This is a genomic window from Mesobacillus harenae (assembly GCF_013343715.1).
Classification (GTDB): Bacteria; Bacillota; Bacilli; order Bacillales; family Cytobacillaceae; genus Mesobacillus_A; species Mesobacillus_A harenae.
Map to the genome: position 1 here is coordinate 1 of NZ_JABUNR010000016.1, position 115343 is coordinate 115343.

Genomic DNA, 115343 nt, shown 5'->3' on the forward strand with positions numbered 1-115343 from the left:
TTTTAAAACATCAATATCTAGGTTAAACTGTAATTGAGTCATTATTATTCCTCTCTTCATTGTTATCGTGGTAGAAAACAGTGTTGCCAAGAGTGAATAAAATGACTCTTTCTTTTTACACAATTATATGGACTTAATCTACAATCCGACTCTTTTCAACTACTAAAAAAGCCAATGGGATCTGCCCCATTGGCTTTTTAGTCTCGTTATCGTGTAGTGATACTCCCTGCCATAATATATGGAACTGTGATTCTAGTCCCTGACACACTATCATAGGTATAAGTGTCTAATAGCGTTCCTTGTACTGTTACAATGCTGTCCACAAATAGGACGGGAGGATTGTCCAGAATTTCAACCCAGACGGAATTATCAGCATCATAGTTATTTGGATCAGATATATTTACTAAAAATGATTTGGAGGTCTCGGTCATTGCATAGGGATCGTTATCAATTACTTGAGTGACTTTGCCTGTAACCTGAATTTTTTCGCTCATATATGCGACATAGTTCTGTTTTAAATCTGTTGAGTTCACCGTTTTATAGGTTGTATCGTCGGGTGGTGCAGCAGCCTCAGGTTCTTGCTCTTCTTTTACCTCTTCTTGTACTTCAGCTTCTTTTTCTTCCTCTCCGGCCTCGAAAATGACACCAGGCATTGGAACTTGATTAGCCGATTGAATTTCGATTGAATAAGCATTTGGCTCGTTCCCTGCTGATAGACGAATGTGATCAGAGTCAGCGTACGCTCCCTGCATTTCCGCGAAAGACCCACCGAAGACCTGATCCGCAAGCAATTCGCTATTTGCAGTCTCATTAACTGAGGCATTTAGTACTAACCTATATTCATCGCTTGCGTTTCTTTCACGATCCTCTTCTTTGAATTCGAAAGCAACTGTAGCTCTTTCTTCTTCCATTTTAATTCCGTCAGCTTCTTTCACCATTGTACCTTCAACGTCGACGAGGGTAACACTATCAATCTCTGTCCCTTTTGGGAGATTAGAGGTGAAACCAGCCGACAGCTCGGATGTTTCTTCGGTAAAATTTAACGAAGTAAACGTAACTTCCAGCTGTTCTCGTTCTACAGCAGTTGCTTCTACTTCCTGATCTGGCTCAGCCTCACTGCTACACCCAGCTAAAATTAAAACGGATACCATTAAAAGTGCTAGATAATTGAAGTATTTCATGATGTTCATCTCCTTTCAAGGTTACATTTTTTATAAATATGTAATTAAATTGACATAAATAATATACTAACATAATATTTGCAACACTTCTATAAGTAGTTAGTTCAAAATATGTCGGAATCTATTAATCATCTTATACCAAGGATTTACAAGATTTTTACAGCCCCTTCGATATGATAGATTTTATAATATTGATAGGGGAGGAGAAGCATGAAGAGGTTTCTAGTTGGAGTTCTAGTCATTACGGCAACCGTGACGCTGGTAGCCGGGAAACAGCATTGGGATGAAAAGCTTGACTCTGTTTATACAAAAACGGAGCAAGCCGCTGTAAAAGTAAAAGCCGAAACTCAGGATAGCTCAACTGAGGAAATTATCCTTACCGCTGCCGAGCGAAAGGACGAGATAGCACATCTCACCAAAAATCTTCCTAATGAGCTTAAGAGCAAGTTTGCTGAGGCAGCACCTGAGAATCCGCTGCAACTCGCGATTCTCGGATCAGCCTCTACTTCCCTGCACGAAACAGCCTGGCCAAACCTATTAAAAAAAGACCTGCTAAAATCTTACGGTGAGAATTACATTACCATCACCATCCAGGAGATTAAACAGAAAACGTCTGCAGAGGTCGTAAAAGAGATGCTATACCAGGAAACAGCCGCTGCTAAGCCTGACATTCTCCTAATTGAGCCCTTCCTTTTGTATGACAACGGCAAAGTCACCATGCCCAATCGTTTAGAAAATCTAACAACGATGCTCAACGAGTTCCGGAATGCAAACAAAGATATTTCGATCCTGATTCAGCCAGCCAACCCAATTCCCGACTCATTCCATTACCCAAAAGAAGAATACGATTTAAAGCGCTTTGCCAAAAGAAACAACTATATCTACTTAAATCACTGGGGAGCCTGGCCTGATAAGCTTACAGATCACCTGACAAAGGATAATTTGCCGAATGAGGAAGGAAATAAGATTTGGGCTGGATTTTTAGCTAAGTACTTTATTAATATGTAAATAGGCAAAGCCAGTGGAGGCGCCCCCACTGGCTTTATTTGGGTGGTATGTAATTGTTTGGCTTTAGGATATTGATAAATGCAATTAATTGCTGAATACGTCCTAAAAATGATACGGAAATCAAAAATTGCGCCTATTCCCTTCTCCAACTGTTGTAGACCTAGTTACTAGAGAGAAACTTTATTCGTAACGGGCATTCTCTTTTGCTAGCCAGTTTATTGGCGAGGGGTATTGGCAATCGTATGTTTCTCTTTAATTTCCCAGAATTAAAAGTAAAATCGGCAGCGTTACCGTACTAAGAGCTGTCGTAAACAGTGTGCTTGCCGCGACCAAATCGGGTTCAGTATTAAACTGAAGTGCAAAGAGAGTCGTGTTTGCTGCCGTCGGCATAAACGAAGTAATGATTAAGATTGTTTGAATTAAAGGGTCGACCGGAAGCAAAAGGGCCATCACCGTCCCTATAATGGGGCTGACGATCATCTTCGTCCCTGCTGTAAAAACCAAATCTTTCTTGGATATCGACGAAAACGTAATAGTAGACAGCTGCATACCCAAAGTTAAGAGAATCAACGGAATGGTCGCGTCCGCTAAAAAGGAAACCGTTGAACCCGCAATCTCAGGAATCTTCCATCCAGACTTTTGAACGATGATACCAAGAAGACACCCATATAAAATTGGCATCGTCAGCACTTTTCGGATGGCTTCCTTTGTATTCATTCCTTCTTTGGCTCCCACTGCCGCATAATAAAGGCCAACCGAATTCATAAGAAGCGACTGGATGACCATCAAAACTACCGCGTAGGAAAACGCCGTCTCACCAAAGGCAAACAATATGACAGGCGCCCCATAATTTCCGGCATTCATGAACACACCAGCCAATACCCCAGCAGAACGCTGGGACTTTGAATACCCTCCAAAAAAAGATACAAGATGAACAAAAAGAATCATGACCAAGCATAGCAAGACAGCAAACAATGCCAAATAGCCATGTTCGGCTTTTAACGGATTTTCATAAAAAACACGAAATGCTAAAAAGGGATAGAAAAGATAAATAGCAACACCAGACAAGCTACGAATATCAAACGAAAACCGTTTTTGGGCAAAAAACCCAAGTAAAAGCACAAAATATATTGGCAATACACTGACCAAGCTAATCCCTCCCAAAAAAGAAAAAGGCAAAAAGAGATACCTTTTTGCCTAAAACGGTGACGGATGAAGTTCCAACCGCTTCCCTGCTTTAGCGACTTGACCAGGAGTCGCGTGTCCAATTATCTTCGGAAGTTCTCTGGCCAACGAGAGGATGTGATCAAGATCAACACTAGTCGTAAATCCCATGTTAGAGAGCATATGAACGACATCTTCGGTGCAGACATTTCCAGAAGCCCCAGGAGCAAACGGACATCCTCCAATTCCGCCAAGTGCAGCATCAAACCTGTCAGCCCCTGCCTCGATTGCATACAGGATATTGGAGAGCCCTAAGCCTCTTGTGTTGTGAAAATGAAGCGTAAGCGGGATTTCTGGAAAGCGCCTCTTGACTTCTCTCACCATGGCCTCAACTTGTGTGGGGTATGCCATTCCTGTTGTATCAGCAAGCGTAAAGCTGTTCATGCCCATGGATAAATACGAATCCACAATTCTAAGTATTCCATCCGAACTAATCTCCCCTTCAAACGGGCAGCCAAACGCAGTGGCCACTGTTCCGTTCGCAAGGACATTTGCGGACCTTGCCATCGAAATGATGCGGGAAAAAGAATCAAGTGACTCGGAATGGCTTCGGTTAACATTGGCGCGATTATGGGTGGCACTTGCACTCATGACAAGGTTCAATTCATCTACTGGTGATTGAAGCGCAAGTTCAGCCCCCTTTTCGTTCGGCACTAATACTACATATGTCACATTCGGATTTTTTTCGATCCCGTTTAACACCGCTTTTGCGTCTTTTAGCTGCGGGACATGTCTCGGTGAGACAAAGGATGTGACTTCGATTTTGGAAAAACCCGCTACGCTTAACTCGTTAATAAGGCGGATTTTTTCCTCTGTGGGAATAAATGAAGGTTCCATCTGAAAACCGTCCCTTGTGACGACCTCTTGAACATGTATCATTCTTCTTCCCCCCTATGAGCGCTTTTGTATGTTTTTCACGATGGCATCTGTTACTTCTTTAGTCGTTGCTTTGCCGCCAATATCCCCAGTTTTGATACCTTCTTGCAATACATCTTCAACCGCATCCAGCATAACTTGTGCGATTTCATCTTCCCCAAAGTGGTCAAGCATCATTTTTCCAGTCCAAATTTGCCCGATTGGGTTCGCGATTCCTTTCCCTTCAATATCCGGTGCTGAACCGTGAACTGGCTCAAACATTGATGGGTATTTGCCGTTTATATTAATGTTCGCGGCAGGCGCAATCCCGATGCTTCCCATAATCCCGGCCCCAACATCGGTTAAAATGTCGCCAAATAGATTACTTGCGACAATTACATCAAATGTATGAGGTTTAGTAACAAAGAAAGAGGCAAGAGCATCGATGTGCTGGCTGTCCGTTTTGACATCCGGGTACTGAAGAGCTGTTTCTTGAAACACTTCATCCCAAAAAGGCATAGAATGAACGATTCCATTTGATTTAGTCGCGCTGGTGAGAAAGGAATTCCGCTTTCTAGAAAGTTCAAAGGCATATTCCATCGCCCGTTTGGTTCCCTTTTTGGTAAAAACGTTATTTTGAATCGCAATCTCGTCATCCCCGCTATGCATACGTCCGCCCACTTCACTGTATTCCCCTTCGCTGTTTTCACGAACAACGATAAGATCAAAGTCACGCGGGTTAGCAAGAGGCGAGTCGATGCCTTTCATTTGTTTGGCGGGCCTGACATTAATAACTTGTTCAAAACCGCGCCGAATCGTTAACAAAAGTCCCCACAGAGAAATGTGGTCCGGAACGAGTTTGGGATTCCCGACGGCACCAAGGAAAACCGCATCAGACTGTGATAATGCATCAAGACCGTCCTTTGGCATCATCTCGCCTTTTTCAAGGTAATACTCACAACTCCAAGGAAATTCCGTGTAGTCAAATTTCAGTCCTCCATGAAGTTCCGCTACAGCATCTAATACCCGAAGGGCTTCTGGCATGACTTCTCTTCCAATCCCATCTCCAGGGATTACTGCTATTGTTTTTTTCTTCATTTTGTTACTCCTCTCCAAATACTGTCTTTAGATGTGCTAGGTCACACTGGATGTGTTCACTCATCAAAGCGGACGCTTTTTTCGATTCCCCCGCGAGAATCGCTTCATATATCCCAAGATGATCCTCCAGCATTTGACTTAACCGTTCTCCTCTTACTACGTTATAGGAACGGTAGAAGTGCGTTAGTGAACGAAGCTGCCTCAATTGTGCCTTCAGGCGGAGGTTTCTGCTTTTTTCTACAATAAAATCATGAAAATCGGAGTTAGCCTTGATGATCGCTTCCAAGTTTACTTCATCGCTTGTGATAAGCTGTTTCATCCTTTCGACCACTTCCGAGAAAGCTTCTTTTTCTTTTTCTGTCATTAATTCTGCTGCCAGACGGGCTGCAAGGGATTCAAGCATTTCACGGCATTCATAAATATCGATCAAATCCGAAACTGTTGGCTTATAAACAAAGAGTTGATTCCGTTCTCCCCGGACGAGAAGTCCCTCCTGCTCCAGCATCCGAATCGATTCTCGGACCGGACCTCTACTTACGTTGAGCTGGTCGGCGATGTGTACCTCATTAATACGCTCTTCTAACAAGGTATCTCCATTTAGAATCGATTCGCGGATCATTTCATATACTTGTTCATATAACGGTTTTGGTTTTTGAATGATGGCTTTCATCCCTTTACGCCGTCCTTTCTGGCCTTTATAGAATTCCTTTAGCCTTCAGCTGTTGAATTTTTTCAGCCGAGTAGCCTAAAACATTCCCAAACACTTCTTCGTTGTGCTCGCCAAGTTTTGGTCCGGCCCACTTTATATCGCCTGGGGATTCACTGAATTTCGGCACAATCCCCGGCATCTTTAGTTTTCCAAGGTCTTCAACCGGAACACTTTGAATCATCTCGCGCGCCTGGTAATGAACATCTTGGAACATGTCTTCAATGCTGTAAATAGCACCGGACGGGACATCAAAGGAGTCCAGGACTTCCAGTGCTTCCTTTAGCGTTTTCGTTTTCGTCCATTCTTCAATAGCTTCATCCAGCTCTTCGCTTTTTCCCGCTCGAAGATCATTGGTCGCATAAAGCGGAGATTCCGCCATATCATTCCGGCCGACCGCTTTCATCAGCCGCTTGAAAATGCTATCCCCATTTCCGCCAATCACGATATATTTCCCATCCTGGCAGAGATATGTATTAGACGGAACGATCCCTGGAAGGGTGCTTCCTGTTCTTTCACGTATATGCTGGAATTGATCATACTCCGGAACCATGCTTTCCATCAGGCTAAAAATTGCCTCATAAAGCGCAAGGTCAATAAACTGTCCTTTATTAGTTCCAAGCACGTCACGATGATAAACCGCCATCATGGCACTCATCACGGCGTAAAGAGAAGAAACGGAATCGCCAAGAGAGATCCCTACTCTTGTTGGCGGCCGGTCAGGGTAACCTGTTAAGTAGCGGATTCCCCCCATCGCTTCTCCAATACTTCCAAATCCTGGTTTTTTATTATAAGGCCCGTCCTGCCCGTATCCCGAAATACGGACCATAATCAGGCGAGGATTAATTTCTTTTAGAGTTTCATAGCCAATTCCCCACTCTTCAAGTTTACCAGGTCTGAAGTTTTCAATCATTATATCGGTCTCTTTGATGAGGTCTTTTATAATCTCTTTTCCTTCTTCTTGCTTTAAGTCAAGTGTAATGCTTTTTTTATTCCTGGCCTGCACATACCACCAAAGCGAGGTATCACCATGCATCTTTCGCCATTTACGAATTGGGTCTCCCGTTGCCGGCGATTCGACTTTAATAACGTCTGCCCCAAAATCAGCGAATATCCTTCCGGCAAACGGGCCGGCTATGAGGGTTCCAAGTTCCAATACCCGCAGGCCCTTCAATAAAGATGTCATATTTTCTCCTCCTTTCAATTAAGCAAAGTGGCTCTGGATCTCTTCCTTGCTACAACCCGCACGAAGCAAGACTGCCAGCTTGATTCTGGCCTTTTTGCTGTCATAGTCACTGCCGCTCAGCACACCACGGTTAGTTAGATCAAAAACACTTCCGGGGAAATCATACACATGGCGCACATCTCCTTCATACGCCCTTGTTGTAATGAGAACCATGATTCCTTCTTCAACCGCTTTTTCAATTTCTTCCATAGCAAGAGGGGATATATGTCCACGGCCAGATCCTTCTAACACTATGCCTTTTGCCCCTTTTTTTCGGGAAGCTTGAATAAATACGCCATCGCTTCCTAAATAAGAAGGAATAATGTCCACCCGTTCAACCGGGGAGGAAATTGGGAAGTATTCTCTTTCGGCCGGCTTTTGATACACTTTCACCGTTTCCTGATCCACTGTCCCGATGTAGCCGTAGCCATCTGAATAGAAACCTGCGATATTCGATGCATGGATTTTTTTTACGTAGCGAGCCGTGAAAATTCGTTCATTAAAGACAACGATAACCCCTGCATCCCTTGTTTTTTCACTTGCAGCCGCTAAGACCGACTGCTTGATGTTAACAAAGGCGTCCGTCCCCATCACATTGGGGCCCCTTTGAGAGCCCGTGATAATTACCGGGCGTGAATCATTAATCGTTAAATCCAAAAAATAAGCGGTCTCTTCAAGGGTGTCGGTTCCATGTGTGACCACAACCCCGTCAACTTCCTCTTGTGCCAGTTCCGTTTCAATGGCCTCTTTTAACGCCCAAAGCGTGTTCTCATTCATTTGATTGCTTGGAATTTGAAAGACCGACCGGACCGTAACATTGATATCATCTGGAAGTTCGCACATCGATTTTAATTCCTCACCTGTCAGCATACCTGATGTTAAAAGACCGGTCTCGGGGTTAAATCGGCTTGCAATCGTTCCCCCCGTGGTTAAAAGCGAAATGTTTTTCAAGTTTTTCCCTCCTTAGACAAAGAACGTTAATAGCTGCGGAACAAATATAAAGATAATCAAGGCAATGATGTACATGATAATATACGGAATGGTGTACTTAACGACTTGTTCAAATCGAATATTGGCGATGTTACTCGCGACAAACAAATTCAATCCAACCGGAGGTGTAATTTGACCAACCGCAAGCGCAATGACCATAAATACTCCAAAATAAAGCGGATCAATTTGAGCAGTCTGCAAGACCCCTACCAATGTAGGAACGATCAAGACAATTGCAGCAACATTATCTAAGAATGTGCCAAGAAGCATAAGCATCGCCAGGAGAATAAACATGATAAAAATTTTGTTGTCTGTGATGCTCATCATCATCTCCGCGAGTTTCCCCGGTACCTGTTCACGAGCAATGACGTACCCAAAAATATGGGCGGTTGCAATTAGGAACATAATCATCGCTGTGTTCTCAGCGGTTGTTTTCAAAATATTAAATAGCTTTCTGATAGTTAGGTTCCGATAGATAAAAAAGCCGACCACTAAACCATATAAGCTAGCAACTGCTGCTGATTCGGTCGGAGTAAATGCCCCAGAGTATATGCCGCCTAAAATGATGACCGGCATCAAAAGTGCAATCAAGCTGCTTGCGATTACCTTCTTCTTCTCGCTCCATGGAATTGGTTCTTCTTTTGGAAGATTGTCTTTTCTTGCGCGCAAATAGGTAATTGTCATAATTCCTAAAGCGAGCAGAAGACCTGGCACAATACCAGCCATAAACAAATCACCAATTGAGACTCCGGCTGTTACTCCGTATAACACCATTGTTAAACTTGGCGGAATAATCAGTCCAAGCACTCCGGAAGAAGCGACGACTGCTGCCGAGAAGCCTTTGTTATAGCCTTTTTCTGTCATGGATGGAATCATAATCGATCCAATAGCGGCCGTTGTTGCAGGAGCCGAACCAGAGATAGCTCCAAAGAAAGCCGATGCCCCCGTCGACACTTGAGCAAGCCCCCCGCGGTAGCGTCCAACCATAATTAAAGCAAGACCGACGAGTTTATTTGAAATTTTCGCTTCAGCCATAATGTTACCCGCTAGCAAGAATAGAGGGATTGCCATAATTGGAAACGAGTTTACCCCAGAAAACATCTTTTGCACCACAATTAAAAGCGGAATTTGGCTGCCACTAAAGACAAAGGCGGAAACCGAACCAAGAGCAAGGGCAATCGCGATCGGAACACCGATTAAAAGGAGTACAAAAAAGGCAATAAACAATATGGAAATCATTTTTCCACCGCCTCTTCATTTGAAGTTGGGTCTTTTCCTTTAAATTCTAAAACGATAGCTTCTAGCATATAAAGGATGCTAATAAAGCCTGCAATCGGTATCGACAGCGTGATATAGCCATTCGGTATCTGTGTTGCTGGGGCCAAATGGTTCATGCTGCTTTCAGTCAAATGGATTCCTTCAGTTAACAAAATCCAGGAAAATACGAGAATTAATAAATATGTAAGAATGCGAGCAGCCTTCTGCACGGCTTTGGGACACAGCTCAACAAAAAACTCAACAGCGATATGGGACCTGTTTCGAAGAACAACGGTTGCCCCAATCATCACCAGCCACACCATCGCAAATCGGGCAAGCTCTTCAGACCCTATTAAGGGTTTAGATAAAACATAACGAAAAAAGACCTGGGCAATCACAAGGGAGGTCATTACCCCAAGGAGGACCCCGGAAAGGTTATGGACCCAGCGGTTGACTTGATTTAAAAGCTTCATATTTTCCCCTCCTCATTTAAAGGGGGAGAAGGCCTTACACCTTCCCCCCTTCTTCTTAAATTAAAGGCCTTGAATTTTTTCAATGATGTCAGCGTTTAGTGTTTCTTTATAATGATCGTAAACAGGCTTAACGGCTTCTTGGAATGGCGCTTTATCCACATCAGTGATTTTCATGCCTTTTTCTTCTACTTCTTTCCACTGTGTTTCTTCAAGTTCATTAACAAGGTTCGTATGTTCAGTACCCATTTCTTTTGCAGTTTCTAAAATAGCAGTTTGGTATTCTTCCGGCAGGCTTTCAAGCTTTGCTTGGTTGATTAAAAGCGGCGAAGACAAGTGAATATGACCTGTTCTAGACACATAGTCTTGAACTTCATAGAACTTTTGCGTCAAAATGTGGGCAGGAGGGTTCTCCTGGGCATCGACAGTACCAAGCTGCAGGGCCGAATATAATTCCCCAAATGAAATTGGTGTTGGAGATGCGCCAAGTGTTTTGAAACTCTTGATGAACACTTCTCCTTCAGGAACGCGGATTTTAAGCCCATCTAAATCTTCTGGTGTTTTGATTTCTTTCTTGGAGTTCGTCACATGACGGAACCCATTTTCCCACCAGCCAATTACTTTCGCACCGTGAGGCTCTACTAGACTGGCTAAGTCTTCTCCCACTTCTCCATCAAGTGCTGTTCTCACATGGTCTGAATCTTGAAAAATAAATGGCAGGTTTAAAATCCCCATATCAGGAACCCAGTTGGATAATACTGTGTCACTCGTTAACACCATGTCTTGTGTTCCCGCCATTACTCCTTCAACGGACTCCATCTGATTTCCAAGCTGGTCAGATGGGAAAATCGAGATTTTAACTTTTCCGTCTGTCTTTTCTTCTACTTCCTTAGCAAATTTCTCACTAATTGTTTGGTAATGATGGTCAGGTGCTCCTGTATGGCCTAGCTGTAACTCATAAACTTTCCCGTCTTCCTTTGAAGCGCTTTCATTTCCTTCAGAAGATGAACCTTCACTTGAGCATGCTGCCAAAGCCCAAAGCATAGACAAAACCAAGATTATGCCGAATCCTTTTTTCATTTTTTCTTCCCCCTTTAGTATGTAATAATCCATTTGCTACTAACTGTTTTCAGTTTACTGTTTACTGTTAACAGTTAGTATATTCTAAATATTAGAATATGCCTGTCCATTTTGTCAACAGTTATCTAATAAACTACTAATAAGCAGGACTTAGTGCCTGGTCCCTTATCCACTTCCAAGTAATAGGTATGGGGAGGCTATTAAAGTAACCCCCAACTTAGTTACATGTCTTTCGATAAATGAAAATATTACTCGATAAACTTAAATTATTAGATATGTCCAAAAAGCCTTCCCAGCCTGCTCCAAGAATGGATATGCCCCCAAAAAAATGCCTATTAGAGTTATCTGTAAAAATGTTCAAAGTCATAATAATAAAAGCATGTTTCCCCTTATATTCCCAAAGAAATCACTCCGAGTGGTATTTATGTCTTCAACTCAAGCCTAATTTTTGCAATTGTACTGTGAAAATGAAAAATCCATTATAAAATAAAAGCAGTAAACTAGAGGAGGGTTCTATTAATGGAAGATAGCAAACTAGTAAATGAGCGGTTTCGGTATGAGGAAGTGACAGTGGATGAACTTAGAGCTGGGTACGAGCAAGGCGAATTTACAGTGCAAGAGGTCGTACAATCTTTCCTAAACCATATCGAACAGTACGAAGCTGCTTATAATGCCTTTACCTTTATGAACCCTGATGCGGTGGATGATGCGAAGAAAATTGACCGCTTGCGTGCAGAAGGTCAGGAACTTGGACTTCTTGCAGGTATTCCAATTGTCATCAAGGAAGCGGTGGATGTCGCAGGATTCCCTTCCACATTCGGCTGGGCTCCGCTCAGTAAAACAGCTGGCGGCATTGAATTGATACCAACAAAGGATGCAACGATTGTCACGAGGTTGAAAGAAGCTGGTGCAATTATTCTTGGAAAAACGAATATTCCTGCCTTCAGTTTTGCCTTTAATGCAAACACTAGCTGGGATGGCCCGACTTATAGCGCAGTAAATCGATTGCTTTCACCAGGCGGAAGCAGCAGTGGCACGGCTACGGCTGTATCAGGGAACTTCGCCGTTCTTGGTGTCGCTGAGGAAACGGCCGGCAGCATCCAGGTTCCAGCAGCAGCTCAATCATTAGTTGGGATTAAACCATCTTTTGGATTAATTCCTTCGAATGGAGTAACACCACTTGCAGGAAGTACCCGAGACGTTTTAGGACCACATGCGCGCACGGTTCGGGATGCGGCGATTATGCTTGACGTGATGGCTGGCTACTCGGAGGATGATCCAAAATCAGAAGCTGCAATCGGTAAAATCCCTGAAAAAAGATACCCAGCCTTCCTCAATGAAGATTTTCTAAAAGGAAAACGACTAGGGTTGTACGGACCCGGCTGGCGGACAGAGGAGCTTTCAGAGGAAACACAAGAACTGTATGCTCTCGCCATTGAAGAAATGAAAAACCTGGGAGCAGAGGTGATCACCGATCCGTTTGCCGGTTCAGGCCTAGCTGAATATATGAAGCCGGTACATGGGTTTTTAGGAATAGAGTCCTTTTTTTACGATCTAGAAAAATACTTTAAAAATATAAACTCGGATCTTTCCATTGAAGCTGTATTCCAGCGGGCAGGCGAAGTACCTTGGACGAAAAAAGGCCCTCTAGGTTTCGTCTTTGACCTCTTGAATCCCGAAACAGCAGCGGCAGATCCGTCCATAATGCCGGATTTGCACCAATTTAATGAGGTAAAAGCTGAATTGCAGCGTATCGTCAATCAGGTTATGGAGGACCATGATTTAGACGGTTTTGTCTATCCGCAAATGTCTAAACCGATACCTCCACTTAAAGTGGAAAATATCCAAACAACTACAATATCTGAAATCAATATCAGCGGTTTGCCCCTTATCACTGTTCCTGCAGGCTTTTATGAAACCGGATCACCATTCGCCTTAGCCTTTTTCGGGAAAATGTGGAGTGAAGCCGAACTAATCGGAATGGCATACGCTTATGAACAAGCAACTCAACATAGAGCAGCCCCAACATTAACCGAATAGAATAAAAGCGCAAGCGTATGGACTGGAGCACACCGACTTGAGATAAAGGAAACACGAAGAGCCGAAGCGATTCGATGTTGACTTATCAAAAGGAGGTGGGCGAAGTACACGAGTCGCTGGGCGCTGGAGCTGGATGAAAATAGGCAACCATAAAAAAACTCCCTATCCGAATTCGATAGGGAGTAATTTACTTTTTCTTAATAAACTCTGCTTCATCCTCGGAAATGGACACCCGAAGAGTATACCAAAACTCACCTGTATCCTGGTCGACGATCGGGTCAACCGATTCAATTCTCTTTGTATCACCGAATGACCTCAACCCGTTCTTAAGAATTGACACACGGATATCGGCGTCAGGTTCAAGTGTTTCCAGGATTCCCTTAAGATCTTTTACTTTCATACAAAATTCCTCCGCCAAACTGTATGTTTCAATGTCCTAGTCTCGAAACTGATGCTTATTCCACAGAGAACTCTTTTGACACTTTGTATTGCGGGCCTTCTTTTGGAGTCATCCAAGCTGAGAGAACGTATTCGCCTTTTTCAAGGTTCAATTCGTGAAGATTAATGTCATACGTCAATGCCTCGCCCTGCTTTACTGTTTCTTCTCCTAAAGCCTGTAAAAAGGAAGCTACGCTTGAAAACAGAAAGAGCTCTTCTCCGTCTTTTGTTTCGACCGAATAGTCAAACCGCTGCGAACTCGTAAATTCAAGTGTCACTTCTTCTTCCGTTTGATTTTTCACTTCATACTGGAATATAAGCGGGCTTTGCTCTGTCAGACTTGCAGCCATTTCTCCTGCCACAATCCCTTCACCGCCGCCATTTGCTGCATCTTCGGAATCGCTAACTGGCACCTTGTTTCCCGTTCCGCAGCCTGCCATCAAAATCCCCAGCAGTAAGATCATCAATATTTTTTTCATCGCCTAACCACCTCCTGGTGATTTCGTTAAAATTTTATCTTCACCCTATTAGTCGCGGAAAAGCCTTTAAAAGTTACAGACCTAGGTGTACCAAACATTTCTTTGCTTCATTGTTTTCTTATATATTCATATAATAGCTCTTTAAAAATAGCATTTAGATCTTTGGCCTTTTGTTTTTTGAGCCATTCTGCCTGGTCAATCGGCAAGTTCAATTTTAAAGTGACTTTTTCATTTGGCATTTCAACTTTTCTTATATCCGCCAGCGTAATGCCCTCTTCCACATTTGGAAAAACTGAATCATTTTCGTTCACCCTGTGAAAATCTTCGTAATCCTCTGTGTCATCAAGATCACAAAATAAATTAAGCTGAGGCAGCTCCCCCGGCAAGGTTTTCAGATACATAAACGAACTGATTAACCTGCCATCATCCATTTCTATTTCTACGATAAGGCTTTCCCTATCTTTATATTTTTTAAAAGTAATCTCACTCACGATGATATCTAGCACTAAACTGCTTCCAGATGTTGAGTCAAATATATAGATTGCACTATTAAATACATAGACACTCTCACCATCTATTGTTACGGATTTAACGCCAATCATATGCTTTCCCCCATACAGTTAGTAATCGATTACTAACATCTTACCACTGTAGCAATAGTTATTAATAATGTTTGTTTTTTAAATAAACAAGGTTATTATCACGATAATGAGATTGTCACTACTTGGACACAGGTATGGCAATAAACCAGATTTTGTGACGCAAAAAACTCTTTCTATGAATCATAAAACAATTTAACTGATTCATAAATCCTTTTTAATGATTCATAAAAGTTAAATCGAAGTTCACAAACCGTCGTTTGAGCATGCTATACGCTCCTTTTTCGTAAAAAGAACGTAGGCACTTAACAAAATCAGTCTAAAATTCCTCATTACAGGTTTACACACCATTATTTCATTACAAAAGTAGAATTGTTCCTTTTTTACGCAAAATATTTCTCTGTTCCTACTGTGCCTGCTTCTCAAAAGTCAATAGCAAATAGGTAAATTTACCTATATCGCTATATTAATATGAACCTTTTGTAGATATTGTCAAACATTGTAGATTAAAGTGGGAATCATTCATAAAATATCATTGCAAGACTTTATCCAGCCTTCTATAAAGGTTTTTTAGAGAAGGATTTCGGGGGGATGCGAGTCAAATTGAATGAGCATTTTAAGTTTTATGTTATTTTTTAGTCGAGCGCAGTTGCTGCAGGATCATTCCCGGAAGGAACTAGCTTTGCAATACTTCCGAGATAGACTTACATTAAAAATTACACTTTTTAAAACATTTATGAAAATTGAGCAAGTTATCCCACACAGTATACCGTTTATGGAGAACCACCTCATTCGGGGTGGTTTTCTGCCAGTCAAATTAACTCTTTAGATCCCTCGGAGCATCTCTTTTATAGTTTACTCCTTCACAAATCATCTACAGACTCTCACATAATTGTACTGTAATATGCAGAATAAGATAAACTTCCAGACTGTCATCAAATGAGAATGAGAAAGGAGTTTTGAATGTGCCAAAAACTACATTTAAAGCGTCTGCACATTTGCAGGAAGGTGTACAGGTAATAGCCCGATCCAGAAATTTCGAATTCATCATTGATGAGCCGCAAAGCTTAGGAGGAACAGATACAGGGATGAACCCGGTAGAGGCTGTTCTAGCTGCTTTAGGAGCCTGCCAAGCGATTGTCGCTCGAGTGTATGCCAAGAAATTTGATATCCAGTTTGATGATCTGTGGGTTGAAGTTGAAGGAGACTTAGACACGGACGGTTTTATGAACATTTCAGACGTGCGAAGAGGTTACTCAGAAATTCGGTACAACATTCACATCGCAACAGATGCCTCTAGAGAACAGGTTTCAAAGTTCATTGAGTTTATAGAAAATACATGCCCTGTAGGAGATACAATAGCAAATCCAGTTTCCCTAAAGTTAAATGAGATTGTGATTGAAAGACTTAACTTGAAAGCTTAACGGCAAGAATAAAAATCTCCACTTTATCCAAACAACCAATCCTAAAGACCCGCTATCAATCCCTCATAGCAGGTCTTTTAATTTTGTCTGCCCCCTGCCTGTGAAACAAGATTAATCGGGAAGTGACAGGCACCAACCTAAGTTTTTTGAATTTTCGACAAATAATAATTTAATCCTATTTTTTCTATTAAATTTAGTGTATATTTATTTTAGCGAATGATGGACGGGAATTGAGTTTTAAGATCGTTCCTCATTTGAAAAAGGCAAATCTATTGAAAGATAGAGACGCAAAGTCACAGACCTACGGTGAATTCACTATTGGTGGCTGGACTACCAAATGAAGAATCGAGAAAAGACTCAAGTTTATTAGAGTTGACTCAAGATTCTTCCTTTACTACGAAAAAGTATTAGGGAGGGTTTTTTTATGGAAAAGAAACTGGCTACAATCAAAAAGATTCGTAATGTTCTAGCTACAGGTGTCGTTGCTTCGGTTTTTACTTTTTCTACTGGAAGCCATGCTTTTGCAGATGAAAATGAGACACCAACGGATTCCCAGGTCGAAGAAACAGCTCAATCAGACGACATAGTTAATGGTGATGATTCAGCGGTAGAGTCCTCAGATCAAACCGAAACTTCTCCGGAAGATGGTTCTGCTGAGATCCCAGAAGCCGAAGAAGAAGCTGCAGATGTAGATTCGGAGGTTCAAGATGATTCAACCTCTTTACTGCCTGGTGACTTATTTTATTTCGCGAAAAAACTAATGGAAAATGTTCAGCTTGCCTTAACATTTGACGGAGAAAAAGAAGCTCAATTGCTTGCTTCGTTTGCTGAAGAACGTATCAAGGAAGCTGAGGCATTGTTTGCTCAAGGTGAAGTAGAATTAGCAAGTGAAGTTCTTCAAAAAGCCATTGAACAACAAGAACTTGCGTTAGCAAAATACACGGCATCAGATCAAGAAGAGGGAAATACTGATGAAGAACCGGCAGTTGAGGATGATGATAAGGGTCTCCCTACTGACGGTGACACTTCACAAGACCAAGCTCCAGTTGATTCCATTCGTGCAACGCTAGAAGCAAAATTAGCTGCAAACCTATTATCCTTGCAAGCTGCTCTGGAAATGGTAGAAAACCCACAAGCTAAAGAGGCTTTAGCTAAAAATATTGTTAAAGCACAAGAAAGATTCGAAGAAAAGGTTAACAAAAAGCTAGCTAAGCTAGAGGAAAAAGAGCAAAAGGCAAATGAGAAACAGGCTGAACTTGATGCAAAGCTAGCATCAGGCAAGATAAATGAAGAAGAATATAATGAAGAGCTGGCTGAACTGAATGAAGAGTTAGCTGAGGAAAAAGAAGAGCTTATTGAAGAAATCGATGAAGAGGCTGACGAAGCTTTAGAAGATGCACTTGAAGCAAATGATGATAAAGACGAAGAGAAAGTTGATGAGTCCGATGTTGAAGGTGACGAAGGCGAAGATGATTCTGACCGTGACGACGAAGACGCCAGCAAAAAGGCTGAAGAACAACAGCGTGAGGCTGTAAACAAACAAGAAGAAGCGTCTAAGAAGGCCGAACAGCTCAAACGTAAAGAAGCAGCGAAGCAAGTTGAGGAAGCTAAAAAAGCTGAAGAAAAGCAGCTTGAAGAAGCCAAAAAGCGTGCTGAACAAGATCGGGAAGTTGCAAAGAAGTTAGAAGAAAAGAAACGTGAAGAAGCAAAGAAACGCGCTGAACAAGAACGCGAAGCTGCAAAGAAACAAGAAGAAAAGAAACGTGAAGAAGCTAAAGAACGTGCTGAAAAAGAGCGTGAGGATCAAGACCAAGAAGATGATGATGAGGATAACGAGGACGAGTAAGGTATTGCTAAGAGTAGGAGCTTCAAGCCTACTCTTTTTTTATATAACTAACAGCATTTTGACTATGCACCTTCACCAGAAAAGTTTAACAGAACCACTTTTTTAATAAAAGAGAGGGCACTTATACGGATAAGAGCCTGCCCCCTTCCTGTGAAACAAGATTAATCGGGAAGTGACAGGCACCTATCCAAAAATGAATACTATTTAAAAATAAATAGTGTTTATTTATGCTACTATGTATGGTGTGAATCTATTATTTTATCCAAGAATGAATAAGCTGGAGAGTTTGGACCTGTCTTTTATTATGGAAGCTATATAAAAATTAATAGTTTGACTAAACTCAGGACCACAACAGGACGGCTTAGTTCGGTATAGTCTAAAGATTCTAATATTGCAGAATACAAATTAAACTTGGCACAGAACTTGCAACTACCCAGATAGAAAGAGTTTATCCATCAACAACTAAGAATATTTTCGAGAAAGGGATGAAGATTATTGGAAGTTCAAAGGAAAATTCTATTTGAAGAGGAAGCTCCTCATCAGCGAGAAACATTTTCACTCGCAGATAAGTTAAAGTTTATTATTCCCTCGCTGTTTGGATTGTTTTTGTTTTTGGTACCTGTTCCTTTTGACGGGAAGTGGACAATTGGTGTAGGCATTCTTGCAGAAAGTGCCCAGGCTGTCTTTAACTCCTACTTACCTCAGTTTATGACAGCGGTTCTTTTATTATCTGTTGTGCTCTCACTTGTAGGAAGCATTATGAAACCGGCCTGGATAACAAGCTCAAGGTTTTTAAATGATTTATTTAATGTAACCGGATTCTGGATCGCCATGCGATTGATTGGCTCCATTTTTGCGATAATGACATTAAACCAGCTTGGGCCTGAATTTATCTGGTCTGATTTTACCGGCGGAACTGTTTTATACTCGCTCGTTCCGGTACTGACAACATGGTTTTTATTTGCAGGTCTATTGATGCCGCTGCTGCTTAATTTTGGACTTATGGAATACATAGGAACAGTAGTCCGGAAGATCATGCGGCCTCTATTTAAACTTCCTGGCCGTTCGTCCATTGATGCAATTGCATCGTGGATGGGAAGTGGAACAGTCGGTGTACTGATCACAACGAAGCAATACGAAGAAGGATATTATACGAAGCGGGAAGCAGCAGTTATCGCAACAAATTTCTCTGTAGCTTCTATAGCGTTTAGCCTCGTTGTGATCAGCTTCATCGGCCTCGATCATTTATTTGTTCCGTTTTATTTGACTGTAGTTGTTGCAGGCTTGGTTGCAGCAATTGTCTGCCCTAGGATCCCGCCGCTATCACGCAAGGAAGAAACGTATTACGAGCCGGTTGGGAAGCAGATCTCTGAAGACGTTCCTGAAGGCATTTCCCGTTCACAGTGGGCCTATGACCTGGCTGTCGGAAAAGCTCGTGAAGTTAAAAGCGCTAAAAAAGTAATTGTAAGCGGATTCCAAAATGTTCTTGATATCTGGTTTGGGTTAATCCCGCTTGTTATGGCACTTGGGACAATCGCGCTTATTCTAGCCGAATTTACTCCTGTATTTGACTATCTTGCCTATCCGCTCGTTCCGGTATTGCAGTTGCTTCAGCTTCCAGAGGCACAAGCAGCAGCTCCGGCAATGCTTGTCGGATTTGCGGACATGTTCCTTCCGGCGGTTGTCGGCGCATCGATTGAAAGCGAGCTGACACGGTTTGTTATTGCTGCAGTTTCTTTGACACAGCTGATCTACATGTCCGAAGTAGGCATTTTGCTGCTCAAATCAAAAATTCCATTGAATCTCTTAGATCTGGCAATCATCTTTATCCAGCGTACAATCATCACCCTGCCAATCATCGTCGTTATGGCACACGTATTTTTCTTTTAAATTTCAAAACTGACGTAAAGAGTCACCGCAAAGCATCGCAGCAAAAAAGGCAGTCTAAAAAGAAAATAAAAAGGAAGGTGCCTGGTAAACTCGCACCTTCCTTTTTGTATATTCAGGCTACTTACATTACCTACAACTGTAAAAGAACCTCTTCCTTTACCGCTTTTAATTTCTTTCGGCTTTTCCAAGCAAGTAAGCCGCGGCATAACCACAGACCAGAGCTATTATACTAATAACCATAAGCAGTCCATCAGCGGGCCACCCAGGGTAAACCACAAAAATAGAACCGACGACAAAGCCCGTAACAACCGCGTATGTGGCTGTCCGGTAGTGATTAAACAGATATCGAATCAGCTTGCTTGTTAATAAGAGGCCAACCACAATTCCTAAGCCAACAATAATAATAATCGGCATATTAAAAGACTTAATCGCATCGATAACCGTCACATAAGCACCTAGTAATAAAAGCACCATTGAACCGCTAATACCTGGGAGGATCATTGCTGAACTTGCTAGCCACCCGGCAAAAAAGAGAAAGAGATAATCTTTCCACGCTAAATTGGTCATAATCGCTGCCTGCTCATCCCCTACCAATCCTGTAGCTGCAACAGCAATGGCCGCTATAAGCAGCAACAAATAATGAATTCCGCCAAATGTCTGTTTATAATCAGCTTCGACCATTAGCACAGGGATAATTGCCAGGATGAGACCGAGGAAAAAGAAAAAGGTCGGCTGCGGGAATGCTTCTAGCAGCCAGCTCAACAGATGGCTTAACGTTAAAATCGCCAATCCTACTCCAATCCCTACAGGAACCAAAAAGATGACATGCTTCTTCCATTCCTTCGTTAGCACCCCGTTAATGGCCTCAATTAATCTTTCATAAATACCAACCAATAAGGCGATTGTGCCTCCACTAACGCCAGGAACAACATCACTTGCTCCAATCATCATCCCTTTAAAAATATTCCGCCATTCAAACACAAACTCAACCCTTTCCGTACTTGATCATTCTTTATTAGATTACCATAAAAGCACCCAAAACAAACAAAAAGACAATGCCCTCTAAGTCGGAAAAGTTAACTGCAATTCAAATACCACTTAGCAAACTAATCCGTACATAAAAGAATACAAATAATTACTTCGAGAAAAACAACTCCCCTACTCTCTTTAAACACCAAGTTTTTCTTGTATTTTTAAAAAGTATTCATTAGTATATATTCATAGAATACAAGAAGAACTTTCCGATATGAAGTATAAATGGAATACATATAATAGTAACCGCCGGTAATACAGATTTGCAACTAGACGTATCAGTATAAGTATTTTATATAAAAGGAGTTTGTTGAACAATGATGAATAGCCAAATTAGTAATGAACAACTTTTTAGCGAAGTAATGTTTGGGTTAAAGGAAGGAAGGATTATTACTGAGGCGATTAGTGCTGTTAGTGAAAAATACAATCTGAATTTTGGTTCTACAAAATCACGCTGGTATAAAATGATTAAAAATGAACCGTTCTCAAATCATTATCAAATCTATCTAGAGAGCCAGTCAGCACTTTCCTTAAACGAAACACTTCCCTATCAATCTGACACAACTGCAGAAAAAATGTCTGATTTTAGCGTCCGTGAACATGAAACCCTTTTAAACCTTTACATTAATAACTTTAATAATTTCTATCAACTCATCAAAGATAAGCCCGATCTATTATCAAAACTAATAGTGGTTCAAGAACATCAGAAGGAGATTAATAACTATCAAAGTCAACTTGTGAAGTATGAAAAGGTTTATCAGTTAGCTAAACAGATGGAAGCTGCAGTTAAATAACATAAAGATGAAGGAGGAGTAGCGAGTGGTTAATAGTCCACTAATGGAAATAGAAGAGATAAAAAAGCTGAATATCCCAAATGAATTGATCGTATATCTAACAGAAAGCACTCGTATAGCTGATAAACTATATGTATCTGTATTAAAAGATGTTGAAGATTTATATTTGCTTTATTCGAACTTATATCATTTTAAAATCTCTCAATTTTGCAGCTGTGCACTGAACTGTATTGAAAGAGTGAATAAAATTGATACTTTTCACTTTTTTCTTAAGAAAATTCTGGATGATAACCTCGACTTAACAGAAAAGCGTTCTTTAGATAACGAGCAACTTTCGGGTGAATTTCTACAAATTAAAGCAGATAAATTTGAAAAAACCAGCAAAGAAGCGGTACAAGTGTATATTGATCTGGTCGATAATATGTATCATAACAAAAAGATAGATGATTTTTCTCAAGTTTATAAGGCATTTGGAAAGTTAGAGCTGTTGTTAGAACTGAACTATAACGAACTTAACAAAAAACTGTTGGACTCTGGCCGTTTAGTTTTAGAGGAGTACGTTAACAGTCAAAAGGAACAAGATAAATTACTTGTAGAAACAGAAGCAAAATTTGGATGAAAGAAAGCTTGAGTTATTTCACTATCAACTCAAGCTATTCCTCTTGATTGGTCCCCTAGATTTCTCAGAGCCCCTAGGTATAATTTGCATCGACATGACAGGGCCTGACACTTAACACCATAAATCATATATCTATAAAGGTAAAATAATGATATCATTGATAGTAATTCTCACTAGAACAGGAAGAAAAGAGGTTACTTTTATGAGTGTCATAGACTTTTCACAGGGAGCAGTGAATTCAGAAGATGAACTCAGAGAAATTGCTGGGGTTCCACACGAGTTTGTCGTTAAGAAGACCATTCCGATTATCGATGATCATTGTAAAAATTTTATAGAGATGTCACCTCTTTTGTTTCTGGCTACATCTAATGCTGAAGGAAAATGTGATGTTTCACCGCGCGGCGATAAACCAAGTTCTGTTGCCATTTTAAACAAGCATCAACTCGTTATCCCAGACCGGCCCGGGAATAGACGGCTTGATTCGATTATGAATATTTTATCTAACCCTCAAATAGGTCTGATCTTTCTGATTCCAGGATTAAATGAGGTACTGCGGATAAATGGAAAAGCAACGATTATTAAAAATCCAGAAGTATTAAATAAATTGAGTTTGAAGGATCGGCCGCCATCGCTTGGTATTGGAGTCGATGTTGAAGAATGTTTTATCCATTGTCCCCGGGCTTTGAAAAAATCAAAAGTTTGGGAACCAGAGTCCTGGCAGGATAGCGAGGCTATGCCTTCGGTTGAGGAAATATTTCATGCTGCTTTGAGGTTAAATGGAGTCGAAATAAAGAAATAACTGGATGAGTTGTAATTTTATAAAATACAAAAAACCATCGCTTTAAAAAGGAAGTTCTTTCACGAGTTCTTTCACTTGAACGATGGTTTTTTACTATAGGTGCCTGTCACTTCCCGATATTTGTCGAATTGCAACAAAGTATATCCTCACTACTATTTTCGAGGTGTAATGAATCTATAAATGAAGATTCCTATTCTATAGTGGTCTCCCGGGTTACTTCTTACTTCATGTTCTCCCGTTAATAGCCTTACCAGCAACAGCTCACGCGCCTAAGTTTCCGTCTGGTTTTAAGACTTAACTCCCCATCTTCATTCACTTCCCAATGAAATAAAAACCTATAACCTTAGTTCAACTTTCGACACCGTTCGAGGAGTGACAGGCACCACAATAGGTCTTCCGCTTCTGCTCCTCATTCCCTTCATAATAGTCTAGTACACTGGCTATATTCACGAAACTCAGCTGATTTGGAATTAGGGGATATTTATATAGGCTATAGCTGCTCCATGGGTATTGTTCTGGATACTGGACGATACCAGCTGTTACAGGGTTCAAATGGATGTACCTGCTGACTTCAATCATCCCTTCTCTTCCTAATAGGATTTTGTCAAAAAAGCGTTTTTCATAGACATGCCCAGTTAGATCATATTTGGTATTGTAATAGTCTGCATATCGTTTATTGAGAAGCGCCATGAACTTGGAGTGCGAAATTTGGAGGGATCGGAGCTGAAGGTGATAATGGTTCGTCATTAAACAGTAGGAAGCCATATCGAAGGGGTACTTTTCATGTAGCTGCTGGAGTATATAAAGAAACGCATTAAAGTCAGTTGAATCTCGAAACAAAGGATCGCGCCTGTTCCCCCGGCAAACAATATGATAGAAGTGGCCCTCAATCCATATTCTTCTCAAGCGCGTCATTTAGAGTAACACCTCCCTGAAAAAGGGGATTGGGATACATAACTAGAACTTATTAGGCATTTTTTCATTAAAATAACCTCCATCCTCATTTATTTATTTCTTCATTAATCTGGGACACCAAGACGATAGGAAAGGGCTCTTTCAAGGGGGACTTCGAGTTGCGGAGACAAGGCATTCTACTGCCTACTTAGAACGGTTCGACTCCTTCCAACAAAACCCTTCAAAAGGTCTTGAACAACGTGTGAACATTTTTTAAAGCTTTGATATTGTGAAACAAGATTATTCGGGGAGTGACAGGCACCATAATTCCCTATTACAAAGTAGGAAGAGACCTGCCAGCAGGGAGTTATGTTCTTGAGAGTTACGGCAGCGGCTATGCTGCTGTTATAGACGGGCCAATTGGATGAAGTAAAATTATTGATAACAAGATCTTTGATGGGAGATATAACATTAATGTTATGGACGGACAGTACTTGAAGGTTTCGAAAGGGCTAATAGTCGAAGCTGCTGAAGCAACCGTTGTACAAGAAGACCACTCAGATACAGTTGAGGAAAACGAATCAAGTGAAGCACCAGCCCAGCAAGCAGAGGTTACTGTGATCACTTTTCCAGAAGATACATTAGAGAATTTATTAAATAGCCCCGAGAAAGATCAGATTCAGAGCCTTCACATTGAAAATGATGTGTCTTTCTCCTTATCTGGGATCGAGCAGCTCTCCAATCTTAAGGATATATCCTTCTCAGATATTACAATAGTATCTTACTTAAAGGAACTTGTTCAACTTGATGGGCTAGAAAATATATACATTGGCAACACAGATGGAGATACATCGGTTGAGATGTTTTTACGACAGTAGGGATTGTCTAGTGATGTTACTTATATATATCCAGATGGCACTCAAAACTACTGGCAATAGAAATTAACTATTAAGAACTAAAAAAGCCACCCTGTGCTCTTTTAAAGCTGGGGTGGCCTTCTAATATTTAATCAAACGTTTGATTAATTTTCAAACCTGGTTCCGCCTTAGCCTCGGCTTGTTCAATCAAACGTTTGATTAGCTGCAGCCTGTGAAACAAGATTATTCGGGAAGTGACAGGCACCATCTCTCTACTCTCATCTCTGCCTGCCCTTTTATATTTAGCTGAAGGTTTTCATTTTCGGGATGGGTGAAGAATCGGGCGGTGAATGTTTCTTGTCCGCCGTTTAGAAAGATTTCGACTGAGCTTGTATCTAGGAAGATGTGCATGTTTTCTAAAGCTGATAGTGTGCATGAGCGTTTTTCTAGTTTTCCGTTTTGGAAGGATTCTCTTTCAAGAGTAAAAAGCTGTTCTGATTTGTTAAAACGGATTTTAACATGATCGCGAATGGTCAATTCAACAACTTCGGCATTGCCGCCATTGAATGTGACTTTAAGCTCACTGACTTTTCCATCCAATCCCAGATCTGAAAAGTTCTCGTCTTCCAAGGTTAACTGACGGTCAAACGTTTTCGCTTTTCGCAGCTTCTTCATTTCCGGGAGAGGCTGCTGATAAAGCTTATCGCCCTTCAGTTTAAGCTCTCTTGGAAGTGTCAATCCGTGGACCCACCCGTGTTCAATCGTCGGCTGAAAAGGTTCATCTTCATCGGTGAGCCCCATCCAGGCGTACATAATCCTTCTTCCTTGTTGATCCTCGAAGGTTTGCGGCGCGTAAAAATCAAAGCCTCGGTCCAGCTCAACAAAATCACCGTGAGAAAAAACTGGGGTTTCCGGCTTCAAATTGCCGATAAAATAGCCAGACTGAAATATATTGTGATACATATGCCCTTTCGGTTCCAATCCTTGGGGTGAAACTAGCAGAACATCTTTATTGCCTAGCCTGAAAAAATCAGGGCATTCCCACATATAGCCGAAGTCTTCCAAACCGTTCATCCCGCTCCCGGCAATCGGCCCTTTATATTCCCAGTTTTTCAAATCAGGTGAGGAATAAAGGACGACACAGCCTTCTTCGTTTAACGTTTGAGCACCGAGAACCATATACCAGAGACCGTCATCTTTCCATACCTTAGGGTCACGGAAATGGGCGGTATATCCTTTCGGCAGCAGAATGACTGGGCCCATTTTCTCGAAGTGGATCCCATCATCTGAAACAGCCAAGCATTGATAGGTTTCCCGTTCATTCTGCTCATTTTTAACATTCCCTGTGTAAAATAAGAATAACTTTCCCTCTGATTCTACAGCACTACCCGAGTAACACCCGTTTTTCTCATACCATTCACTTGGTGTTAGGGCAGGAGGCTGTTCCTGCCAATGGACCAAGTCCTCAGAGGTATAATGACCCCAAAATTTTGATCCATGGGCCGTTTCAAATGGGTTCCATTGATAGAACACATGGTATGTTCCATTAAATTGAATCAAACCGTTCGGATCATTCAGCAATCCGACCGGCGGCATAAGGTGAAACTGCAGCCGGTTTGGATCTTCAGACAGATTTTGCTGATTTTTTTTCACTTTTTCTGCCGCACTCAGAAGTAATTCTTGTTGTTTCATGATCGACTCCCATCTTCTGAAAGCATTTTTTGCACCTCAGGCAAAGTTGGCAATGCCGTCATTGCCCCTTTTTGCGCCGCAGCAAGAGCACCCGAAACGGAAGCGAACGCAGCTATTTCGGCTGCTTCCTCAACGGAAATCGTGGAGAGATCCTGCTCCCTTTCATTCAGGCAATACAAAAACCCTGAAACAAAAGCATCCCCTGCGCCTGTTGTGTCAATCGTATTTACCTTTAGCGCTTTTACCTCAACGGCTCCTGATTTTGTGAAAACCGTACTACCTTCCGCTCCTTTTGTCAGAAATATGAGCGAAAGGCCATACTTAGTCATCCAGTTATCTATGATCGCAGTGTCTTCAGATCCGGTTAAAAAATCCAGCTCTTCGGTCGAGATTTTTAAAACATCCACATCTGGAAGCATGTTAAAAATGGTTTCTTTTAGCAAGGCTTCATCCTTCCAAAGACTTAAGCGGACATTCGGATCGAAGGACACAATCATCCCGTGCTTTTTAGCATAGGAAATCGCCTTTTTGGTTGCAGACCGCACAGGATCCATCAGTAGTGAAATCGTCCCAAAGTGGAAAACTTTATTCTCCTTAAACACGTTCTCTTCAATTTCTGTTTCATCTAAAAACATGTCTGCACTTGGGTCAATATAAAAGCTAAAGCTCCGCTCTCCATCAGAGGCGAGTGTCACAAACACTAGGCCGGTACGGTAATCACTGGTCAGACGGATGCTCGATACATCCACCCCAAAGCCCTTTAAAGTTGTTCGTAAAAATTCACCCAGCACATCGTTTCCGAGCTTTCCAATAAACGTTGATTTCATCCCAAGCCGGGCAGCTCCGACTGCGACATTTGCCGGAGCACCTCCTGGGCTTTTCTGGTAGGATGTATTCGTTTTATCAAGAGGAATGAAGTCAATTAATGCTTCTCCCAGAGTGATCAGTCCACTTTTTTTCATAAGGAATTCTACCTCTTTCCTTTTAAAAATAAGGCTGTTTTCGTAAAATTTGTTGCTATTTCCTTCGTTGTTTTTACAATTCATGCACAAACAATTTTTTAAAATAGTAACGATTATTTCTGCTGCTGGTCTTTCAGCATTTTATCAGAGAATCCGAACATCCAAGTCAGGGCAAATGCTGTGGCAATTGCGATAATGTTTACGAGCAAGTACAGCAGAATCTGACCATTAAGATAAAGCAAAGTTCCTGGAATAACCGTAATCGCCATTCCCGTTGCCTTCAGCCCAAAGATGGAAGCGAAGAAACCGCCAACACCGCCGCCAATAAGACCCATGATAAATGGTTTGCCATAGCGAAGGTTTACCCCAAAGATTGCAGGTTCTGTAATTCCTAAGAAAGCTGACAGAGAAGACGGAAGTGCCAATGCTTTAAGCTTCTTTGATTTAGATTTTAGTCCGACTGCAAGTGCCGCGCCTCCCTGGGCTGCAACAGCACAAGTAACGATCGCATTGTATGGGTTATAACCAAGGCTCTCGAGCAAGGAAATCTCCAGCATATTAAATACATGGTGGACACCGGAAACAACAATAATTTGATTCAAGCCGCCGATCAGGAGACCACTAATTCCGAATGGCCACTCTAGCACGGCAATTGTACCTGTTAAAATAATACCTTCTATAGCGTGGAAAACTGGACCGATAACAAACAGCGCAAGGAAAATCATAACCAGCAATGTTAAAAATGGAGTGACAATCAGATCAAAGGCGTCTGGTACACGCTTCCGGATTTGTTTTTCAAGCTTGGCACCAATGATACCAGCAATAAAGGCAGGAAGCACAGAACCTTGATAGCCGATTACCGGGATGAAGCCAAAGAACATTAATGGTTCAACATCTCCTCCGGCAACCCCCCATGCATTTGGCAAGGCCGGACTAACAAGCATCAGACCGAGAACAAGACCGATGATCGGCGAGCCGCCAAAAACGCGGAATGTTGACCACGCCACAAGAGCTGGCAGGAAGATAAAGGCCGTGTCCGTTAGAATTTGGGTAAATAGTAGAAAGTTTTCCGAAACATCTTCTGGAGCCATTCCGAAAAAGGCCAGAATTTGTTCCTGCATGACAAGTCCGCGAAGCCCCATAAATAAACCAGTTGCCACAAGAGCTGGGATAATCGGCACAAACACATCACCGAAAGTACGGATCGCTCGCTGGAAGCGTGTTCCGCTTTTGGCTGCCTCTTCAGCTTGCTCGCCCTTCGTTGAGCTGTTTACCCCAAGCTTTTTTACTTCTTCATAAATCTTGTTTACTGTCCCCGTACCAAGAATAACCTGGAATTGACCTGAGTTGAAAAATGCGCCTTTAACCTTTTCAATCTCTTCAACACGTTCCTGGTCTATTTTTTCCTTATCTTTAACCATGATTCTTAATCTTGTTGCACAATGGGCAGCTGATTGAATGTTGTCCTGCCCGCCAACTGCATCAATAATGTCTTTTGCAATTTCCCTATTGTCAGCCATAATGCTGAACCCTCCTCATATTAGAAGAATCTAATGATATTGTTTGTGTGAAATCGATTCCACAATGCTTAGTTTTTATGGAATCGATTCCACATTTAGCAGACACAATCCCATATACCATGAATTATTGGAGCGATTTTTAAAAAATTAAGGAATGATCTCGTTATGAAATCGATTTCATAACTGATTATATACTATCTCTTTCAATCAGTCTACCATTTAAAGTAATCGTTTTCTGGAAATTTTCACTTTTTTCAATTTGGGCTAGCAGAATCTGTGCAGCCTCCTGTCCGGCAACTTCATTTTCATAATCCATTGTCGTGAGTGCTGGTTGGAAATACTTCGAAATATCTGATGCTCCTATCCCTGCAACAGAAATATCATCCGGAACCCTATGGCCAGCTTCCTTTAAATACTGCATGGCACCAATTGCCATTCGGTCTGTCACACAGAAAACGCCATCTGGTACCCAACCTGCTGCATTCTCGATAATCTTGGACATGGCATGATAGCCAGAAGTTATACTGAAATCAGCTATTGCCATCCACTCTGGACGGATCAGAAGGTTGTGCTTCTCCATCTGCTTAATAAAGCCCTGCTTTCGCTCAATTCCAACAGCCTGATCACTTTCAGGAACACCAATAAAAGCAATATTTTTGCGGCCACGTTCAATCAAAAGGCCTGTCATGGCTTTTGATGCATTAAAATCATCATAGATAACATTGGCAACGCCGGGAATGTTTTGGCCAACTGCAACAAACGGCATTTTGAGCTGATGGATCTCGGTAATTAGTTCATCGCTTATTGTCGTCGCACTAAGGATGATTCCATCCACTTGCCTGCTTTTTAACAGTCTTAAATATTCGATTTCCTTTTGGGGTTCCAAATTGGAGCTCGTGAGGAGAATCTGATAGCCATATTTACTAAACACTTCATTCATACCATTTACCAGGCGCCCGGATGTCTCCGTACCCAGCTTGGGAATGACGACCCCAATTACCTTTGTCTTTTTCGTTCGGAGGGATTTAGCCTGCTGGCTCGGAATATAGCCTGTTTCTTCAATCACCTTAACAACACGTTTCCGTGCCTCATCACTCACATATCCCGAATCATTTAAAACCCGCGACACCGTCGTTCTCGACACACCTGCCATTTCAGCAATTTCCTTAATCGTCAACATCCCAATTCCCCCAACACTCTCACCATTATTAGCTTCCATTTTAACAGAAGTACCGGATCAAGCAAAGGAGAGGTTACCTTGTTGTGAAACAAGATTAAGCGGGAAGTGACAGGCACCACCCCGAAAGAAGCAGGGACCAGTCCCTGCTTCTAAAAAAACCGTGGAACAAGATTAATCGGGGAGTGACAGGCACCCTTTTAAGGCACCCTTTTAAAGCTTCTTAATCCGTCCTTTGAACTGTTCTATGAATTTGGCATTGGCTTGGTCTCCGCCTGGGGCGTTTCCGCTCATCCAGATTGGTGGTGTTAGTCCTTCTTTGGCTAAGATTTCGACTGTCTCGGCAACGATTGAATTTAAGCAATAGGCATTGGCAAAGGTAGACATCGCTGCGACTTTTTGATTCACGTTTTCAATTTCTACAACTGCGTCACCTACCTCGACTTTAGTATCTACAACGATATCAACCAATTCGTATAGATTTTTCTTAGTAGGGTGGCGGGCTGGATGATTTTCTGGTGTCGCAGAAGCATGCCGTACAGAGGTAACCCCAATGGTCTTAACTCCTAATCGTTTTGCCTCCAATGCAGCATCGATAGTAGCTGCGTTCATACCATAAGCATTTATAATGAGTAGAAGATCGCCGGCTTGGAGCCCATATTCCTGAACCACTAATTTTCCATAGCCAGGTGTTCGCTCCATTGCCATTGAACGTAATGCCCCATTATTTAATAAAGTGCCTTCATCCAACATTGCACTGATGTGCATTAATCCCCCTGCCCGAAAAAAAATTTCTTGAGGGCCTAAATTCGAGTGTCCTCCAGGGCCGTATGCAAATATAATTTTATCCTGTTTAATATGGTCGGCAATTGCTTGCGCCGCAGCTCTAATCGAGTCCCCCTCTTCATCATGCAGCATTTGCAGATGATCAACAATCTTTGTTAAATATTGAGTCATGACAAAACTCATCTCGCTCTTCCCCCTTTAAAATTACAATTGTACAGACATTTTCCATTTTTAATGGTTTGAAGGATGCGAATTTGATTCTCAACTTTTGAAAAGCGAATAAAGTCTGCAGGTGCTCCAACCTCTAACCCTTTTTGCTGCGGGAGCTGCAGAAACTTGGCCGGACGAATGGATGCCATCTCCCATGCCTCTTCAAATGAGCACAGTTTCTTATGAACTAGATTCTCAATTCCCCATTTCAACAGCTGTACTGAACCTGCCAAAAGCTGGGGGTTTTCCGCCATGTGAAGCTTTCTTTCTGGGGTTAAAACCACCTTTCCACCGATATGGGAGGTGTACTCACCTGGTTCCATACCACTATAGGTAACTGAATCACTCACTAACATCGCATGATTCTGCTTCGTTCGTATAAACACCTTCAAGACCGAGTCCGGTAAATGAAAGCCATCAGCAATAAGGCAAGCCCATAAATCATCATGTGCTAATTGCTCCCATAGATAATTAGGATGCCTCGGCAGCATAAGATGGGCACCGTTCCCTAGATGCGTGGACATACGAGCTCCTGCGGCTACGGCCGATTGAATCTGTTCTGGAGTGGCTGAAGTATGCCCAATTGAAACAATTACGTTCTCTTTGACACACTGACGTATAAATTCGATTGAACCAGGCCACTCAGGGGAAAGCGTTACAATTTTGGTTCTTCCACTTGCCGCTTTTTGCCATTTCTTAAAGAGTTTCCAGTCCGGACCTTTCACGTACTGTTTTTGATGGGCTCCCCTTGGACCATCCTCTGGGGAGATAAACGGCCCTTCAACATGAATGCCCGCGATACACCGATCCACTTCAGGATTCTTTTCACATACATTTGCTATTGTCCTTAATGCAGACTCGATCGCTTCATCGCTGTTTGTAATTACTGTGGGAAAATAGGTGGTGATTCCCTCTTGCCACAGCATTTTGGTTACTTGAATAATGTTCTCTTCACGTATAGGTACGGTATTAAAATCAATGCCCCCATACCCGTTTATTTGCAAGTCGATCAAACCAGGTGCTATAAAAGCATGTGGAGTATCCTTCATTTCAGTTAATACCTTATGCTCAACAATGATTCCATTTTCAACTTTTATGCTAACCGGGCTTTCTGTTCGATAATGTAATCCGATGTACTCCTTCATTAACTTTGTGCTCCATAGGCATCTTGATCTGCAAATAGCATACAGTTTGGATGCCTTCGTAAATAACTTGCTGGACACGCTGCAGAAATGCTGTCGTACAAGGTGGACTGGACTGCTTCAAACTTGGTTTTTCCTGGTACGATACAATAAAGATAACTTCCTGATAGTAAGGCGGGAATTGTTAGAGTAAGTGCCTGTGTTGGTACTTGATTAATTTCAGGAAAGCACCCATCATTCACCTGTTGCTGGCGGCACATTTCATCTAACTCGACAGGCTTAATCACTTCTGGATCGTAAAAGTCAGCTACAGGTGGATCGTTAAAGGCAATATGTCCGTTTTCTCCGATTCCCAGACAAACCATATCAATAGGAGCTTGCGAAATCAGCTTTGTATATCTCACGCACTCGTCTGAAATTGAATTGGAACTATCGATAAAGTGAACTTCTCCAGGATTCACAAAGGAAAACAAATGTTCATCGATATATCTGCTAAACAATTGAGGGGAATCTTTCGGTAATCCAATATATTCGTCCATATGAAACGCAGTAATGCGGGACCATTCAATTCCTGCTTCCTTCCTTAGCTGTTCAAGAAATTCATTTTGTGACGGGGCAGAAGCAAAAACGATTCGAACTTTCTCCTGTTTAGCTAAAAGCTCTCTTATTCTTTTTGCAGCCGCAATGCCCGCTGCTTTCCCCATGGCCTTCCGATCCTTAAAAACCGCTAGCTTTAATTGGTCAATTTTCTCCATTTTGATAGGCTGTACGATCAAAAATGTTCCCCTCCCTCCAAAGTAATGATTGATTTCTTAATCTCTTTTTCTATGCTTACAGAAAAGGGTGCTGGCAAACCAAAGTAGTATAAAGACTCCTCTGCTTCGTACCCGCCTTCTTCCGTTTGTTTTGCAGTTGGAATATAGCCAAGCATGCCATTGCTATATGGAATAGGCAGGACTTTTCCAGCAAAGGTTTTTTTGATCCATAAGCCATAATCCACAACAACTTCCGCGTTTATGGCTAGGAAAGCAAGTGAATTTGCAATTTGCAAGTAGGTAAACTCTATAGGGACTTCCAAGTTTATTCGATCGGGCTGTGCTAATAGAAGAGAGCTCCATTCCCCCATTACATCTGGCTCTGTCACTTTTCCCCTTAGTTCCGCTAGTGTCGGCAAGGTTTTAAAAGAGAGCGAAGTCTGTACCTTTCTGTTTTTAAGAACAGGCTTTAAAGGACTCATCGTTTTTCCTGCAACCCATAAAACCTCATCTGCAAGCTTCTTGCCAAGCTTCTTTACCTCAAGATCTGTTCCACGATAAAATAACCCATTTTTCACTAATGCAGGCCGAATGTCTCCGCTGCATCCTTGTAAAAAAAGTGCGACACTATCCTTCCCATAATGGTTTTCAACTAGGTCCATTGCGACACCGGGATACTCCGAGGATATAGAATTATCTGCCGTTGTCGTCGGGTGACAGGCATAATGTGTGATAATAGCCTTGAACCTTTCCTTGGCTGTTCGAAAACAAATAACATGTACCTCCTGGTCTGTGGGGCCGTCTGGATTAGGGGCCATCACACACTTCCCTTTAACAAGTTTTCGCCGGTGAATTCCAATCTCACACTTTCCGATTCCATGTTCCATGGTAACCGGTTCTATATTTACAGATGCCTGCTCCAAGGCAGCCATCAATTGATCTTCTAGAAATTGAAGATATCCATCCACTGGACACCCAAGCGATGGTGTGAATTGATTACTTGTTTGAGGTCCCGAATGAGTATGGGTGGCATGCAGGATTACGGCTGATTCTTCTAGGCCCCATCTGTCAGCAATCCTTTTACGGAGATTTTTAGCATGAGAGGTATCCCACCAAATTAAGTCAGCACTGATCAAAATGCTCCTGCATATGCGATCCGCTTCCTCTAATTGAAAAAACAGAACACGGAGATGCAATGGATGAGCTACCCCTTCAAAGCTGCCTTTCCGTTCCTTAAAACCCGCTAAAGCAACCGGAAACTGTGGGGTAATTTCAACCTTTGCCGTTCCTAATTTTAATATTGCTTTCATTTGAGCTGCCCCAATAAGGCAGGCTTCTCGTGCAGAAGTTCAATGATTAACAATAAATTTCGCAGGATATGATAAGGATCCTTAACCGGCAAGGCGACCGTTTTGTTAATCGGCTCGCCATTTCTTGCTCGAATCTGGATCCATTCCCCTATTTCAAGATTTGTGTTTGGAAAAGTGTCAAACACATATTTCTCCATTTGCTCATAAATGGAGATCAATTCTGAATCCTGAGTTAACGAGTAACCCAACAATGCCGCATATAGTATTTCTGAATGAGGCCACCACAGCTTGGTATCCCAGGTATCTTGAATTAATTTTTCATAGGGATCATCAATCAGCCTTCCGTTAGGCTCTCCGCCCAAGTGATCCGCAAACCGAAGCAAGCCGCCATATTCCTTATCCCAGCCGATAGCAAAGGCCCATTTAATTGTTTGAACAGCCCGATTGATTACATCAAGATTCCCAGCTCGTTCTGCTGTCTTCATCACAAACCACATACATTCTACGGCATGGCCCGGGTTTACATGCCGAGCTAATAAGGTATCCCTCTTCCTGGACGGATTGTTGGGCAATAACTCAATGATACGTCCATCAGCCATCATGAAATGATCGATAATATCATTCATATAAAACAAACTCTTATCAACAAACTCCTGCATGCGCGGATGGTTAAAGCTTTCTAAAACCTCTGCAACCTCCTGGGTCACATTTAGCATAATCATGGAAACAGAGTGGGATCGGTACCCATCTGGAATAGGATAAGGCTCACTGCGGATCTTCCCGTTATCAAGCCGTTCTATGATGCTGTCAAAAAGGCTCAAGATCGTCGATATGAAGGTAGTTCGTTTAGATGCCCGAATATACTCTGTTAATCCTAAAACGATAAAACAATCTGCATAAAAACTTGTATCATAGCCCCGTCCAGGATGAGACTCTTTCATCTTTCCTTCCTCATCTAATACAAAGGCACAATTCCCGTTTTCTAAAAAAACATTCTCAAATAAAAAAGAAGCAGTTTGGTCTGCCTGGGACAGATACTCTTCCTGATTCCCAGCGATTTGATTTTTCCCGGCCATTGATGCCAGTCTTGACCATAGCCATAAAAACCTTCCCTGTGACCAGGTATATTTATCTCTGCTTAATAACGTATTTCCATTATTACTAAAACAGGTAAAGATCCCTCCATATTTTGTATCTACAGCCCGATGCCAAAAAGGAAGGATCACTCCCTCTACATGTTCCGTGTAAAAATCCAGGCAATTTTTATTCATTCTGCTCATCTGCTAAACTCCTAATCTAAATTTACTGTCCGAATATACCGAGATATATTCGGACAGAGTAAGCTTGAGATTTAAGAATTAATTGGTTTTCCAGTATACTCGGAAGTTTCATCACTCAATGCCTCTAAAAGCTGCTCAACCTCTTCTGGAACAGGCTCGTTTCTATTCAGCCAACCCATGCCTATAAAGGTAATCAGAGAGACTGCCAGTGGTGCTGAGATACTGATAGACTGAGCAACATCTGTGATTCCATATTTGAATACAATAAAGGTGATTAAGCCTGCAATAATGGATCCAATTGCTGCAGACGAATTACTATGTTTAAATGCAGGCAATAATCCAAGTAACATTGGTATGGAGACCGGCCCTACTAATGCAGCGAACCAAGAAATAATCAGGCCCAGGACACCCCCAAAGTAATCTGCATTCATACCTAAGATCAAAGTTAACCCAGTAAAGATGAGCGTAATAATTCGTGCCAGTTTAAGGGATTGTTTTTTGTCCAAATTCCTTACTTTACTTGAGATAGCTGGAAGAATATCCTTCGTAATAACAGCTGATACTGTATTAATATCCCCGGAAGTCATAGACATTGTAGCAGCAAACAGCCCTGCCAGAACTAAGCCTACTAAACCTACAGGTAAGAATTCCTGTGTCATTATAGAGTAAACCTGGTTTGGATCTTCTAAGTTTGGAAAGAAAATTGGTGATGCCCACATAGGGAAAAACATGATCAGCGGCCAAATCAAGTATAAAACGCCTGAGAAAAGTGCAGCTTTCTTAGCTTCAGGACCAGATGGAGATGCGATGTAGCGCTGCGCAAGATTCCATGTCCCTCCGTTATAACTGAAGAATGTAATGAAAATGAATGCGATAAAGAATGCAGCAGTATATGGTTCACGGAAGATATCTGCGTTCCCGGCCGGAAGTTCACTCCACATGGTGAAGATTGCACCAAACCCGCCGAGTTTAGACAAGACGATAAAGAACATAACAAGACCGGCAATGATTTGAACCACAAACTGAGCGAAATCATTCCAAACATCCGCCCATAATCCCCCGATCGTAATATAGAGTAAGGAAACCCCGCCAGAAATTAAGATCCCCGCAACAAGTGGTATTCCCGTAAATCCATTTAATAGAATGGCAATAGCAGTCCATTTTGCCCCAACATCGAACAACTTTAAAATGACACCGCTCCAGGCCATTACTTGTTGAGTAGGCATATTATATCGAATGGATAAGTACTCAAGTGGTGATTCAATGTTCAATTTCATTCTCAATCGTGCCCATCTCGGAGCAATCAGATAAGCCCCAATCACAACACTGATTGTAATCGCGACTGCCCACCACATATAAATTGTAAATCCAAAAGAATAGGCAATACCAGCATAGGCAGCAAAAACGACCCCACTATACCCTGATACATGGTGTGATGCCCCTGACAGCCACCAAGGAAGCTTTCCTCCAGCGACAAAGTAATCATCGGAACCCTTAATCTTCTTAAAAGACCATGCACCAATACCAACCATTAAAAGTAAATAGAGTATAATGACGACCCAATCTAATGAACCCATCCCTTTCCCTCCTCTTATATTTTTAGTTTCAGTGTGAAATTTAGGTTTTAAGTTCACCTCGCTTTTCGTATAATTAGTCATAGTTTATGACTAATAAATTTAGAGAATGCTAACTTTTTACCTGAATTGTCAATATATTTAGAAATTTTATTTGCCGGGGTGAGATCGGTGCAGCAAAAAGGGACGGCTATATTAAGGGAGATCAATCAAAAGAGTGTACTCTCTTATTTACGAAAACATAAAACCTGTTCGAGGATGGACTTGGTCAAAGCCTTAGGAGTTAGCAAGAATACAATTTCCTTAATCGTTGATCAGTTAGTCAAAGAAGGCATAGTACTCGATGTGGGGTTAGAAGAACAACAAGGTGCAGGCAGGCCGCGAAAGTTAATCACCATAGAACCAAGATCCTACATATCAATTGGTCTGTCCCTTACCAAAACAAAATGCACCTATTTCATCATGGATTTTTTTCTCGAAGTGATTAAAAAAGGTGAAATATCATTTCCCTCCGAACGGCTAGCGCCACAGATTGAGCAAATTATTGAACTAGCTAAACACCTGCAGGAAAAATATCCTGATAGCATTGGGCTAAGCATCGCAATCCCTGGCTTAGTTGACCCCGACACAGGAATCGTACATGAATCGACTCATTCTCAATGGAAAAATATTAATATCAAAGAAACACTTGAAAAAGTGATTTCTATCCCAGTGTATATTTTAAATACTGTTAAGGCTTCCGCTTTAGGGGCAATCGAGAAACTGTCAGGTTCTGACCTTTCAAGTGCTTTTTATATTCGGATCGAGGATGGTGTCGGAGGAGCTTTTATTATTAATAATAAAGTCCACAACGGGATTAGCTGGTCTGCAGGAGAATTGGGTCACATTAGTGTAGAGCCTGATGGTCCACTTTGTAACTGTGGACAAAAGGGATGCTTAGAGACACTGATTAGTCTGCCAGTATTTAAGAAAACAACCATGCAAATGAATCAAGATCTTTTCAGTGACGGTAGTTTAAACCTAGAGAAATTCTCAGATCCTATTCAGAAGGTTCTCTCACAATATGGGATGTATCTCGGGATCGGTATGACTCATATAATCCATCTTTTGAATCCGGAATCCATCATTATTGAGAGTCCTTATAATCAGGCAAAAGTCTTCAGAGAATCCACTTTATTTTCTATAAGCAGCAGAGCATTGACATTACCCTATAGCAACACCGATATCCAATTCATCCAGACTCCCTATTCATCAGCCTTTGGCGCAGGAGTGCATAGTGTATTGAGGTATGAGGAAGTTTAATTCAACAAAGAAGTGCATTAACACTTCTCCCTTGGGCTTAGAATTGGAAACCAATAGTGCAAACAGGAAAATGTTGGTGTTTGAACATACAACGGAAACCATCCTAAGTTTTATTAGCCAAGGATGGTTTTCTATTTTTTCGGCTGAACTTCCCCCTGCAGCTGTTTACCAAACCATTTCGACAATCTTGTGAAACAAGGTTAATCGGGAAGTAGGCACTTTCTTAATCTCACTTTTAAGTGAATAGCCCTTGTCTCGGAGGGGTGAATCGAGGTTAAATGATATAAAGCAATCCTAAAGTCCCTATGTATTTTCAAGTTATATATTCAAGATATGGAAGATTTGGTTTTTTCTAATTGATAAATGAATAGTTCTAAAATACTATATAAAAGTATAAATAAAAAATTAGTTAAAGTTGGGGGATCCTATGAAATTTAGAAATATACTTGTATCTTTATCATTTATTGCACTTCTTTTAACTCTTACTGGATGCAGTTCTACCTTGGATGTGGTTAAGGCAGCACTGGCCAAAAAATCAGCAGAAGTCTACATTAACGACATAGAAATTTCTGAAGGTATTAAAAATCCTAGTAATTTATTAGTAGTTTTATATGTAAGTGTGAAAAATACAGGTGATGCAGAGCTGCTGGTTAACCCTGCACAATTTTCTCTCGCAACTTCTGATGGTTTGGTTGGCAACAGGCATGATACATATAAATATGATGGATGGGACACTTTACGATCGGAACATATCCATTCTAAACAGCGAAAAGAAGGTGCCATATTTTTTGAAATACCCTACTCTGATATTTATACCTTGACTTATAATAAAAATGGTTCCGCCGAGTTTAACATTCCTTCAGATATTGATTTATTTAAACCTCTTATGCAAAATGTAGACTGATAACATCACACTCTTCCTTGATTATGGAGGAGTTTTTTTGATCAGTTCTTTAGCAACTGATACAAACAATTCAACTTCTTTGCTCCTAATCTAATGGAACAACTGATATCTTATTTCATAACAATTTTGCTTTTTAGCAGTTTCCCTGAGATTTGATTCAGCTAGAAATACTATAGCGCTTAGCACTTCTTCCTCCTTTGCCGAGTGACGAAGGTTTCACAGTTGTGCTTTTACACAAATTAAAAATTATAAATATAGAGCGAATGGCACATATTTGTTAACTAAAAAAATATTAGGTTGACATAAAATATTCAGAAAGTTTATTCTGTTCTTATACCAATAAAAAGGAGCTAGCTGATATGAAATTAAGAACGATAGACTTAACACTTGCGGCAATGTTCGTTGCCCTTATGGCTGTGGGAGCCAACATTACTTCTTTTGTGCCATTTATGACTGTAGGCGGGGTGCCAATTACTCTCCAAACCTTCTTTGCACTTCTCGCCGGGCTAATTCTAGGCGCCAGGTTAGGAGCCATATCAATGACTGTTTATGCGGCTGTTGGATTAGTTGGCGTTCCTGTTTTTGCTAAATTCGGCGCTGGATTCTCTACTATTATCAGCCCAACATTTGGCTTCATTTTATCCTTCATTATTGCCGCTTATGCTGCTGGCAAAATAGTTGAAAAGAACCGGACATTGCCAGCATTTATTGCTGCAGCATTGACAGGACTGGTTATCAACTATGTTCTCGGAACGAACTGGATGTATTTTGCCTATAAGCTATGGGCTGCAGCTCCTGATGGATTCACTTATACAATGGCATGGCTGTGGATGGTTGTGCCGCTGCCAAAAGATATTATCCTTGCCGTATTCGCAGGTATGATGGCTCACAGACTTGAAAAGACTGTCCTTTCAAAAGGCAGCTTCAGTTTTTTAAGAAAAGCAGCTTAATAAATTTTATTGAAAGAGGGGCTTCATGATGGGAAACTGGAAGGAACTTGCTCTTAATGTACTTGATGGCCAAGAGCTTACTGATGAGGAAGCAATAAGTATACTCGAATGTCCTGATGAAGAACTGCTTGAACTGCTGCAAGGAGCCTATACGATTCGCCGCCACCACTACGGCAATAAGGTAAAGCTGAACATGATCATTAATACAAAGTCTGGATTATGTCCCGAAAACTGCGGCTATTGCGCCCAGTCCACCCTTTCTACTGCACCTATCCAAAAGTACCGGATGGTTGACAAGGAAACAATCCTTAAAGGAGCGGAGCAGGCTTACGCTTTAAACGCAGGTACCTATTGCATCGTTGCTAGCGGCCGGGGTCCCAGCGATAAAGAAATCGACACCGTAACTTCAGCTGTTCTGGAAATCAAGGATAAGTATGGCCTGAAAGTCTGCGCCTGCCTCGGAATCCTGAATCCTTCACAGGCAAGCAGGCTTAAAGAAGCAGGAGTGGATCGATACAATCATAATCTCAACACCTCAGAAAACCATCATGAAGCTATTACCACGTCGCATACATATCAGGACAGAGTGAATACAGTCGAGGTAGTCAAGAACTCGGGAATTTCCCCATGTTCAGGTGTCATCGTCGGAATGAAGGAAACAGCACAGGATGTCGTTGATATGGCAAGGAGCCTGAAAATACTGGACGCCGACTCTATCCCTGTCAATTTTCTTCATGCTATAGATGGCACTCCGCTTGAAGGCGTCAGCGAACTGAGTCCGCGTTACTGCTTAAAGGTTCTATGCTTAATGCGCTTTATCAACCCTTCAAAGGAAATCAGAATTTCAGGCGGGAGAGAAGTCAATCTTCGGAGTCTCCAGCCATTGGGCCTATACCCTGCGAATTCCATTTTTGTTGGTGACTATTTAACAACGGCAGGCCAGGAGAGCACGGCCGACCACAAAATGCTTGCCGATCTTGGCTTTGAAATTGAATTTGCAAAAGAAGAAATCACGACCTAATATTTAAATCAGCTGAACTTTACGAGATGTTTTTACACACTCAACCAAATAATTGGGAAATAATATTACAGATTATAGACATTTCCTGCCACATAACTGCCGCTTTGGAAATACACTACACTAGCATTACGTCTATAAGTGAACTTCATGCACCTTGATTGAAGCGGAGGGCAGTCGACTCCTCAAAAGTGCCTTCGCATTTTTTCGTGCGTGGGTTAACAGGAGGATGCCCAATCAATGTTCTGCGGGAAAAGCAACAGCTAAAGATCCCGCAGGAAGCGGTTTTTCTTCCGAGGAAGCTGAAGTGTTGCACGAGGAAAGCGACTGCCTGAAGCGGAAATCACGCCACTGTAAGGTTGCAGTATACTTCAATAGAGATAGAAAAAAGAGCAGTGATTCATACGAAACTAACGGTTTTTTTGTTTTTTACATAAATTTATGAACACCTAAGAAATGTGGTGCTAATTCATATGCAGATTAAGACGATCACTTGTAAAACACTGATATAACAATAAAAAAAGCGATGATAATAATTGATAGGTTCATTACATCGCTAATCATAATGGTCTTTATTGTTTGCTCCCTTTGAACTGAACCAGCTACTATGAGTTAGCGGGTTTTTAATATTCAGAAATGAAAGGATAGCGCAAAGAAAAACCCCTTGTCATTCCTATAATGTTATAAAGTATTGGATCTCATTAAAATAGAATAGACCCAGAAATAGAGGAATTAGTACAATACTGTAAAAAGCAAACAGCTTGATTAGAGAGTGATTCCTGTATCTGATCATATAAAAAATGAGCAATGGTATGAAAAGTCCAATTGTGACACCAAACATATTGGCAATTGCATCTAAAAATTCAGCACTTCTATGCGGTAAAAAATATTGTCGGTACTCTTCAACAATCCCAATAGCCACTAAAGCAAACCAAACAAAGCTTATATTTTGTTTGATCTTTTGGTGATCTGTTATCAGGATCATTACTGTTCCTAAAAGTATTGAGATTACTGCGTAACTTAAAAAATGCATTTGCTTGTCGACCCCAAAAATCAACTGATAATCTAGTACCATTTCCATCACCCTCACTATCAAAAGCTTAACCATAGCTAGTAATGATTAGACATAGTTTTCCGAAGATGACAGTGAATTAAGGTGTGCATGTTTTAAACTCTTAACATCCCCCTATATCACCAGACTAAAACCTGTTGATTGACAGCGGTTGACCTCTAAATAGGTATTCTAAGACAACCACCTCTTACTTCCATAAGGCAAAGCCTCTGAAACAATAGTGACGTTTCTATATAGAGGTGGACCTCCATTTCATACTAATAAGAGGTGTAGCATTCACATCCTTTACTCTTTAAAAGCTCTTGTACGCTTCTTCCATTCTATGCAGGTAAATAATTCCTCTACTATTACAAACCAGACAAGCTTGTTATCTGACTGTTATTCTCGTCATCTATTTACTATCTCCCTGTTCTTTTTCTGTAAAAGTGTTTTGTTAATATAGGACACAGACAAGAAAAACCGACAGGAGGAAAACAAATTGAAGCAAAAATTACTATCCCTAATCGTAACAGCAGCATTTTTGATCGCAGCCGGAACAACCGCACAAGCGGAACAAGTCGTCGTACATAAGGGAGACACTTTGTGGAATCTTTCCAACCAATACGGAGTCTCTGTCGAATCTCTAAAAAAATGGAACAACCTAAAAAGTGATGTTATTCATCCAAATGACCTTCTCGAAGTATCGCCTATCAAACATGTAAAGGTGCGGAGCGGCGATAATCTTTGGAATATAGCAAATGTCTATGGAGTTTCAGTAGATGATTTATTAAAGTGGAACGAGCTTGGTTCTGATTTAATTCACCCTGGTTTGAATTTAACTATATATACGGACTTACATAATGAAGGAACCGTAGAAATAAAAGCAGTAAAAACAACCACCCAAGAGGCAGTACATAAACCAGCACCGGTTACTGCTGTAAAACAAAGCGTAGAACAAAAGCAGGCAGCCAAGGAAGTCATGGTCGAAGCAACAGCCTACACAGCTAGTTGTGAAGGATGTATCGGGATTACGAAAACAGGTGTCGATTTAATAGCAAATCCGGGTGCAAAAGTTATTGCGGTTGACCCATCTGTCATCCCTCTTGGTTCAAAGGTACACGTTGAAGGATATGGCTATGCAACTGCTGAAGATATTGGCGGAGCGATTAAGGGGAACCGAATTGACGTATTCATCCCTGAGCGTAATGACGCGTTAAAATGGGGAAGACAGCATGTAAAAGTAACGATTATTAACTAAAAACAGTGGCCCCCGATTTAGGGGGCTTTTCTAATTTCATGAAATTCTCTATACCAGGAAAGCCCTTGGACAATAAGGAGTTTGACCTTTCTAGTAGGTGGTTAAAGTTATTGATTTAATCGCACTAGGTTGATTGGAACGGAAGGTGCGAGACTCCTGCGGGATCAGCGGGAAAGGTGTGACCCTCTTAAGGAAAAAGGATGCCTCCCTGACATTAATCGGAGATGACAAACGGAAACAGAACCACCCACTTTATTACTATAAAGTTACAAGTTAGTAACAACCCACAGGAAAGGACCGGCTGGAGCGAATTTTATTATATGATTATAGGATAGAGAAAAATGAAAGAGTTTGAATGGGGGAAATAAGAACAGAATTGGGGAGGAATAGGGATGTTAGAATTTGAACCATACATAGATCAGTTTGCCACGATAAAGGTGATTGGGGTTGGCGGCGGCGGAAATAATGCCGTTAACCGGATGATTGAAGATGGAGTACAAGGTGTGGAATTTATTGCTGTAAATACAGATGCACAAGCTCTTAATATGTCAAAAGCAGAAATCAAGATGCAAATCGGCCACACGCTGACAAAAGGACTGGGTGCAGGCGCAAATCCCGAAGTTGGCAGGAAAGCAGTCGAAGAAAGCAAGCAGCAGCTTCAAGAAGTATTACAAGGTGCTGATATGATTTTCGTCACGGCGGGAATGGGCGGCGGAACTGGTACCGGAGCCGCTCCTGCTATTGCTCAAATCGCAAGGGAGCTTGGTGCACTAACAATTGGCGTCGCGACACGGCCGTTTAAATTCGAAGGACGCAAGCGCGCCCAAAATGCAGAAGCCGGCATTGAAGAGATGAAGAAAGCTGTTAACACCTTAATCATTATTCCCAACGACCGGTTATTGGAAGTTGTCGATAAAAGAACACCAATGATTGAAGCGTTCCGTGAAGCGGACAATGTCCTTCGGCAGGGTGTTCAGGGGATCTCCGATTTAATTGCCGTACCAGGTCTGATTAATCTTGATTTTGCTGATGTAAAAACGATCATGTCCTTCCAAGGGACAGCAATAATGGGTATTGGCGTCGCCTCTGGTGAAGACCGTGCCGCCGAAGCTGCAAAGAAAGCAATTTCCAGTCCGTTGCTTGAGACTTCCATTGATGGAGCTAAGGGTGTATTAATGAACATAACTGGCGGGAGTGATTTAAGTCTGTTTGAAGTACAAGAGGCAGCAGATATTGTCGCCTCTGCAACCGATCAGGAATTAAATATGATCTTTGGCTCCGTCATTAACGAAAACCTTGGTAACCATATTATGATTACAGTGATTGCCACTGGATTCAGTCATGATGATGATGAAAAATCACCAAGATCGCCCGGCAACCCTTCAACAGTAGAATCAGGGAACTTCCAGTCACATCAAAAAAATACGCAAACACAGCGTTACGAAGAACCTTCCACCCACAGAGAGCCGGTACCATACGGAGAATCAGCAGAATATGGAAATTATCAACAACAGCCAAGATATGAAGAACCCTTACCGTCTGGCCGGCAATCGCAACAGGGAAACTCACTAGAAACTCCAACCTTCCTTCGTAACAGAAGAAGAAGATACTAAAAGCAAAAAGGCATCCCTAGGGTGCCTTTTTTGTGTCCAATTATTTAGTGAGCGGAGAGCAGATTGTTATACGGCTCTCTGAACTAAGAAAACCTCCTTTATTTAAAAGGAGGTTTTTTGGTGCGAATTTACTATTTTAATATAATAAAGAGCGGTCCCTCAAAAGGAAGCCGCTCTCTTTTAAGCTATTAATTAATAATGGTTACTTCTACTTGTTTTCTGCCCCAGTCCAAAGCGTCACTCTGCTCAGGAATGAATACATCGATCTTGTTTCCTTTAATGGCTCCGCCAGTATCTTCAGCGGTTGCATAGCCATAACCTTCTACATAGACTTTTGAACCTAATGGGATTACAGATGGATCGACTGCAATAACTTTTGCATTAGGGTTTGCTTTTAAATTGACACCTGTTTTTGTAATACCAATACAGCCTTTACAATCAGCCGTGTAAGCTGTTGCTTCAACCGTGATTTCCTTGCCTGCCGGCTCCGTATTTACCGATTTGGCTGGTGCTTTAGTTTGTACTGCTTGTACATTGGTTTCAACAGGTTCTGTCTGAACTTCTTGATTATGTACTGCTTGCACATTTGTCTTAACAGGCTTTGTCTGAACTGTTTCGCCAGCATTTAGATCCGTATATACCGTTAATTCCAACCCAGGATGGATTAGATCAGAAGATAGTTGGTTCCATTTCTTTAAATCATTTACTGTAACGCCATATACGCTTGAGATATTCCAAAGGGTATCTCCTTTTCTAACCATAACTTTCTTAATAGGTGAAACTTCCAGAACGTCATTTGGATGAATGACATCAGAAGATAAGTTATTCCATTTTTTAATAGAGTCTACAGATACTCCATATTGTTTTGAAAGGCCATAGAGAGTATCTCCCTTATGTACCACCACTTGTTCTGCTTGTACCGCTGTGGCTGCTGCTGCAAAGAATGCTGTTGCTACAATCAAAGATAGTAATTTTTGTTTCAATTTGTTTTCCTCCCATCAGCTGTTCTTTCACTGTGGATATCGTAACATAGTAGTTTTACAAAGAAAGGACAGGGAGTTGTTAATTAGATGACGAGGATAACAGAATGATAACAGCATGTTACAGAGCAACAGGAAGGCTTCATGTCTGTAATAATACAGGAAAAATTATCCCTCAATCTTATTGCTTCTCTTCCATCCCCTTTGCTTGTTACAAAACACGCTACCATAGGGTTTAAATAGAAAGATAGGAAGAGAGCCGCTATAAAAATCTATAACTTTGAAATTAACCTTATCGGAAAATTGTCGTAAACCGCAATGAAAAATAACTCCATCCTCCGGCTTCCCACCCGCCGATTAGGATGGTTCTCTGTGGAACATCCGTGAAACAAGATTAACCGGGAAGTGCCTGTCACCTTCTTTAGTAGTAAGCAAATAGTAAGGAGGGATTATTTTAATCGTTGTTATCTTGTCTTATCCTTTAATAGTAAGAATATTTCGAAATGGGGGGATTTTATGCTCAAAAGGAAATTGCGGATAGGCAGCATGCTTTTTGTTATGCTGACTTTTATTTTATCAACGGTTTTTGCCGGGCCTGTTTCGGCAAACACTTCTTCTTTATTATTTTCATCAGCTTCAGGAAAGCCTGCTGCGACTCAGAAAGCGGCCAGGAACCAAGCATGGGAAGACTATGACCGGCCAGAACAATACGAAACAATTATTTCAGAAAAAGATGTATTCCATACAATGAGGGATGGGGTAATTCTAGCTGCAGATATTCATCGGCCAGATGCAGCTGGTCCGTTCCCCGTTATCTTAACTCAAGCTCCATACGGTAAAAGTTCGATGCTGAATGAGTATTTTGTCAAGCGCGGTTATGTACATGTAGTAGTAGATGTTCGGGGCACAGGAAGCTCACAGGGTACATGGGATTCTTTTGGCCCAGCCGAACAGCAGGACGGAAAAGAACTAGTGGAATGGGCCGCAAAGCAGCCATGGTCCAGCGGGAAGGTTGGCTTGTATGGAGCTTCCTATATGGCAATCAATCAGTTTTTCACTGCCGCTCAGCATCCAAAAGGTCTGGCTGCTATGTTCCCTATCGTTCCAATGGGGGACAGCTACCGTGATATTGTCATGTCAGGAGGACAGGTCAATACTGGCTTCATCCCGCTTTGGCTTGGGCTTGTAACCGGAACTAGTCTTATGCCGCCCTCTTATACCATTACTGATCCTGTCAAGGCGGCTGGAGTCCTTGTCAGCCATGCCGGACAAATTTCCGGATTCCAGTCAAACACTCTTTTGTCCGCCCTGACAGGAGGAGAGGTTGCCTATGACGGACCATTCCATTGGCAGCGTTCCCCTCTTTTAGTGGCAGACAAGGTTAAAGTGCCGACATTTGTTACCGGCGGACTGCATGATATCTTCCAAAGAGGCGAGCCCTTATTATATGAAAAATTAAAGTCCAATGGCGTAACAACCAAGCTTTTAATGGGCAACTGGACGCACGGGGATTTTGGCAGCGGGCTTCCTGCTGATCATGTCCCCCCTCTCGACCAAATTGCTTTAAGATGGTTTGACCAATATGTAAAGGGGATGAAAACAAAGGCAGAACACATTCCTGATGTAACGCAATTTGTGCTGGGAGAAGGACATTTTGAAGTTCAGCCTGGCTGGCCGCACTCAAAGGCAACAGCTGAAAAATACTACCTTCGCTCAGGGAACTTGCTAACGAAGGATACCCCTTCATCTAATGAAGGCTCAGAAAATATGCTGCAAGTTCCGGTAAATGGACTTTGTTCAGGAAGCGCCAGTCAATGGACAATGGGCATTCTGGGGGTCTTGCCATGCACGAAGGATAATCGTTTGACCGAAACAACGGAGGTCACCTATACAACGGCACCTGTCAACCGTGATGTTCATATTTCAGGGCCGATCGCTGCTAAAATATATGCCAGTACCACGGCAAAAGATGCGGTTCTATCCGTTAGGGTAACCGATGTTGCTCCTGATGGAACCTCAACTGAATTAACAGCAGGCTGGCTTGCTGCTTCCCATCGGGCACTTGACACAGGCAAGAGCCGCTTCCTAAACGGTGAAAACATTCAGCCGTGGCATCCATTTACCAAGGAGGCCGTTCAAGAGGTAACACCTGGTGAGATCATGGAATTAGATGTTGAAATTTTCCCAACGAATGCAAGGATAAAGGAAGGACACCAGCTGCGTGTCAGCATTGGCCCAAGTGACATTCCCCATGCGTTATCACCAGCCCCTATGCTGCAAAAACAATTAGGCGGTGTCGTCAAGATTCTGCATGACAAACAACACCCATCATCAATCATCCTGCCAATTGTAAAATAGGAATAACAAGCAAAAGGACGGTTCTTACGCTTCGAAGCGCAAGAACCGTCCTTTTGTGAATCAAGATTATTCGGGGAGTGCCTGTCACCCTGGACAAACTTTCCATCATCATATATTCTTAATAAAGAACAATATTGTTCTAAATATTATTGGGAGGGTTTGTTTTGAAAAAAATTTCGTTTATTCTTTTCCTGAACATATTGCTGCTGTTGGGCACCTTTAATGCAGCACTGGCAGGAAAACCACAGGGGGCTTCCCCGTCTTTACAGGTTTCATCGTTAAACAGCTATGAAAGTATTACCTTGGATTACCACGTTTTGGACGCTAGAAAAACTCCAGATGAATTCCTAGTTAAAAGAGGCGGAGTTGTTCTATATAAAGGCAGAAATCAAAATTTTGTAGATTCCCGTCTTTCTCCAGAAACTAAATATACCTACACGGTAGAGGCATATTCCCGCGGAAAGCTCTTGGCTTCATCTAGTTACACTGCCTCAACACTTCAAATCATTGAAGCTCGGATTTCTGTGAATGGAGTTGCCCAATCAGGCTCTATAGCTGTTACATGGGAAGACAGCAGAGAAGATTTGCTTCCAACCGAATACCGAGTTTATGTAGACGGGGTTCTTAAAGCAACTGTCTCTTCCCAAAAGATAACAGAGATCACGAACCTTAAACCTGGCACTTATACTGTAGCGATAGAAGGATGGTATACGAATTATTTGGTGAGTAAAGGCAGCCAGTCAGTAGTCGTCCCGGAACCAATACCGGTTTCTCCTATAGAGGTCCAGAACACATTGAATTCTGACTTCTCTGTGGATTTATCCTACCAAGTCGTAAACCCTGCGCTTCCAGCTGATCGATACGTGGTCTCCCTTGGTGAAAAAGTGGTATTTGATGGCATTCCTAGTAGCAGCACAACCATCAAATACCTAAATCCCGGGCAGTCCTACACAGCTAAAGTAGAGGTATTTAGTGAAAATATTCTAGTTGGAGAAGGAACCACTTCTTTTACGGCACCACACAAAATTGAAACTTACTATGATTTCTATGACTTCGACATTAAACAAGCTTACTTGATCTTTACTTATGACCAATCATTACAAAATGCCGATCAGATAGTTATCACACGCAGGGACGAAATCATATTCAACGGATACCCGCAGGAAACCACAGAATCCATCACTGTTTATAATGGCGAGCCAATTGAGGAACTAGTAACGGATACATTCGTCCCCGAGGTAACCAGGTATAACTATCAGGTGTTGAACTACCAGAATGGAGTACTTGTTGGAGTCGGCTATGCTTCAGTTCCTAACGTGTTCTACTATTGAAGGTGTTTGAAAAATGACCAAAGAAAGCTAGCTCATCGTAAGAGCTAGCTTTTTTGTAGTATAAACATAAAGAATTCCCTTATGCTATTGTGAAATTCGGGAGGTGCCTGTCACCCCTTCTCCTGCCATCGCCAGGAATCTCTGCACATTTCTTCTATTCCTCTTTGGGCGGACCAGTGAAGTTCGGTTTTTGCTTTTGTGGGATCGGCATAAGAGATCGCTATATCTCCTGGTCTTCTTTCCGTGATTTGATACCGGATTTTCTTGCCTGATACCTTTTCAAATGCCGAGATAATCTCCAGCACACTATAGCCTGTTCCAGTCCCCAAATTAAAAGCTTCGACACCGCTAGAGGACATCACTTTCTCCAATGCTTTAATATGTCCCTGAGCTAAATCGACCACATGAATATAATCCCTTACTCCGGTGCCATCTGCTGTTGGATAGTCATTTCCATAAACCTGTAATTTTTCCAGCTTCCCAGCTGCTACCTGAGTTATGTAAGGCATTAAGTTGTTTGGAACCCCAGTTGGGTCCTCGCCAATAAGTCCGCTCTGATGAGCACCGATTGGGTTAAAGTATCGCAATAAGGCAATACTCCACGTATCATCCGCTGTATGCAAATCTTTTAATACTTCTTCTATCATTAACTTCGTTCTGCCGTATGGACTTGTTACACTAAGAATGCTGTCCTCTCGTATAGGAACCTCATTAGTCATTCCATATACACTCGCAGATGAACTAAACACCAGGTTTTTCACGCCGTACCTATTCATTACATCACATAAGACCAATGTACCAACAAGATTATTTTGATAATATTGAAGCGGAAATAAAACGGATTCCCCAACTGCTTTCAATCCTCCAAAATGGATAACCGCTTCAATACGGTTCCTTGAAAAAACGTCCTCAACACTATTTCGATCGGTCAGGTCACCCTCGTAAAACTGAAAATCCCTGCCTGTTATCTCTTTTACTCTATTTAATGCTTCTGGCTTACTATTTGAAAAATTATCAAGAACAATAATCTCATAACCAGCATTCAGCAGTTCAACACAAGTATGGCTGCCGATGTAGCCGGCTCCCCCTGTTATTAATATAGGCACTTAGAAGAACCCCCTAACTTATGTATATCTTATAACCTTCAGCCAAAATCATACCATGAGACTGCAAGCATATAAAATTTCAGAAAACCTCGAAAGAAAAACTAATCAATCGTTTGATTAAGACGAGCGCGGGTTGCTAGTCCGATTTTGACAATTCATAGCTCATAAAAGAAAGGAAGAAGATACACTCTCTCCTTCCATTTCTACTCCTTAATTTATCTATTTTCCACCAACAATATTTACATCACTTGAGCCGCTAAACTTAACACCATTTAATAGTTCACCGCTTAAATATCCAACTGTGTCATACACATCAAGATTTGTTTCTGGGAATGAGAAATGGTAAACCTTATCCATAAATCCGTCCCCATTTTTATCTTCCAATCCTGCTTGAGTTGAATAAGCCCCGGTACCTTCACTGTCCCCAAATCGGACTGTTGAATCATCAACTTGAGTTACATCAAAATTAGCTGATCCAAATAAAGCTACTGGAATTTTTCCTTTAGAATTTGCACCAAAGCTGCTTGGATCACTCCCAGGCTTAATATCAATAATAACCGGGACACTATCACAATAATAATCAATCTCTAACACAGCATAATCGATAGCAAACTCATCTAGATGTGTACCAGCATTTCCAATTCTAACAATTGCTTCACCATCTTCCAATTCGTTAAATAGTGAAGGATCAAGTTCAAAAACTGAAGTGTGTGTTCGTGTAGTCTGGACTTCATCAAATGCATTAGGAATTTCAACCCCATCTACATACATTTTAAGATCATAGTAGGGATCTACTTTATCATTAATATTAAAGTTGTATACTGTAAGTGTAGCACGAATAATTTTACCACTTTCTATAGGGGAAAATGTATGTGTCCATGATTTATCACTAGCATCCCATAAATCAAAATCGCCATCATCTGTTTCATGCGTGACGTCCATGCAATCACACGTTCTCCCTAGGTTATCATCGTCTCCTGCAACACTTGAGCAGGAACATATTCCCGAAGCTTCTGCCCCCACAAATGACACTGGTAAAACTAAGGTTAACGCAATGAACAAGGCCAACAATTTCTTTTTCAATTAAAACATCCTCTCTTAATTTAAATACAAATTTAGGGGTTTTTAAAAATGAATATCGGTTACCTATACACAACACCTCCAAAAATATTCTTAATAAAGAACAAAAAGGAATATATATTCCGTTCTATTCAAAGTTTTAGCTCTTTGAATAAGAAGATTTACATACACAGTTTTTCTAACCGATTATTTTTTCTTTGCTTGGTTCACTTCGATAAGCAGGAAAATAATTGCTGTCTAAACTTTGAGAATAATAACTTTCCCAAGAGTCTATTAAATTTTTATATAAAACTGGATTGTGGACTTTCTTTCCTATATAAAAATCGAGTATCCCTTCCGGATTGAATCTGCTTTTAAATTTAAATAACGAATCATTACCTGAGTATCCGCCACCTAAGTGAAATGCGAGAAATCCATTCTTTTTCCCCCACAGTGCAATATGATAAAACTGAAAAACATTGGCTCCCAGATGGAGGAATTCCGACTTTGAACATCCCAAATGGTAGTGAATAAATTTATCACAATACATACATAAAGCTGCTGTGATCATTTTCCCTTTTAAAAAAACTGCTCCTATAAAGGAGTTTTGATTTAATCCTACTAATAAATTTTTAATATATTCTCTGGAAAAGTAATAATAAGAGGATGCGTTCAACTTATCCATGGTTTCATAGTACAACTTTAGAAAATCATCGAGATAAAAAATGGCATCCTCTTCTTTAAGAATCCTAAACTCTAAGTTATTCTTTATTCCTTTTTTTATGTTCCGTTTGTGATTGGTATGAAAGTCTCCAAATATCTCTTCTTCGCTTTTACTTAAATCCAAATAAATGGTCTGGCTGATTTTTTTAACCTCCATTTGATCTGTAAAGTATTTATGATTATCTAGTAACGGATGAAACCTGGTGAATTCGCTAATTATATTTTCGTTGCTGCAATAGTCGTCAAACTCATGTCTGAAGGCACTAATTATCTGTTTATCAGCAAAGTCATATAGCGGACCACCATATCCATAAGGGCTCACAATATCATAATAGTCTCCCGCTAAAGTGCTATGCCCCAGAAAAGGAAGGGAATTTAGGTTTCTTTTCATAAATGGATAACACAGATTACTTTCTTTTCCATTTGAGTATACGAATAGATGCGGTTCGCCGTTTTCAGACTCTTTGTATAAAGAACTATATGCTTGAAAGTAATAGATATCTTTTTTTGTGGATTTTCCAATCACTGAATCCCATGTTGCTTTATCGTCTGAAGTAATGATTTGATGCACCCTTTTCCAACCACCCTTCGTTATAAAACAAATATCTATGTTTTTTAAAAACCCCATCACTAAAACCACTTGTGTTATTCTTAATAAGACTATATTATATTCTTTAAAAAGAACAAAAGACAGTTTTATTTAAAAATACAATCCGAACTACAAAGTAAAGAAAGGAAGATTTTTAATGATAAAAGTAAAGGCCGTTTTTATAATGAGTACAATCATCCTTTTAACGAGTTGCTCATCGGACCCTGGAGAACAATCAATTAAGGATAGCAGCTCAGAACAGAAGGTTTCTTCGCAGGCTAGTCTTCCTCAGTTTTATGTACCAAGTGAAGAAGATGATAGTATCTCAATTATTAACCTGCCCACCAATGAGGTTTCCGGGCAGATAATTACAGGTGATAAGCCAGCAAATCTTGTATTCTTACCTGAGATGAATAAAGCATTTGTTACACATATGGATGACAAAAGTGTGGGAGTCATCGATCTAAAAGAGTCCAATATGACAAACAAGATTAAAGTCGGTTCTCTCCCTCATGGTATTGCTTTAAGTAAGGACCACAAGGAGGTCTTTGTAACGACAATCGGGGATCAATATGTGTATGTCATTGATACCGAAAACGAGACAGTCAGCAGAAAAGTTGATTTAGGGAGTAAGGCAAGAACAAATTACCCCTATCTTTATGAAGACCGTTTATATGTGACGGACCACAAGAATAATGCAGTTTATGTGATTGAAAATGATAAAGTTGTAGACCAGTACAATGTCAGTGCTAAGCCGATGGTTGCCAGAACGAGTACAGATGGATCACTTCTCTATGTGGCATCCAGCAGTTATGATTTGTTAGAGGTATTTGATACCAAAACAGGCACAAAGGTGAAAGAAATTAATTCAGGCCAAGGTGTAACTGACTTTGTTATAAGCGATAAATATTCGATTCTAATCGCTACAAATAAGGAAGGAAATAGTGTCAGTATAATTGACTTAACTACTGGTCAGATGATCGAGAATATCGAGAATCTAGCTGCGCCAAAACATATTTCATTTAATGAAGATGAAACCATAGCTTATACAACCTTAAGCGGCACAAACAAAGTAGCAGCGATTGATGTGGAAACAAGGAAGCTAGTAGATGAGATTGAAGTTGGAGAATCACCACATGGAATTCAACTCTTTTCTAAATAAAGAATAGACGAAAATAAAAAGGCTTTTTCCATCAATTTATTGGAAGAGCCTTTTTCTAATCTATATATTTTTATTTATCAATATTCCTTAATTTCTTTTACGAGCCTCTCTAAGTTGGGTTTCTTTAGCATTAAATGATGAGGAGCGAATATTCTTTTTACATAAATATGACCATCTTTTGTATGCTCCCAACCAAGCTTTTCTTCAAACCGGTCATAATTAATGCCACGAATCAGTACCATTTTTCCTGGATAAGGGTTCGGTTTATATTCATAAATTGCCTTTTTAATGTTAGATGCTATCTCACTTGTTTCCTTTGAAAAATTAACATCTGCTTCTTCGGCTGGTTTTGGATTCACTGATTTGTTGGAAGCCCCCACGGTTCTGAGGATTTTACGATTAAGAAGTGATAACCTCTCACTCATTGGCATATTGAGTATCCTTCTTAATTTATTTTCGACTAGATTCCTTAGCGATCTGCCAGGTTTGTACCCAGGTTTCTCAAAATTTATGATCGTAAGCAGAGAAACTTCCTTTCCCTTTTGAATGAATTGATAAGCCATCTCATAAGCAATAGGCCCTCCAAAACAAAACCCTACTAACTTATAAGGACCATTAGGCTGAATTCGTTCTATTTCTTTTATATATTTTTCTGCTAACGATTCAACAGTTAAACTTTGGATTTCATTATTTACATACCTTAAACCATAAACCGGCTGATCCTCCCCTAATTCAACTGCTAACTCTCTGTAGATTAATACTTCACCACCTCCGCCATGAACACAAAAGAGCGGTGTCATCGAACCAAGTGGCTGAATGCTTACTATGGAAGACAAGAGTGCTTCACTTTGATTATTGGCTGAAATCAGCCTTGCTAAATTTTCAATCGTTTCTTCTTGAAAGATTATCGATACAGGCAGCCTTTTATTAAAACTTTTTTCTATTTCTGAAAACAGCCGCATTGCTAATAAAGAGTTACCACCCAACTCAAAAAAGCTATCTCTTATTCCTATTGGACTATACTTCAATAATGATTCCCATAAAGATACTAACCTTGCTTCAACTGGATTTCGTGGTAAAAAAACTTGCTCACTTGTGAGTGCAAGAGTTGGATAAGGCAGTTTTTTTCGATCTACTTTCCCTACCGGAGTAACAGGAACTTCTTGCAGCTCAACAAAAAACGTGGGTACCATATATTCTGGCAGCTTTTCTCTCACAAACGAACGCAATTCCTGCTGATTAAATACTGCTTCTTTATTCATAACAACATAAGCTACAAGTTCTTTTGACCCATCCCTGCCAATAATAGTGGTTGTTACTGATTGGCGAACTCCAGGAAATTGACCGACTATGGTCTCTATTTCACCCAACTCAATCCGGACACCTCTTACTTTTACTTGGTCATCAATCCTGCCTAAAAACTCTACGTTTCCGTCTGACCTATACTTAGCTAAATCACCTGACTTATATAGTTTTCCTCCATTGCTAAATGGATTTATCGGGAACCGTTCTTCTGTCAGGTCTTTTCGGTTATAATACCCTCTTGCTAACCCGTCCCCGGATATATATAATTCACCGACCACTCCAATAGGGACAGGCTGAAGGAATATATCTAAGATGTAAATACAATCATTTGAAATTGGTCGCCCTATCGGAATAGAAGTGGCGTTCGGTGAAATTTCATTGACTAAGTAGCTTGTTGTATTAACCGCATTCTCTGTTGGACCATATGCATTGATTAGCTTACAGCCTTTTAACTTCGCTAAAAACTTTTGGGCAATCCAAACAGGCAGAACTTCTCCGCCAGAATAAACTCGTCGCAGGCTGCCCAAAGAATCCAAGTAATCCTCCAGGAATATGTTTAGCATATCAGGTGTAACTCTTAAGGTAGTAACCCTGTTTTGTTGAATCGTTCTTGCAATATATTCAAAGCTTGGTTTATTGGAATTCATAAGAACGAGCTTACCGCCATTTAATAAAGCACCATAAATTTCAAATGCAGATACATCAAACGCCACTGATGCCCGGTTCAGTATAACGTCTTTCGGACCTAAATCTGCATATAATTCATTATTTTTAACTAACCGAACAATTCCCCTGTGAATCATTTCTACCCCTTTTGGCTTTCCAGTTGAACCTGAAGTGTACATTACATAAGCTAAACCCTCAGCAGTACTACTATCACTGCACGTTCCCAGCTGTTTGTTGATACCTTCGGCTTCTGTATCAAGGCAAATAATTTTTCCATCTATATTAGGCAATTCATCTGCTAGCTCGCTTGTAGTAATGAGAAATGACACCTGAGAATCTTCGAGCATATAGGCAATTCTTTCTCCTGGGTAAGAAAGGTCTATCGGTACATACGCTCCGCCTGCTTTTAAAATCCCTAAATAACTGGCAATCAAATCTGGAGATCGATTCAAATAAATCGCTACAAGCTGCTCTTGCTTAATATTGATATCCTTTAGATAATTAGCTATCTGATTGGCCCTCGTATTTAATTCTTTGTATGTAATAGCTTGATCTTCAAATAATAACGCTTCGCTATTCGGATTTAACTCTGCCTGCTCTTCAAATAGTTCTGTAATACTAGAATTTCGAGGATATGCAGCCTCTCTGCTATTCCATTCAACAAGCAATTTATGTTTTTCTGATTCTGTTAAGAGTGGGAGTAAAGCTATTTTCGTTCTCGGTTTTACAATACTTCCCTTTATAAGATTAAGAATATGCCCTTCCATTCGAACGATTGTTTCTTTACTAAACCTGCTTGCGTCATATTGCAGAGAGCATTCTAGTTCACCATGCTGTTCTCTTATGTTTAAATAGAGTTCAACTGAAGAAAAGCTTCCTATGATAGCATTCTCTTGTGAATTTCCCATATCGACCATAACTTGAAAGAAGGGGTTTGCCTTTGTCTCACTCTCTAGCAAAGTTTCCGAAACGATCTTGGCAAATGGAATAGATTGGTGGTCAAAAGCCTCCTGAATCACGGTTTTCACTTGCTGAAGCAGATCAATGAATGCGGTATCTTCCTGGAGTTGCGTTCGTATTACCAAGGTATTGTCTTGCCTCTTTTTTTCTTGGCCAGCCTCTATTGAGACATTTGTTCCAACACGGATATCCCCTTCACCACTGTAGCGATACAGTAAAATTTTAAATATAGTCATGAAAAAAACATAAGGCGTAACATTTTCTTGCTGGATAAAAGCTTTCATCCGGTCTGCGATGGAGTTTGGAATGGTAAAGCTATAGGTTTGGCCTTCAAAGGCAGAATTTTTATTCTTAGAAAAATCAAATGGCAGATTCAATTCAGGGAGATCGCCTTCAAGTTTTTTCTGCCAGTAAGATAACTGCCTTATATATTCATCTTCATTGAGCAAATTTTCCTCGTTTCCCCTTGTTAATAGCAAATTATCCATATGAAAACCTCCATACTTATTTTAGGTTCCACTTTAAAAGATTATTGTTTTTGCGTGAGTTGTGAAAAAAAAAGTTGATTGGAGCGGAAGGTGCGAGACTCCGGCGGGATCAGCGGGACAGGTGAGACCCCACAGGCGCCAATGCGCCGAGGAGGCTCACCGCCCGCCCCGCGGAAAGCGAGCATCTGGAACGGAAATCAACGATATTCTACTCAACATCCTTCTTTTAATAGATTAGTAAAAAACATAATTTAAGCATGGCACTTGATAATAATTAATCATCTGATTATGATTGTTCACCGCAAGGGCTCCTTGGTAACTCCCTCCACAGCTAAAAGTACTTAGCAGGTACTTTCTCTTAACACTATTAAACTCTTTTCCACTCATTGTTTCTATTTCACTCAGACCGGTTCCCCTTGCTTTTAACAAGGCTTCTTTGCGGGTCCATAAAGAATAAAAGGCTTTTATTTGCTGATCGTTTGATAAACTTTCCAGAAGGTCATTTTCTTCTTGTGAAAAAGCGAACTTCGCTATGCTGAACCAATCGAGATCATGATCGATATGCTCAATATCAATCCCTAGTTCATGATTCTTTGAAACTGCATATGCAGCAATCTCATTAGAATGAGACATATTAAAATGAACTTCCCTACCACCATTAGTGAGAAAAGGTTTACCATATTCTGTTGTTTGAAAGCTAATTTCGCATGGCTCACAGTTTACATAAGCGGCAAGAATACGCCTTAAAATCCCATGAGATCTTATATAACGCTGCTGATCACGGCTACTTCTAAATTTTGAAGCTTTTAGCTTTTCTTTCGCTGAAAGCTCATTAAAAACCTCAATAGAATTGTTCAATGGAGCATACCAGACATGAACTTCTTTTCCGTTCTGAAATTCATCTCTTTTCGCTTTATCCCTAATATTGTTTGCGTTTTCCCAAAGAGTTAACGGGTCTTGAAATTGTTTAACAACAGTTTCTCTCATAATTACTTCCAATCTGTTGAGTTATTCCAACCTTTATATCAGCCATTCATCATTAATATTCTCTATAAAGAACAACAAGAGTAAATTTTTTTGATTCATTACTAAGGGATCTATTATCTAACCTGTTTTATTTCCGCTCCAGGCACTTCGCTTTCCGCGGAAGTCTACGTGCCTTCCACTCCAATCAATATAGATTAAAATAAATAATTTTATTTAATAAAAACTAGTAACCTCTTTTGGGTAATAGATTTCATTTTGGAACTTTGATATCACTTTGGATTTTGGCATTACACTGTTTGTCAGCCAAACGTTTCCACCAATCACAGCGCCTTTGCCTACCACTGTCTCACCGCCAAGAATGGTTGCTCCTGCATAGATTGTTACATCATATTCTATTGTTGGATGTCTTTTATTGCCTTTGATTAAGTCTCCGTTTTCATCTCGCTGGAAGGTGAAGGCACCAAGAGTCACGTTCTGATATATTGTTACATTGTTGCCAATCTTAGTGGTTTCGCCAATGACGATTCCTGTCCCATGGTCTATAAAAAAACTCTCTTCTATTGTTGCTCCAGGATGTATATCAATGCCAGTGATGCTATGTGCATGTTCAGACAACACGCGCGCGATCAGATTGTAATCCATTTTATATAACTGATGAGCGATCCTATGAACCATAACGGCATATATCCCTGGGTAGGTTAAGGCAATTTCTTCATAGCTTTTTGCTGCAGGATCCTTGGTAAAAGCGGCTTCAATATCTGTTAACAAAATTCTTCTGATACTTGGAATCTCTTTTACTATCAATAATGAATCTTCTTCTGAATGGAAGTCATTAGAGCTGGTAATTTGCAAAACATTCTTAAGAAGGGAGTTCATGCTGCTTATTTCGCTGATTCCAATTTCATTGTTAACAAAGTATTCGGGGAGCAGAATATTTCTAAACTCTCTTATTAACGGGACGATGCTCTCTATGTTAATGATCTTTTCAAAGGTTTTGTAAGATTCTTGATTATTTTTATAGCTTGCAGCAATTTCTTTATAACGCCTTCCATAAACTTTATAATCACTCCATTCCTATCAAGCTTTTTATAAATTTTTTCTGTTTTGCAGGTAAAATTTTAGCTACTGTTCCCCCAGCTTTTAACAGGATGCCTGGCTGATAATCCTTAAAATTATAGGTCTGGATCCAATTAAAAAGCTCTAGATATTGTTCGTTAATGGTGTTGGTATTTTCCGGTATTCGAGCTTGGATGTCTTTCCACTGAAAGGCAACGGCTTCATCTAACTTCCATGCATTGCTTTCAAACTGGCTTCTAACGTGCATGGGAAAATGACTATCAATTCTAAAACCATGTCCATTGGGGTCTATTCCTTCTAACAATAAACCGACAATCGTTCGCGAACATTTTTCGCATTGACTGCAATTCCCTCCATTGCTTCCAGCTCTCCAGCACACACGAATTTGTAAGGAAGAATAATCACTTTTTATATAATTTGCGATCACTCTTACTTTTTGCTGTCTGGTTAATTCATAGGCTTCATGGATAATCCTTGTTGAACCCCATCTCAATTTATTATCTGTAGAAGGATGCGAACCGTAGGGAAGTTTATAATTAGAGGTGTGGGAAGAAGCAATGTAGAAGGCATTAATTTCTTTTGCAAATGTTAAAGGTGCACTTAACCCGCATAAACCCAGGCCGTGCTGGACACCTGTCCACCACCCGTTAACGATACTTCCAAATTTCACTTCTAGTTCGGAATGGTTTAGGAAATCTTTAAAATTTGATTTAATAAACAGTACATCAGTGTTTGTGTCCTCTGCTATTTTCTTGCTGTAATCCTGGACGATTTCCCATGACTCACGATCATTTAAACTTACATCAGCACCGCAAATTGTAATTAAAAATGGTCTCTCGTCAATTTTCCTTACAAGCGTAGCAAGGGAATCAAGGCCCCCACTAAAAAGCTGCGCTGTTCTTTCACCGGTCCATTTCTTATTCTCTACAATTCTGTTAGCGATAATGTTACTATTGCTTTTAATTAATTTTGGATATAACCCTTTAAAAGCCATTTTCAGATCAATTACTGCTTCATTGAATTCACAATCTAGCTCATCTACATAAATATCAATCCCATTGGCCCAAGCAACAGGCAAAATATTAGTTAGAAATGGGATAACTAGGATGCTTTTAGGGACAGCTTCAATATTGATGTCGTACTCAGCAAAGAAGCTTTGTTGATGAAAGAACCTTTTAAGTTCCGGTCCAGCACTAAAATTTATTACGACACTTTTGCTATTAGGAACAATTTCCTTAATACATATTGAATTTGATGAGTTCATTTAAACATCCCCCTCAAGCATATGTTACCTTTTTAAAAAATTGATGCGGTTAAACTAATACGAAGTAATAATGAATTAAAAAATATTAGACTTCAGAACATTATTGGGTTTTTAGCAGTGTTGATTGAAGTGAAGGCGATCGACTCCTGCGGGAGCAGCGGTACAGGGGAGACCCCACAGGTGCTTCAGCACCGAGGAGGCTTCCCGACCGCCCCGCGGAAAGCGATCGCCTGGAATGAAAATTAACAGCCAAGTTTAACAGATTTAATTTCATATCACTTGGCAATATTTTTAAAAAGTCACGTCCAACTCTGCTCTATAAACTAATTTTTGCGCTTAGTAAAGAACAAACCCTATGCTACTCTACCCGCATATGTAAATGTGAGAACTAAGCTTCAACATCTATCCATTTATACAGGTATAACTGATAGCCGACGATTCTTATCCATTCATTTATGACGATTCTTCTGCTATGTTTATCCCCCCACCATTGGTCTTTATTAAACCAGGGAGTATCAGAAGATACGTACAGCAGTTGAAAATCTGAATCCTTAAATATACGGGTAAAGATTAGCTTTGTTCTTCTCATATGAAAATCAGAGCTGACAATTATCGCTGAACGGTAATTATTTTGTTCAATTAGTTCCTTTGCATAAATGGCATTTGTATAGGTACTTGTTGCTTTTTCCTCTTCTAAAATCCGACTCCTAGGTATTCCCAATGCAAGGGCTTCATCAGTTGATGAAAACTTCACTGTCGAGTTTGTTAATAACAGAAAGTCACCATACCCATTGTTGTATAGTTCTGCCCCCTTTTGAAGTCTATCCTCCTCCCCGCTTAACACCACAATAACATCCGATTTCTGAGGAGTTTCATTTACCACCAGATAGTCGCCTAAATTGAGAAAAATGATCACTATTCCAATGGATAATAGAAGGAGGAAACTCTTTTTAACCGGTTTTTTCATAAAGTTACCTGCTTAACATTTATTTTCTCCATGAGTTTCAAGGCTCCCTGACTGCCCGTGGAAAGCGAAGTGCCTGGAGCTGAAAATTTATTAGAGATTTAACTTACTTTACTAGTTAAATGGGCGCGTCTTTTACCAATTAACATGCTAAAAACTCCGCGTAAATAAACAAATTCCTCTGATTTCCTAAAGACTGTGTAAAAGACAAGATTAGAAATCACCAATCCGATCAGACAAAAAAGAAAAAATAGAAACACATTTCCTGTGTAAAGACTCTTCACGAGGTAATCCATGATACCGGCGCAAATGGTCACTAATGATGCATAGATTAAATACCTGCCAAAATAACTTTTTACTTTTCTATTGAAAACATATTTAAAAATCACATAAGGGTCATACCAAAAATAGATACACAGCCTGCTAATGACCGTCCCGTATATAACTCCGGCAATTCCTATATAGGATGCCAAGAAAACCGATACAGCAATATTGATAACCGCTGCAAATAGCGGCCGGTATTTACCCTTTTTAAAAAGCCCGGTGGTTTCCCTGTAAATGGAAGAAGCATATTGCATTCCTGCTGTATAAAAATTAATGATAATGGCAAGCACGACTAGCTTATTCAATAAATATTGGTCTCCGATCCACAGAGAAATAAATGGGTTAATTAATGCCCACAAACATATGCTGCACATTCCGAAGAACCAGAAATTCGAAAAGTTAATCACTCGAAAAATAAGGTACTTTTTATCAGTATCTTCACTTACAATCAGGTTTCCGACACTGGCTGTTAACGAGGAAAAAATAAAGCCTAACATCATAGACACAGTGCCCAAAATCAGCAAGTAGTTTGAATAAACCCCAACAAAATGAACGCCTATGAATATTGAGATAATGATATTATCTGTCCCGCTAATGATAACCCCGCTAATTTTGTATAACATTAAGGCGTACAGATTCTGAAAAAAGCTCTTTCTATCTCCAGCTGATAGTTTATTGTTATTCTTCTCTTTCAAAAATGGATATAATTTATTTGCTTTATAGGCAACATATAAGTTTTCCAAACTATTAAATACAATTTGAATGGTCAGATAGAATAAATAGTCCCCGACAACAACCAATTGCAGCAACTGGAAGAGGTTTAATGTGACCGTAGCTGCTGTATGGATTTTAGAGATGATATAATTTTTTTGATCTGCAATAATAATTGATTTCTTATAGATTAAGAAATAAGAGAGAACTGAATTGATCAGAAACAACAGGTAGAAAGTATTTATATTTTGGATATTCGTGTCTTTTCCGACGATAAGAGGAAGAAAGGGCATTAAGCAAAGTCCATTTATGAGAATGGCACTTCCGACCATTCGATATGCCTTCTTATATAAATTCATGAGAGCCTGAATTTTTATATAATCTTTATCTGCCAAAGGTTTATAGAGACTGTAAACGATTGCTGAGTCAAACCCCAAATTCGCCACAGATAACATGACCAAAATACTGGTGAATAAGCTATTAAGCCCTAAATAATCCATCCCTAATTCTTTAATAAATATTGTCCGAACGATAAAACCCATTAAAGAAATGATAATTTGGCCAGACAATCCAAACGCCATATTTTTAAAAGAATTTTGTATTCTCATTATCCCTTACCTTCTGCTTCATTTTATTGTCTCGTTTGTTTTCACCATCTTTTTTTAAAAAACTGTTTTCGTAAACTGAATTCCCGCTTATCCTCACCGGTATCGCACCCTTCAGCTTATTCAACTTTTGTTTCCCCTACAAAACAGCAATCTTATAGAAAAGAGCTTTTGTAAAGACTTCTCTCCTGCCATACTAATTCATACAAGTCTCCTTAATTAGATAATAACTGTTGGTTAAGGCTACTAAAGTAATCATGTCTAAGGGAATGGTCATTTTTTTCACGTACAATTTTCAGGGAATTTATTGCATTAAGAATACTAGTCTCATTTGGCTCGGTGATAAGTTTCATATAGTTTAAATCTTCAAGCCAGCTGTAGCCTTCCATGACTTTATGATCAAACGACCTTAATACAACACATGGTGTTTCGGTTATCGCACAAAAGATCATTCCATGTAACCGATCCGTTACGACCACCTCCGCACCGCGAAGTTTATTCCAGAGTGCCGTTAATTCATTTTCCCTTGTCTTTTCGTTTACTCTATATCCTATAGTAGTAGAGAACTTTTCAAGCTCACCATAGTTTTCAATTAAAGTCTTTTCAATAAGCTCTCTGCCGTTTTCCTTTAGGTAGCTTTCTTTATCCTTACGAAGACATAATAAAATTCCGCTACGCTCTTTGGCAGATTTGTCTTTCTCATTTAAATATAAAACGATATCTGGATGTTTTATAATTTTACAGTTGTTAAAATGTTTCTTCATGAACTTCCACGAAGATTCATCTCTTGCTAAAATGGTTAAATTGGGATGTGAGTTGTAAACTTTTTTTGAAATCCGCAGTTCGCTTTTCCCGTATTTCGTATTGGTAAAGTGGACAGTTGCCGGAAGGTTAATGATTTTAAAGTCATGAAATGTCTTTATGATAAACCGCCTCGTCCATTCTTCATTTCGGTACAGATCGCCCATATTGCCGCCGCCAATAATAAACACCAGGTCATTCGGGTTCATAACATCTCTGATTGCTTTTGCATAAAGGTATATATCCCTGATGTTCACCTCAAGAATTTCATAATCAGAAAAATTTTCTTTTAAAAACTTTTTTCCAGCATAGGCAATCGCATGATCTCCTAAATTATCATGTGTGGGGATTAGCGTTAAAAGGATTTTCTTTTGAGTGCGGAATTTTTCAAACTTAGTTAAATATCTTTTACTTAACATATAATCAAGAGAAGCTTGCTTTTTTAAAATACAAAGTTCGGCAAGATTGATCTTTGCTCTTCTTAAATTGATCACACTCATACCTCTTCCTAATCGTGTTTTATGTTAAGTATTAATCTTAGTTCGTATTTTTGACGCTTGTTCTTTCAACCGAAAGTCTTCGTTCTTGTCTCTGTTTCATGATTTCTTTTGGAACGAGGCCTGCCATTACAGGTTTAAACATATAAATATACAGCCAGATAGGCAGTTTCATATCTTTATAGCCGTTAAACCTCATAACAACCTCCTTTAATCGGTCTCTATATTTTCTGCGTGAATAAGTATGTTTATCTTCTCTAACCCGGTAAAGAACATCAGGCATGTTATAGCCCACAAACCCCTTAGCGTAAAGCCTCATCCACAAATCATAATCCTGGCCTCTCCGTGTATACCAGGCAACTTTGTATTTCACTGCCTTTAGAACCTCACTTCTAAACATCGCCGTTGCATGACAAAATTGGGATCCGCTTGCCAGGTCCAACTTGATGGGCTGCTCTTTTAAAATTCTTGCTCCTCTAATTTCAGTTTCATCAAAAACTTCAGTTGCAGTCCCCACCCAACCGTATTCGGAGTTATTCAGCAGGAAGTTGACTTGTTTCTCTAATCTTTCAGGACGGGAAAAATCATCTGAATCCTGCCTGGCTAAAAATGGGCCGCTTGATACTTCAAGACAACGATTTAAGCTATAGGCAAGCCCTTTATTCGTCTCATTTTTTATCAATATCATTTTACCTGGGTGTTTATTGACTAAATACTGGGCGACTAGGAGTGTATTGTCTGCAGAGCCATCGTCACACATGATTAATTCCCAGTTCTCATAGGTTTGATTTAGTATTGATTGAACACAGCCTTCCAGCATTGTTGCACAATTATAGATGCCCATTAATATTGAAACTTTAGGAGATTGTCCGTTCATCTGCTCTTACTCCTTTATAGGTTACGTATTGGTGATAGATCGCTGCTAACTGGCTCATTGAGGTATCAAGTGAAAAAGCATGCGCATGTTCTAATGCGTTTTTACTCATTTCAGCGTACAACTCTTTATTCACGTACAAATTGACCAACGGCTGAATGATCTCCTCTGGATTCTCAATATCCACTAAATAACCATTATAGTTTTCTTTTATTAAGTCTTTGTGGCCCTGTAAATTAGTAGCAATGATTGGTTTACCGCAGGCCATGTCTTCTACCAAATGGATGCCAAGCCCTTCGTTGCGGCTTGATGATACTCCGACATCTGAAAGCTGGACGATTTCGTCAATATCTTTCCTAAACCCCAGAAAACGAACACACTCTTCGATCTTTAACTGTTGGACAAGAGTTTCACAATACGTTTGTGTATCACCAGTACCCGGCAACAGAAGCTTGATCCTTGGGATCTCCTTTTTGAGTTCAGGCAGAATTTTTAGTAACCATTCCTGGTTCTTCCTTTTTGAAAACTCGGCAGCATATACAAGGATAAAATCATCCTCGTTAAAATGATGCTTAGCCCTCAATTCTTGTTTCCGATGATTAGTCACCGGAAAAAATCGCGAAAGATTAACACCCATCCCATTTATTTTTTCAAGCCTTTTTACGGGAAAGTTACGGGTTAATGCGCATTCATAATCTTCTTGATTAATCGTAATTAAACAGTCCGTATACCTGGAAAGGAATTTCTCAATTGTAAAATATAATAACCAGCTTGATCGGGAGCTTCCTTTAAAAAAATTGAACCCATGAGCTGTATAGAGTACGGCCGTACCATTTTTTCTGGTTGTACGCGCAGCGAGCCGGCCAACAGCTGCACTAACTGGAATGTGAAAATGAATCATATCAAAATGATGTTCACTAAATAGCCGTTTGAGTTGAAAATAGGCTTTAATATTAGTGAATTCGAATGGTTTTCTCGCGATTGAAATAGGGTGTATGTGATCCGCATCTAAGATCGTCACCTCATCAATGTCATTAGCAGCAACGTGGACTTCATAGCCCATTTCCTTAAAAAACGTAAGACAAGGAATATGAAAAGCTTTTATGTGCCGTGCCATTGTAGCTACAAATAAAACCTTCGGAGATTCAATAATCATCATTACTCCTTCCTTTTCTTTGATTCATCGAGTTATCTGATAAAGATCGTTCGGTAAGGCAATAAGTTAGAGTCCACTGGCAATAAGAGGTACATAAAAGCGAAATAACATAGCAAAATTAGATAAGCTACAATTAAATAATCTTTTCTTTTAAAAATCTTTAACAGCTGCGGTATGAGAAAAATGACATATAAATCAGTAAATATCGTAAATCTGGCAAAGATAAAATCTTTCGTAGCAAGCAGCATTAACATCGCGTTTAATAAGCTGAAATTCAATAATATATCTATGTCAACACGACTATGTTTTATTTTTCCATAAAAGATTGCACCGAGAATGACAGGGGTTACAGCGACTACAAACCTTAAGAAGTGAGCTCCTTTGTCCTGTGCCGAAAACCATCCACTATAATTTCCGTACGCTGTTCCTTCTATGACGAAAAAAAGACCAGTTAAAAACTGATTAAAAAATAGACTAGCAAGAATGAAAAATCCTAGGATAATTAAATTCAACTTCGATTTAAACGGCCTTGCGACAAAAAAGTAAAAGAGAATAGCAATCAATGCTGAAGAATGGATGGCGGTTGCGATTAAGACAACAATAAGGTATTTTAAAAAGTTTTTTTCGAGAATAAATTTATAGCCAATAAATAAAATGGCTGCGGCTGCCCATTGGCTAACTCCGTTAAACGAACTGCCATAATTGAGAGTGAGTATGTATAAGATCACGGATAATACATAGTTATCTGAGTAATTCTCAAAAGCCTTATTTATTAAAAAACACGTAAGAAATGCATAAAATGCAAAGGTTACTTGGGGGTCATTAAAATTAACGGCTATGCCCCAGTTAATCAAGGTTGTTAAGTACTCCGGTGACCTTTCCAGAAAATCAGTAATCGTATAATGTTCTGCAAAAGTAAAGATCCTTTCATATGTCCAGTAATCTGTCCCTACCCGCCACCTTAAAGCAGACACTAAAAACAGCGTGGCAAACACAAAAAAGGAAAATACACTATTGGGTTTAACATATCCCAGATAATTTAAAGGTTTATTTATCGATTTTTTTGATAAAGTAACTGCTAGAGAAGACCAAGTAACAACCATTGCTAAATTAAATAAATAGACCCCCATATTTTCCTCCTATAATCCCCTGACAATGGAAGTAAATTTACATAGTGCATGAATACCAAGCAGAGATTTTTTCTTGACGAGATTAAAAAGCAATTGATCCTGTATCGGGAGCGACAGCTTTGCGTTTCTTTGACAGCCTAGCTGTTCATCAAATTCTAAAAGCGTTTTTATTTGCATCCTTTTATTTGTAAAAGGTAAATCCTTATCCTCACTTACATTTTTTAGAGCCGACTTTAAAACTCTAAAATATAAAAGTAAGGACTGGTTTAGCACAGTCTTTTCTTCAAAACCCCAGTCCCGAAGCAGATCGACTCTCAAGGTGGCTGCTCTTAACTTTAATTCATAAAAATCTTTGTATTTTGCGTTACCCAGGGTCATGCGGGGTCTTTGGATATAGTGATAGAAGCTCTTTTCAATAAACCCGAGTTTTTTTATAGACCGTAAAACAGAGTAATTAAATTCAATATCTTCTATTAAAGACAACCCTTTGACAAACCTAAACCCACCCTCTTTTATCGAGCCTGCTTTATATAACTTATTCCAGGCATAGCCAATATAGTTATAAAAGTCATCATTGAGTTTGATTTGATTCATATTTTCATTTGAATAAATTCCGCCCGGTGGAATCACCTGATGAGAATGGATTATGACCTGGTTATGATTCTCATAATCGGCTGTATAGCCAAACACGACAACATCAAGATCGTTATCCTCAGCAAATCTAACTGTTTCTTCCAGCAAGTGAGCCTCTATGTAATCATCACTATCCAAAAAATAAAGATAGTGTCCGTTTGCATTCTCAATTCCTCTGTTTCTTGCATCTGAAAGTCCGCCATTTTCTTTGTAAAGCACTCTTACTCGATGATCGTGTACAGCAAATCTTTCAGCTTTTTCTCCACTGTTGTCAGGTGAGCCGTCGATGACAACCAAAAGTTCAAGGTTTTGGTAACTCTGTCGTAAAACACTTTCAATTGACTTAGCAATATAGTTCTCCACGTTATAGACTGGCATAATTACGCTAACCAATGGTTCCATAGCTCACACCACCTTCCAGCAGGTTTTCCACTTCTTTTACTGTTTGTTCAATACTAAAAAAAGCTTTTCGCTCTTTTGATTTCTCTCGATAATAGTTTAGTAAGCTTCTATCATTTAAAAGCTGTAAAATTCCCTCATATAAATGTTCTTCATCATTATCAACAATAAGGCCATACTCATTATTTTCTCCAAGTATTTCAGTCATCCCCGAGCACATGGTTGTGATAACAGGCAATTCGAGGATAATGGCTTCAGATACAGCTGTACTAAGTCCCTCAGCTCTAGAAGAACAAACAAACAAATCACAGCTTTTCATATATTTATATGGGTTTTTATGAAAACCCATTAAGTGAACGGTATCAGATAGATTGTTTTCTTGAATGTATTTTTCTAATGCCTGCTTTTCTTCACCATCTCCAAAGATAAATAAATCATGTTCAAGGCCATTTTCGATTAAACGTTTATGAACTCTCAATAAGCGATCATAGCCTTTGACATGAACCAGCCTGCCAACTGTGCATAGCTGAGGTCTGTTATTGTTAAAGACATTTTCAATAAGCGATTCCTTTGAATCGTTAACTAGTTTTTCAACATCATTCGTGTTATACCGAACGAATAAATTCTTATGAATACCAGTTACCTCAGAAAAAGAATCGACTACTGTTTTGGATACACCTACAATCCCATCAAACTTTCTCATACTCGTTACTAACTCTTTTTTGTTCCAAAAACACTTTTGCAGAGACGAGTTTCGAATGTCTGTATGCAGCCAGGCAATCCTTTTAGTTTTTGGGTTTCTGCAGCCGCTGACAATGCGTGTCGGGATCCCGTGCATGTAAGCAATAACGATGTCATACTCGCCTTTAATCATTAAAAAATAAAGAAGCTTGGGCGGAAACAGCTTGAGTATATGGGAGTTGCCTCTGAACACTCTCTTAAACACATAGTCATACTTTATATCACTGCCTAAATACTCTCGATTTACTCCAACATCAAAAAGAGTTTTCACTGTGATTTCGTACTTGTTTTTATTTAAATGATTGACCAGGTTAACCAATACTTTTTCAGCTCCACCACCACCAAGTGAGTTAATCAGAAAGAGTACCTTTTTCACTATTTTCACCTCTGTGCGCTCCGTCAAAAAATATGCGATCGAATGTCTGTTCAGAAGAGGAGCGATTACTCTCCTGTAATTTTGGGCGGTAAAGTTAGCCAGTCACCAATAATCCGATCATATTCTTCAGGTTCAAATTTCCCTGTACCGCTTTCATGAAAAAACGTTAACTCGCCAAAATACAATTTTCCATTCACATCGTAAAAGTCTGCTCTGACATGAGGGAAATCCTTTGACAGCTCTCCAGCGATCCTTATCATACTTTGAAGGCTGTTTGGTTTTTCAACCTCTGTTTCTGAGTTTTCATAATTAATCCGGAAGGGCATCAGGTTCCATTGAGGATCATATAAATTCCTTCTATGATTAGAGAATCTGCCCAAATCTACTTGGATCATTCGCGGTTCTCCATTAAAACAAAAGACCTTATAGTCCCTTAATTCTCCAGAGCTATCTTCTAAGTATTTCTCACAAATAATCCGCGGTTTGATATCTCGGTAAACCCATTCTCTGCCGTAAAAGTAAAGATTCTGTTTCATCCAGCTCTTCATGATTTTTTTCCAAACTGGCCAGTTTATTTGATCTTTTTGATGGACAATTAAGTTCCAGCCGCTTCCATGGGTTCCTTTTAGCACGAACCTATCTGGCAGCTCTTCTAGGTTGATATCATCAACCGATTCATACTGAGCAATTAATTCGTTTAATAAGTAACCATAGCCTTTGTCTTCTAGGTATTGCCTGACCCCATATTTATCAGCACATTGAGTCATTAAAGAATCTCGATAATTTAGCTTTAGCCATTGTAATTTTTCATTAAAGGTTTGCGGATTCGTTAAATCAAGCGTTTTTTTAAATGCATCCTGATATAACTTTTGAACGTATTCCTCATCCGAGACTTTTTTGAAGTCCAAATTCCCTCTTATTCTTCTTTGTTCGTTCCAGATTAACAGGACTCGGTCGTTCTCTTTGATTCTTTTAAATTTTTCAAGAACACTCAACTTCAGCCCCCCTTTCTTTTAACAGCTAACACCAAAATGAGCCAAAAAAAGAAGCTATACTCTAATGAGAATAGCTGATTTAAGAGACTGATCTAGTCTATTGCTTTTGCTTAAAATCCCTCACCCCAAGCAAGTTCCGGATGGTGCTGTCCGAATAGGACTCGCATTCGGACTCCAAGGAGCCAAAACCTGCTCGAGCTGTCCAAATTGATCGCTCATTCGGACTCCTCGGAGCCAAAACTTGCTTGCGCTGTCCGAATAGGGCTCGCATTCGGACTCCTCGGGGCCAAAGCTTGCTCTTGCTGTCCAAATTGATCGCTCATTCGGACTCCTCGGAGCCAAAACTTGCTTCTGCTGTCCGAATAGGGCTCGCATTCGGACTCCTCGGGGCCAAAACTTGCTCTTGCTGTCCGAATAGGGCTCGCATTCGGACTCCTCGGGGCCAAAACTTGCTTCTCCTGTCCGAATAGGTCACTCATTCGGACTCCTCGGGGCCCATACCTGCTCTTGCTGTCCGAATAGGCTCGCATTCGGACTCGTTCCTTACTGCCGTGTCCCGATGGCTCGATTTTTCCGCTGGAGTCCCGGAATTCCGGCTACGTTTTTATATTCAAAGTAAAACACTGTCTTCCGAATCGAATAAATGCTCTTTGTACCAATTAACTGCTAATTTTATGCCACGATCAAAATCGTATTCTGGATGATAGTCCAGCAGCTGCCTTGCTTTTGATATATCCGCGTGCGAATGCTTTATATCTCCGGCTCTATCTGGTCCAAATCGAGGCTCCACTTTTTTATTTAGCAGCTCACACAGTTTGTTAAATAACTCTAAAAGGATTTCACTGCCGCCGTAAGCAATATTGTAAGCTTGGCCTGTGGCATCTTTTTTAGCCAAACAGCTTTTCAAATTGGCTTCAATGACATTTTCAATGTAGGTAAAGTCTCTCGATTGTAAACCGTCGCCGTTTATTACCGGAGTTTCATTGCTTAAAATGGCTTTTGTAAACTTTGGAATGACAGCTGCGTAGTACCCGTCAGGATCCTGTCGATGGCCAAACACATTAAAATATCTCAAACCTATACATTCAAGGTCATATACGTCTGTGTACAGTTTCCCATAAAGTTCGTTGGCTTTTTTTGATAATGCATACGGAGATAACAGATTCCCTTCTTCTCCTTCAACTTTAGGGAGCGTAGGTGAATCACCATAGACAGATGAGGACGAAGCGTAAATGAACCGCTTTACACCTGCAAGCCTTGCAGCTTCCATCATATTAGAGGTCCCTCTAATGTTATTTTCTTCATAAATCAATGGTTCCTTCATGGACCTGGGAACCGATCCTAAAGCTGCTTGGTGAAGGACGAAGTCGATGCCATCACAGGCAGCTAAGCAGGTTTGAAAATTAACAATATCACCCTCGATAAATTCAAAATTAGGGTGATGAAGAGAACCTGCTATATTCTGTCTTTTTCCACTTGAAAAATTATCGAGACCTCTTACTTTATGGCCTTTGTTCAAGATTGCCTCAACAAGATTGGAGCCAATAAAGCCTGCTGCACCAGTGACTAGAAACCGTGCTCCTTCAGGAAGCTGAATGTTTTCATAGCCCATTATTATAACCCCCAATAGAGATAGTTCATGTTTTCTGCTTCCTTGCGGTTAAAGATTCCCTTAAGATCAATCAAAACATTGCTTCGGTTATCCCTGTCTCCTTCTATATCAGCAGCTATCTCAACAAATGCTGGGTAAAGATCTAATTGATAAGTCCTGTATAAAGGTTTTAAATCTTCTAATCTAATTAATTTAAATTCCTCATGACCTACAGCAAAAACAGCTGCATCTATTGGATTAAGGTCTGCAGCTGTTGCTAGAGTAATTCCATATTCTTTTTTTACTTCCTCTGCATTTGCTACAGGGTCAACCACCTGTACATGCACGCCATACTCTTCTAATTCTTGAATGATATCAATAACTCTTGTATTTCTGCTATCTGGGCAATTTTCCTTAAATGTGACCCCAAAAATGGCGACATTAGAGCCCTTTACATTTTTATTTGCCTGAATTAACTTTTTAACCGTATTCTCTGCGGCATATTTGCCCATTCCATCATTTATACGCCGCCCTGATAAAATGATTTCCGAATGGTATCCGATTTCGGCGGCCTTGTATGTGAGGTAGTAGGGATCAACGCCAATACAGTGCCCGCCAACAAGTCCGGGAGAAAATTTTAAAAAATTCCACTTCGTACCTGCCGCTTCCAGTACTGCTCTTGTATCAATTTCAAGTTTATTAAACACAATGGAAAGTTCATTCATAAATGCAATATTGATATCTCTTTGAGCGTTTTCAATTACCTTGGCTGCTTCCGCTACTTTAATACTCTCAGCCTTATAAACTCCTGCGTCCACAATCAGCTCATAAACTGCGGAAATGTCGATTAATGACTCATCATCCATCCCCGACACCACTTTTACGATGTTTTCCAGCCTATGTGTCTTATCCCCTGGATTAATTCTTTCAGGTGAATAGCCCACCTTAAAATCTTCCCCGCATTTCAATCCTGACTCTTCTTCTAAGATCGGAATACAGATGTCCTCCGTGACACCTGGATAAACGGTCGATTCATAGACAACAATTGAACCCTTTGTAAGATTCCTGCCAACCGTTTTGCTTGCTTCAATGATTGGAGAAAGGTTAGGGGTTTTATCCTTATTAATGGGTGTTGGTACGGCTACTATGTGAAACTTTGCTTTTTGTAAGTCCTTTTCGTGGGATGTAAAGAAAACCGAAGTGGATTGAAGGACATCGTTCCCAACTTCTTTAGTTAAATCAGTCCCGTTTATGTACTGTTCGATTTTACCCTTCGCATTATCAAAGCCAATTACCTCTACTTTTTTGGCAAAGGCTATTGCGAGCGGGAGTCCGACATATCCAAGACCTATTATTGATATGATTTCCAGTCTGTTGCTAATCATTTCAGATAATCTCAATTAATCTCTTCCCCTTCCATTACAAAGGAATTACTTTATGCTAGACTCTGTTTTTGTTCGATTTCATAAGCTTCTTCAAACTTTCTCTTCATTATTGAGATAGTTCTCTTAATATCTTCATCTGTCATTTTTGAATCAGACGGTAAGCATACACCGCGAACAAAAAGGTCTTCCGCGACACTTTTTCTTTCCCAGCTGCTAAAAAACAAACTGCTACTAAATAATGGCTGTAAATGCATCGGCTTCCAAACAGGCCGGGATTCGATATTTTCTTCCTCTAATGCATCAATGATCTCGTCTCGATCAAGCAAAGACTCTTCGTCAATTGTCATAACAGACAACCAGTAATTAGATTGGCCATCACTTGAAACAGGCAGCATTTTTACCGGCAAATCCTTAAGCCCTTTTTCATAACAGGAAAAGATATACTTTTTCTTGGCGATCCTATCAGCTAATATTTCCAGCTGCCCTCTGCCAATTCCAGCACTAATATTAGACATTCGGTAGTTATAGCCCACTTCCTTATGTTCATAATGCCTTACTTGTTCACGCGATTGAGTAGACCAGAAGAACATCTTTTTTATTGCTTTTTCATCGTTTGAAACGGCAATCCCACCTCCCGAGGTGGTAATGATCTTATTGCCATTAAAGGAGAAAATCCCTATTTCTCCGAAGGTTCCACAATGTTTACCTTTATAAGTAGCCCCAAGACCTTCAGCTGCATCTTCCACGATTGGGACATTGTATCTTCGGCAGATAGGAATGAGCGCATCCCAATCTGCTGACTGGCCATAAAGATCGACAATGATGACAGCCTTTGGAATTTTATTTTCTCGATGAGCCCATTCAAATGCTTTTTCCAGAGCGACTGGTGACATATTCCAAGTGTTTGGTTCCGAATCAATAAATACAGGAACTGCACCTTCATAAAGAATCGGATAACAACTTGCGGAAAAGGTTAAGCTTGAACAAAAAACATAGTCATCTTTCTTAACCCCTAAGTATTTTAATGCGAGGTGAATTCCTGCAGTCCCTGTTGAGAGAGCTAACGCCTGCTTGGCTTTCGTGAAATTACATATCTCTTTTTCAAATTCATTCACATTCAAGCCTACTGGAGCGATCCAATTTGTATCGAATGCTTCTTGTACATATTTCATTTCACTTCCACCCATATGAGGTGAAGATAAATAAATTCGCTTCTTCATTTAATTCACCTTAGCTTTCTTATAATTGGGAACCCCGGCTGCTATTGATTCTGCGGCTGCAATCAGCTTCACTTACAGTTAATTCGCCGTTTCCTTCTTGCCAGAAAAATAGGGCATCGTGTCCTCGCTGGAACTGTTCACCCCTTTTCTTGCCAAAACATTTTGGATCGTCTTTAATAGAATCTTTAAATCTAATACGAGGGAAAGGTGATCAACATACCAGACATCTAATTTAAACTTCTCTTCCCAGCTGATGGCATTGCGTCCATTCACTTGTGCCCACCCCGATATTCCAGGCAGGACTTCGTGGCGGCGCATTTCCTCAGCAGAATAGTGGTTTAGATACTGAATTAATAATGGCCTGGGACCAATAAAACTCATTTCCCCGCGTAAAATATTCACCATTTGCGGCAGCTCATCGATACTAGTTTTTCTTAATAGTGAGCCTACTCTTGTTATTCTTTGCATGTTCGTGAGCGTGGTTCCATCCCTCATCGTTTCGACACGCATGGTTCTAAACTTATAAACAACGAAGATTTCACCGTTTTTCCCTGGCCGAGGCTGTTTGAAAAAGATAGGGCCTCTTGATTCCAGCTTTATTGCTATGCATGAAGAAACCATGATTGGTAAACTAAGCACTAAAAAAATTAAAGCAAAAATGAAATCTATAACTCTTTTGAAACCAATATAACAAGATTTCATTAATACACTCCTTATTAATGTGGACTTTAAGTCAGATAATTTATTCTTTATTGAGAACGAAACAAGCAAAAAATTTCCTTTATCCTTTTAGCATAGGCTGTGAAAATGTTGATTTCCACTACAGGCACTTCGCTTTCCGCGGGCAGTCCGGGAGCCTCCTCGGCGCTTAACGCGCCTGCGGGGTCTCCCTTGGCCTTGCTCTCCCGCAGGACATTGAATTAGCTTCCTCGAAGCATCACCACACCAAGGAAACGCGAATGGATTTTCGAGAAGTCTACGTGCCTTCCACTCCAGCGAATAGAGCATTAATAAATCAGAACTACTTGTAGATGCCTTTTTTACATGCTATGAGGGCTTCACTCTAAAAATTCCGTTCTTATTTCACCAGTTCAGTAGATACAATCTTTTTCAGATAATCCAAAAGGTCATTTCTTAAATCATCCCGTTTTAATGCGAATTCTATTGTTGTCTGGATAAAACCCATCTTTTCGCCTACATCGTAGCGGGTTCCTTTAAAATCATAAGCATATACTTTTTCATAATCAATTAGCTTATCGATCGCATCTGTTAGCTGAATCTCTCCGCCTGATCCTGGTTCCTGGCTCTCCAATATTTCAAATATTCTCGGGGTGAGAATATAGCGGCCCATGATTGCCAGGTTTGATGGTGGAGCATCTTCTTGCAAGGGCTTTTCAACTAACTTTTTTACATTAAAAATACAATCCTGAATTTCTCTGCCGTCTACGATTCCGTATCTGGAAACTTCATTTCTTTTAACAGCCTGCACTCCTAAGATGGTTGATTGGTAGCGTTCATATTGTTCGATCATCTGCCTTAAACACGGTTTTTCTGCTGATACAATATCATCCCCCAGCATTACGGCGAAGGGCTCGCTGCCGATAAACTTGCGTGCCGTCCATATCGCATGGCCTAATCCTTTAGGCTCCTTTTGGCGGATATAGTGAATATCAACTAATCTGGATACCTTTTTTACCTCTTCTAATAACGCATATTTTCCTTTTTCGGTTAAGTTTTGCTCTAGCTCGAATGAATGATCAAAGTGATCTTCTATTGCTCGCTTGCCTTTACCGGTAACAATGATTATATCCTCGATCCCAGAGTCGACCGCTTCTTCAATAATGTATTGAATCGTTGGCTTATCAACAATAGGGAGCATTTCTTTTGGCATTGCTTTTGTTGCAGGCAAAAACCTCGTTCCCAAACCAGCTGCCGGAATAACTGCTTTTTTAATTTTCATTCTCTGCCTTCCTTTACACTGAAATTTGCAACAGGGGTTGAGGTACGTTTTTATTGTTTGCAATCGAAAGAAGTTTTTGCTTAATTTCTGCTTTGTCTAAGGCTGTATAGGAATTGAGCAAAGTTTCAATTTCATTCATATTAAGCTCCACGGGTTTGCCTATATAAATTTTAGGATAGACTTGCTGTTCATGAACCTCGTTCGCATTTAAGAGTTCTTCGAAAAGCTTTTCACCTGGACGAATACCAGAAAAATCAATTCCGATTTCTTCTATTGAATTACCAGATAGTTTAATTAAGTTGGCTGCCAGGTCGACAATTTTTACTGGCTCGCCCATATCAAGAACAAAGATCTCTCCTCCATTTGCTAACGCCCCTGCTTGGATAACCAATCTTGATGCTTCAGGAATCGTCATGAAGTAACGAATCATATCCGGATGGGTAACGGTAACTGGGCCGCCATTTTCTATTTGCTTTTTAAAAAGCGGAATAACACTCCCTCTGCTTCCTAAAACATTGCCAAAGCGAACGGCGACAAACTTTGTTTGGCTCATTTTATCCATATTTTGAACGATCATTTCAGCCAGTTTCTTGGAAGCGCCCATCACACTTGTGGGATTAACGGCTTTATCTGTAGAAATCATGACAAAGGTGTTCACTCCGTGCAAACTGGCTGCTTTAGCTGCATTTCTTGTTCCAATAATGTTGTTTTTTATAGCTTCTTCAGGGTTACGCTCCATCAAAGGAACATGTTTGTGAGCAGCTGCGTGATAAACGACATCTGGCCGGTACCTATCCATAACAGACATCATCTTCTTTTCATCCTGTAAATCTGCAATTTCGGTAATGAATTCTATATTTAGATCTCGATAACGATCTTTTAAATCCAGTTCAATTGCATAAATGCTATTTTCTCCATGTCCCAGCAATATCAGCTGCTTCGGCTGAAACTGGGAGATTTGTCTGCAAATCTCTGAACCGATTGATCCGCCAGCACCAGTAACTAAGATAACTTTACCGGTCAGGTATTCTGAGATGCTTTCTAAATCCAGTTCTACCGTTTCCCTGCCTAATAAATCTTCCACTTGGACATCTCTGAATTGATTGACTGACACTTTACCCGTAACTAGATCCTCAAGCATGGGAAGAATTTGCGTCTTCGCCTTTGTTTTTGCACATTCTTTAAAAATAGTGTTCAAGCCTTTTTTGCTTAATGAAGGAATGGCAATGATGATGTTCTCTACATTCAAATCATTAACCGCTTTTTCAATCTTATTGATTCCTCCAATTACCGGGACCCCTAAAATATCCAAATGATGCTTTTTCGAGTTATCGTCAATAAAGCCAATCGGGATCGTTTCCGACTCAGCGCTTTTTAATAATTGCCTTGCGACCATTGTGCCGGCTGAGCCAGCCCCAATAATTAACGTGCGTTTCTTGTGATCGTTCTTTTTTATAAAAAGGTCTTTTCTATAGACTCTCCAGCCAAACCGGAAGCCGCCGATCAGTAATATGTGCAGCATCCATGTGACAGCCAGCAATCGAAAGAATGTTTCCCCCGTGATGATTTGTTGGGCAATGCCCGCAGAGATTACCGATAAAGTAATTGCCTTGCAAATAATGATTAATTCTTTAATGCTCGCATATTCCCATGCTTTTTTATAAAGCTTATATCGATAAGCAAACATATGGTGAGTTACCAGCAGCGTAATAGAACTGACAACGGTAGATAATGTGAAAACAGAGAAACTAGCATGCACCAAAAACCTGCTAAAAAAGATACAAGTTAAAACAATGATTGAATCAATCATTATAAATAATGAAACCCTTTGACTGTAGCTCATAAGATCTCCTTTCTCCCCTGTGAATTACGCTTAAAAATAATCCGACCCACTCTCTCTCACTAATGATCTAACCTATAGCATTTAGCGTTAAATGACATAGGTTAAATCATTAATTTTAGGGCATCTAACCCCGCCTCACACCACACTTCTGACAACTAGTGTCTAAGGTTATAACAACCCACAGCATGACCGAGTGCCTCCATTGATAATGGTAGGGAGACATCACCGTTAAAATTAATTGCCTAGAAAAAAATAAAAATGTTCTTTATAAAGAACATGCAGTCGAATATAAAGCTGGAGCAATCATTCGAATTGCTGCAGCCTTATATTTTGTAGTATTAAATACCTATGTTTATCTCTTTTCATTTAGAACAACACCAATAATATTCGCTTTTGCTAACTCTAAAAATCGTTTCGCCTCAGCAGCCTTTTCGGCGGCTGTTTTTTCACTTCTAACGACCAGCACGACATTATCACATAAGCTTGCCAAGATTTTCGTATCAGATTGTTCCAGTACGGAGGGACCGTCTATGATGACATATTCATAGCTTGTCAAAGTTTCTTTTATGAGGTCATACATCGTTTCAGAGCCGATTAGCTCAGCTGAATTTAAAATAGAAGGTCCGCTCGGCAAAACATCTAATCTTCCAATTTCCGTTTTCAAAATCGCCATATCATACAAGATTTTGTTACTTAACACATCGGTCAGTCCACTTGTATTGCTTAAACTGAAGGTCGTATGCAGAGATGGATTCTTGATATTCGCATCTACTAATAACACCCGGTGTTTTTGCTGAGTTAATGAGAGTGCTAGATTTACCGCCGTTACCGACTTGCCTTCTCTATTGTTTGGTGAAGTAATCAAAATCGATTGCCTGTCTTTTTTTCCATATGAAAATTGAATGTTTGTACGAATCGATCGATACTGCTCTGAAATGAGTGAATCTGGATATAGATAGGCGGTTTTATTTTTGCTGCATGCATCCTTATTACGAAACTTAAGACCCAATGGACTCACCTCGATACGCTATGTTTTCTTGTTTCATTCTCCTCTTAATATTTCTCTTGTTAATTTTAGAGACACTTCCTAAAACGGGAAGTCCTAAAAGTTCTTCTGTTTCATTTTCTGACTTCAAAGTATTATCTAATGCATGGAGCAGAAAAACAAAGCCGATCGCAGCTATAATTCCTCCTATGAAGGCAACGAGAATGGTTTTATAAAAATTATCACTATTTATTGGCTTAGGCATTTCTTTGGCCTTTGATAGAACCGTAACATCATTAAAATTGATAATACTTGCTACTTCTTTTTTAAATACGGATGCCGTTGTATTAGCAATTAAAGCGGCCGTTTTAGGATTGTTATTCATAACCATTATATTTACCACTTGGGAACTGCCGATGTTTTCCACTGTAATTTGTTCGGCTAATTCTCCAACTGTCATTGTTAGATTTAAATCAATTATCACATTTTCTAAGACCGCGGGATCCTTAATAATAGCTTGTAAGGTTTTGATAAAATCCTGATCGGTTTTAAGAATGAGCCTTGTGGAAGATTCATATACAGGTTTATGGAAAACACTATGATAAAAGTTACCTGCTAACGTGGCCAGTGCTGTTATCAATAGCAGGATCCAGACTTTTCTTTTTAAAACTCTAAAAATATAAATAAGTTCTATTTCCTGGTCCAACTTGAGCTGCCTTTTGGTATGATCTGGGTTTTGACTATTCCTCATAATTCACCTGCTTAAATAATTTTGGATGGCTGTTTTCGTAAACTTTATTGCTATTAGGATCAGTAGTTGATTTCCGCTTCAGGCAGTCGCTTTCCGCGGCCAGCACTTCAACTTCCTCTGAAGAAAACCGCTTCCGCAGTGAGGGGCTAACGAGGAACAGCCCGAGCCCGTGGGAAGCCTTGTTTATTTCCAGAGCGTCACACTAACACGTTCATTATTAAGAACCTTTACCGTAAATCTTTTTGTAAAATTTTAACATAACCAATATACGTTCATTTTAATTCTTTATAAAGAACGAGTCAAGTCTATTATATTCTCCTCTTTAGGTCGATATGCTTACAGTAAGGGAAAAAACATCAGAACCCTCTTCATGCTTCTGTTTGCTCTGATGAAGACAATTTCCCGACTTTCATCTTGCCAGGAACCTCCGCACCTAAATGGCTCGATTTAGACAATTACCCTCTCCCTTGACCACTTCGCCCTGTGAAACAAGATTAAACGGGAAGTGACAGGCACTTTTCACAAACACAACAGAAAAGAGGCACAGGATATCCTGTGCCTCTAATCTGGTGATAAAAAATAGCCAAAAAATTTATTTGGTATGTTTATCTCTTTCCACAATAAATTCGATATAAACATCATAGAGCAGATTAAGGACCCAGAGGGTCGGTTCGAGACCGGTGAAAAACTAGTCTTTTTTCTCCCCCTTTGTTAGCTCATATGAAATGAGTACCAATTTCCATAGATCTCACCGAAATAAGCTGCAGATATAGAAGAAGCGGTAACCGTCATCGATATAAGCCATTGATTGGTCTATCAGGATGTGTTGCAAGAACGGCCGAAAATACTAACGGTTAGCACGTTAACAAATGGCAAGACCGTGGAAATATACAAAGAGAAGATCATACATTTAGTATAAATGTTATCCGTTAATCCTAAGAAAGGTTCATACATATTCAATAAAATATAAGTTGTCCATATAAAGGACTCTCCGTGTAACGAATAGTACGGGGAGTTCAAACTTTGATTGAAGTATCAGCATTTAAATCACAATCATTTGATTAAACCTTAACCCAAACCCACCAAGCGATCCCAACTAATCATACGTTTGATTGAAGCAGAGAGCCCCTCTTGTTGGTGTCTATAGATAACTTTTCACTATAACCCAACCTTTTCACATACAAAAGGACCACCCGTACAAGCAAGCGATCCGATCCGATCAAATTCATCCAAGATATATAATACCCTAAAACCAATCAAGAACCTAACAACCCCTGAGCTAACTGTGGAACAAAATGCGTGAAACAAGATTAATCGGGGAGTGACAGGCACACTCCCTACACGAATGGTATTCCACGCTCTTTACAAAAGGTTTGAATGACTTTTCTTGTTGGCATGCCTGTTTGAGCACCAAGATTTGTAACAGTCAGTGCGCCCACTATGTTCGCAAAGTGACATGCTTCTTTGGTATCCTTCCCTTCGCTCAAGGCAACTGCAAAGGCTCCATTAAAGGAATCACCTGCACCTGTTGTGTCCAATACATCAACCTTCAGGCTTGGAATATGAACTTCCTTATCGTTTTGATAGAAGCTAACTCCCTTTGACCCTCTGGTGGTAATACATTTTTTTGCGATCATGGAAGAGTTGCCATATTTGAAAAGTTCTTTTTGCTCGTGTTCATTTGGAATAAGAAAATCAACACTTTTTAATAGGTTTTCAGACAAGGGTTGTATAGGTGCTGGATTTAAAATAACAAGAACTTCATGTTTTTTGGCTAATTCAACTGCCTTCTCAACCGCTAAAAGCGGGACTTCTAATTGTAAAAGGAGTATATCACTTTGTGCAATGATGTTTTCATATTCTTCGACAAGTTTTGGAGTTATATAATCGTTTGCACCTGATACAATAATAATGCTGTTGTCACTAGCAGATAGTGTGATCGATGCGATCCCTGTACTAACATTAGATACCTTTTTTATATAATCAGTTGAAACACCTTCGGCAGCTAAATGGGAGAGTAATTGATTGCCAAATTCATCATCCCCCACACAGCCAATCAGTGAAATATCTGCACCTAGTTTCGCGGCAGCTATAGCTTGATTTGCTCCTTTTCCTCCTGGGTTTATGAAAAAAGATGTCCCTTTGACTGTTTCTCCAACCTTTGGAATGGTATCTGTTTTTGTGACTAAATCCATATTAATACTACCTAGTACTGTTATTTTTTTAGGTATTATCTCACCTCATTAATTGGCTACAAATTCTCTTTCATGGATTTTAGTCTTTCCATGACAGGGTTGATACCTCTTCCAAAGTAATCATACAATTGACAGTATTCTTGATATAAATTTTGATATAGTAAGGTGTTTGTGGGATTTGGCGTAAAAATTTCTTCAGGTAATTTTGCCATTGTTTTTGCAGCTTCAAAAATAGAATCATACCCCCCATTTTCTTTCCCTGCAGCAACGGCCCCAAAGATTGCAGCTCCTAGGGCAGAGGCCTGGACTGTTTGACTAACTTTAATTTCTCTGTTTAAAACATCTGCATAAATTTGCATCAAAAGTTTATTTTTATGGGGAAGGCCACCGCTTGCGATGATTTCTTTTACCTCAATTCCCTTTTTTTCAAAGGCTTCAATGATTTTACGGGTTCCAAATGCAGTGGATTCAAGCAACGCACGATAGATTTCCTGAGGCTTTGTTGATAGTGTATAACCGACAATCATTCCTGATAGATTACCATTTACTAAAACAGATCGGTTCCCATTCCACCAATCTAAAGCTAATAGTCCATTGGCACCAGGTGTATATTGTAATGCCTCTTTCTCAAGCCACTGATGGATTGTTAGCCCTTCATTTTTTGCTTCAGCTTCTACTTTGCTTGAGACTCCATTTTTAATATACCATGCAAATATATCGCCTACTGCGGCTTGGCCAGCTTCATACGCAAATAATTGAGGAATAATACCATCTTCTACTACTCCAGAGATCCCTTCCACCATTTCTTCCTTGTCTGATAAAAAGAGATGACATGTTGAAGTTCCCATTACCATTAGCATACTCCCAGGCTCTGTCATTCCCACTGCTGGTACCGAAGCATGGGCATCAATAATACCTACTGCTACAGCTGTACCAGGGAGTAATCCTATTTTTTTCGCCATTTCATCCGTTAAGCTTCCCGCTCTTTGACCAATTGCGATAACATCTCCACGCAATTTACTTTGAGAAATACCTTTTAACTTTGGATGTAGAACCTCTAAGAAGGAATCATCTGGATAGCCACTGTGCTTATCCCACAAAGCTTTGTATCCAGTCATACATGTACTTCTTTGAATGGTTCCAGTTAATTTATACGTAACCCAATCACATGCTTCAATAAAGAGGTCGGTTGTTTCGTATACTTCCGGTGCTTTATGTAAGATTTCTAGTATTTTAGGGAACATCCATTCTGACGAAATTTTCCCGCCATATCTTGAAATAAAGGACTGATCTAATTCTTTTGCCGTTTCATTTATCAAATCGGCCTCTTCTTGTGCTGCATGATGCTTCCATAACTTCGGCCAACTATGGGGATTATCCTTCCATACCTCTTGTAGGCAAAGCGGTTCTCCCAGTTCATCAAGTGGCATCATCGTACACGCTGTAAAATCAACACCTATACCAATTACCTCCCTAGCTTCTATACCTGCTGTTTTCATTACTTGAGGGATTGATTGGTATAACACTTCAAGATAATCTTTTGGATCTTGTAAGGCAGTATCATGTTCTAGCAGAGCCTTTTGATTAGGTAATTGTTCACTTATCACATGGTTTGAATACTCTGTTACATGAGTTGCGACTTCCTTACCTGTGGCAACATTAACAACCAAGACTCGTCCTGACTCAGTCCCATAATCTATACCTATTGCGTATTTACTATCCATTATGGTCACCTTCTTTCGCTACATTTTCATTAACTTTCGCTACTTGTGTCCAGAAAAAAACATAAGACGCCCATTAAAGATTGGACCCATTCTCCTAAGAAATAGGAAAAACAGATAAACATCCAAGAATAGTCCAATAATCTGCTGGGCGCCTTATGAATCATCTATATTAAAATCTTTACTTATATAGTGGTCCAAGCTTTTCACAAGCTCGGTAGTCTGCTCCTTGTGAATCCATTGCACCAAACGCATTCCAGATACTTGGTCTGAAAATACGATCCTCAGAAACATTGTGCATCGAAACAGGAATTCGCAGCATCGAGGCCAGCGTGATAAGATCACTGCCAATGTGACCATAGCTTATAGAACTATGATTGGACCCCCAGTTATACATGACAGAATAAACATCTTTAAATGGTCCACTTTCTGTTAGGTTAGGAACAAACCATGTTGTTGGCCAGGTTGGATTTGTTCGTTCGTCAAGCTTGTCATGAACTTCATCCGGTAACTCGACTGTATATCCTTCAGCTAGTTGTAAAACAGGACCAATACCCTCTATTAAATTAATCCTTGCCATCGTTACAGGCATTCCACCTTTGGTTGTGAAATCTGTTGAAAATCCACCACCACGGAAGAAATCAACGGCCGCACACCATTTGGTTTCATCCAAGGATTTTTGAACTTCATCCTCTGAAATTTCCCAGTAAGGTTTCATTGCTGGTAGTCCATCTTTTGCTTGTTGCCCTGTACCATCTAAAGCGGCAGGTCCAGAATTTATCAAGTGGATGACACCATTTTCTGCAACTCCCGTTAAATCATGACCTGTTGCTCGTTTTACAGCCTCAGGACTCCAATATGTTCTTACATCTGCGAAAATTTGTGCTGAATTAGTGAGTAAATGACCCAACAGCATGGTTACTGCATTTAGCGTATCATTTTCAGTCGCTAACATAAACGGCTCTCGCTTACCGTTCCAATCGAAAGAAGAAGTAAGGATTGCTTCCATAAAATCGCCAGTAGGAAAGTAATCTGTCCATGATCGTTGCCCCTGAAATCCTGCAGCAACAGCATTTCGTCCAAGAGCTTCTTCACCAAATCCTTTTTCAGCAAGCTTTGGGTTTCCTACCATCAAGTCTCTTGCAATTAGAGCCATTTTCACAATCGCTTCCCAGTCTTTTTCTTTTTGCTCATCTGATCGTTTAAGCTCTGGAGGATTAACATCTCTTCCTTCTTTACAATTTTCTTTCACCCATTTCAAAGCCTTCTCGAACTCTTCTTCATCATATATGTTTAACTCAATTCGTTTAATAAACTCGGTCATATCTACATATTCATTTCTCATACCTAAATAATCACTGAAGAAACGTTCATCAACAATGCATCCAGCTATACCCATCGACACAGAGCCCATTGAAAGATAGGATTTACCCTTTATTAAAGAAACTGCCAATCCTGACTTTGCAAACTGCAGCAGTTTTTCTTTTACATCTTCAGGAATGGAGGAGTCGTTCATCTCTTGCACGTCTTTTCCATATATACTGAAAACAGGTAACCCTTTTTGGTTATGTGCAGATACTGCTGCAGCCAAATACACTGCCCCTGGCCTTTCCGTACCATTAAATCCCCAGATCGCTTTAATTGTATGTGGATCCAAGTCCATCGTTTCAGTTGGATAGCACCAGGATGGAGTGACAGTAATTGTTACACCTACACCTTCTGCTCTAAATTTTTCTTGTGTATTGGCTGCTTCAACTACCCCACCAATACTCGTGTCTGCAATTACGCACTTAACTGACTGACCATTTGGGTAATAGAGATTTTCTTCAATGAATTGTGCCACATTTCGTGCCATACCCATGGTGACATCTTCAAGTGATTCACGAATTCCACCTCTTCGGCCATCAATAACTGGTCTAATTCCTATCTTCGGTAATTTACCCCATCTAGTATCCAATTAAAGCTGCCCCCTTTTAAACCGATTTATTAACCGTTTCGGTATATTCGTTGATCACATGTTGTGTAAATTCGTGTAGTTGTTCAACCTCTAACCTATTTGAAGATGTAAATTGGGTACAATCCTGATTACGACCGTTGATATTTACATTATGATCTTCTAACGTATGGTAATATTTTGCATTCGTTGGATAGAGTTGTTTTTCTATGACTGATGCAATACCCAAAAATGACTGGAGTTTACTCGCTTTGTCCTCATTCCCTTGCCAGTTTTTCACTAACCATGAATATAGTTCCGGATGAAAATTGGCCATGATTCCACTGTATCCACTTACACCTATTTTCAGTGAATCCAATAAGGTTGGTGCATTCGCATTGAAGATTTTTAGATTAGAACCAGCACATAACTCTATTTTTCTTACCATGTCTTCCACTTTACAAGATGTATCTTTTAGGAAATAAAAGCGACCTGATGCCGCACACCATTTAGTTAATTTATCACTTAGTAAGCGTTTATAAGGATAGGGACACTCATACAATCCAAAAGGCATATCAGGTAGTGCGTTTAGGATTTTTTCGGCATTTTCAATCCATACATCATCTGATTCATCCTCTTTTGCAAGTCTATTAGTGACTAATACAACAGCATCTACACCTGTATTGCTAATTGCTTGCAACTCAGTAATTTGATCTTGCACGTCATCGGAGATATGACCCGATGAAACAACTGGTACTCTATTTTTCGCTTGAGTTACAACGAACTGTGAAAGCTCCACTCTTTCGTCAAGCGTTAACTGGAACATTTCACTTGATTGGCATACCGCGAATAGACCATCTACTCCTTTTGAAATATACCATTCTATTAATTGTTCAAGTGCTAAATAATCGACTTTATTATCAGGTGTAAATGGGGTAATCATCGTAGGCCAAATTCCATTTGGAAATGTAGTCATTTGGTTTTTCTCCTTTAAAGTTATTTTTTAACCATTATTTAAAGAGTTTGGAATAAATAACGTAATTTCTGGAATGAGTGTTACCAGTAATAAAACGATAATCATTACTATTAACATTGGAGCTATTTCTTTAATAACCTCCATTAGAGGTGTTTCACCCACTTTTGATACTATAAAGAGGAGCATTCCAAATGGTGGAGTGGAAAGCCCAATCATCATATTCAGGACAATCATGACACCAAAATGCACTAAATCTATTTCAAGTGCCTGAACAAGCGGTAAAATCATTGGAATAAATACAACCATTATAGTAGAAGTATCCATCACCATACCTAAGAGCAAAAACAATAGATTAATTATAAGTAGTAAGACGATTCTATTTTCCGTGATCCCAAGCATATAATCAGAAATCATTCCTGGAATTTGTTCGCTTGCTATAATATAAGAAAAGACAAAGGATGCACCTACAATTAAACATAGACTCCCAGTAGTACTAACGGTGTCAAGAAATAGCCTAAATACATTCTTACGTCCCATTGTTCGATAGACAAAGAAGGAAATAATCATTGCATAAAATGCAGATACTGCACCTGCTTCAGTTGGTGTCATTACACCCGCATATATACCGGCTAGAAGGATAACCGGCGTTAATAAAGCAGGTATTGCTTTAAATGAAATCTTTAAAAATTCTTTTAGATTGTGGCGTTCTCCAGTAGGATAGTTTCTTTTTCTAGCTAAAAAAACAATATAAATCATAAGAGCAATACCTAATAATATCCCTGGAACAATCCCCGCTAAAAACAATGCACCAATAGATGCTCCTGAAAGCATCGCATAAATCACTAGTGGAATACTTGGTGGAAATATTGGTCCAATCGTTGCAGACGCCGCCGTAATTGCACTGCTAAATCCTCGATCGTACCCTTGCTTTTTCATGGCTTCAATTTCCATCTTACCTAGTCCAGAAGCATCGGCTACAGCAGAACCAGTCATTCCAGAAAATATAAGGGACGCCAGTACATTTACATGTCCCATCCCACCTTTGTATCTTCCTACTAAAGTATTAGCAAATGAAAAAACTCGGTCCGTAATAAGACCGCTATTCATCACATTCGCTGTAAATACAAACAGTGGTATTGCAATTAATACATAAGACGAATACAAGTTATACGCGACATTGTCAACAACTATTCCGATATCAGACCCCGTCGCAAAAAAATAGTAGATACCAGCAGCTAACATGCCTAATGCTATTGGTATTCGTAAAATGAAAGTTAGAACAAAGACAATTAACGGAATGAGCACCATAGTACTCATAGCAGTCACCCCTTTTCTAAGTTAATGTAAGTTGCTAGAATATGTTATAATTCTTCCTTACTTATTAATTTTTTCGTATCGAGGACAAGGTCATAGATGGAGTGAAGAACAATCGTTACAATAAAGATTAAAAAAGGGAAGAATACAATATTAAAAGGTATCTGTAAAACAGACGTTTTCTTAATACCGAGAAATTGAATATAATCATAGATTGGGTAAATAGAAATGATAAAAGCCACTGCAATTAGTAAGTTGCCAGCTATCCGAAAAAGCGTTTTCGTTCTCTCACCAACTAAATCATAAAAAACTGTAAACTCAACATGATCATTCTTATGTCTCGCATAGGCTGCACCTAAAAATACAGTCCAGACAAAACCGATCGTAGTTAATTCATATGACCAAGTAATAGGTTGATTTAAAAAGTAGCGGAAAAATATTTGTACAACAAAGACCATAAACATTATTGCAAAAGCAATAACAGGTATATACACTTCAAATATCTTCAAAATAAAGGATCCTATTTTAGTAAATTTCAATAAAATCATCCTTTTTTTAGAACCCGGCCCATTGCTGAGCCGGGTACCTTAGTTTAGTTATTAGCCATTTCTTGGATTTGGTTGAATAAATCCATGTCCCAGCTTGATGTCATCTCTGTGTTATTTAAGTACTGCTCTTGTACATGCTTACTAAACGCTTCAATATCTGCTTCTACTACTGTTAAACCTTCTTGTTTAAAGAACTCTACCAATTCTTTTTCCGCTTGAATATTTGTTTCGTCACACACTTTTTGTGCAGCAGCAACAGCTTCATAGATTTTTGCTTGTAAATCAGGTCCCATTTCTACCCATAGTTCTTCATTAATTGTAGGCCAAACTGTGTCAATAATATGGTTCGTAATACTTAAGGACTTAGTGACTTCGTAAAATTTTGCGTTCTTAACAGTCGGCATTGGGTTGTCTTGACCATCAACTGTACCTGTGCTTAAGGCCATGTATAACTCCGTAAATGCGATTGGCGTAGGATTTGCTCCCATAGCTTCCCCTAAGAATAACCAAGATGGACTATCAGGCATACGTAATTTTACTCCCTTTAAATCTTCTGGAGTTTTGACAGGAGTATCTTGAACCAGGTTGATCTGCCTTGAACCCAAGTAAAATGCTCCTAAAGGTCTAACCCCTGTTTCAGATGCAATCTTTTCGAAGACTTCCTTTCCAATCTCACCATTATATACACTCGTCATATGATCATAATCTTTAAACATATAACCAGCTGTAAACATTGATACAGAAGGTACTATGTCTGCTAACCATGGCGGAGAAGTATAAGCCATTTCTACGTTTCCTCTCATTAATGCTTGAAGTTCACTATCTTGGTTATAAAGTGCACCAGAGTGGTGAAGTTCTACAGTAACTTGGCCATCTGTGCTTGCTTCAAGCTCTTCTTTGAATATTTCAATCGCTTTTGTGTGAGCATCATTTGGTACGCTTTGTGTAGAGAACTTAAGTGTATACTTTTTGTCGTTGCTTTTTTCTTCAGTCTTAGCCTCTGTTTTTTCTTCATTATTATCACTTTGTGAAGCAGGTTCATTACCACCACATGCAACTAACAAGGCTACTAATCCAAACAACATGACATAAAACAGTAAATTTTTCTTCATGAAGAATCCCCCTTGGTTTTTTTATTAGTAATTGCTAGCTAATCGAATGAGTAAAATCAACCTATTAATGTAACATTCTATTAGCATCGCTAATTAATAAACTATTTCTGGTGTAAACTTTTCATAAAAAGGACCACTTTCACCCATAACAAGACGCTTAAGCAAAATATCACCCGTTTTAATTCCCATCTTATAGGGATCCTGAGAAATCGTAATAATCCCGGGCGGCTCTAGTAAAATGTCAAGATCGGTTCCGCCGTATGACGCCACATCGAAGTCCTTAGGTACTTTAAATCCTTTTTGAAAAAGGCTATACAAGACACCCTCTGTCATAAGGTTATTAAATGAAATAATAGCTCTAGGGTAATCATCATTGCTCAAAAAGTAATCGACAGCTTTTTCACCACTACTTCTTGTGAAATCTCCAATATAAATGAGATTTTCGTCTAGAGGGATGTTGTACTGTTTTAATGCTTTAGTTAACCCCTCGTATCGATCAGTTCCTGTACTCACTTGGAAAGAACCTGCAATCACACCAATTCTCGTATGACCCCTCTGTATAATTTTTTCTGTTAAGTAATAGGCACCCTGTACATTATCTTCTTCAACCAGGTCAAAATCAGATTGTTCATGATTTAATCTGCGATCGATAAGAATTACCGGTGTACCACTCTCATTAATACTTTTTGCTAATTCATTTTCACTACCTGATGTTACTAAAACAATTGCATCTACCCTCTGCTCTACAAGTAACTTTAACAACTGATGTTCTTTTTCTAGCTTTCCATCTGAGCTGGAGAAAATTAGGTTATACCCAGCATCCCATGTTCGATCTTCAATCCCTTTTGCTATTTTCATAAAGTATGGGTTTGAAATATCCGGGATAATTACACCAATCGTATTTGTTTTACTTTGTTTTAAACTTCTGGCTACAGCATTAGGTTGATAGTTTAGGTTTTTTACAGAATTTAATACTCGGCTTTTTATTTCATCACTTACATAACCGGTATCATTTAATACCCTAGAGACAGTTGCAGTTGAAACCCCTGACTCCTTTGCTACCTCCCTAATTGTTACCTTTTCTATAATCTTCATTAGCATCTCCTTGTGTATGTAAACGTTTACGTAATCGTTTACATAATTATTTCAGCTAAGCCTATTTTTGTCAATAACTAAAAAGATTGCAAATTTAGAAACTTCTAAATATTAGTTGAAAAAACTATATTAATTTAATGAAAACTTCTTTCATTTTCATTCCTTATATCGTTTATTATCACGAAAACTCTATTTGACAACTTCTTTTTTATAAAGAGATTCACTTTATTAAAATAGTTAGAAAATTGATATATTTTTATTTTTCATACGGGATCTTTACATTATTTAAAGAACAAGATCTCAGTAATTGGTACCCGCATCGTCAGACAAGAATGTTCGTATGAAGCACCTAGTGAATCGCTCCCTAATTAAAGTCATCCAAAATAGATAACTCACCCAAAAACAAAATAAATTCTAAAAATGTACGATAAACTTGGAACAAACCGTGAAATAAGATTATTCGGGGAGTGACAGGCACTATTTATGTTTATCATAATTAAATGATGTACTGAGTTTGTTAATGAGCGGTCCAATACCTTTTCGGTAAAAGGCATAAAGTGAATATCAGCACCCCCATGCCTCTTTTAAAAGCTTCACGCCTCTCTGAATTTCATCACAGGTAAGATTACTGAATCCCAGTTTAATAATTGCTTCTCCAGGATGGTTTTTTATGAAATAGATTGAAGTGGGATAGACTTTTACCCCATAGATGGAAGCACGCTCGATTAACCATTCTTCTGAACGATTTAGATGTACCTTAACTAAAACGTACAAACCAGACTGTTCCCCAATTATGGATGTACTTTGTTTGAAGTGTTCTTTTAGTTCTGAAACTAAGCACTGCATTTTTCGCTTATACACAAGTCGCATTCGTTTAATATGGCGATTCCATTCTCCTTCTTCCATAAATTTAGCCATAGTAAGCTGGCTTAGGAGTGAAGAGGTACTCTCGAAATGAAGAAATTGGTTTTTATAACGATTTAATACCAGCTGCGGCAGCACCATATAACTTAGGCGGATTCCTGGAAGAAAGGACTTTGAGAAATTCCCTAGATAAATGACTCTTGTTGAATCAATGGATGCAAGTGCTGGAAATGGTTGTTGAGTATAGCGAAATTCACTATCATAATCGTCTTCGATAATAAATCCATTTTTGTTTTTTGCCCAATGAATAAGCAATTGCCTTTGCTGAATGGACATACTTACCCCTAGTGGACTTTGATGGGAGGGAGTTACATAGATTAACCTTGACCTCAATTTTTCTAATTTTGAAAAGTTAGCCCCTGTCTCATAAACTGGTAAAGTCTCAATCGTAAAACGATGAAATCGAAAAGCCTCCATTGCCCCATCATAACCAGGATCCTCTATAATAATGCCAGTAAATTCATCCTTCAGGATTTGTCCAAGATGAATTAACATTTGTTGGGTACTACTGCCGATTATAATGGCATCCGGTTCTGTTTTCACTCCACGAGATTGGAATAAATAAGCAGCGATTTGCTCACGCAAGCATACTTCACCAAAGGGTTCCCCGTATCGAAAGCTCTCCCGTAATGTTAAAACTTTATTTGATATTCTTCTCCAGATTTCCAGGGGAAAATTAGTTTGATCCACGGACCCTGCTCTGAAATCAATTTGTACTGGCGTTACCGTTTCTTTATGCTTTTTATGAGGCGGAATGACAGTATTTTGAAATAAAACTGGCTCTAATTCATTTACAAAATACCCTTTTCTCCCTTCTCCGCGGATATAGCCTTCCGCTACAAGCTGCTCATATGCCATCAATGTGGTATTACGACTGACTTGAAGGGAGTCTGCAAGTTGGCGTATGGATGGCAATGGATTATCAGGAAGTATGTCGCCACGCTCAATAAAAGATTTAAACTGCTCGTAGATTTGTTTATATTTTGGAGTGCCCTCCTTCAAAATAAAAATAGTATTTTTCATGTAAAACCACCTTTGACATGTTCATTTGTTTATAATTGTACCTTTTTAGATGTCAGTTTACATTATACAATATCTTATATCGAATCTTTATTTTTAAATCTGTCAAATACCACTATTAACAAAGGATTAATCTAGGAGGAGCTAAATCCATGTTTATACCTAAATATTTTCAACTCAATGATGAAAAAATGATTTATGATTTTATCGAGGAGTACAGCTTTGCCACTTTATTTTCTCAGCACAATGGAGAACCTTACGCTACCCATCTTCCACTCACACTAAATAAAAATGAAAGTGCTTTATATGGTCATTTTGCTCGCCCGAACAAACAATGGAAGGATATAAAAAACCAGCAAGTTCTTGTGGTTTTTCAAGGTCCTCACTGTTATATTTCACCTTCTTGGTACGAAACAATGAAGGCCGTACCTACTTGGAATTATGTATCTATCCATTTATATGGAAAGATGGAGATTGTCGAAGATCCAAAAATAATATTCAATTCTTTAAATGACATGGTAAAAAAATATGAAAGCTCGGATAGTCCGTACAATTTAAGTGATGTAGACCCCAGCTTTATCGAAGGAATGAGTAAAGGAATTGTAGCGTTCAGAATAAACATCTCAAAAATTGAAGCAAAAGCTAAATTAAGTCAAAATCACCCCATGGAACGTCAAGAACTAATTATTAAGCATCTAGAAAACACTTCTAATCAAGATAATCTACAAGTGGCATCTCTTATGAAGAAAAACCTAGAAAAATGACAGTATTTAACTTTGTCTTGTTGAGCTAACGGGGCCAAGAGTTGCAGATCTAGTAAGGATTGGAAGCTCCTTTTTCATCGTCAACTAACGAGCAGTTTAGGTGACCAAGACTTTCCACTAAGTCAACAAATTTAAAATAAAGGGCAGTAGGCAAGGAGAATATCGAAGAGGAGAGTTTGTAACCGAACGATCCAAGCGACAATTCGCCAAAGTTGTTGCCGGTGGGAGAAACTGCAATCACGGCAAAGTCCTTTAGAGTTTCCCTAGATAAACTTTTGTATGCTGTTGCCCGTGGAGCAAAAGGTCTCTTAATTATGTAATCCGTTTTAAAAAGGAGAATTTCATCTTGGATGATCATAATGCTATTTATATAGAAAGGTGTAAAAACGATAAAATAACCACTTTGCCACACAAAAAAATCCACCAAGTAGCTTTAACTGCCTACTCAGTGGATTCCCTTGTGGAGTGACAAGGCACCTTTTTATAACAAAACAAGTGCCCCAATCATCCCATGCAAATCTTCGGTTATTGTTTTTAAGAATTCCCGTGAAACATATACTGTGAAACAAGATTAACCGGGAAGTGACAGGCACCTTCTTCTACATGCCTAGTCTGACGATGAAATAGCCCCAGAGTACGACGGATATGACGACGAATGATGCGGCTATTGTGATGGTCTGTTTGTATTGCTTTTTCAGCTCGGCGGCGCCGTTTGGTTTGGCTAGAATCGACTTGATGGTCGAAACTGAAAGCTTGGTTTCTTTCATTTTTTGATAGTAGCCAAGTTCGTAATCGTTCGGTTTCGTGATGAAACCGACAACAATCAACGTCAGAACCGATACGATGATTGCCAGGTAGAAGTTGTCAAAGCCGACCGGAAAGGTGATGATTCCGAACCTTTTTAACTCACCGAACACAATAAAGGTCACGATTCCCGCGGTCATGCTTGCGATTGCAGCTTTACTGCTCATCCGCTTCCATTCGAGGCTCCCAATAATCGTCGGCATCCACGCGACAGCAAAGATAGAACCAGCATAGATGGAAATCCAGAAGATCGAAGACGGCTGAATGATGGCGATGATGCAGACGACAATGGCCACTATGACCTGAGCAGCCCGGCCGATCACCAAGCTCTTCTTTTCACTAAAATCCTTGTGCAGGACGTTTTCAAATAAATCCTTCGCCAAAGCAAAGCCAGTCAGGACAAATAGCGTTGAGGCAGTGGACATAATTGAGGCCATCAGACCGGCGAGCCCGATCCCTGCCAGCCCGGCTGGAACATATTCCATCATGCCGACAATAAAGACACGGTCTGCCGGCTCGATGCCCGGCCTTAGGACCATCATCGCCGCTGCCGCGATGAAGACAAGCAGCTGCATGAACGGAGCGAAAAACACACCAATGACGGCTGCCTTCATGATGACAAAATCATTCTTTGCCGGGAACACGCGGGATACAAGTGATGGTGTACAACCAAAGAATAGAATCCACATCAGGAATTGGGAGAATACCCAACCGAACGGACGGTCAGCACTACCCGTAAAACTAAAGTAGCCTGGAACAACCTGACCCAGGTTTTTTACCTGATCAAGACCGGCTTGTCCAATAATGAGTGGCGCAATAACAGCAGCAATGGCCAGCATCGTAAAGAACATAAGCGTATCGGTAATAACGACCCCATACATTCCTCCCATTGCACTAAAAATTAATAGCGCCAGCGTAAACAGGAGGATTAAAACCGGGAACGGAATATCGAGAATTTCAGACAGGACCACACCAGCCCCAATCAACTGGACAACACCATAGCCCAATAAACCAATAATCATAATGCTTGTTGAAATGACGGTTACCCATTTGTTCTTGAACCGTTTTTCAAAAAAGTCCGGAAGCGTTTGGCAGTCAAGGGCCTTCAGCTTTCTACCCACATAAATGACTGCAAATAACGTACCCAGCCATGCTCCATAAGAAGCGAACCCAGCATGAGCAACGGGACCTTCGTTATAGATCATCCCGGCAAGGCCCATCAGCGTAACCGCACTCAGGTAGGTCGCAGACAGGGTACCAACGATCAGCAGCGTAGATCCCTTCTCCCCCATGACATAGAAATCATCCTTGTTTTTGACATGCCTTGTGACAACAATTCCAGCGATTATATAAATGGCAACGACGACGAAAAATATCGTTTTTTCCATTTTAGACCTCCTTGACTATTCCGTCCGGATTTTGAACATGGGCAGTGTCTTGCTCTTTTTCCAGTTTTTTTATCGTTGGCAAGTATTCCTTCTTTAAAATCCAAATGACTATGCCTGCAGAAAGAACCGTAGTCATAATTGCGTTTCCAAATAAAATCAAGATTCCAAGATCCATCTTTCTACCTCCCATAATTTCTGCGGACTCCGCGTATTTTCTATTCCTGGTACTGGCACCATTTTAAAAGAAAGGCAGCGTATGTCTTGGTGACTCGCTTCACACTGTCAAGGTCCACCCATTCATCCGGCCCGTGCAGGTTGGCTCCCGTTGGACCATAGCAGGTGGCCGGAATATCATAATAAAGATTGTAAAATCTGGCATCCGTCGTTCCGGTGAAGGTTCCGTATCCGAGACTGTCCTTTTCGTTCATCCGGTGGGCTTCCTTCAGTACATGGATAAATTCCTGGTCCGGATCAAGAGTGAACCCTTCAGCATGGAACCCGTAAAAACTGATTTCTGGAGGGTTGTCTTTGAGCCACTCGTCCTTCTGTGCTGCCGTGAGCAAGAAAGCCTCCAGATCCTTCTTCACATCCCCCGGATTCACTCCCGGATTGAAACCGACTCTTGCTTCAATGGTACTTTCAGAAGGAACAGTAGACGGCCAGTCCCCCGCATGGATTTTGCCGATATTGATATTTAGCGGGTGGGGATGATCACCGAATACTTTATGTTTCGGACGGCTGTTCAGCTCTTTCTCATAGTCTAGCAGCGCGTTCACCATAGGATACGACTTAACAATGGCATTGACCGCTTGATCAGCCCTTTCTGTATGGGCACCGAGGCCGGATACCTTGATGCGCACCCAGATGACACCGACCTGGCCGACCAATGCCTTCTGCCCAAGCGGCTCCGGAATGAGGGCGGCATCTGCCCGGTATCCGGCTTCAATCGCCGCTAGTGCTCCATTTCCCGTGCACTCTTCCTCCGTGACTGTTTTAATCGTGACGTCATTGGCCAGCTTCACTCCGGCCTTCTGAACCGCTTTCAACGCGTAAATCATTGCAGCAACTCCGGATTTCATGTCAGCAATGCCGCGCCCATACATTCTCGGGCCGATAATTTCGGCTCCCCACGGATCATAATTCCATTTGGATAATGGCTCGGGGCTGACCACATCGATATGTCCCTGAAAAATGACGCTCTTGCCTTTCTTTTCTCCCTCTGCTTCATATTTGCCAACGACAACCGGACGATCCTCATAGGACCACTCCGGCTTCGAAAATCCCGGATGGGCAGCTAGTTTCTCGGGTTCTGGGATCAATTTTTCGACCTTCAGGTTCAAATCCCTTTCGAGCACTCCAGCCAGGTGTTCCTGAATCTCCCGTTCGTTTCCCAATGTGGAGGGATACCGTCCCAACGTTTGTAAAAAAGAGACCTCCTCCTCCCACATGGCATCCACCTGATCAAAGACTTTTTCATATACTTCATTTTTGATTTTTCCCATAAGGACAGCTCCTTTATAAGGTTTGTTTATTGGCCAGTGATAACACAGTCTCGAATAGGACGCCGACTCCCTTTTCGATATCATCTGCTTCGCTGAATTCTTCTTCACAGTGGCTGACGCCGTTGATGCTTGGGATGAACAGCATAGCAGTCGGCGCTATCCTATTTACATATTTCGCATCATGCCCAGCCCCGCTGATCATCTTCTTATAAGAACAGCCTTGTGTTACAGCGGCGTTCTCCATTACCTCGATGATCTCAGCTGAAAAAGGTTCTGTGCCAATCCTATCAAGGTCCTTGATCTGCAGTTCCATCTCCTCGACCAGGGTCATCATGCTCAGTTCTTCCTTCAGCGTTTTTTCAAATTGCTCCCGTATGTGGTTCTTGGGATGACGGATATCAACGGAAAATACCACCTCGTCGGCAACTGTATTGATAACATTAGGGCGGGCACTGATCCGGCCAACCGCAACGAGGAGGTCCGGAATGCCTTCAGCGAGCGCATACATTTTTGTGATCATTCTCGAAGCCAGCCGGACGGCATCCTTTCTCCGCTTCATCGGAGTTGTGCCTGTATGGGAGGTCCGGCCGCTGACCGTGGCCTCAAGCCAGGTCATCCCCTGGATTCCCGTTACGACCCCGATTGCTTTTCGCTCATTCTCCAAAACCGGCCCCTGCTCAATGTGCAGCTCTATAAAGCAAAAAATTTCGGATGGCCGGTGTTCCTGTAAGCCCTTATAGGAGATCCGTTCCAATTCCTCCCCAAAGGTGAAGCCGTCCTGGTCCTTCGTATGTAAAACGGTTTGCTTGTTAAATACTTCTGCCATGGCACCTGACCCGAGCATCGCCGGCTGAAACCTGGCTCCTTCTTCATTCGTAAAATTGACAATCTCGATTGGCCGCTCTGTTTCGATTCCAAAGTCATTCAGGGTCCTGATGACCTCCAGTGCCCCAAGTACACCAAGGATTCCGTCAAACTTTCCCCCTTTTGGCTGTGTATCCAAATGCGACCCGACCAGCACAGGCGGCAGATTATTGTTCTTCCCCCGTCGCCGCCCATACATATTGCCAAAATCATCAACCCTGACATCGAGTCCGCTCTCTTCCATCCACCGCCGGAAAAGTTCCCGCATCTCTTTATCTTCTTCTGTCAGAGCAAGCCGGCAAATCCCGCCGTTAGGCAGCTTTCCGATTTCTGCACTTTGCTGGATTGTCTTCATCAAGCGGTCCGGCCTAATTCTCACCAATTGCTGTGTCACACCCTATCCGCTCCCTTCTACAGTTCCTAATGCAATAACTGTGCCAGTTTAAAAGAGAAAAACAGAGCTTTTTCAGGGATTTTGTTGAGAATTTTTAGAATATTAACTATAATTATACACAAAACCGACTCACTGAGTTGAATGCGAATCGCCTTTACGGATTAATTTGGGGAATATTTGAATCGAAATCGGTTCATAAAGGAGAAACTTATGGAAGAACTTTTAAAACTGGCCGAACAGCGGCCGAAATTTTTTACAGATATTTTGGATTCAATTGATGATGCGATCTATATTACCGATAAAAACGGGGTCACCCTCTGGGCCAATCATGTAAGCGAGCTGATTACCCAGGTGCCGAGGAAAACTCTAATTGGCAGGAATGTTAGGGATCTGGAAAGAGAAAAGGTGTTTTCCCCCTCTGTCACAAGGCTTGCCTCTGAAGCCAACAGCAATATCAGCACTGTTCAAGAGGTAAGGGACGGCCGCAAATACATCGCTACCGGTCATTTAGTGAAGGATGAAAATGGAGAAGTGATAGCAATTGTCGCCCATTGCCGGGATATTACCGAGGCCGTCAAAACCTCTTCCAAGCTGAGAGATACCGAGGAATTGCTGGAGAAATACAGCCAGGAGCTCAGGAAGTTGAAGATTCCTTTAAATACCAGTAGTCATCCTGCCAAAAAAGAGCTCATTCTGCACCCTTCCACCGAAAAACTGATTGGAAAAATCGCGAATGTTGATACCATTGCTCTGATCACCGGAGAAACAGGAACGGGAAAAAGCGCAACCGCCGAGCGAATCCACCTCTTAAGCAAGCGGTATAAAGGACCATTTATTCAAATCAACTGTGCCTCAATGCCGGAGCAGCTTCTTGAATCTGAGCTTTTCGGTTACAAGCGCGGAGCTTTTACAGGCGCAAGCACATCAGGCAAGCAGGGCTTAATCCAGGCGGCTGAAGGCGGAACCCTGTTTCTCGATGAAATTGGCGAACTTCCGCCGCACCTCCAGGCAAAGCTCCTGCATTTCCTCCAGACAAAAACATATCTGCCAATCGGGGCAAGGGAGTACGTTGAGGCTAACGTCAGAATTATCGCGGCTACCAATCGGGATCTCGAAGAAATGGAGGAAGATGGATCGTTCCGCTCCGACCTCTACTACCGGCTGAACATCCTTTCCATTAAGCTGCCCCCCCTAAGAGAACGGAAAGAGGTAATCGGGGACCTGGCCGTCTATTTCCTGAACACCTATAATGAAAAATACAATATGAACAGACGACTGGCACCAGAGGTAATGGCTCTATTCCAAACCTACAACTGGCCCGGAAACATCCGTGAGCTCGAAAACCTAATGGAAAGACTTGTCATCCTGTCCGACCAGATCATAGACGAAAAAGATCTTCCGCAAAAAATGGTTGAACACCAGCTTATGCCCGACTACCTGAAGCAGGTTGAACACAACGGAAGTATGCCAGAGCTGCTCGAAACGATCGAAAAAAACATGATCATCGATGCCTTAAAATTGGCGAAATCTACAAGAAAAGCCGCCGAAAAGCTCGGCATCACCCAATCTTTGCTAATGAGAAGGATTAGGAAGTATCGACTATGAAGTATCCCTTTGCTATAGTTGCGGGGTTATGATGAACCTAGGAATCTAGCATTCTTATTCAAGCTTTTGACGTAGTTTGCGGGGCTGACTTGTTCAGTTGAGCTGGGGATTTATTGTTATTTGAAGGCACTATAACAGCACAGTTCGTGTTGATGGCCGTCGACCATACGTGAAAGTTCTGAATGGTCAAACTTATGTATGGGGATCTGCATTCCTGCTGCTGTACAGTAGCTGTAGCGGTTTGGTAGCGGATCCCCGTAATGCTTGCCAGAGCTTTTCTTATGGACATCCTATGTTGTTACCTGCTTGACGACAACTTCCGCCTTAGCCAGAAAAACATACATCAAACATATCCTGTGAAACAAGATTAATCGGGAAGTGACAGGCACCCCTTAACTTCTGCATGTAATTCTTCGGCTGTTATCTCTTTTGGGTATTGATATTCTGCATTGTTAATGAAAACGGTTGGAACCATTTTTACGTTTCTCTGAATTGCTTTTGCTGTAATTTCCAGGCTGATTTCTGTGTTTTTGGGCTCTTCCTGTAACTGATATTTTTCAGCCAGCATACGTTTAATATCCTGATTGGTTAATTGATCCCATTGTTCCTGTGTTTCAAACAATTCTCTCATAATTTCTCTCACGCGAGTTGGATTATCATAATCCAGGAACAGGTTAACTAAGGTTCCATTTAACAGCATCTCTCTTGGCTTATCATAATGTTTTACAATGTACTCTACCTGTCCATTGTTTATGTAATCCGCTAAAACTGTTTCCGCCATTTCAAAAAAACTTGCGCAGTATGGGCATGTTAAATTCAGGAATACTTCAACCTTCACAGGCGCAGCCTTTTCTCCATAGCTCAAAAACGCGTTCTCTACAGCCTTCATGTTTCTGCTCACATCCTAGTAAATAGTTTTATTATTAAATTTAGAATATTAACACTTTAGTTGTCAATATAATTAACTTACTAATTCCAAGTAAACGGGTTTGACTTATCAGGTTTATCATGGGATATTATGTATATTGAGTATTGATAATATTCTAACTATTGGGGAGGAAACAAGGGTGAAAAAAGGGTTGGGTTTAGTTTTAAGCATACTGATGGTTTTTGTTCTAGCTGCATGCGGCGGCAATTCAGAAACCTCAACCGGATCAGCACAGGAAGGTGAGGGAAATCCTGAAACAATCAGAATAGGATTTCAAAAAGGAAATACATTACATATCCTTAAGTCACGCGGTAATCTTGATAAAGCGCTGGAGGAGCAAAACATCAAAATTGAGTGGATAGAGCTTGCGACTGGCGGTGCATTGCTTGAAGCATTAAACACAGACAATATTGATTTTGGCCATGCGGCGGATGCAAATGCCGTATTTGCCCAAGCATCCGGAATGCCATTGGTGTATGTCGCATCCGAAAGTCCTAATCCTGAAGGTCTGGCCATTATCGTTCACGAGGACGCAAATATTAAAACAGCCGCTGACTTAAAAGGAAAAACGATTGCAATCGGCAAGGGCTGGAATTCCCATTACCTGCTGATGAAGGCTTTGCAAAAGGAAGGCTTGTCCACTCAGGATGTAGAGTTTGCTTATGTGAAGGACGCATCTGAAGGCCGTGCTGCCTTTGAATCAAAGAGAGTTGATGCTCTTGGATTCTGGGATCCCTTCCTTGCAGTATTGGAAGACGATATTAGTCCGAAAACTCTGTTTAATGGTGATGGATTTACGAACAATCGTACGTATTATTTTACAACAGAAGCCTTTTCAAATGAGCATAGCGATGTAATCAAGACGATATTGGAAGAGTTGGATAAATCTGATGAATGGGCTAATGAAAATAAGAAAGAACTAGCGAAAATGCTTTCAGATGCCCTTGGTATTCCAGTGGAAGCCTTAGAAACAACCGTGAACCGCAGAACATACGGAGTTCAGGAAATCACTGATTCTGTTGTGGCTGAACAGCAGGACATCGCTGATACCTTTCATAATGAGGGTTTAATTGATCAGGACATTTCGGTATCAGATATGGTTACTCTCAATCCAGAGTGGTTCCCTGAAAGCATTAAGTAGGTGTAGTAGATGAAATTAAAGAATAATAGACTGGATGGGATACTGCCGTGGGTGCTCCCAGTAGCCCTTATTATTTTCTGGCAATTAGCATCAACGAATGAATGGATTACTTCCAGGCTGTTCCCTGCGCCAACCGTTATTGTCCAGACTGGATATGAACTTCTGGTATCAGGCATCCTGCTTCACCATCTGGGTATCAGCACCTATCGAGCGATTGTCGGCCTGATGATTGGCGGCGGATTAGGGTTTATTCTGGGTCTGCTCAATGGACTATCCCCTCTTGCAAGCAAGTTATTGGACTCGACCATACAGATGATCAGAAATGTCCCACATCTGGCGCTGATTCCACTTATCATTATCTGGCTTGGAATTGGGGAAACGGCAAAACTGTTTTTGGTTTCACTCGGTGTGTTTTTCCCGATTTATGTAAACACCTACCATGGCATTCGGACAGTGGACCGGGGCTTAATTGAAATGGGAAAGGTATATGGCCTGAATTCCTGGGAACTTTTCAAAAAGATTATATTGCCAGGCGCTCTGCCATCCATTTTTGTCGGACTAAGATATGCCCTGGGTCTTATGTGGCTAACCCTGATTGTCGCAGAAACGATTGCATCAGATTCTGGAATTGGCTATATGGCAATGAATGCGCGGGAATTCATGCAGACAGATGTCATTATTTTAAGTATCACAATTTATGCATTACTAGGAAAACTAGCGGATGTTCTGGCCAAGATAATTGAAGAGATAACGTTAAAATGGCATCCGAGCTACGCTAAGAAGAAATAGGTTTGAGGTGAAACAGATGGAACAAGGAGGATCAGGCCTTCACGTACAAAATATTTCCAAAAGGTTTGGAACCGTGCAGGTACTAGAGGAGCTTGAGCTGTCAGTAAACCAGGGTGAGTTTATTTCAATTGTCGGGCGAAGTGGCTGCGGAAAAAGCACCTTCCTTCGTTTACTGGCTGGCCTTGACGAGCCAACTTCAGGTGAAATTGTCCTCAATAATAAAAAGATGCAGGGAATCAACCCGGAAATAAGGGTCATGTTTCAAGAATCCAGGCTGCTTCCCTGGCTGACTGTGGTTGAAAATGTAGCGATCGGCTTAAATAGCAATCGAAGTCTTACCCCAGCGGATAGGACGAAACAGGCAGCTGAGATGCTTGATAAAGTAGGGCTTAAAGGGCGGGAAAATGAATGGCCACATGTTTTGTCCGGCGGCCAGAAGCAAAGAGTTTCCCTGGCTCGGGCACTGATTAGCCGACCTCAGCTTTTGCTCCTCGATGAACCTTTGGGCGCTCTTGATGCTTTTACAAGACTTGAGATGCACCAGTTAATTTATAACCTTTGGGAAGAACAGCAATTCACTGCATTTCTAGTTACCCATGATGTATCCGAAGCGATTTCATTAGCAGATCGGTTATTATTGCTCGAAAACGGAAATGTGGCCCTTGACCAGGAAATCACATTAAAAAGACCTCGAAAAAGAGATGACCGCCTCGTGTCCGAACTAGAAAAACAAGTAATTGACCGAGTTATGAAAGTCCATTAGTGAAAAGAATCGACTACTCCTGCAGTGGTTGATTCTTTTTTTTAGAGATCGGATCGGGAGTGATACTAATATAAAACCACTTTAAAAACTAACTTAGGTGTGGGTTAGCGTAACTGTTTTTCTTCATTACTGTCGAGAGTTCCTCTATGTCCTTCAGGTTAATTCGAGGACATCACTGTGACCATCCCTCATGTACTTCTATCCCTGAATTAAAGACCAACTTCCCGTCCTTAATCGTCTGACGAATTATAAATCCATTTTCATTAGATTCAAATAAAACCAAGTCAGCTACCGCTTCTTCCTTGATTCCCTTTTGCACATCCAAGTTTACGAGGTTACTGGGATATATCGAGGCTGCTTCCCACGCTTCTTCTAAACTTAAAACCCCTTTAGAAACAAGATTTTGCACTCCCTTTATTAGCATTTGGGCCGAACCCGCTAAAATCTTAGGGTTATCGGCTAAATGCAACTTCCCTTCTTCCGTAAGGTGGACCTTGCCTCCAATATGAGTTTCATATTGCCCTGGCTCCAAGCCACTTAAACTGACAGCATCACTTACTAAAATTGCTTTCTTCTCTTTCACCTTTGTGATTACTTTAATAACGGAGTCCGGCAGGTGAAATCCATCGGCAATATAGGATGCCCACAAATCTTCTTGTGCTAACTGATCCCAAAGGTAGTTTGGGTGTCGTGGAAGAGTGGTATGTGAGCCATTTCCTAAATGGGTACTCAACCTGGCTCCTGCCTTGACTGCTTCATCAATCTGTTTTGTAGTAGCAGCTGTGTGCCCGATGGCAACAACTAACTGTTGCTCTACACACTTTTTAATAAACTCTACACTTCCTCCCCACTCCGGGGAAATCGTAATTAATTTAATTCTACCTTGAGCAATCTCTTGCCATTCTTCAACAAACGCCCACTCCGGCTTACGAACATAATGGGATGCATGCGCCCCCCTTGGACCATCAAGAGGAGAAATAAAAGGACCTTCAATGTGAATCCCCTTTATGGTAGAGTTGACACGCAGATTCCGATCGCACGCTTCCAAAATAATGTGCAAGTATTCAGATATCTTCTCTTTACTATTCGTAATAATCGTCGGAAAAAAAGTAGTGACCCCTGTTTCCCATAGCTTCTGGGTAATGGTGATCACCTTTTCAACTGTTACATCATCTGAATTAAAATCAATTCCAAAACTACCATTAATTTGTAAATCCACTAAACCAGGTGCAATGATGGGAAGACTTTTTTCCTTGTTTGGTTCTTGTAACCTTTGAATCTCTTTAATAAAACCATTTCTGATAGAAATAGAGATTGGTAGCAAGGTCTGATAATGTCTTCCATAAATAACCGACTCCATTTTATCACCTCTTTAAGACATCTTTGTTTTACTACTGAGCAAATTTCGGTAAGAAGGTAGAAATTTGCGGGAATATGATTAAAAGGATTATAACCACAATTAACGGGATGAAAAATGGAATAACTGCCTGACAAACTTTTTCCATCGATAAATTGGAGACTCTTGTCATAACAAATAAAACCATTCCAACAGGAGGAGTAATTACTCCAATCATAAGGGTAACTACCATAACAATCCCTAATTGTATTGGGTCAATTCCCAATTGCGTTACAACCGGCATAAATAATGGAGTAAAAATGATAATCGCTGTTACTGTCTCCATAAAGAAGCCAACTAAAAATAATATGGCCGCTATCATGAATAAAATAAGAATCGGATTTGTTGTAAATGTTGTAATAGACTCAGCAACCATCTGCGGGATTCTAAACAACACTAATACATAACCAAATAATGAGGCTGTTGCCACAATAAAAGTTAAAGATGCAGTTTCTTTTCCTGTCTCAAAAAGAACTTTTGGAATATCCTTAATTCTGATTTCCCTATAAAAACAAACCCCTAATATAAATGCATAAACAACGGCAATAACAGAGGCTTCTGTAGGAGTAAACCATCCAGTAAAAATCCCGGAAAGAATAATAACTGGCGTCAATAAAGGAAAAACAGCTGGAATAAAGGTGTTGATTGCATAATTAATACTGAACCCATTACTTTTCGGATAATTCCTTTTAACGCCAAAGTAATACACCATAATCATAAAAGTAACTCCAATTAATATTCCCGGTATTACCCCAGCCATAAAAAGCTGCCCTACCGAAACACCGCCAATTACCCCGAACATAATAAGAGGAATACTAGGTGGAATGATTGGTCCGACTGTTGAACTTGCCGCTGTAATCCCTACAGCAAACTTTTCATCAAACCCCTTATCCTTCATTGCTTTAACCTCAATTGCACCAAGTCCAGCAGCATCAGCCGTAGCAGATCCAGACATTCCAGAGAAAATTAAACTAGCAACAACATTTGCATGTCCTAGTCCACCCGGCATATGCCCAACCAATGAATCAGCAAAATTAAATATTCGATCTGTTATCCCGCCAGCATTCATTAATTTACCCGCAAGGATAAAAAAAGGAACAGCTAATAAAACAAAGCTATTTAAACCATAAAACATTCGCTGACTAATCAGGTCGTAATTCATTGCAAATCCACTCTCTATGAACATTAAGATAAGAGAACTAATTCCTAATGAAAAAGCAACGGGTACCCTCATAAATATCAACAATAATAATACGACGATGAATAGGATTAACATCATGACTGGTCACCTCTATCTTTAAACAGACGAAGAATATAAAAAATGGCCATTAAAATAGCTGCCATGGGCACAACTGCTGTAACGTACCCCATTTTTAAGAAAGGTACAGTTGAGACAGGTGCATCCCAGCCGATTTGCATATAAATATAACCGCCATATACAACAACCCCTAAGAAGATGAGAATTAGTATATAATTGATCTTCACGATGACAGTTTTGAGTACTGAAGGTAACTTATTGTAAAGAAAATCCACCTGGATATGTTCACGATCCCTCGTAACTAACACAGCTCCGAGAAAGGTCAACCAAATGTAGAAAAATCTCGAGAGTTCTTCTGTCCAAGCACTTGGGGCGTTGAAAATTAATCGATTTAATACCTGCAAGACAATAAGTAAAATCATGATAACTAGCATAAGAGTTACTGCAGTATTAAAAAATTTATTTACCAGTTTCATAGAAATCACCCCATTCCAAAAATGATACTATGGCAGCATAATTGATGCTGCCATAGTACTTGAGGCCCTTAATAATCAGCTTTTACAGATTCGTAAAGTCCTGCTTTCATATGTTCATTAGCAATTTTTTGACCACTACCACTTAGTGCTTCAGTAAACAACTCAAGATCAATCTCGATAATTTCCATGCCTTCGTCTTCCAGTAGCTTCAAATACTCATCCTCAGAGTCTGTAAGCACTTGGTTACCAAGTTCTGTTGCTTCTGCTGCGGCAGTTAAAACTACCTCTTGTTGTTCTTCATTTAATTTATTCCAGCTCTCTTCCGAAATTTGGATTTTATAAATATCTCTAACATGACCAGTTAAAATTAAATAGTCCTGAACTTCATAGAATTGACTCTGAACAATCGTTTCTAATGGATTTTCCTGGGCATCAACGATTCCAGTTTGAAGCGCTGAATATAGCTCATTAAATGCTACGACAGTAGGGTTAACTCCTAGTGAGCCCCATGTATCGACCCATAATGGATTTTCAGGTAAACGTAACTTTAATCCTTCTAGATCCTCTGGAGTTTCAACTTTTTTATTAGAGGTAACATGTCTAGGGCCACGGTCCATAATTGATAACGTACGGATTCCTTTTTGTTCAAGAATTTTCTCATCAATTTCTTTTCCAATTTCCCCAGTATAGACCGCATTTACATGTTCTTGATCTCTAAATAAGTAAGGTGCAGATAAAAAATGGTCTGGAAGCCAATAAACTACATCTGATAGACCAGATAGTGAAACATCAACCGAACCAGCGCTAACAGATTCCAAAATATCCCGTTCTCCTCCTAGGGACCCACTATCAAAAATTTCCACCTCTACTGAACCATCCGTTCCACTTTCAACTAATTCTTTAAACTTGCTCATTGTTTGCCCAATTTGTCCATCTCCACCAGCAAAAGTTGTAGCGAATTTGAGTGTGACTTGCTTATCCCCTGCCCCATCTGAATTATTTTCACCACTAGTACTACTAGAACAAGCTGAAACAATAATACCCAACAAAAGGACTGTGCTTATAAGAAAAGAGCTTTTTTTCATTTATTTCCCTCCATTAATAGCTTCTAATTTATTATTCTTCTACTTTTACTGGTTTTCCGGAATCGATAGACTGATGAGCAGCAGCAACAATAGCAGTGACATGATGAGAGCTTTCTACTGTCACGTAAGGTTCTTTATTATCTAGTACACAATCAACAAAGTGTTCGTTCGCATAGACTAGGGATCCTCTTAATCTTCCTGTCATCTCTACATTCAGTTGATTTCTTGGATAAATAAATACGTCATTATTTCCGTATTCGAGCTGCTCAGACTCCCTTTTCAAATGAAATATTTCTTCCTCAGTCACAATCTCTAGGAAAGAATCTGTTACGGAAGGATAAGTATTTGGATAGATCCAACAAGATTCAAAGGTTGCGATAGCCCCATTTTTGTATTTTGCTTGAATTTGAATGGCATCTGGTGTATTTATTCCTTTGCTTTTCAGAACTCTATTTACAGCTGTTGCATAGACCTCTTCTACTTGAGAATCAAAAAACCAATTCATTAGATCAATGTCATGTGAGGATAAAAAATACGCTGATGAAGTATGATTTGACCATTTAATCAGCTCAGTAGGTACGGAGATTCTATCATTCTTTCTCGCGTATCCTACAATTGGGGAAAATTGATTTTTTTCTAATAATTGCTTAGTCTGTGCATATGAAGGAATCCAGCGGTGATTAAATAATGTCATGACTTTTAAATTCTGTTTCTTAGAGAATTCTACAATTTCTCGGCTCTCCCCAACCTTCATGGTTAAAGGTTTTTCTACCACCACATGTTTTCCAGCTTTTAACGCATCCATAACAATGGGAAAATGAGTAAAATCCGGTGTTGCGATACAAACCATATCAATGTCTTCTCTCTCTAGCAGAGACTGGTACTCCTCATAATAGTCCACATCAAATTGCTTACTTAGTTTTTTACCTGGTTCGTGATCAGCTGTAGATAGGGCGATTATTTCACTCCTGTGGTATTGGTCAAAAACAGCCATATGCTGCTTTCCCATTATTCCCCCACCAATTTGTCCTACTCTTAACAAAAGAAAAACCCCCTTATGATAGTTTTTTAATTTTGAAGAAATGTTCTATTAATACCTTTATTAGGATTAATTTAAGATTATGATAACGTTAACAGTTCGAAAAAGTCAATATTTTTTGAAAATTAGTACTAATTATTGTATTATTAATACAAATATAATAGAATAACTGTAGAAGAATATATTTAGAAAGCAGGATCACGATGAAAAATACTTCCATCCATCCAAGAAAAAAGATGTATAAAGGGGTGATTTTCAAAGCAGTTCAAAATCTCGGTCAAACTACTCGAGTTGAATTAAGCACAAAATTAGGTGTAAATAAGAATACCGTTTCAACTATTGTAGACGAACTTATTTATGAAGGCTTGATCAAAGAAGGCGGTACTGTTTCAACTAAAAATGTTGGGAGGAACCCTACTAATTTAGAAGTGGACCCAGAAGCCTTTCAAATCATCGGTATGTCCATATCTGCCGATCAAATTATTCTTACTTTAACGGACTTTCATGGTAAACCCATCCATACAGAGCTTTCTAAAAACACATCCCATGATGTTGATTCTGTCAAGAATAAGATAATTGAGATGATACGCAATACATTAAATCAATTTAAAGATAAGAAAACGTTAGGGATTGGAATTGGTGTCCCGGGAATTCTTAGTGACAATAAAGAAGGGATCAAATATTCCAGTCACCTTAAATGGAACAACGTTGAATTAAAAAGGTTAATTATAGAAGAGCTAGATATGGAAATTAATATTCAACTAAATAACAGTGTGAAAATGGCAGCTATTGGTGAGATCTATCAATCGAGTGTAACCAACAAGGAGACAGTCTTTTATTGCAATATCGGTCATGGGGTTGGCGGAAGCATTGTAATAGACGGGAAAACGTTAGAGGGTGCAAATCATTCTGCAGGTGAATTTGGACATATCACCATCGATCCCAGTGGTCCTCTTTGCAATTGTGGCAATAGGGGTTGCCTTGAATCATTGATTTCTTCCCCGAATTTAGTTTATTTAGCCATAGAAAAAATACGGTCTAATCCAGATTCTCCAATGAATGATCTACTTCAGAATTCCATTCAAGCTATCGAAATAGAGGATCTAGTTGCTTTTGCAAATAAACGGGAAGCAATTGCCGTTGAGATCATCAGGCAGGCTGGTCAGTACCTAGGCACAGGGTTAAGCTATGTGGTTAATCTTCTTAATCCCGATCGAATAATCTTATCAGGTAACATTGTAAAAGCAGAAGAGATTCTTTTTGAATCTATTAAAACCGAACTAAGAAAAAGATGCCTACCAACATCACTACAAACGATCCAAATAGAAAGTAGTTCCCTAGGGACTTTTGCTGTATCTATTGGCGCTGCCACGTCTGTGATTTATGACTGGGTACCAAAGAATAATACTAAATAGGAGGATTTAAAATGATAATAAATACTTATAGAACTGCCGACGAATTAGGTGAGCAAGCAGCCGTCCAGGCAGAAAAATATCTTAACGAGGCAATTAAACAGAAGGGATATGCACGATTGATTCTATCAACGGGAGCTTCCCAGTTTGAGTTCCTCAAAAATCTTATCACTAAGGAAATTGATTGGACAAAAGTAGAGATGTTCCATCTGGATGAATATCTAAACCTCTCCATTGAACATAAAGCCAGCTTTCGAAAATATTTAAAAGAGCGTTTTATTAATCATGTAAACTTAAAGGAAGCCTACCTGATTAATGGAGAACAGGACCCAAGTGTGATTATTGATGAGCTATCTAAGAAACTAAATGAAAAACCAGTAGACCTTGCCCTGATCGGAATTGGAGAGAATGCCCATATTGCTTTTAATGACCCCCCTGCTGATTTCAATACTCAAGATTCCTACATCGTGGTAGACCTAGACGATGATTGTAAATATCAACAGGTGAACGAAGGGTGGTTTTGTGACCTTAGTGAAGTTCCAAATCAAGCCATTTCTATGACGGTTTCTCAAATCCTAAAAAGTAATGTGATTATTTCCGTAGTTCCTCATAAAGCGAAAGCTCATGCCATTAAACAAACGGTAGAGAACGAGGTATCAAACCAACTACCAGCTACAGCCTTAAAGAATCACCCTAATTGGCATTTATTCTTAGATACGAATTCAGCAAGTGAATTAAAAAATTAACCTTATATGCACAAACAACACCCTTCAATTTCTTAGGGTGTTGTTTTTTTGAAAATTCACGCGTAGGTCCGAGGTAGAAACTCGGGACAAGAAAACCAGGTACCTGCCCTAGCATCCACATAATCTTGGCTCCATTATCCCAACAGAACCCTTCCTTTGCCTCAAAACACCCCAAATCGTTCCTAACTCCCCAATTTCGGCTTCAGAAATGACTTTTCACTCCTAAATCAGATAGTTAGCACTCTTTCCCATGTTAAAAGTGAATTGGGGCTGGTAGCTAGAAATCTTTAATCTCATTATGGTAGAGGTACCCGGGAATACATTGGCAAGGCGCGCTTTCTGAAGGGATTCAGAATGGAAAGCTTCGAACAGGTTACCACTCAATACACACCGATGATCCACAAAATCATGAACTCTTTGAATATCTATACTAATAAGGATGAGTTTTTCCAGCTCGGCCTCATCTCTTTATGGGAAGCTTATAACCGGTTTGATCCGGAAAAGGGCGGTTTCACCAATTATGCTTACACGTATATCAAGGGAAAGTTTCTCACTGAAATGACTCAGACCAATAAACGAAACGAATATCAGGTATCGGCTGCGGAGGAATTCTGGGACTATGTTGTTGACGAGCTCACCACCTGCCCTTTAGAAGAAGAGATTCTTCTCTCTTATTGTAAAAGCAGTCAGTTGACGGAAAACCAGACAAAATGGGTGATCTATTATTGTCTAAAAGGATTTGATACAAAGGAAATAGCAGAAATTGAACAAGTTTCTTTATCAGCGGTAAAGAATTGGAAGGCGGGTGCTAAGGAAAAATTAAAGCTGGCAATCCAGGCGGAAGGATAATAGTTTAAGCTATTGGATACCGTCCCTCTGCTTCAAAACTTGAAAGATAAAGCAGACATTGCTAAAAAAGGCCTGTCACATTGAACTAGGACCTGTTTTACGGACAGTTTAATAAAAAGTGCCTAAGCAGCTAACAAGTGATCTCGGTATTGTACCGGGGTCATTTTTTTAAGCTCCCATTGATAACGATGACAGTTATATTCCTCGATTACTCGGTCTACTTCTTCCTTCACTTCATAAAAAGTATCACATGATTTATATTCGGCCAAATCTTTAAAGTGCCCAAAGAAACTTTCCATTGGCGCATTATCCCAACAATTTCCCTTTCGGGACATAGACTGCGTTATATTCAGTTCTCTTACCCGCTTTTGAAATTCAGGATGGGTATAATGAAAACCTTGATCGGAATGCAACATTGCATCAGGAGGAAAATGATGATCAACGGCATCCTCCAACCGTTCCAAGGTCTTATAAACCATACTCATTTCCAGTGACCTCGACAAATAATAAGCCAGAATTTCCTTAGTGGCAACATCTTTCACACAGGACAAATATGCCTTTTGCCCGTTGCCATAATACAAATAGGTAACGTCGGTCAGAAGGACTTTTCCAGGCTCATTCTGTTGAAATTTACGTTTTAGGAGGTTAGGACAGGTTAGGTGCTCCTGTGTTGCTTTAGCCATCTTACGATAAGGGTTAGCTTTCCGGATCTTTGCCACAAGCCGATACTTGGCCATCAGCCTTCTGATTTTCTTGTGATTCATAACTACGAAATAGTCATTCTCCAAAATCATTTTAATTTGAAGGGCACCTACCTTTTCCTTCTTATTAAGAAAAATATCCCTGATCAATTTGATATCCTGTTCATCCTGATTCTCCCTCGTTTGACGAGAAGGAGCAGCATTGATCCAATCATAATAGCCGCTTCGGCTTACCCCTGCGAGTCCACAAAGATAGGAAACAGCATTCTTTAATTGGTGTGCTCGAATGGTTTTATCAATAAGAGAGAATTTCTCTGCCTCCGTTAGAATCGTTTCTTCTTCATCGCCTGCCTCTCTAGTTCTTCGAGCTTTTTTAGGAAGTCATTCTCGGCTTCAAGGAATTTAATCCTGGCTTCCACTTTCTTGAGTTTATCCTCCACGGAGAGAGCCTTTGAGGAAGGCCTTCCAGGACTGCCTTTTCCTCTACGCTCCACAAGAAGTCCATCTTTACCGTACCGGTGGTACGTTTCACGCCAGCGCTGAAGACACCTCTTAGGTTGTTTTTTGCCTATCAACTCAAGATCAAATCCGTGGTCAATAAAAATCTGTGCTGGAGTTTTTCCCTGCTTATATTCTTCAACGGCTTTAATCTTAAATTCCCGGCTATAAGATATAGATCGCTCAGAAGCGCTTAGAACGATTGGGTTTTTCTCGAGTTCCTTTATCTGAAAATCATTATATATATATTTACTCATGGTAATCCTCCGTTCTTCTCCTCACTAAATCTATTGAAACACAAAAAACCCCGTGTAAGGGACACTTTTTTATCGGTGTCCGTTACACGGGGTATAGCTCAATTGACAGACCTTTTTTTGTTATGAAGTTTCGGTACCGTGCTTCTATTAATCAATCATTTGATTAATAGAATACTCCACGTCCCCCAAGATTCTTTCCTCTTTAATTAAACGTTTGATTAAACATGTTTTATCCATGCTTCTGTGTGTTTTTTGCTGGCTGGTGTATAGATATAGATGCTTCTGAAAAATGTTGGAATGGTGTGTGATTTTGTCTGTGCTCCTGATAATTATAGACTAGAACAAATTTACATTAAATTGAGGAGGAGATTTATGGCTAGTAATAAGTTGTTTGATTTTGTTGAGGAAGTGGTCCCTACACAGAAGCTTACTGAAGGTGTTGATTTTGAAATAATCTCCTATGCTACTTATGACCCTGTTGAGTTCGAATTGATCTCTGCCGACAAGTACTTTGGAATCGATACTCTGGCGATGCTTGCGA

100 protein-coding genes and 1 riboswitch (1 of these 101 running past the window's edge) are annotated in these 115343 nt (G+C 40.2%); of the genes, 27 read left to right on the forward strand and 73 right to left on the reverse strand.

What is annotated here, in order from left to right; all coding sequences use genetic code 11:
* Positions 1-206 precede the first annotated feature (206 nt).
* Positions 207-1181, reverse strand: a complete 975-nt coding sequence (locus tag HRJ06_RS18040) for a hypothetical protein (protein ID WP_174734371.1) — start codon at positions 1179-1181, stop codon at positions 207-209.
* A gap of 210 nt (positions 1182-1391) precedes the next feature.
* Between HRJ06_RS18040 and HRJ06_RS18045 the strand changes: the two genes are divergently transcribed.
* Entirely contained in the window at positions 1392-2189 is a 798-nt protein-coding gene (locus HRJ06_RS18045; protein WP_174734372.1) for an SGNH/GDSL hydrolase family protein, read from the forward strand.
* Between the two features lie 252 nt (positions 2190-2441).
* On the opposite strand, the gene HRJ06_RS18050 is transcribed toward HRJ06_RS18045, so the two are convergent.
* From HRJ06_RS18050 to HRJ06_RS18090, 9 genes are read right to left on the reverse strand one after another with little or no spacing between them, the layout of a single operon-like run.
* Positions 2442-3338 (reverse strand): AEC family transporter, encoded by an 897-nt coding sequence (locus tag HRJ06_RS18050; protein WP_174734373.1) that lies wholly within the window; start codon positions 3336-3338, stop codon positions 2442-2444.
* A gap of 48 nt (positions 3339-3386) precedes the next feature.
* On the reverse strand, positions 3387-4292 hold the full coding sequence (locus HRJ06_RS18055) for a hydroxymethylglutaryl-CoA lyase (protein WP_174734374.1): 906 nt from the start codon (positions 4290-4292) through the stop codon (positions 3387-3389).
* A gap of 12 nt (positions 4293-4304) precedes the next feature.
* The gene (locus tag HRJ06_RS18060) at positions 4305-5366 is read right to left on the reverse strand and encodes a tartrate dehydrogenase (RefSeq protein ID WP_174734375.1); all 1062 of its coding nucleotides are present in this window, start codon (positions 5364-5366) and stop codon (positions 4305-4307) included.
* 4 nt (positions 5367-5370) lie between these two features.
* Entirely contained in the window at positions 5371-6036 is a 666-nt protein-coding gene (locus HRJ06_RS18065; RefSeq protein WP_174734376.1) for a GntR family transcriptional regulator, read from the reverse strand.
* Between the two features lie 25 nt (positions 6037-6061).
* On the reverse strand, positions 6062-7258 hold the full coding sequence (locus HRJ06_RS18070) for a CaiB/BaiF CoA transferase family protein (protein WP_174734377.1): 1197 nt from the start codon (positions 7256-7258) through the stop codon (positions 6062-6064).
* A gap of 18 nt (positions 7259-7276) precedes the next feature.
* A complete protein-coding gene (locus HRJ06_RS18075; RefSeq protein WP_174734378.1) occupies positions 7277-8248 on the reverse strand; it encodes an asparaginase in 972 nt (323 codons plus the stop codon).
* Positions 8249-8260: 12 nt separating this feature from the next.
* The gene (locus HRJ06_RS18080) at positions 8261-9526 is read right to left on the reverse strand and encodes a TRAP transporter large permease (RefSeq protein ID WP_174734379.1); all 1266 of its coding nucleotides are present in this window, start codon (positions 9524-9526) and stop codon (positions 8261-8263) included.
* Positions 9523-10017 carry a TRAP transporter small permease gene (locus HRJ06_RS18085; protein WP_174734380.1) on the reverse strand — a complete coding sequence of 165 codons (495 nt, stop codon included), beginning with the start codon at positions 10015-10017 and terminating at the stop codon, positions 9523-9525. The genes HRJ06_RS18080 and HRJ06_RS18085 overlap by 4 nt, the downstream gene beginning before the upstream one ends.
* A 60-nt stretch (positions 10018-10077) precedes the next feature.
* Positions 10078-11094, reverse strand: coding sequence for a TRAP transporter substrate-binding protein (locus HRJ06_RS18090; protein ID WP_174734381.1), 1017 nt, complete (start codon positions 11092-11094; stop codon positions 10078-10080).
* Between the two features lie 519 nt (positions 11095-11613).
* Here HRJ06_RS18090 and HRJ06_RS18095 point away from each other — a divergent pair.
* On the forward strand, positions 11614-13134 hold the full coding sequence (locus tag HRJ06_RS18095) for an amidase (RefSeq protein WP_174734382.1): 1521 nt from the start codon (positions 11614-11616) through the stop codon (positions 13132-13134).
* A gap of 187 nt (positions 13135-13321) precedes the next feature.
* Here the strand turns inward: HRJ06_RS18095 and HRJ06_RS18100 are convergent, their stop codons facing one another.
* The 3 genes from HRJ06_RS18100 to HRJ06_RS18110 form a co-directional block, all read right to left on the reverse strand.
* The gene (locus HRJ06_RS18100; RefSeq protein WP_174734383.1) at positions 13322-13534 is read right to left on the reverse strand and encodes a hypothetical protein; all 213 of its coding nucleotides are present in this window, start codon (positions 13532-13534) and stop codon (positions 13322-13324) included.
* A 55-nt stretch (positions 13535-13589) separates the two neighbouring features.
* Positions 13590-14051: a BsuPI-related putative proteinase inhibitor gene (locus HRJ06_RS18105; protein WP_174734384.1), complete on the reverse strand. Its 462-nt coding sequence runs from the start codon at positions 14049-14051 to the stop codon at positions 13590-13592.
* A gap of 107 nt (positions 14052-14158) precedes the next feature.
* Positions 14159-14653: a hypothetical protein gene (locus HRJ06_RS18110; protein ID WP_174734385.1), complete on the reverse strand. Its 495-nt coding sequence runs from the start codon at positions 14651-14653 to the stop codon at positions 14159-14161.
* 962 nt (positions 14654-15615) lie between these two features.
* Here HRJ06_RS18110 and HRJ06_RS18115 point away from each other — a divergent pair.
* From HRJ06_RS18115 to HRJ06_RS18125, 3 genes are all read left to right on the forward strand, one after another.
* On the forward strand, positions 15616-16074 hold the full coding sequence (locus HRJ06_RS18115) for an OsmC family protein (RefSeq protein ID WP_174734386.1): 459 nt from the start codon (positions 15616-15618) through the stop codon (positions 16072-16074).
* Between the two features lie 252 nt (positions 16075-16326).
* Positions 16327-16412: riboswitch (cyclic di-GMP riboswitch) on the forward strand.
* 86 nt (positions 16413-16498) lie between these two features.
* A complete protein-coding gene (locus tag HRJ06_RS18120; protein WP_174734387.1) occupies positions 16499-17920 on the forward strand; it encodes a DUF5667 domain-containing protein in 1422 nt (473 codons plus the stop codon).
* Between the two features lie 513 nt (positions 17921-18433).
* Positions 18434-19810: a YjiH family protein gene (locus HRJ06_RS18125; protein ID WP_422392745.1), complete on the forward strand. Its 1377-nt coding sequence runs from the start codon at positions 18434-18436 to the stop codon at positions 19808-19810.
* A 165-nt stretch (positions 19811-19975) separates the two neighbouring features.
* On the opposite strand, the gene HRJ06_RS18130 is transcribed toward HRJ06_RS18125, so the two are convergent.
* Positions 19976-20791 carry an undecaprenyl phosphate translocase family protein gene (locus HRJ06_RS18130; RefSeq protein ID WP_174734389.1) on the reverse strand — a complete coding sequence of 272 codons (816 nt, stop codon included), beginning with the start codon at positions 20789-20791 and terminating at the stop codon, positions 19976-19978.
* Between the two features lie 368 nt (positions 20792-21159).
* On the opposite strand from HRJ06_RS18130, the gene HRJ06_RS18135 reads away from it, so the two are divergent.
* The 3 genes from HRJ06_RS18135 to HRJ06_RS18145 all read left to right on the forward strand — a co-directional run bounded on the left by HRJ06_RS18135 (position 21160) and on the right by HRJ06_RS18145 (position 23054).
* Positions 21160-21636: a hypothetical protein gene (locus HRJ06_RS18135; RefSeq protein WP_174734390.1), complete on the forward strand. Its 477-nt coding sequence runs from the start codon at positions 21160-21162 to the stop codon at positions 21634-21636.
* A gap of 25 nt (positions 21637-21661) precedes the next feature.
* Positions 21662-22255, forward strand: coding sequence for a hypothetical protein (locus HRJ06_RS18140; RefSeq protein ID WP_174734391.1), 594 nt, complete (start codon positions 21662-21664; stop codon positions 22253-22255).
* A gap of 202 nt (positions 22256-22457) precedes the next feature.
* Positions 22458-23054 carry an MSMEG_1061 family FMN-dependent PPOX-type flavoprotein gene (locus HRJ06_RS18145; protein WP_174734392.1) on the forward strand — a complete coding sequence of 199 codons (597 nt, stop codon included), beginning with the start codon at positions 22458-22460 and terminating at the stop codon, positions 23052-23054.
* A 348-nt stretch (positions 23055-23402) separates the two neighbouring features.
* Here the strand turns inward: HRJ06_RS18145 and HRJ06_RS18150 are convergent, their stop codons facing one another.
* Entirely contained in the window at positions 23403-23969 is a 567-nt protein-coding gene (locus tag HRJ06_RS18150; protein ID WP_174734393.1) for a transposase, read from the reverse strand.
* A gap of 473 nt (positions 23970-24442) precedes the next feature.
* On the opposite strand from HRJ06_RS18150, the gene HRJ06_RS18155 reads away from it, so the two are divergent.
* A complete protein-coding gene (locus HRJ06_RS18155; RefSeq protein ID WP_174734394.1) occupies positions 24443-24826 on the forward strand; it encodes a hypothetical protein in 384 nt (127 codons plus the stop codon).
* Between the two features lie 222 nt (positions 24827-25048).
* Here the strand turns inward: HRJ06_RS18155 and HRJ06_RS18160 are convergent, their stop codons facing one another.
* The 10 genes from HRJ06_RS18160 to HRJ06_RS18205 all read right to left on the reverse strand — a co-directional run bounded on the left by HRJ06_RS18160 (position 25049) and on the right by HRJ06_RS18205 (position 37216).
* Positions 25049-26497, reverse strand: coding sequence for a glycoside hydrolase family 32 protein (locus HRJ06_RS18160; protein ID WP_174734395.1), 1449 nt, complete (start codon positions 26495-26497; stop codon positions 25049-25051).
* Positions 26494-27459, reverse strand: coding sequence for an aminoimidazole riboside kinase (locus HRJ06_RS18165; protein WP_174734396.1), 966 nt, complete (start codon positions 27457-27459; stop codon positions 26494-26496). Before HRJ06_RS18165 ends, HRJ06_RS18160 begins: the two co-directional genes overlap by 4 nt.
* A 113-nt stretch (positions 27460-27572) precedes the next feature.
* On the reverse strand, positions 27573-28979 hold the full coding sequence (locus HRJ06_RS18170) for a sucrose-specific PTS transporter subunit IIBC (protein ID WP_174734397.1): 1407 nt from the start codon (positions 28977-28979) through the stop codon (positions 27573-27575).
* A 187-nt stretch (positions 28980-29166) separates the two neighbouring features.
* Positions 29167-30159, reverse strand: coding sequence for a LacI family DNA-binding transcriptional regulator (locus HRJ06_RS18175; RefSeq protein WP_174734398.1), 993 nt, complete (start codon positions 30157-30159; stop codon positions 29167-29169).
* A 210-nt stretch (positions 30160-30369) separates the two neighbouring features.
* A complete protein-coding gene (locus tag HRJ06_RS18180) occupies positions 30370-31125 on the reverse strand; it encodes a sugar isomerase domain-containing protein (RefSeq protein ID WP_174734399.1) in 756 nt (251 codons plus the stop codon).
* Positions 31122-32297: an N-acetylglucosamine-6-phosphate deacetylase gene (gene nagA, locus HRJ06_RS18185; protein ID WP_174734400.1), complete on the reverse strand. Its 1176-nt coding sequence runs from the start codon at positions 32295-32297 to the stop codon at positions 31122-31124. Before nagA ends, HRJ06_RS18180 begins: the two co-directional genes overlap by 4 nt.
* Complete coding sequence (locus HRJ06_RS18190; protein ID WP_338421121.1) at positions 32297-33070, reverse strand: glucosamine-6-phosphate deaminase; 774 nt, start codon at positions 33068-33070, stop codon at positions 32297-32299. The genes nagA and HRJ06_RS18190 overlap by 1 nt, the downstream gene beginning before the upstream one ends.
* Positions 33067-34359 (reverse strand): neutral/alkaline non-lysosomal ceramidase N-terminal domain-containing protein, encoded by a 1293-nt coding sequence (locus tag HRJ06_RS18195; RefSeq protein WP_174734401.1) that lies wholly within the window; start codon positions 34357-34359, stop codon positions 33067-33069. Before HRJ06_RS18195 ends, HRJ06_RS18190 begins: the two co-directional genes overlap by 4 nt.
* Positions 34356-35639 carry an AGE family epimerase/isomerase gene (locus tag HRJ06_RS18200; RefSeq protein WP_174734402.1) on the reverse strand — a complete coding sequence of 428 codons (1284 nt, stop codon included), beginning with the start codon at positions 35637-35639 and terminating at the stop codon, positions 34356-34358. Before HRJ06_RS18200 ends, HRJ06_RS18195 begins: the two co-directional genes overlap by 4 nt.
* A 71-nt stretch (positions 35640-35710) precedes the next feature.
* Positions 35711-37216 (reverse strand): sodium:solute symporter family protein, encoded by a 1506-nt coding sequence (locus tag HRJ06_RS18205; protein ID WP_174734403.1) that lies wholly within the window; start codon positions 37214-37216, stop codon positions 35711-35713.
* A gap of 168 nt (positions 37217-37384) precedes the next feature.
* Here HRJ06_RS18205 and HRJ06_RS18210 point away from each other — a divergent pair, with 168 nt between their 5' ends.
* The 4 genes from HRJ06_RS18210 to bioB all read left to right on the forward strand — a co-directional run bounded on the left by HRJ06_RS18210 (position 37385) and on the right by bioB (position 41390).
* Positions 37385-38515, forward strand: a complete 1131-nt coding sequence (locus tag HRJ06_RS18210; protein WP_174734404.1) for an ROK family protein — start codon at positions 37385-37387, stop codon at positions 38513-38515.
* 427 nt (positions 38516-38942) lie between these two features.
* Positions 38943-39419 carry a DUF4352 domain-containing protein gene (locus HRJ06_RS18215; RefSeq protein ID WP_174734405.1) on the forward strand — a complete coding sequence of 159 codons (477 nt, stop codon included), beginning with the start codon at positions 38943-38945 and terminating at the stop codon, positions 39417-39419.
* A 359-nt stretch (positions 39420-39778) separates the two neighbouring features.
* On the forward strand, positions 39779-40369 hold the full coding sequence (locus HRJ06_RS18220) for a biotin transporter BioY (RefSeq protein WP_174734406.1): 591 nt from the start codon (positions 39779-39781) through the stop codon (positions 40367-40369).
* Between the two features lie 28 nt (positions 40370-40397).
* Entirely contained in the window at positions 40398-41390 is a 993-nt protein-coding gene (gene bioB, locus HRJ06_RS18225) for a biotin synthase BioB (RefSeq protein ID WP_174734478.1), read from the forward strand.
* A 670-nt stretch (positions 41391-42060) separates the two neighbouring features.
* On the opposite strand, the gene HRJ06_RS18230 is transcribed toward bioB, so the two are convergent.
* Positions 42061-42462: a VanZ family protein gene (locus HRJ06_RS18230; protein ID WP_174734407.1), complete on the reverse strand. Its 402-nt coding sequence runs from the start codon at positions 42460-42462 to the stop codon at positions 42061-42063.
* Between the two features lie 475 nt (positions 42463-42937).
* On the opposite strand from HRJ06_RS18230, the gene HRJ06_RS18235 reads away from it, so the two are divergent.
* On the forward strand, positions 42938-43696 hold the full coding sequence (locus HRJ06_RS18235) for a 3D domain-containing protein (protein WP_174734408.1): 759 nt from the start codon (positions 42938-42940) through the stop codon (positions 43694-43696).
* Positions 43697-44088: 392 nt separating this feature from the next.
* Complete coding sequence (gene ftsZ, locus HRJ06_RS18240; RefSeq protein ID WP_174734409.1) at positions 44089-45309, forward strand: cell division protein FtsZ; 1221 nt, start codon at positions 44089-44091, stop codon at positions 45307-45309.
* Positions 45310-45497: 188 nt separating this feature from the next.
* Here ftsZ and HRJ06_RS23540 read toward each other — a convergent pair whose 3' ends face one another.
* On the reverse strand, positions 45498-46292 hold the full coding sequence (locus HRJ06_RS23540) for a LysM peptidoglycan-binding and 3D domain-containing protein (protein WP_174734410.1): 795 nt from the start codon (positions 46290-46292) through the stop codon (positions 45498-45500).
* Between the two features lie 513 nt (positions 46293-46805).
* On the opposite strand from HRJ06_RS23540, the gene HRJ06_RS18250 reads away from it, so the two are divergent.
* Both HRJ06_RS18250 and HRJ06_RS18255 read left to right on the forward strand, forming a co-directional pair.
* Positions 46806-48647, forward strand: a complete 1842-nt coding sequence (locus tag HRJ06_RS18250) for a CocE/NonD family hydrolase (RefSeq protein WP_174734411.1) — start codon at positions 46806-46808, stop codon at positions 48645-48647.
* 164 nt (positions 48648-48811) lie between these two features.
* Positions 48812-49978 (forward strand): hypothetical protein, encoded by a 1167-nt coding sequence (locus HRJ06_RS18255; protein WP_174734412.1) that lies wholly within the window; start codon positions 48812-48814, stop codon positions 49976-49978.
* Between the two features lie 110 nt (positions 49979-50088).
* Here the strand turns inward: HRJ06_RS18255 and galE are convergent, their stop codons facing one another.
* From galE to HRJ06_RS18270, 3 genes are all read right to left on the reverse strand, one after another.
* A complete protein-coding gene (gene galE / locus HRJ06_RS18260; protein WP_174734413.1) occupies positions 50089-51084 on the reverse strand; it encodes a UDP-glucose 4-epimerase GalE in 996 nt (331 codons plus the stop codon).
* 219 nt (positions 51085-51303) lie between these two features.
* Positions 51304-52026: a hypothetical protein gene (locus HRJ06_RS18265; protein ID WP_174734414.1), complete on the reverse strand. Its 723-nt coding sequence runs from the start codon at positions 52024-52026 to the stop codon at positions 51304-51306.
* Between the two features lie 316 nt (positions 52027-52342).
* Entirely contained in the window at positions 52343-53494 is a 1152-nt protein-coding gene (locus tag HRJ06_RS18270; protein WP_174734415.1) for a lipid II:glycine glycyltransferase FemX, read from the reverse strand.
* 118 nt (positions 53495-53612) lie between these two features.
* Between HRJ06_RS18270 and HRJ06_RS18275 the strand changes: the two genes are divergently transcribed.
* The gene (locus HRJ06_RS18275) at positions 53613-54617 is read left to right on the forward strand and encodes a YVTN family beta-propeller repeat protein (RefSeq protein WP_174734416.1); all 1005 of its coding nucleotides are present in this window, start codon (positions 53613-53615) and stop codon (positions 54615-54617) included.
* Between the two features lie 77 nt (positions 54618-54694).
* Here the strand turns inward: HRJ06_RS18275 and HRJ06_RS18280 are convergent, their stop codons facing one another.
* The 31 genes from HRJ06_RS18280 to pdxR form a co-directional block, all read right to left on the reverse strand.
* Positions 54695-58036: a non-ribosomal peptide synthetase gene (locus tag HRJ06_RS18280; protein WP_174734417.1), complete on the reverse strand. Its 3342-nt coding sequence runs from the start codon at positions 58034-58036 to the stop codon at positions 54695-54697.
* 234 nt (positions 58037-58270) lie between these two features.
* Positions 58271-59035, reverse strand: coding sequence for a 4'-phosphopantetheinyl transferase family protein (locus tag HRJ06_RS18285; RefSeq protein WP_174734418.1), 765 nt, complete (start codon positions 59033-59035; stop codon positions 58271-58273).
* A 201-nt stretch (positions 59036-59236) separates the two neighbouring features.
* On the reverse strand, positions 59237-59827 hold the full coding sequence (epsC, locus tag HRJ06_RS18290) for a serine O-acetyltransferase EpsC (protein ID WP_242035292.1): 591 nt from the start codon (positions 59825-59827) through the stop codon (positions 59237-59239).
* Positions 59828-60086: 259 nt separating this feature from the next.
* Positions 60087-61364 (reverse strand): adenine nucleotide alpha hydrolase family protein, encoded by a 1278-nt coding sequence (locus tag HRJ06_RS18295; RefSeq protein WP_174734420.1) that lies wholly within the window; start codon positions 61362-61364, stop codon positions 60087-60089.
* A 388-nt stretch (positions 61365-61752) separates the two neighbouring features.
* Positions 61753-62331 (reverse strand): YdcF family protein, encoded by a 579-nt coding sequence (locus tag HRJ06_RS18300; RefSeq protein WP_174734421.1) that lies wholly within the window; start codon positions 62329-62331, stop codon positions 61753-61755.
* 98 nt (positions 62332-62429) lie between these two features.
* The gene (locus HRJ06_RS18305) at positions 62430-63971 is read right to left on the reverse strand and encodes a lipopolysaccharide biosynthesis protein (protein ID WP_174734422.1); all 1542 of its coding nucleotides are present in this window, start codon (positions 63969-63971) and stop codon (positions 62430-62432) included.
* Positions 63949-64095, reverse strand: a complete 147-nt coding sequence (locus HRJ06_RS18310; protein WP_174734423.1) for a hypothetical protein — start codon at positions 64093-64095, stop codon at positions 63949-63951. Before HRJ06_RS18310 ends, HRJ06_RS18305 begins: the two co-directional genes overlap by 23 nt.
* 88 nt (positions 64096-64183) lie before the next feature.
* Positions 64184-65260 carry a polysaccharide pyruvyl transferase family protein gene (locus HRJ06_RS18315; RefSeq protein ID WP_174734479.1) on the reverse strand — a complete coding sequence of 359 codons (1077 nt, stop codon included), beginning with the start codon at positions 65258-65260 and terminating at the stop codon, positions 64184-64186.
* 46 nt (positions 65261-65306) lie between these two features.
* Positions 65307-66143 (reverse strand): glycosyltransferase family 2 protein, encoded by an 837-nt coding sequence (locus tag HRJ06_RS18320; protein WP_174734424.1) that lies wholly within the window; start codon positions 66141-66143, stop codon positions 65307-65309.
* Positions 66124-67299: a glycosyltransferase family 4 protein gene (locus HRJ06_RS18325; RefSeq protein ID WP_174734425.1), complete on the reverse strand. Its 1176-nt coding sequence runs from the start codon at positions 67297-67299 to the stop codon at positions 66124-66126. Before HRJ06_RS18325 ends, HRJ06_RS18320 begins: the two co-directional genes overlap by 20 nt.
* A 29-nt stretch (positions 67300-67328) precedes the next feature.
* The gene (locus HRJ06_RS18330; protein WP_174734426.1) at positions 67329-68426 is read right to left on the reverse strand and encodes an EpsG family protein; all 1098 of its coding nucleotides are present in this window, start codon (positions 68424-68426) and stop codon (positions 67329-67331) included.
* Positions 68427-68435: 9 nt separating this feature from the next.
* Positions 68436-69461: a glycosyltransferase family 2 protein gene (locus HRJ06_RS18335; RefSeq protein WP_174734427.1), complete on the reverse strand. Its 1026-nt coding sequence runs from the start codon at positions 69459-69461 to the stop codon at positions 68436-68438.
* A complete protein-coding gene (locus tag HRJ06_RS18340) occupies positions 69445-70575 on the reverse strand; it encodes a glycosyltransferase (RefSeq protein ID WP_338421122.1) in 1131 nt (376 codons plus the stop codon). Before HRJ06_RS18340 ends, HRJ06_RS18335 begins: the two co-directional genes overlap by 17 nt.
* Positions 70576-70640: 65 nt before the next feature.
* Positions 70641-71570, reverse strand: coding sequence for an ATP-grasp fold amidoligase family protein (locus HRJ06_RS18345; RefSeq protein ID WP_174734428.1), 930 nt, complete (start codon positions 71568-71570; stop codon positions 70641-70643).
* A gap of 610 nt (positions 71571-72180) precedes the next feature.
* Entirely contained in the window at positions 72181-73182 is a 1002-nt protein-coding gene (locus tag HRJ06_RS18350) for an SDR family oxidoreductase (protein ID WP_174734429.1), read from the reverse strand.
* 2 nt (positions 73183-73184) lie between these two features.
* Positions 73185-74561, reverse strand: coding sequence for a nucleotide sugar dehydrogenase (locus tag HRJ06_RS18355; RefSeq protein WP_174734430.1), 1377 nt, complete (start codon positions 74559-74561; stop codon positions 73185-73187).
* Positions 74562-74596: 35 nt separating this feature from the next.
* The gene (locus HRJ06_RS18360) at positions 74597-75718 is read right to left on the reverse strand and encodes a DegT/DnrJ/EryC1/StrS family aminotransferase (protein WP_277874700.1); all 1122 of its coding nucleotides are present in this window, start codon (positions 75716-75718) and stop codon (positions 74597-74599) included.
* Positions 75719-75844: 126 nt separating this feature from the next.
* On the reverse strand, positions 75845-76468 hold the full coding sequence (locus tag HRJ06_RS18365) for a sugar transferase (RefSeq protein ID WP_174734432.1): 624 nt from the start codon (positions 76466-76468) through the stop codon (positions 75845-75847).
* 376 nt (positions 76469-76844) lie between these two features.
* Positions 76845-77726, reverse strand: a complete 882-nt coding sequence (gene galU, locus HRJ06_RS18370) for a UTP--glucose-1-phosphate uridylyltransferase GalU (RefSeq protein WP_174734433.1) — start codon at positions 77724-77726, stop codon at positions 76845-76847.
* 13 nt (positions 77727-77739) lie between these two features.
* A complete protein-coding gene (locus tag HRJ06_RS18375; RefSeq protein ID WP_174734434.1) occupies positions 77740-79569 on the reverse strand; it encodes a polysaccharide biosynthesis protein in 1830 nt (609 codons plus the stop codon).
* A 352-nt stretch (positions 79570-79921) separates the two neighbouring features.
* Positions 79922-80578 (reverse strand): CpsD/CapB family tyrosine-protein kinase, encoded by a 657-nt coding sequence (locus HRJ06_RS18380; protein WP_174734435.1) that lies wholly within the window; start codon positions 80576-80578, stop codon positions 79922-79924.
* Entirely contained in the window at positions 80568-81305 is a 738-nt protein-coding gene (locus HRJ06_RS18385; protein WP_174734436.1) for a YveK family protein, read from the reverse strand. The genes HRJ06_RS18380 and HRJ06_RS18385 overlap by 11 nt, the downstream gene beginning before the upstream one ends.
* Before the next feature lie 1337 nt (positions 81306-82642).
* Positions 82643-83536, reverse strand: coding sequence for a ribokinase (rbsK, locus tag HRJ06_RS18390; protein ID WP_422392746.1), 894 nt, complete (start codon positions 83534-83536; stop codon positions 82643-82645).
* A 20-nt stretch (positions 83537-83556) separates the two neighbouring features.
* Entirely contained in the window at positions 83557-85224 is a 1668-nt protein-coding gene (locus HRJ06_RS18395; protein ID WP_174734437.1) for a ribulokinase, read from the reverse strand.
* Between the two features lie 178 nt (positions 85225-85402).
* On the reverse strand, positions 85403-87178 hold the full coding sequence (locus tag HRJ06_RS18400) for an L-fucose isomerase (protein ID WP_174734438.1): 1776 nt from the start codon (positions 87176-87178) through the stop codon (positions 85403-85405).
* A 16-nt stretch (positions 87179-87194) separates the two neighbouring features.
* Positions 87195-88130 carry a dihydrodipicolinate synthase family protein gene (locus tag HRJ06_RS18405; RefSeq protein WP_174734439.1) on the reverse strand — a complete coding sequence of 312 codons (936 nt, stop codon included), beginning with the start codon at positions 88128-88130 and terminating at the stop codon, positions 87195-87197.
* Between the two features lie 27 nt (positions 88131-88157).
* Complete coding sequence (locus HRJ06_RS18410) at positions 88158-89447, reverse strand: TRAP transporter large permease (protein WP_174734440.1); 1290 nt, start codon at positions 89445-89447, stop codon at positions 88158-88160.
* Positions 89448-89491: 44 nt separating this feature from the next.
* Positions 89492-89983: a TRAP transporter small permease gene (locus HRJ06_RS18415; protein ID WP_174734441.1), complete on the reverse strand. Its 492-nt coding sequence runs from the start codon at positions 89981-89983 to the stop codon at positions 89492-89494.
* Positions 89984-90036: 53 nt separating this feature from the next.
* A complete protein-coding gene (locus HRJ06_RS18420; RefSeq protein WP_174734442.1) occupies positions 90037-91104 on the reverse strand; it encodes a sialic acid TRAP transporter substrate-binding protein SiaP in 1068 nt (355 codons plus the stop codon).
* Positions 91105-91197: 93 nt separating this feature from the next.
* Positions 91198-92199, reverse strand: a complete 1002-nt coding sequence (locus HRJ06_RS18425; protein WP_197970024.1) for a LacI family DNA-binding transcriptional regulator — start codon at positions 92197-92199, stop codon at positions 91198-91200.
* Positions 92200-92763: 564 nt separating this feature from the next.
* Complete coding sequence (gene pdxR / locus HRJ06_RS18430; RefSeq protein ID WP_174734443.1) at positions 92764-94146, reverse strand: MocR-like pyridoxine biosynthesis transcription factor PdxR; 1383 nt, start codon at positions 94144-94146, stop codon at positions 92764-92766.
* Between the two features lie 149 nt (positions 94147-94295).
* Here pdxR and HRJ06_RS18435 point away from each other — a divergent pair, with 149 nt between their 5' ends.
* Positions 94296-94907, forward strand: coding sequence for an FMN-binding negative transcriptional regulator (locus HRJ06_RS18435; protein WP_174734444.1), 612 nt, complete (start codon positions 94296-94298; stop codon positions 94905-94907).
* A gap of 49 nt (positions 94908-94956) precedes the next feature.
* Here HRJ06_RS18435 and HRJ06_RS18440 read toward each other — a convergent pair whose 3' ends face one another.
* The 5 genes from HRJ06_RS18440 to HRJ06_RS18460 all read right to left on the reverse strand — a co-directional run bounded on the left by HRJ06_RS18440 (position 94957) and on the right by HRJ06_RS18460 (position 99859).
* Positions 94957-95319: a hypothetical protein gene (locus tag HRJ06_RS18440; RefSeq protein WP_174734445.1), complete on the reverse strand. Its 363-nt coding sequence runs from the start codon at positions 95317-95319 to the stop codon at positions 94957-94959.
* A gap of 187 nt (positions 95320-95506) precedes the next feature.
* Positions 95507-97099 carry a sodium:solute symporter family protein gene (locus HRJ06_RS18445; protein WP_174734446.1) on the reverse strand — a complete coding sequence of 531 codons (1593 nt, stop codon included), beginning with the start codon at positions 97097-97099 and terminating at the stop codon, positions 95507-95509.
* 1 nt (position 97100) lies between these two features.
* Entirely contained in the window at positions 97101-97274 is a 174-nt protein-coding gene (locus tag HRJ06_RS18450) for a hypothetical protein (RefSeq protein ID WP_174734447.1), read from the reverse strand.
* 40 nt (positions 97275-97314) lie between these two features.
* A complete protein-coding gene (locus HRJ06_RS18455) occupies positions 97315-98601 on the reverse strand; it encodes an ArgE/DapE family deacylase (protein ID WP_174734448.1) in 1287 nt (428 codons plus the stop codon).
* A gap of 13 nt (positions 98602-98614) precedes the next feature.
* The gene (locus tag HRJ06_RS18460) at positions 98615-99859 is read right to left on the reverse strand and encodes an allantoate amidohydrolase (RefSeq protein ID WP_174734449.1); all 1245 of its coding nucleotides are present in this window, start codon (positions 99857-99859) and stop codon (positions 98615-98617) included.
* A 210-nt stretch (positions 99860-100069) separates the two neighbouring features.
* Between HRJ06_RS18460 and HRJ06_RS18465 the strand changes: the two genes are divergently transcribed.
* Positions 100070-101464 carry a sigma-54 interaction domain-containing protein gene (locus HRJ06_RS18465; protein ID WP_174734450.1) on the forward strand — a complete coding sequence of 465 codons (1395 nt, stop codon included), beginning with the start codon at positions 100070-100072 and terminating at the stop codon, positions 101462-101464.
* A gap of 367 nt (positions 101465-101831) precedes the next feature.
* On the opposite strand, the gene HRJ06_RS18470 is transcribed toward HRJ06_RS18465, so the two are convergent.
* Positions 101832-102353, reverse strand: coding sequence for a thioredoxin domain-containing protein (locus tag HRJ06_RS18470; protein WP_174734451.1), 522 nt, complete (start codon positions 102351-102353; stop codon positions 101832-101834).
* Positions 102354-102531: 178 nt separating this feature from the next.
* On the opposite strand from HRJ06_RS18470, the gene HRJ06_RS18475 reads away from it, so the two are divergent.
* From HRJ06_RS18475 to HRJ06_RS18485, 3 genes are read left to right on the forward strand one after another with little or no spacing between them, the layout of a single operon-like run.
* Positions 102532-103533: an aliphatic sulfonate ABC transporter substrate-binding protein gene (locus HRJ06_RS18475; RefSeq protein ID WP_174734452.1), complete on the forward strand. Its 1002-nt coding sequence runs from the start codon at positions 102532-102534 to the stop codon at positions 103531-103533.
* Positions 103534-103542: 9 nt separating this feature from the next.
* A complete protein-coding gene (ssuC, locus tag HRJ06_RS18480; protein ID WP_174734453.1) occupies positions 103543-104322 on the forward strand; it encodes an aliphatic sulfonate ABC transporter permease SsuC in 780 nt (259 codons plus the stop codon).
* A 16-nt stretch (positions 104323-104338) separates the two neighbouring features.
* Positions 104339-105085 (forward strand): ABC transporter ATP-binding protein, encoded by a 747-nt coding sequence (locus tag HRJ06_RS18485; protein ID WP_174734454.1) that lies wholly within the window; start codon positions 104339-104341, stop codon positions 105083-105085.
* A 172-nt stretch (positions 105086-105257) separates the two neighbouring features.
* Here HRJ06_RS18485 and HRJ06_RS18490 read toward each other — a convergent pair whose 3' ends face one another.
* The 5 genes from HRJ06_RS18490 to HRJ06_RS18510 all read right to left on the reverse strand — a co-directional run bounded on the left by HRJ06_RS18490 (position 105258) and on the right by HRJ06_RS18510 (position 110342).
* A complete protein-coding gene (locus tag HRJ06_RS18490; protein WP_174734455.1) occupies positions 105258-106445 on the reverse strand; it encodes an N-acetylglucosamine-6-phosphate deacetylase in 1188 nt (395 codons plus the stop codon).
* A 31-nt stretch (positions 106446-106476) separates the two neighbouring features.
* Entirely contained in the window at positions 106477-107760 is a 1284-nt protein-coding gene (locus tag HRJ06_RS18495; protein WP_174734456.1) for a TRAP transporter large permease, read from the reverse strand.
* Positions 107757-108215, reverse strand: coding sequence for a TRAP transporter small permease (locus tag HRJ06_RS18500; RefSeq protein WP_174734457.1), 459 nt, complete (start codon positions 108213-108215; stop codon positions 107757-107759). The genes HRJ06_RS18495 and HRJ06_RS18500 overlap by 4 nt, the downstream gene beginning before the upstream one ends.
* Positions 108216-108283: 68 nt before the next feature.
* Complete coding sequence (locus HRJ06_RS18505) at positions 108284-109300, reverse strand: TRAP transporter substrate-binding protein (protein ID WP_174734458.1); 1017 nt, start codon at positions 109298-109300, stop codon at positions 108284-108286.
* A gap of 31 nt (positions 109301-109331) precedes the next feature.
* Positions 109332-110342, reverse strand: coding sequence for a Gfo/Idh/MocA family protein (locus HRJ06_RS18510; RefSeq protein ID WP_174734459.1), 1011 nt, complete (start codon positions 110340-110342; stop codon positions 109332-109334).
* 200 nt (positions 110343-110542) lie between these two features.
* On the opposite strand from HRJ06_RS18510, the gene HRJ06_RS18515 reads away from it, so the two are divergent.
* The 3 genes from HRJ06_RS18515 (at position 110543) to HRJ06_RS18525 (ending at position 113346) form a co-directional block, all read left to right on the forward strand.
* Entirely contained in the window at positions 110543-111754 is a 1212-nt protein-coding gene (locus tag HRJ06_RS18515) for an ROK family protein (RefSeq protein ID WP_174734460.1), read from the forward strand.
* 11 nt (positions 111755-111765) lie between these two features.
* Positions 111766-112497 carry a glucosamine-6-phosphate deaminase gene (locus HRJ06_RS18520; RefSeq protein ID WP_174734461.1) on the forward strand — a complete coding sequence of 244 codons (732 nt, stop codon included), beginning with the start codon at positions 111766-111768 and terminating at the stop codon, positions 112495-112497.
* A gap of 354 nt (positions 112498-112851) precedes the next feature.
* The gene (locus HRJ06_RS18525; protein WP_174734462.1) at positions 112852-113346 is read left to right on the forward strand and encodes a sigma-70 family RNA polymerase sigma factor; all 495 of its coding nucleotides are present in this window, start codon (positions 112852-112854) and stop codon (positions 113344-113346) included.
* A gap of 122 nt (positions 113347-113468) precedes the next feature.
* On the opposite strand, the gene HRJ06_RS18530 is transcribed toward HRJ06_RS18525, so the two are convergent.
* Positions 113469-114802, reverse strand: a protein-coding gene (locus HRJ06_RS18530; protein WP_174734463.1) for an IS3 family transposase whose coding sequence is annotated in 2 segments (ribosomal slippage) — positions 113469-114430 and positions 114430-114802 — 1335 coding nt in all. Because the reading frame shifts where the segments join, the coding sequence is not laid out codon by codon here.
* 372 nt (positions 114803-115174) lie between these two features.
* Between HRJ06_RS18530 and HRJ06_RS18535 the strand changes: the two genes are divergently transcribed.
* Positions 115175-115343, forward strand: partial view of a hypothetical protein gene (locus HRJ06_RS18535; RefSeq protein ID WP_174734464.1) — the start only. It continues 458 nt past the right edge of the window; 169 of the gene's 627 nt are visible here — the first part of the coding sequence; it begins with the start codon at positions 115175-115177; its stop codon lies beyond the right edge, outside the window.

Bases quoted from the DNA above. Each gene is read 5' to 3' on its own strand.
- HRJ06_RS18375 (WP_174734434.1), bottom strand. From the start codon at position 79,569: ATGAGCTACAGTCAAAGGGTTTCATTATTTATAATGATTGATTCAATC.
- HRJ06_RS18165 (WP_174734396.1), bottom strand. From the start codon at position 27,459: ATGAAAAAAAGTGGACTGATCACTCTGGGAGAAGCATTAATTGACTTC.
- HRJ06_RS18445 (WP_174734446.1), bottom strand. From the start codon at position 97,099: ATGGAAAAAACGATATTTTTCGTCGTCGTTGCCATTTATATAATCGCT.
- HRJ06_RS18470 (WP_174734451.1), bottom strand. From the start codon at position 102,353: ATGAAGGCTGTAGAGAACGCGTTTTTGAGCTATGGAGAAAAGGCTGCG.
- HRJ06_RS18305 (WP_174734422.1), bottom strand. From the start codon at position 63,971: ATGAGAATACAAAATTCTTTTAAAAATATGGCGTTTGGATTGTCTGGC.
- HRJ06_RS18055 (WP_174734374.1), bottom strand. From the start codon at position 4,292: ATGATACATGTTCAAGAGGTCGTCACAAGGGACGGTTTTCAGATGGAA.
- HRJ06_RS18175 (WP_174734398.1), bottom strand. From the start codon at position 30,159: ATGTTGACGATTAAGGAAATTGCTGAAATGGCAGGTGTGTCGAGAACG.
- HRJ06_RS18100 (WP_174734383.1), bottom strand. From the start codon at position 13,534: ATGAAAGTAAAAGATCTTAAGGGAATCCTGGAAACACTTGAACCTGAC.
- HRJ06_RS18040 (WP_174734371.1), bottom strand. From the start codon at position 1,181: ATGAAATACTTCAATTATCTAGCACTTTTAATGGTATCCGTTTTAATT.
- HRJ06_RS18200 (WP_174734402.1), bottom strand. From the start codon at position 35,639: ATGAGCAGAATGAATAAAAATTGCCTGGATTTTTACACGGAACATGTA.
- HRJ06_RS18160 (WP_174734395.1), bottom strand. From the start codon at position 26,497: ATGAAACAACAAGAATTACTTCTGAGTGCGGCAGAAAAAGTGAAAAAA.
- HRJ06_RS18520 (WP_174734461.1), top strand. From the start codon at position 111,766: ATGATAATAAATACTTATAGAACTGCCGACGAATTAGGTGAGCAAGCA.
- HRJ06_RS18485 (WP_174734454.1), top strand. From the start codon at position 104,339: ATGGAACAAGGAGGATCAGGCCTTCACGTACAAAATATTTCCAAAAGG.
- HRJ06_RS18170 (WP_174734397.1), bottom strand. From the start codon at position 28,979: ATGGCTGACAATAGGGAAATTGCAAAAGACATTATTGATGCAGTTGGC.
- pdxR (WP_174734443.1), bottom strand. From the start codon at position 94,146: ATGAAAAATACTATTTTTATTTTGAAGGAGGGCACTCCAAAATATAAA.
- HRJ06_RS18230 (WP_174734407.1), bottom strand. From the start codon at position 42,462: ATGGTACTAGATTATCAGTTGATTTTTGGGGTCGACAAGCAAATGCAT.
- HRJ06_RS18435 (WP_174734444.1), top strand. From the start codon at position 94,296: ATGTTTATACCTAAATATTTTCAACTCAATGATGAAAAAATGATTTAT.
- nagA (WP_174734400.1), bottom strand. From the start codon at position 32,297: ATGAAGGAGTACATCGGATTACATTATCGAACAGAAAGCCCGGTTAGC.
- HRJ06_RS18325 (WP_174734425.1), bottom strand. From the start codon at position 67,299: ATGATGATTATTGAATCTCCGAAGGTTTTATTTGTAGCTACAATGGCA.
- HRJ06_RS18420 (WP_174734442.1), bottom strand. From the start codon at position 91,104: ATGAAGAAAAATTTACTGTTTTATGTCATGTTGTTTGGATTAGTAGCC.
- HRJ06_RS18410 (WP_174734440.1), bottom strand. From the start codon at position 89,447: ATGAGTACTATGGTGCTCATTCCGTTAATTGTCTTTGTTCTAACTTTC.
- HRJ06_RS18150 (WP_174734393.1), bottom strand. From the start codon at position 23,969: ATGACGCGCTTGAGAAGAATATGGATTGAGGGCCACTTCTATCATATT.
- HRJ06_RS18205 (WP_174734403.1), bottom strand. From the start codon at position 37,216: ATGGGTTCATTAGATTGGGTCGTCATTATACTCTATTTACTTTTAATG.
- HRJ06_RS18405 (WP_174734439.1), bottom strand. From the start codon at position 88,130: ATGACTACATTTCCAAATGGAATTTGGCCTACGATGATTACCCCATTT.
- HRJ06_RS18525 (WP_174734462.1), top strand. From the start codon at position 112,852: ATGGAAAGCTTCGAACAGGTTACCACTCAATACACACCGATGATCCAC.
- HRJ06_RS18280 (WP_174734417.1), bottom strand. From the start codon at position 58,036: ATGGATAATTTGCTATTAACAAGGGGAAACGAGGAAAATTTGCTCAAT.
- HRJ06_RS18505 (WP_174734458.1), bottom strand. From the start codon at position 109,300: ATGAAAAAAAGCTCTTTTCTTATAAGCACAGTCCTTTTGTTGGGTATT.
- HRJ06_RS18350 (WP_174734429.1), bottom strand. From the start codon at position 73,182: ATGGGCTATGAAAACATTCAGCTTCCTGAAGGAGCACGGTTTCTAGTC.
- HRJ06_RS18060 (WP_174734375.1), bottom strand. From the start codon at position 5,366: ATGAAGAAAAAAACAATAGCAGTAATCCCTGGAGATGGGATTGGAAGA.
- HRJ06_RS18500 (WP_174734457.1), bottom strand. From the start codon at position 108,215: ATGAAACTGGTAAATAAATTTTTTAATACTGCAGTAACTCTTATGCTA.
- HRJ06_RS18195 (WP_174734401.1), bottom strand. From the start codon at position 34,359: ATGAAAGCAATATTAAAATTAGGAACGGCAAAGGTTGAAATTACCCCA.
- ftsZ (WP_174734409.1), top strand. From the start codon at position 44,089: ATGTTAGAATTTGAACCATACATAGATCAGTTTGCCACGATAAAGGTG.
- HRJ06_RS18265 (WP_174734414.1), bottom strand. From the start codon at position 52,026: ATGGACGTCACGCATGAAACAGATGATGGCGATTTTGATTTATGGGAT.
- HRJ06_RS18465 (WP_174734450.1), top strand. From the start codon at position 100,070: ATGGAAGAACTTTTAAAACTGGCCGAACAGCGGCCGAAATTTTTTACA.
- HRJ06_RS18455 (WP_174734448.1), bottom strand. From the start codon at position 98,601: ATGGGAAAAATCAAAAATGAAGTATATGAAAAAGTCTTTGATCAGGTG.
- HRJ06_RS18070 (WP_174734377.1), bottom strand. From the start codon at position 7,258: ATGACATCTTTATTGAAGGGCCTGCGGGTATTGGAACTTGGAACCCTC.
- HRJ06_RS18220 (WP_174734406.1), top strand. From the start codon at position 39,779: ATGAAATTAAGAACGATAGACTTAACACTTGCGGCAATGTTCGTTGCC.
- HRJ06_RS18385 (WP_174734436.1), bottom strand. From the start codon at position 81,305: ATGAGGAATAGTCAAAACCCAGATCATACCAAAAGGCAGCTCAAGTTG.
- HRJ06_RS18180 (WP_174734399.1), bottom strand. From the start codon at position 31,125: ATGAGTTTTGTCATGACTCAATATTTAACAAAGATTGTTGATCATCTG.
- HRJ06_RS18320 (WP_174734424.1), bottom strand. From the start codon at position 66,143: ATGAACGGACAATCTCCTAAAGTTTCAATATTAATGGGCATCTATAAT.
- ssuC (WP_174734453.1), top strand. From the start codon at position 103,543: ATGAAATTAAAGAATAATAGACTGGATGGGATACTGCCGTGGGTGCTC.
- HRJ06_RS18045 (WP_174734372.1), top strand. From the start codon at position 1,392: ATGAAGAGGTTTCTAGTTGGAGTTCTAGTCATTACGGCAACCGTGACG.
- HRJ06_RS18335 (WP_174734427.1), bottom strand. From the start codon at position 69,461: ATGGAACCATTGGTTAGCGTAATTATGCCAGTCTATAACGTGGAGAAC.
- HRJ06_RS18135 (WP_174734390.1), top strand. From the start codon at position 21,160: ATGATGAATAGCCAAATTAGTAATGAACAACTTTTTAGCGAAGTAATG.
- HRJ06_RS18275 (WP_174734416.1), top strand. From the start codon at position 53,613: ATGATAAAAGTAAAGGCCGTTTTTATAATGAGTACAATCATCCTTTTA.
- HRJ06_RS18105 (WP_174734384.1), bottom strand. From the start codon at position 14,051: ATGAAAAAAATATTGATGATCTTACTGCTGGGGATTTTGATGGCAGGC.
- HRJ06_RS18365 (WP_174734432.1), bottom strand. From the start codon at position 76,468: ATGAAATCTTGTTATATTGGTTTCAAAAGAGTTATAGATTTCATTTTT.
- HRJ06_RS18270 (WP_174734415.1), bottom strand. From the start codon at position 53,494: ATGGGGTTTTTAAAAAACATAGATATTTGTTTTATAACGAAGGGTGGT.
- galU (WP_174734433.1), bottom strand. From the start codon at position 77,726: ATGAAAATTAAAAAAGCAGTTATTCCGGCAGCTGGTTTGGGAACGAGG.
- HRJ06_RS18250 (WP_174734411.1), top strand. From the start codon at position 46,806: ATGCTCAAAAGGAAATTGCGGATAGGCAGCATGCTTTTTGTTATGCTG.
- HRJ06_RS18300 (WP_174734421.1), bottom strand. From the start codon at position 62,331: ATGAAAAAACCGGTTAAAAAGAGTTTCCTCCTTCTATTATCCATTGGA.
- HRJ06_RS18295 (WP_174734420.1), bottom strand. From the start codon at position 61,364: ATGAACTCATCAAATTCAATATGTATTAAGGAAATTGTTCCTAATAGC.
- HRJ06_RS18085 (WP_174734380.1), bottom strand. From the start codon at position 10,017: ATGAAGCTTTTAAATCAAGTCAACCGCTGGGTCCATAACCTTTCCGGG.
- HRJ06_RS18120 (WP_174734387.1), top strand. From the start codon at position 16,499: ATGGAAAAGAAACTGGCTACAATCAAAAAGATTCGTAATGTTCTAGCT.
- HRJ06_RS18095 (WP_174734382.1), top strand. From the start codon at position 11,614: ATGGAAGATAGCAAACTAGTAAATGAGCGGTTTCGGTATGAGGAAGTG.
- HRJ06_RS18110 (WP_174734385.1), bottom strand. From the start codon at position 14,653: ATGATTGGCGTTAAATCCGTAACAATAGATGGTGAGAGTGTCTATGTA.
- HRJ06_RS18360 (WP_277874700.1), bottom strand. From the start codon at position 75,718: ATGAAATATGTACAAGAAGCATTCGATACAAATTGGATCGCTCCAGTA.
- HRJ06_RS18065 (WP_174734376.1), bottom strand. From the start codon at position 6,036: ATGAAAGCCATCATTCAAAAACCAAAACCGTTATATGAACAAGTATAT.
- HRJ06_RS18215 (WP_174734405.1), top strand. From the start codon at position 38,943: ATGAAATTTAGAAATATACTTGTATCTTTATCATTTATTGCACTTCTT.
- HRJ06_RS18425 (WP_197970024.1), bottom strand. From the start codon at position 92,199: ATGAAGATTATAGAAAAGGTAACAATTAGGGAGGTAGCAAAGGAGTCA.
- HRJ06_RS18495 (WP_174734456.1), bottom strand. From the start codon at position 107,760: ATGATGTTAATCCTATTCATCGTCGTATTATTATTGTTGATATTTATG.
- HRJ06_RS18395 (WP_174734437.1), bottom strand. From the start codon at position 85,224: ATGGATAGTAAATACGCAATAGGTATAGATTATGGGACTGAGTCAGGA.
- HRJ06_RS18450 (WP_174734447.1), bottom strand. From the start codon at position 97,274: ATGGATCTTGGAATCTTGATTTTATTTGGAAACGCAATTATGACTACG.
- HRJ06_RS18145 (WP_174734392.1), top strand. From the start codon at position 22,458: ATGAGTGTCATAGACTTTTCACAGGGAGCAGTGAATTCAGAAGATGAA.
- HRJ06_RS18090 (WP_174734381.1), bottom strand. From the start codon at position 11,094: ATGAAAAAAGGATTCGGCATAATCTTGGTTTTGTCTATGCTTTGGGCT.
- HRJ06_RS18515 (WP_174734460.1), top strand. From the start codon at position 110,543: ATGAAAAATACTTCCATCCATCCAAGAAAAAAGATGTATAAAGGGGTG.
- HRJ06_RS18490 (WP_174734455.1), bottom strand. From the start codon at position 106,445: ATGGAGTCGGTTATTTATGGAAGACATTATCAGACCTTGCTACCAATC.
- bioB (WP_174734478.1), top strand. From the start codon at position 40,398: ATGGGAAACTGGAAGGAACTTGCTCTTAATGTACTTGATGGCCAAGAG.
- HRJ06_RS18080 (WP_174734379.1), bottom strand. From the start codon at position 9,526: ATGATTTCCATATTGTTTATTGCCTTTTTTGTACTCCTTTTAATCGGT.
- HRJ06_RS18330 (WP_174734426.1), bottom strand. From the start codon at position 68,426: ATGGGGGTCTATTTATTTAATTTAGCAATGGTTGTTACTTGGTCTTCT.